Source organism: Clostridium acidisoli DSM 12555, from assembly GCF_900176305.1.
Lineage (GTDB): Bacteria > Bacillota > Clostridia > Clostridiales > Clostridiaceae > Clostridium_I > Clostridium_I acidisoli.
The window spans coordinates 633,738-749,080 of record NZ_FWXH01000002.1 but is presented as its reverse complement, the minus strand read 5'-3'; the positions used below and the strand labels follow the sequence as shown (position 1 = coordinate 749,080).

Genomic DNA, 115,343 nt, shown 5'->3' with positions numbered 1-115,343 from the left:
TTAAATTATCAAGACCAAAATACCCAGTATAATTATAAAAATTGCAATGTTATAGGAAGAGTGCCCCAGAATAATGATAGCATTATTATAGACATGGGAACAAAAGATGGTATAAAAATAGGCTTGGCTGTAATAACTGAGGACGGATTAGTTGGTAAAGTTATAGATGTAAAAAGCACTTACAGCATTGTTGGTACATTAAGCAATGTAAATATAAGCGTTGGTGCAATGAATAAAAGATCAAGGGATAACAGTGGAATAGTAAGTGGTTATGAAGATGATAATAACAATAAATTAGCTATTATTAAGGAACTTCCACAAAATGCCGACATTAAAAAAGATGATGAAATAATAACATACGGCACGGTATATCCAGCAAATATTCCTATTGGGAAAGTAATAAGTGTAGGAAAAGATGCTGCAACAGTTAGTACAACTGCAGTTATAAAACCTCATGTTGATTTCAATAAACTAGAACAGGTTTCAGTAGTTGTACCAAAAAATAATGATGTAAATGAAATAAAATACTAGGGTGATTTATATGAGAAAGATTGTAATTTTAACAATTTTAATTTTTGTTCTTGAAGTATTAGACAATACAATGGTGCCTTTGTTTTCAATATATGGATATATCCCTAGTTTACTCTTCATATTTGTTCTTTGTTATTCAATAATTAATGATAGATGGTCAGCAGTTAAAGTTGGATTGATTTCTGGTGCTCTTCAAGATTTGTTTTTTATAAACGGGTTTGGTGTGAATACTCTTTTAAATATGCTCATATGTGTTTTGGCAGGAGAAATTGGGAGAAATTTATTTAAAGAGAAAAGACTAATGCCCGTTTTAAGTATTTTATTATTAACTTTTCTTAAAGAAATTTTTATGCTCATAATTTTACATGCCGTGCACATAAATATGAATATATATGCAAGTATTATTGTTGCAATTTACAGTTTTGTTGTAGCTATATTTGTATATAAACCAGTTTATAAATTATGTCGAAAACCTTATATGATTAAAAAATGGAAATTTTAAAGTGGTGATAAAATGGAGAAAAAGAGTAAGTTAAAAAAAATGTTTAATAGATATACTGTGCTGCTTATTATAATGTTAATATTATTTTCAGCTTTAGGTGGTAGGTTATATTATTTACAGGTTACTAGTGGACAGTATTATAGTGATACTGCAAATACCAAATCTCATAAATTGATAACAGTGTCAGCTCCAAGAGGTTTTATATCTGACAAAAATGGTGTAAATCTTGCAACAGATGTTCAAAGTTATAATATTACTTACACAGATACAGATGAAAGTGGAAAGACATTATTTTCAACTTTACAAAAAGTATTTAGTATATTAGACGAAAACAAAGAAAATCAAGATGACAGTTTTGAATTAAAGGTAAATCCATATAGATTCGAATTTAGCACAAGTGATGCTACGGAGATACAAACGCTTCAACTTAGATTTTTAAAAGATAGAGGTTTTCAAGATAGTATTTTGAAAAAAGATTTTAAAGGAAAAAAAGAAACGGATTTAACAAAAAGCGAAACTTCTAAACTTAATGACGAATTATTGAAACTATCTCCAGAATATGTTTATAACACTCTTGTTAAAAAATATGGAATAATTGAAGGACTAAAGAGTATAAATGTTCAAACTACACCTGAAAACATAAGAAGATATTTACTTGTTAAAGATGGAATCAAAATGAATAGTTTTTCAGGTTATAAACCAGTTGATATAGCAAGCAATGTTAGTAAAAACACATCACTTATATTTCAGCAGAGGCTTTCTGAACTTCCTGGAATAAATGTAGATAATCAGCCAATGAGGCAATATCCTTATGGTCAACTGGCATCATCAGTTCTTGGATATATAAGTAAAATAAATCCTGATGATGAGGAGAAATATTCAGAAAAAGGATATGATACAAGTAGTGATTATGTAGGTGTTTCAGGAATTGAGGCAGCTCTTGAAAGTAAGCTTAAAGGCGATAATGGTGGAGAGGTTGTTCAAGTTGATAAACAAGGTAGAGTTACAAACAAACTTGCAACTAGAGAAGCAGCACCAGGAAATAACGTTCAACTTACAATAGATTCAAATGTTCAATATACTACTGAGCTGGCTTTAAATAATGAACTTAAATATTTAAGAAGTGTAGGAAAGGTTGGTACTGATCAGATAACAACTAATGCTACTAGAGGAGCAGCAGTTGTTATAGATGTTCATACTGGAGGTGTTTTAGCCTTAGCAAGTTTGCCTAGTTTTAATCCTAATGATTTTTCAAATCCTTCAGGTCTTACAGAAGAACAGAATCAGAAGTATTTTAATCCGGATTATGAAAGTATGGCTAAGGCGGCTGGTATTACTCAGCAAAGTCAGATTGACGCAAGATTTCCAATTGACACTAGCATCAAAGGTAATACAACTAGAAGAAAAGACTTATATGACTTTTTCCCAAAGTATTTATACAACTATGCAACAATGTCACTTATTCCATCAGGATCGACCTTTAAGCCGCTAACAGCAATAGCAGCTCTTCAAAGTGGAGTAATAACACCTGATTATACCTACACTGATCAAGGCTACTTTGATATAGGTGGAGGAAATTTGGATCACTTTTATTCAGATGGAGCACTTGGGGTTGTTAATGTTGTAGGTGCCATAATAAAATCAAGTAACCCATTTTTTATGAATGCAGGCGGACGCCTCAGAAGTAAGGGTGGAGATGATGCATTAGCAAAATATGCATGGCAGTTTGGACTAGGAGCAGATCCAAAGTCTACAGATCCTAATGCAGCAAGTACAGGTATTGAGATACCAGAAAACTTTGGCCAGGTATATAATTCCTATTCTCAAAAAAACCTATCTGCAACTCAGTATCTTTTAAATATAGAAGTAGATTTACAAAATGGTATGTCAGGTACAAATGTTAAACTTCCTGTTATTGATTTATATGATAGGGATACTGACAGTAAGGCAGTTGCAGACATTAAAACGGAAATTAAAAATGACATTAAGGATACGGTTAAAAACGGAACTTTTTCAAAGGACAACTATAAAGCATTATTTAAAAAACTAGTAGATACTGATGGACAGTATAAGGATAAAAATATAACAGATGCACAGTTAGGAGCTGTAGCAGATGATGTTAGATATCAAGCGCTTCAAACAGGCCATGGTTCACTTAGTTTACCTTATAATATGTATTTTGCATCAATTGGTCAAGGTATGGATAACTTTACTCCACTTCAACTAGCTAACTATGTAGCGACTATAGCTAATGGTGGAACAAGGTATAAGGTACATCTAGTTGATAAAGTAACAGACTCCACAGGTAAGGTAGTGCTTCAAAATCAGCCTACAGTTATTGATAAGGCAGATATGAGTGCTGAGACAAGACAATTAGTTATGGCTGGAATGGAAGGTGTTACAGGTACTGGTGGTGGTGGTACAGATGGTACTGCAGCATCAACATTCAAAGGATTCCCAATCAATACTGGTGGTAAAACAGGTACAGCTGAATTTAACACTACTATCCAAGATCAAGTTGGAAGATCAGATTATGCATGGTATGTTGGATTTGCACCAGCAGATAACCCTCAAATAGCAGTATCTGTAGTTATTTTTGATGGTGGATATGGTAGCGAAGCATCTAAAGTAGCAAAAGGAATATATGAAGGATACTTTAAAGATGAGCTTCAAAAACTAAACTATCCACTTGATATTGATGTGAATGCTAAACCTGAAAATTAATAAAAAGAGAGAATGTCTTAAAAATTAAAGACATTCTCTCTTTTTCATTTAACACTCAGATTGTATCAAAACCAAAACCCCATTTGAGTGTTAGTTTCACTTTATTGCAAATATTATAAATATGATGTATATTAGAAAATATGGAATATTATCTATAAAAAAGGAGGCAAATGGGTGAAATGGAGTAAAAAAATATTAAATAGATATACAGTATTATTGTTAATAATGCTTATATTATTTTCAGTATTGGGTGCTAAGTTATATTATCTTCAAGTTAGCCGAGGAGACTATTATAGTGATAGTGCAAACACTAAGTCTCACAAACTAATAACGGTACAAGCCCCAAGAGGGTTTATAAAGGATAAAAATGGTGTAGACCTTGCTACAGATGTTCAAAGCTACAATATTACTTATACAAATACAGATGAAAGTGAAAAAACATTATTTCAAACGCTACAAAAAGTATTTAAAATATTAGATGAAAACAAAGAAAGTCAAGATGACAATTTTGAATTAAAGATAAATCCATATAGATTTGAATTTAGCACAAGCGATGCTACGGAGATACAAACACTTCAACTTAGATTTTTAAAAGATAGAGGGTTCCAAGATAATATTTTGAAAAAAGATTTTAAAGGTAAAAAAGAAGCGGATTTAACAGATAGTGAGAAGGCAAAACTTAATGATAAGTTATTAAAGTTAACACCTGAATATATATATAACGAGCTTATTAAAGAATATGGGATCATTAAAGGACTTAAGAGTATAAATGTTCAAACTACGCCTGAAAACATAAGAAGATATCTATTAATTAAAGATGGAATTAAAATGAATAGTTTTTCAGGTTATAAACCAGTTGATATAGCAAGCAATATTAGTAAAAACACATCGCTTATATTTGCTCAAAGGCTTTTTGAACTTCCAGGAATAAATGTAGACAATAAATCAATGAGGAAATATCCATATGGTCAACTTGCATCATCGGTTCTTGGATACATAAGTAAGATAAATTCTGATGATGAGGAGAAATATTCAGAGAAGGGTTATGATACAAGTAGCGATTATATAGGTATTTCAGGAATTGAAGCAGCTCTTGAAAGTAAACTTAAAGGTGACAATGGTGGAAAAGTTGTTCAAGTTGATAAGCAAGGTAGGGTTACAAACGAACTTGCCACTAGAGAAGCAGCACCAGGAAACAATGTTCAGCTTACAATAGATGTAAATTTGCAGTATGCAGCAGAGCAGGCATTGAAAAAAGAGATGGCATATTTGCAAAGCACAGGTAGTATTGGAGGTCAAACAACAACTAATGCAACTAGAGGAGCAGCAGTAGTTGTTGATGTGCATACAGGCAATGTTTTAGCACTTGTAAGCTTACCAGGATTTGATCCAAATGATTTTTCAAATCCAAAGGGACTCACAGATGCAACAATACAAAAATATTTTAACGATGATTATGAACAAATGGCAAAGGCCCAAAATATGTCTCAAAGTGTTATTGATTTTAGATTTCCAATTGACACTAGCATTAAAGGAAATACTACAATAAGAAGAGATAGGTATGATTATTTTCCTAAGCCATTATATAATTATGCTACAATGTCACTTATACCACCGGGTTCTACATTTAAGCCATTAACAGCAGTAGCAGGTTTAGAAAATGGAGCTATAGATGAAAACACTCCTTATAATGACCAAAATCAATTTGACATAGGTGGTAAAATTGAAAAATTTACAGATGCCGTAAATGGTGAGTTAAGCGTAGTGAGAGCTCTACAAGTATCAAGTAACCCATTTTTTATGTATACAGCACAACGTCTTTTAGATAAAAACAATAACAATCTTGATATTTTAGCACAATATGCATGGGGATTTGGATTAGGTGCAGATCCTAAAGAAACTAATCCGGGAACAGGGATAGAAATATCTGAAAGTTTTGGACAAGTATATAATACAGTTTCACAAAAAAAAATATCGTCAGCACAATATCTTTTAAGCATAGAACAAGATTTAAACACAGGAATTTCTTCAAAAGGTATAAAGTTGCAACAAGTAGATTTGTATGACAGAGATGGTGACGATATTATAGTTTATAAAGATAAAAAACTGTCTGAAATAAAAAAAGAAATCAAAGATGATATAACGGATTCTGTTAGGAATGGAACTTTTTCAGTAAATAATTATAAAAAATTATTAAAGGAATTAATTGCAGCAGATCCTAAATACAGTGGAAAGAATTTTTCGGATACGGATTTAAGTAACATTGTAGCTGATATAAATGATAGAGCCATTGCTAGTGGAAATTGGGAATTAAGCCGTAGATTTAATGTTTATCATGCAGCTATTGGCCAAGGTATGGATACATTTACGCCACTTCAGCTAGCTGGATATGTATCTACACTTGTAAATGGAGGTACAAGATATAAACTTAATTTACTTGGTAAAATAACTGATGCTACAGGAAAAATTATTTATGAAACAAAACCAGAGGTGCTTGATAAAGTTCAAATAAGTCAGAAAACAAGAAATTTAGTTATGCAAGGAATGAATGATGTTACGCAGCAAGGTACAGCAGCACAGGCATTTGTTGGCTTTCCACTTCAAACAGGAGGTAAAACAGGTACAGCACAATTTAATGCTGATTTACAGTATCAAGAAGGAAGATCAGACTATGGAATTTATGTTGGGTATGCGCCTAAGGACGACCCTCAAATAGCAGTGTCAGTAGCTATTTTTGATGGTGGAGCAGGTGTTGAGGCAGCTAAAGTTGCAAAGGGAATATATGAAGGATATTTTAAAGATGAACTTCAAAAAAAATATAATTATAACTTTGACATTGATTTAAATACTAAACCTGAAAATTAATTTAAGAGTGTACTTGCCATAAATATATTTATGATAAGTACACTCTCTTATTTTGATGAAAAGATAAAGTTTGTAAAATAAAATTAAAATATTTATAAAAAAAAGGATTTTTATTGTATGTGTTGAATTATATAAATTGAATGTTATGACCTTTGGAGGGTTAATATGGGTGAAGACAAGATTGTTTTAAGAGGAAATAAAGACGGTTTAAATGTAGTAATTGATATGAATAGGTTTAAAGATTTTATTGAAATGCTTCAGATATTGAAGGAAAAGCTCTCTAGGGGCAAAAGGTTTTACAAAGGTGCTACAATAAAAATAACTATACAGCTTAAGCTAGTAAGTGAGAGAGAATTAAGAAAATTAAAGGACATTTTATTCCAGGAGTTTCTTATAAAAGATTGTATATTTGAAGATGTTGATGAAAAATCTAATAAAACTTTTTCTGGAATATATGAAGGAAGAACAAAATTTATTAGAAAAACGGTTAGAAGTGGACAAATAGTAAATTACCCTGGAAATATAGTCATAATAGGAGATGTAAATCCGGGCTCTGAAGTAGTCGCTGCAGGTAATATAATTGTATTAGGAATTCTTAAAGGTGCTGCTCATGCCGGATCAAATGGAAATGACAAAGCAATAATTGCTGCTTTCAGGCTTGAACCAAATGTACTTCAAATAGCGGGAACTATTACAAAGGCACCAGAAAATGATGAAAAACCAAGTTATCCTGAAGTAGCTAAAATTAAAGGGAAAATTATAATTGTAGAGCCATATTCACCTAATAAGTTTTATTAAGCTTAAATTACTGGTATGTATTTACTATATTTGGTATAATGATAAATAGACGTTGTATTAATTAGATTGTTAAAGATATTTTTGATATCTTCGTATATATTACTATTCACCTAATGAATTTTATTAATGGAGGTTAATTTTATGGGAGAAGCGATTGTAATAACATCTGGAAAAGGTGGAGTTGGTAAAACTACAACTACAGCCAATATTGGTACCGCACTTGCAGCTATGGGAAAAAAGGTAGTTGTTGTAGATGGAGATACTGGACTTAGAAATTTGGATGTTTTAATGGGACTTGAAAATAGGATAGTATTTACACTGCTAGATGTAATTGAAGAAAATTGTAGATTAAAACAAGCACTTATAAAAGACAAAAGATATGAAAACTTATTTTTATTACCAACAGCTCAGACTAGGGATAAAAACGATATAAGTACTAAGCAGATGCTTGAGGTTGTTAATGAGTTAAAAAATGATTATGATTATGTAATTATTGATTGTCCAGCAGGAATTGAGCAAGGATTTGAAAATGCAGTAGTTGGTGCAGATAGAGCTATAATTGTTGTAAATCCTGAAGTTACTTCTGTAAGAGATGCAGACAGAGTAATTGGAAAACTTGACTCAAAAGGATTAGATAACCATAAATTGGTTGTAAACAGAATAGATATGGATATGGTTAAAAGAGGGGACATGCTTGGTATTGAAGATGTAATCGATAATCTTGCAATTAAGCTTATAGGAGTTGTACCTAACGATAGAGACATTACAATATCAACAAATAGAGGGGAACCTATTGTTCTTAATCAAAGTTCTAAGGCAGGAAATGCATTTAGGGATATTGCTAAGAGAATAACAGGGGAAGATGTACCGTTCGAATCATTAGAAGAACATGAGTCTACAGGTATTGTTTCAGCTATTATGAATTTATTTAGAAAGAGATAAGGAGGGGATAAAATGGATTTACTTAGTTTGTTTTCAAGAAAACCATCTTCAAAAGAAGTGGCTAATGAAAGATTAAAATTAATTTTGATTCATGATAGAGCTGACTTATCCCCAGAACTTTTGGATATGATAAAAGGAGAAATAATGAATGTAATAGCAAAGTATGTAGAGGTAGATAATTCAGATGTTGAAGTTAAGTTTACTAAGGTAGCAGCAGAAGAGGGATCATCACCAGCACTAGTAGCTAACATTCCTATTAAAAGAATGAAGGCAAAAAGATAAAAGAAATGCATTTTTGCATTTCTTTTATTTTTTTATATTTGTCATAATAAATAATAATTTTAATATATATGATATTGTATGAAATAATTATAGGAGGATACAATGGGAAACTACAATAGTCAATATGAAAATTATTATAATTCTCTATCAAGCAGAATAAATAATAGAGGAAATATCTATGGACAAAAACAGAAAAACTACTTTAATAAAGATAAATTTTTTCGCATAATTAGGATTCAACTTTTAGGAACCTTATTATTGTTCACCATAATATTCACATGTAAGGTGTATGTGACTCCACAGACCAAGGCAGTATATAATTTTGCTAAATATACTATTAATGAAAATTATGATATAAAGTCTCTTATAAGTTATGGGAGTAATATAAATTTAAGTAATGTTAGTAAGTATGTTAAAAAAGAGAATTTTAATGATATGGAGAATAAAATTGTTAACTTAATTGATAACGAAAGAGCAAAATTTACAGGGAGTAAAACAATAAAGCAAGAAATAAATCAAGAATTTGCAGTACCAGTAGCAGGTAGTTTGACAAAAACAGAACTGGATAATGGGTTGCAATTTAAAGTGCCAATAAATACAGATATAAAAGCTGTATATTCCGGAATTGTTGAGAGTGCTGGTGAAAATAAAGAAGATGGTAAGTATATTGTTATAGATCATGGTAGTGGAATTGAAACAAAATATAGTAATTTAAATTTAATAGATGTAAAAATGGGAGAAAAGGTAAATAAAAATGATGTTATAGGAAAATCCGGAAACAGCAGTAAAGATAAAACAGGAGGTTTATACTTTCAATTAATATATATGGGAGAAAATCTAAATCCTACAGAATATTTAAAAAATTAGATGGAGTGATTTCTTGATTAATATTTGTAAACTTATACTAACATATATTTTATTGATAGTAGCTTTTAGCTTTAATGACAATTATTTGATAGCTTTTGTAATTGTCATTTTGCATGAATACACTCATTATTTCACTGCTTATATTTTTGGATATAGAGGTGGAAAAATAAAAATATTACCCTTTGGAGCTTCACTTAATCTTACAGGCATTGAGGGTGCTTCGGTAAAAGAAGAAATAATAATATCACTGTTAGGACCAATTATGAATTTAGTGCTGGCAGTTATTTTTTACGCATTAAATATAAATTACAGGAATGGATTTATAGAAACATTATTTTTTACAAACTTATGCATTGGGATATTTAATCTACTTCCAGCATTACCTTTAGATGGTGGAAGAATATTAAGAGCAATAATATCCTCACGGACGGTATACAGAAGGGCAAATATTATTACAATTATTGTAAGCATGAGTATTGGTGGACTATTTATTTTATATTATTTATTTTGCTTTTTTAAGGGACATATTAATTTTACTTTTGGAATTATTGCATTTTATATAATTATATATTCAAAAAAGGAGAAAGAGAGGGTTGCTTATATAATTATGAGTGATATTATAAAGAAAAAATTTAAATTTATGAAAAAAGGATATATTGAAAATAAGAGCCTGTCTATATACTGGAGGGAGGGGCTTTTAAAGGCACTTAGTCTTGTAGAAAAAAATAGATATAATCTTTTTATTGTGTTAGATGATGATTTAAAAGTTGTTGACATTATATATGAAAGTGAGGTTATAGATGGTCTAAAAAACTATGGAAATATATCTTTAGATGAATATATAAAGTCCAAAAATTCAGGAATTGGTTGATTTTATACATCATTATGTTAGAATATAAAAATGAATAGTCCAGTAGGAGGATAAAAATTTGAAAAAAATAACTGATGATATTTTATATAGAGTAGAAAAACCAGCACGTTATGTGGGTGGAGAAATTAATAGCATTCAAAAAGACAAAAATGAAGTTGATATTAGGTTTGCATTTTGTTTTCCAGATGTCTATGAAGTAGGAATGTCTCATCTTGGAATGAAGATATTGTATCATGTTTTAAACAAAAGGGAAGATACATATTGTGAAAGAGCTTTTGCGCCTTGGCCTGATATGGAAAAACTTATGAGAGAAAATGAAATACCTCTTTATACACTTGAAACTAAGGATTCACTAAGTGAATTCGATTTTGTTGCGTTTACTCTTCAATATGAAATGAGTTATACCAATATATTGAATATGCTTAATATGTCTCAAATTGAAGTTAGAGCATCAAAAAGAAGTGAAGCTGATCCAATAATATTATGTGGAGGCCCATGTGCATATAATCCAGAACCACTACATGATATAGCAGATATATTTTCTCTTGGTGAAGGCGAAGAACATTTAAATGAGGTGTTAGATTTATATAAGAAATATAAAGGCAGAAGTAAAAGCGAGTTTTTAAGAGCAGCAGCAAAAATAGAAGGTACATATGTGCCTAGCCTTTATGATGTTATTTATAACGAAGATGGAACTATAAAAGAATTCAAACCTAAATTTGATGATGTACCTAAGAAGGTAAAGAAAAGAATAATCACTAATTTTAATGAGGTAGAATACCCTGATAAAATAATAGTTCCTTACAATGAAATAGTACATGATAGAATAATGCTTGAAACATTTAGAGGATGTACAAGAGGTTGCAGATTTTGCCAGGCAGGCATGGTATATAGACCAGTAAGAGAAAAGAAAACAGAAAAATTGATACAGTTAGCAGATGAAATTATAAAAAATACAGGATATGAAGAACTGTCACTTACTTCATTAAGTATTTGTGATTATTCGGATATACAAAATCTTGTTTTTTCTTTGGTGGATAAGTATAAAGAAAAAAATATAGGAGTGTCACTTCCATCTCTTAGAATAGATTCTTTTTCAGTGGATTTAATTAAAGAAATACAAAAAGTAAGAAAAACTGGACTTACATTTGCACCAGAGGCAGGATCTCAAAGAATGAGGGATGTAATAAATAAAGGTGTAACTGAACAAAACTTAATGGACTCTGCGGGAAGCGCATTTAAAGCAGGTTGGTCAACAATTAAATTGTATTTTATGATTGGACTTCCATATGAGACCATTGATGACGTAAAAGAAATAGCATATTTATCAAGAAAAGTAGTTGATGAATATTATAAAATTCCAAAACCTGAAAGAAAAAAGGGACTAAAGGTTACTGCTAGTACTTCTATTTTTGTTCCAAAACCATTTACACCATTCCAATGGTCACCAATGGATAAAATGCCTTCTGTAAGGGAAAAAATTGGAGAGCTTAGAAAAGTTATGGATAGAAAGATAACTTATAACTGGCATGAGACTCCAGTTAGTTATCTTGAGGCAGTTTTTGCAAGAGGTGACAGAAGAGTTTGTGATGTTCTTGTAAGAGCTTTTGAAAAAGGAGCTAAATTGGATGGCTGGTCAGAGTACTTTAACTATAATACATGGATGGAAGCAATGGAAGAATGTAATGTAGATGGCGATTTCTATGCTTATAGAGAGAGAAGTTATGATGAAGTTTTACCTTGGGATTTCATTGACATTGGGATTAATAAGGAATATTTAATAAGAGAAAATGAAAATGCTAAAATAGCGGCTGTAACACCAGATTGCAGACTTGGCTGTAAAAATTGTGGAGCTAACGTTAGCTTTAAAGAAGGGAAGTGTTTTGAAGGTGCGTTATTTAATGAAATTTAAAAAGGGTTCTGATATAAAGTTTGTAGCCCATCTAGATATCATGAGAGCGGTGCAAAGGACTTTTAAGAGGGCCCAGCTTCCAGTGGATTATTCAAACGGATTTAATCCTCATATGAAGCTTTCAATTGCACAACCACTTTCTGTTGGAATGTATTCAGATAGTGAATATTTAGATATTGATTTTAAAGAGGAAGTTGATAGTAAAGATATAATAGATAGATTTAATAGTAGTTCTACAAAAAACTTAGAAATATTAGAAGTAGTGGCTATAAAAGAACCATATGATAAGGATGGAAAGAAAATCCCACAATCTATGGCTGCTACGGATATGGCAAGTTATGAAATTAAAATTAAATATGAAAGCACTGATGATTTAGAATTACAAGTTTTGAATTTGTTAAAAGAAAATGAATGGAACATAGTAAAAAAGACGAAAAATGGAGAAAAAGAAGTAAATATTAAACCAATGATAAAAGATTTTAAGTTTGAGGTACAAGATAAATTACTATTTATTGAAGTGCTAGTTTCCTGTGGAAGTAGAGAAAACCTATCAGCAGAACTGCTTTCTAAATACATTAAGCTACATACAAGTAATGTAGATGAAGTAGCATTTACTGATATAAAGAGAAAAGAAATATATGGGATGGTAGGTAATAAAATGTTACCTTTATGTGAATACTTTAAAATATTTGCATAGAAATTTCTAAATTAAGGCCTAGAGGTGCTGAATTTGAAGAGAGTATTTATTGAACGACAAAAGGATATACTAAGGATATGTATAACGGAAAATGAAAAACTTTCTGAATGTTATATTGAAGAAGAACAGTTAACAGCATATCCAGGACAAATTTATAAAGGAATTGTAAAAAACATTGTGCCAGGAATAAAGTGCGCATTTGTAGATATCGGAACTGGGAAAAATGCTTACATGTATATGGATTCTAGACTTAAAAACTTACATGTAAAAAAAGGGCAAGAGCTACTAGTTGAAATAATAAAAGAGGGTATGGGCAGTAAGGGACCAAAAGTAAATAATAATATAACTATTCCAGGCAGATATTCAGTAATAGAAACTTTGAATAATGATATTAATATTTCTAAAAAAATAACTGAAAGTGCTTCAATAGAAAAATTTATTATAGGCATAAAAAAACCTTCTGATGTTGGAATCATGATAAGAACAAATGCTGAAAAAGTTCCTATAAGTGAAATAAATGAAGAGATAAAAAGATTGTATGATATCTACAGGGATATTTTGAAAAAGAGTACTTTTACAAATAGACCTCAGCTTATTTTTAATCCAGGTGGGGTTTTAGGAAAAATTTTAAGAGATAACATAAATGATAATACAGAATTAGTTGTAGTAAATAACAAGGAAGACCTTTCGTTTATAACAGATTATTTTAGTGACAAACAGGACATAAAAACGAAAGTAGAATTTTATGATGGCAATATACCTATTATGCAGTTCTATGGAATAGAAAGAGAAATATTGGCATTAAGGAAAAAAAATGTTGCCTTGCCTTGTGGTGGCTCCATAGTCATTGACAAAACTGAAGCCATGTACGTTATAGATGTAAACTCAGGAAAAAATATTAAAGGAATAAGTATAGAAAAAACTGCTGAAATAACAAATGTGGAAGCAGCAAAAGAAATTGCAAGACAGGTAAAACTAAGAAATTTAAGTGGAATAATTGTTATTGACTTTATTGATATTGAGGACAAAAAAGCAAAAGCAAAGATAGTACATACTTTAGAAAATGGATTTAAAGACGATAAGAACAAGACAATAATATATCCATTTACGGAACTTAATCTTATCCAAATTGCAAGACGAAGAAGAGGAAAATCTATACTAGAATCAATAGAAGAAAACTGTGAACATTGTAATGGAAAAGGAAAAATACTTAAATTCTCTTATTTAAAACATTTAATTAGAAATAGTGTAATTAGAATTAATACAGAAAATAACATTTATAAAATATACATAGAAATATGCGAAAACTATAGAGAAGAAGTATTAAAAAATATAGGAGAATTTGTGGATGATATCAATGGGAAACAAAGTGATATTTACATTAAATACGTAAAAAATGTAAATGCTGTTAAAGTTGAACCGATATTGTTCCAAAGTCAAATTGATGAATTAAAGAATTACAAATTATAAGTATAAATTTCTTTACAAAAGAGGTTATATGTGCTAAACTGTCATTTGTAGACCGCACACATAGGGTTTTGTTGAAACATGAAAGATTGATTTCGTGTACCTGAGTTGGCGAGACTGGAATGAGGAGGTGTTTTTAATGTACGCAGTTGTACTTACTGGAGGAAAACAATACAAAGTTTCAGAGGGAGACGTAATATTCGTTGAAAAACTTGAAGCTGAAGTTGATTCAAATGTTGAACTATCTGAGGTTCTTGCCGTTGGTAAAGAAGATGGATTAGTTATAGGAAAACCTGTAGTTGAAGGAGCTAAAGTTCTTGCTAAAGTAGCAGAACAAGGAAAAGCTAAAAAGGTTATAGTATTTAAATACAAACGTAAAAAAGACTACAGAAGAAAACAAGGTCACAGACAACCTTATACTAAACTTGTAATTGAGAAAATAGAAGCATAATTATGATAAATGTTATTTTTAAAAAAAAAGATAATTATTTAGTTTCTTTTAATATAAATGGTCATGCTGAGTATGATTATGAAGGTTATGACATTGTATGCAGTGCAATTTCTGCTTTATGTATTACATTTGCTAATGGGATTACTGAAGTAGTAAAAGTTAATGCTAAGATTAGTGAACATGATGGTTATGTAGATTTAAATTTGGATAATCAAACAAGAGAACAAATCAAGAGATGTCAAGTATTAATGGAAACCATGCTTTTAGGAATAAAATGCATAGAAGATAGTTACGGAGACTATATAAAATTAGAAGTAGAGGAGGTGCAGTGAAATGCTAAAAATGAACCTTCAGTTATTTGCTCATAAAAAAGGAGTAGGTAGCTCAAGAAACGGTAGAGACAGTGAATCAAAAAGACTTGGCGTTAAAAGTGCAGATGGAGAATTTGTACTTGCTGGAAACATATTAGTTAGACAAAGAGGAACAAAGATTCATCCAGGTGCTAATGTAGGAAAAGGATCAGATGATACTCTTTTTGCTAAAGTTGATGGAGTAGTTAAATACGAAAGAGTTGGAAGAGACAAAAAAAGAGCAAGTGTTTATCCTGTAGTTATTGAGGATAGTATAGCTGAATAATTTTGGAGCACCCTTTTAAGGGTGCTTTTTTAAAACAGAAAATAAATTTTAGAATTAGATTAAAACCTTTGTGTTTCGTAAATAATATATAATTGGATTTGAAAATAACAATTAAAGAGTGTGCATATATAAATAAATGTAGAAAAAGGAGAAAAATATGTTTATAGATACAGCCAAGATATTTATTAAGTCTGGAGACGGTGGAAATGGTTCTGTTTCATTTAGAAGAGAAAAATATGTGCCATTAGGTGGACCGGATGGTGGAGATGGTGGAGACGGCGGAAACGTTATATTAGTAACAGACCCAAATATGACCACTCTTTTAGACTTTACTTATAAAAGAAAATATGTTGCAGAAGCTGGAGTAGGCGGTTCTGGATCAAAGTGTTATGGAAAAGATGGAGAAGACTTATATATAAAAGTTCCAGTTGGTACTGTGGTAAGGGATGCTGAGACAAATAAAATAGTAGTAGACTTATCCCATTTAGGAGATAAATTTATCATCGCTAAAGGTGGAAAAGGCGGAAAAGGAAATGTAAAATTCTGTACACCTACAAGACAGGCACCTAATTTTGCTGAACCTGGAATGCCTGGTGAAGAAATATGGATAACTCTAGAGTTGAAGCTTTTGGCAGATGTGGGACTTGTTGGATTCCCTAACGTTGGTAAATCAACATTGTTATCAGTAGTATCTAAAGCAAGACCTAAAATTGCAAATTATCACTTTACAACAATAAAACCCAATTTAGGGGTTGTAAGTTTGCCTGGAATACAAGCTTTTGTTATGGCAGACATTCCTGGAATAATAGAAGGAGCAGCAGAAGGGGTAGGACTTGGAATACAGTTTTTAAGGCATGTTGAGAGAACAAGACTCTTAATTCACGTAGTTGATATATCAGGAAGTGAAGGAAGAGATCCAATTGAAGATTTTGTTAAAATAAATGAAGAACTAAAAAAATATGATATCAAACTTTGGGATAGACCTCAAATTGTAGCAGCCAATAAAAGTGATATGTGTTTTGATGATGATGCTTTTGAAACCTTTAAAGCTAAGGTAAATGAAATGGGATATAAGCATGTATTTAAAATTTCAGCAGCCACAACACAAGGGGTGGATGAGTTACTTAAGGAAGCTGCAAGACAACTTTCACAGATACCAATTTTTGATCTTGAAATTAAGGAAGAAGAAAAATTTGTTCCAGAAGAAAAGAAATTTATTTATGATATAAGGCAAGAAGGAAATGTATATATCGTAGAGGGATCATTTGTTGACAGACTTCTTGATAGTGTTAATGTCAATGATCCTGAGTCATTGATGTACTTTCATAAAGTACTTAGAAATAAGGGCGTAATAAACGCACTTGTTGCTAAAGGAATACACGATAATGACATAGTTAGACTTAAAAACTTTGAATTTGAATTTTTATTATAGAGGTGAAGAAATGATAAATAGTAAACAAAGAAGTTATCTTAGAGGACTTGCTAGTACAATGGTTCCTATATTTCAAGTTGGAAAAAATGGAATTGAAGATGCATTTTTAAAACAAGTAGAGGATGCTCTTGAAGCAAGAGAGTTAATCAAGTTATCAGTTCTTGATAATAGTGAATACACTGCTAGAGAAGCAAGTGACTATATATGTGAAAAAGTAAAATGTGATGGTGTGCAGGCAATAGGTAAAAAATTTGTATTGTACAGAAAATCAAAGAAAAATTCAAAAATAGAATTACCACAATAGATAATTTTAATCAGATGGGCATTTGCTTCATCTGATTATTTTTTCAAGATTATATTTGAAATACATATATTTACATATATAAATTGTTTAAATGTGGTATAATATGTGTATAATTTTAACTAAAGATATTGTTTAATTTAATGATTTATAGGAGGGACAAAGTGAAAAAAGGCATAATAGGTGGAACATTTGATCCTTTTCATAATGGACACTTACACATAGCATATGAAGCTTTTGACAAGCTGAATTTGGATAAAATAGTATTTATACCAACAGGTAATCCACCACATAAAGACTATAAGAACGTAACTGATGCATTAGTAAGATATAACATGGTAAAAAAAGCTATAGCAAATGAGAAAAATTTTGAAATAAATGATTATGAAGTTTTGAAAGATGGTTTTAGTTACACATATGAAACACTTAAACATCTAAGAAAAATAGAACCTGATACTGAATGGTATTTTATTTGTGGAGTAGATTGTCTTATAGATTTAGATAAATGGATAAATGTAGCATGTATCTTAGACTTATGTAGATTTGTAGTGTTTTTAAGACCAGGTTATAGTGAAGAAAAGGTTTGCAAGCAAAAAGACGCTATAGAAAATAAATATAACAAAAAAATATACTTGATAAATTTACCTCAAATGGATATATCGTCTTCATATATTAGGGAGAGAATAAAAAATAAAAAAAATGTATCCTATCTAATACCATGTTCTGTAGAAGAAGATATAAATATTTTAAATTTATATAGATAGAGGAGTGTTTTTTGTGTGGAATGAAGAACAAATGAGGTTGTACATAAAAGAAAATTTAAGTGAAGGAAGATATAATCACAGTTTAGCGGTAAGGGATACAGCAGAAAAATTAGCTAAAATGTATTCTGGGAATATAGAAAGTTCAAGAATAGCAGGACTTATACATGATTGTGCAAAAGAGATGGATAAAAAAGAAATATTAGACATTTGTACAAAAGCTGGGATGGACATTGATTATGTTTTGAGGGCTAATCCTAAATTGCTTCATGGAGCAGCTGGAGCTATTATAGCCAGAGACATCATGGGAGTTCAGGACAAAGAGATATTAAATGCTATAAAATATCACACCACGGGTAAAAAGGACATGAATCTCATTGAAAAAATCATATATTTAGCTGATTATATTGAGCCTAATAGAAATTTTCAGGGTGTGGACGAACTTAGAGAGGCTACAAGTATAAACTTAGATGAAGCTTTGTTACTATCTTTTGATAAGACTATAGAAATAGTAATAAAACGAGGGGATTTAATTTATGAGAAAACGGTTGAAGCTAGGAACTATATAATATGTAATAGAAAGTAGGTGTAGAAATGGAAAAAAGCCAAAAAACTAAAAAAAATAAAATTTTAAAAGTAGTGATCATTATAATTTTAGCAATATTTATTTGTTTAGCTGTGGGCATCACATTTTTTACTGTATTTTACTTGTCTGGAACAAATAGTAAATCAAATCTTATAAACGTAAAAGCGGTTGAACCTGCTAAGGATGCACCAGTTAATATTCTTGTTGCAGGAGTTGACATTGGTTCAAAAGATGCAAATGATACAACCAAAGGAGATAACATAAAAAAAGCAAACTCCATAATTCTATTTCATTATGAACCAGAAGATAAAAGTTTAAAAATAATTTCAATTCCTAGAGATTCACTAATCAAAGTGGATAATAAGGCACAAAAATTAAATTATGCTAGTTCAGTAGATGGACCTAAATACATAGTAAATAGTGTTCAAAAACTGATGAATACCAAAATAAATTATTATGTTCAATTGGATTATGCATCCTTTAGAAATATAATAAACTCTCTTGGTGGAGTCACAATGAATATAAATAATAAAATGAATTATGATGATAAGGTTCAAGACTTACATATTCATTTTGCAAAAGGTAGTACTATTAAGTTAAATGGTCAGCAGGCTGAGGAATATTATAGATGGGTTAAAAATAACGATGGTACTGGACTTTTATCGGGGGATACTGGAAGGATAAAAAACCAACAATCCTTTATTAATGAATCAATGAATAATTTTAGCAGATTTTCAACAATATTTAAATATCCATCAATAATTTCAACTTTATCAAAAAATATTGAAAGTAATATGAGTACTTACGATGTATTTAAGTATGCAAGGGCATTTAGTCATCTAGATAAAACAAAAGTAACTATGTATACTGCTAAGGGCTTGAATGTAGCAATAGATAATAATGAATATTATTTGCTTGATACAGCAAATAATAATAAACTTCTTGGAAATAACACAAAGGTTAAAAATGATATAGATAAAAAATCATTGAAAATAGATATATTAAATGGCACAACTAAAAATGGGTTAGCAAAAAACTTTAAAACAGCATTAGAGGAAAATGGTTTTACAGATATAACAACTGGAAATTCACCTCAAAAACCAATTGATAAGACAAAAGTAACATTTTATGGCATTGATGAAGGTAAAATTCCTGAAGTGAAAGATTATATGGGTAATGATATTAAAGCAAATTCCTATGAATTGATTCAAGAAAAAAGCAAAAAGTATGATATAGTTATATTACTTGGAAATGATATAAATAAATAAGAGAAAAGGTGGAAACAAACATGGAGAAAGAAATAATAAATACTAAAAATGCACCAGCAGCAATTGGACCTTATTCACAGGCAATAAAATTTCAAAATTTACTTTTTACATCAGGTCAAATACCAATAAATCCTAAGACAGGAGAACTAGTAAATACTAATATTAAGGAAGCAACGCATCAAGCTTTAAAAAATGTAGAAAACATATTAAAAGAGGCACATACTTCATTTGATAATGTTATTAAAACCACAGTATTTATAAGCGATATGAAAAATTTTGCTGATGTAAATGAAGTTTATGGAGAATATTTCGTAAATAACAAACCAGCTAGATCTTGCGTAGAAGTAAAGCTACCCAAGGATGCTCTAATTGAAATAGAGGTTGTAGCAATAGTTGAATAATAAGAGGGTAGAAAATGAATAACAAACTAGAATATTATGTAGCAGAAGAAGAAAATAATATAAAGATTAGGGAATATCTAAAAAATAAATTAAATATATCCTCTAGGTTTATAAAGAAAGCATCCATAGAGAAAAAGATAGAGGTCAATGGTATTCCTGTTAAAATGAATTATATGTTAAAAGCTGGTGATAAAATAGAAATAGACTTATCTAGAGAAGAAAGTCAAAACATTGATCCAGAAAAAATAGATATTTCAGTAATATATGAAGATGAAGATGTTATTGTTGTAAATAAGCCATCTGGAATGGTGGTTCATCCAACAAAAAGTTATCAAAATGGAACCCTTGCTAATGCATTGTTATACTATTTTAAAGAAAAAGGTGAAAATTGTATAGTTAGACTTGTAAATAGACTAGATAGGGATACATCAGGACTTGTACTAATTGCAAAAAATCAATTTGCACACATGTCGCTTGCAAGAGATATGGAACTTGATTCATTTAAAAAGGAATACATAGCAGTAGTAATGGGAAACCTAAGTGAAAAGACGGGTATAATTGATATGCCTATATACAGAACTGGTGGAGACTCAATAAATAGAGTTATAGATGAAAGAGGACAAAGAAGCATAACACATTATAAGGTTGAAAAAGGTTTAACTAATGCAGATGTGTTAAAATTAAGATTAGAGACGGGTAGAACCCATCAAATAAGAGTACATTTAAGCAGCATAGGACATCCGATTTATGGAGATACACTTTATGGTGGGGATGATTTAATCATAAAAAGACAAGCGCTTCATGCAAGTAGTTTAAGTTTTCCACATCCAAGGGATGGAAGGCTTATAGAGTTAGAAATAGATATACCAGAAGACATTAAAAATTTAATTAAAACGCTGAGTTAAATTTAGTGTAAATTAAAAGTGGTTGTTAAAAACAACCACTAAAATTCTTTTTTGAACAATTTTATTTTTCGTAACATTAAATTAAACAATAGGATTACACCTAAAATACCTATAGCACCATAAAGTATATATAATTTGTTGAAATTTGCAGTAATGGAATTCTGTGAGAATACACTTGGGGAATAAGTCACTCCACTAAGTAAATTTAGATTCCCAATATATTTATCATCTAATTTAAGGTCGATATTAGTTACGCGTTCTCCTTTATTAAACTTATCCACTTTAATTGAAGAATTATCAAATTTAAAAGTTGGCTTTGATTTGGAGCTTTTGTCAGTTACATAATAAAAATCTTCTGCAGCTACAAGAGGAATTTTTGTACCATTAGATTCCTTATAGTATGTAACGATTTGACCTTTAGAAAACTGTTTATTTAAATTAAAATTATTAAAACCATAATCTAAAAGAGCTCTAGCATCATCAAAATATTTTTGGTCAGCACTGTGCATAATTGTAACTATTAATCTATGATTGTTTCTTGTTGCAGCAGCTACATAAGAGTGAAGGGACTGGATAGTATAGCCAGTTTTACCTCCGTCCACGCCTTCATAATACTCCTTTGAACCTTTATATATTAGTTTGTTTTCATTTCTTAAACTTCTGTTTATAACGGTTTTGGCTTGATCAGTTTTATTAGTAGCAGGTATTGTGTAATATGGAGTAGTTGCTATTTCTCTAAATTCAGGATACTCTGAAAGTTTTCTTAATATGAGAGCCAAATCCTTGGCTGAAACTTTATGGTCTTTATTATAGAGACCATTTGGATTTTGAAAACTTGCAGTTGTACATCCAAGTTCACGGGCCCTTTTATTCATTAATTTAGCAAAGTTTTCAACAGATCCACTAATATGTTCTGCAAGGGCTACAGCAGAGTCATTAGCTGAACGAAGCAGCAATCCATATAACAAATCTTTTACTTTAATCTGTTCGCCATTTTCAAGGCATAGAGTATTGCCATCTAAAAGAGTATGATTTTTTGTTGTAAAATCATTACTTATTGTAACAATATCATCAGGTTTAGTATTTTCAATTGTAAGTAAAGCCGTCATTATTTTTGTTGTAGAGGCTGGGGGAAATTGCTGATCTACGTTTTTACCATATAGTATTTGACCTGTTGTTGCATCCATTAAAACAACACCATCACCTGATACATTAGGTGGAGATACGGGGTCTGCATATGTTTTTATACCTAAATTACTTATTAACAAAAAAACTGTAACTAAAACTGTAACTAATTTTTTCATAGTTCCTCCTGTTTCTATTATCAACAATAATTATAAATTGTCGTTTTATAAAATTTAAACGTTTGTAATTCGTAAAATTACAGTAAACTAAAAAATTATCATCATCAGTATATCAAAAAATGATGCAAATGGCAAAAAAATATGTGTATTTGCTGTGCATATTGTCAATAATTACTTTATAAGGAGGAAAATAAGATGAATAAGAAAAAGATAATTGGAATGTCCATAATTACTATAATGTTCATAGTATCCCTCATAATTGGATATAATATACAAAATTCTAGAAAAAACCTGGAATCTAACGATTTGTCAGTAGTTAATGAAAACAAATACAATAAAAATGATGTTGACAAAGATGATATTGATAAAAACGATAATAGCAGTAATAATGAAAACAAAAGTAATGCTGAAAGCAAAAAAGAAATTAATGCACAGGTTTATGGGGAAGTTAAAAATCCAGGAGTGTATTCCTTAAGCAATGGACAAAGAATAAAAGATCTTGTGGATAAAGCTGGAGGGTTTACTGAAAATGCAGATTGTTTTAGTGTTAATGGTGCTAAAAAACTGAATGATGGTGATGATATACAGGTAAAGTCAAAAAATCAGAAAAATGCCCAAATTAATAATAATGGGTCAGGTTCAGTGGATTCAAATTCATCAAGTTCATCAGATGATAAAATAGATATAAATAGTGCTACTGAAGATGAAATAGTAAGCAAGAAGATACCTGGAATAGGTAAAGGATTAGCAGATAAAATTGTTAAGTTTAGAGAAAGCAATGGAGGAAAAATAAATTCAGAAAAAGACATGGAGAAAGCCATAGGGCCTACAAGAGGGAAAAAAATTATGGACTACATTGAGATAAATTGAATTATTGCGTAATATGAAGAAATTGCGAAGTACCTGGTTAAAGCTTTTTACTCTACTACGTAAGTAAAAAGGTAAAAGATTGCCAGAGTGGCAAGATGGAAGAATTAACGGTAATACCGTTAATGGTGAGAGAATTTGCTTGCAGCAAAAGGTGTTAAGGAAGATTTTTCTACGCTATGCGTGCGAAAATCTTTGAACTTAAAAGCTGTAATCTAAAGTATATTGACACTCATCTTTTACCTGTTACGTAAGTAACTTCTCGCACCTTTGACGGCTTTAGCCTCGTCAATTCTTTCATCTAGCTGAAGGCTTTCTTTAATCTTTTTATCTAGCTTTAGCTATGATAAAATTCTTTAGTCTTTACTTCGCAATTTCTAACTAATAAAAATAAACTTTTAACTGTATAAAATACTGATTTTAGTCAAAATATTTATCATAAAGTGAATTAGTACATCCATAGTCAATTAAAACAGGTTTTTGTTCTAATATTCCCCATGAAGAAATAGCTTTTATATCAGGATAAAGTAAATCATAGTGATTTGCTATTTTCTTTAGGGTTTTAAAAAATTCGCTATTTCTTTTTATACTTGTATATTCAAAAATACTGCCATGTCTTAATCCAAGTATTTCAGAAAAAGTCTCAGCCCTTTTCATAACAATCATACCCTCTTTATACCAAACGATAGGACAAAAATATTTTTTATATTTTTCATCTATGTTATTATAAATATAATATTCTGTTCTACATTGATATTTGCCAGTTCTATTTTTAGACAGTTTTACAACATAAGCATCATTTATTGCGTATACAATTCTACTTGCACCTTGACCTAAAAATTTATAATCTTTTTTCAGAGTGTGATGATCTGTTAGATAAATTTTTTCAAATAATTCTATTGGAATATTTAGGTCTTTAATAGTATCCATAAAATTTACCTCCATAAAATATGCAATAGAATAATAAAATATTACTCATTATTAATATATAAATTTAAGGTCAAGTTTGACCATGATTATTTTTATGTTTTAAAAATTATTTCTTTACTAATTGCGTATTTAATTGTATTTAATGATTTAGTATAATATAAGTATTAATTTTTGTTTGAAATTAAAGTTAACTAGTATGTATGTACGATATATATAGTAAATAAGTGCGATTCATGCTTTTGGAGGGAACAAGTTTATGACTGATTGGTACAATTTGGCTTGGAATGATGTGGTTAATTTAATGCAAAGCAATTCCAAAAGAGGACTTTTAGAAGAGGAAGTTCTTATAAATAGAGAAAAATATGGAGTAAACAAGATTGTAGGCATTGAAAGGAAAACATTGATCAAATCAATGCTTAAGCAACTGGTTCAACCTTGGATAATCTGTATTTTGATAAATACTATAGTGTATTTTATTTTGCATATTTATTTTCCTGCAGTAATTTATATGGCTTTCCTATTAATAAGTATATGCACGGTGTTGATGGAAAAATATACTGAACAGAAAGACTTAAAGACATTACAAAAGTTTAATGCTGGTGATTGTAGTGTTATACGAAATGGAAGGTTAGTTACAATAAAAAATGAAGATTTAGTAGTTGGAGACGTAGTAGTTTATAAAAAAGAAAATATAATTCCAGCAGATTTAAGAATAATGGATTGTGAAGATTTAAGTGTAAAAGAAGATGCAGTAACAGGAGATGATAATACAATAGAAAAATATTCAGCAAAGCTTTTGGAATATGATTTGAATTTATCAGAAATGAGAAACATCTTGTTTAAGTCATCTGTGGTAAAGCATGGGAGTGGAGAAGGAATAGTCGTTGCAGTTGGAATGAATACTGAAATAGGCAAGATTATGGAAAGACTTGTTGATATTGAGAAGCAAGATAATGTGTTTTTAAAAGGAATACAGCAAATTGCGAACATAATGGCATTAATTGGATTAGCCGGCTCAATAATAATTATATTAAACCAACTATTAAACCATAAAAATATCTTTAATTTATATGAATATGTGTCTGTTTTACTATCAACCTCATTGCCCTATGCAATAACTGCAATTTTAATTGTTATAAATTTAATTACAAAGTTAAAATTTAAAAGAGAGGGCATATTTTTTAAGGATATATCTAAAATTCAGATGGCAGCTAGTATTGATGTGTTGATTACAGAAAAAGAAGGTGCTTTTACACAGAAAAACAGTAATGTAAGAAGTGTATATGATACAAATACAGTTCAAACATCTAAAGATAAATTTATAATAAATGATAACATGGAAAGAATCTTAGAGACATCAGTTTTGTGTAATGACTATAATGGAGATAACAATACGGATAACACAATTGAAGTTGCACTTAGAAGGTTTGCCGACGAAGTAAGTAATAATATTGATTTATACGAAAGACATAAAAGAATTTTAAAGATGCCTTATGATAAAGAAAAAAGAATACAAACAACAGTTAATAAAGTTGATAGAAATTATCGAGCATATGTTAAAGGTGCAGTTGATGTTTTGCTAGAGGAATGCACTCATATAATGAAGAATGGAATTGAAAAAGAAATTACAGCTGAGGATATAGAGGAGATAAAGGCCGCAGATATTGATATGTCAAATGAATGTCTATATGTAATTGGAACAGCTTATAGGAATTTTAATTACAGACCTTCAGTAAATGAAAATATTGAGAGCAATTTAGTTTTTGCAGGGCTCATTGGTATAAATAATCCTATTAAGGATGAAATGGACAAGCATATAAAAAATAGTAGATTAATGGCGGTAAAACCTGTTTTATGTACAGAAGATAGCAAACTTACAGCTATGGCTACGGGAAAAAGATTGGGACTTTTAAATGTTGGTGATGTTGTAATGTCTGGTATAGAGATGGATTACATGGAAGAAGGTGAATTGGAAAGGAATATAGAAAAAATAAGTATGTTTTCTAGAATACTGTCAGCACATAAAATAAAAATAGTTAATGCCTATAAGGATATTAACTATAATATTGCACTTACAGCAAATAAACTTACTGATTTACCAGCATTAAAGATAGCCAATTTATCTATTTCACATGGAGAAAAGTGTAGTAGTACGCTTAAGAAGCTTAGTGATATATACTTAAGGAACTTTGACTTTAAAAATTTAATAGAGTCAGTATATGATAGCAAAAGCATAATTAATTCTATGATATATATATTTGAATTTTTATTTGTGTCTAGTTTAAGTCAAGTTATGTTTTGCATATTCTCAGTAATGTTTTATGACAAAGTCTATTTGTCACCAATTGAGATTATATGGCTAAATATATTCAATACATTTATATTGTCCATGGGAATTTTTTCTGTTAGGAAAACTTTAAATAACAATATAGATGAGAAGAAGGTTGTTAACAAAGATATATGGAATAGAAAATGGAAACATATTGTATTGAACTCAACGATATTAGCTCTTTTGTGTTGTATTATACCAAATTTATCTGTAAGCTCCTCTATGTATTCTAACGGCATGGCTATATTTATAATATTTAGTGTTTCACAAATTGTATTTATGACAAAATTTAGATTTATAAAGAATATAATTTTTGATTTCCTAATGATTTTTTATGTATTGGCAAATTGTTTGATTATAACAACGAGAATAGGGCAGAACTTTATTGAATTAAAGTTTGTAAATTTATTTGACGCAATAAGTGCATTAGTAATAATTTTAGTCTTTATTCTTATTTCAATAATGAAATATGTATTTACTAAAAAAGATTATATTATATCTTAATTTATTCAACGTGACTTATGTTTAGCATTTATGTTATTGGTTAAAATAATAACATGGAGGCTGTATATTTATGGAGAGACCCTTAGTGTATCTTTTTGTTTCTATAATAATTGGAGATTTATGTGGAATACTTTTTCAAGATTTCTTAATTATAGATGTAGCGATAGCTGCATCTTTTTTCATATTTATGTTTATTATTAGTCAAAAAAAATTGTTGTTTTTTGAGCTATGCTTTTTTCTTATTGGCTTCTTTAGTTTATTACTATATTTTCATTCTAATCTTAGAGTTCAAAGTACAATCAATGTTAGAGTTATTAATAAAAATAAATATTACACAACTGCAAGTTATATTGGAAGAAAAATAAATATAAGAGGAAATTTACCACAGGTTAATATAGGTGAAAATGCCAACATAAAAGGATATTTTAACAAAAATATAGACTATGAATATGGTACAATAGGTGATTTTAAGGTTGTTAAAGTTAATGGGAAAAGCCACGATTTATTAACAAAAATGTATTTTTATAAGCAAGAGCTTTTTAAAAAATTTGATGATGAATTAGGTAAGGATTTTTCATCAAAAATTATGGCTGTAGCCTTTGGAGATTCCTCAGAACTTTCACAAAATGATAAAGATAACTTTAAAAGACTTGGCATAGTATATGCTATATGTGTGTCCGGATTACACATGCTTATAGTTTTTAAAACCCTACAATTGTGTTTTAATCTAGAAATATCAATTCTAATGGGAATTTTTTATACTTTATTTACAGGTTGTCAGCCAGCTACAGTCAGAGCATTGATAATGATAATAGTGCTTAAATATTCTAAAAAGATTAATAAAAATTATGATGTATATTCAGCCCTAAGCTTAGCTGGAATGATTTTACTTTTATTTAGACCATACTATATATTAGATATAGGCTTTATGCTTTCATTTTTATCAACTTTCGGAATAGCCTTGTTTTATAAAAAAATATCCAGGTTTTTTTATAAATTACCTAAAAAGATAAATGAAAGTCTTAGTATAAGTTTAAGCGTTCAAAGCATATCAATGCCCTATGTTTTGTTCACCATTAAAAATTTTAGTTTAGGGTTTGCTTTGGGGAACATAGTTTTAATTCCTATGTTTTCTTTATTAGTGGCACTTGGCAATGTAGCATTAATTTTTTCTTTCTTTAAGCCATTATTTAAAATAATCTGTATCCCCATATATGTTGTTTTAACCGCACTTAACGGTGCAAGTAATATTTTACTTAACATTACACCTAAGATGCTTTATATACCATTAATTGATACAATTTTTATAATGTACTTGTATTTTTGTTACATCTTAGCAAGGAAAGGTTATAGAAATGTTAAATATGGAGCCATATTATTTTTCTCATTAATATTAATAAACACTTACAGTTTTACACCTAAAATTTCTTATTTAGATCTAAAAAGTGGATATGGATTTATATTAAGATATAAATTCAACACTATATTAATATCAAATTATGAAATTATAAATAATGATGAAAAAGAAGAACTACAAGGTAGATTTTGTGTAAATAAATTTGTGACAAATAAAAATTTTAATTATAATATTTTAATGAAAAACAGATATTTAGTCTATATACCTAAATATCAAGGTGATAAGAAAGTTATGCTAAAGGTTAAAGATATGGCAACTAAGCGCAATATGGTTTATTTTTATGATGGAACTGTAAGATATTATGGAATCAATAGTACCGAAAATTATGATATAATTAAAGAAGATGACAATATTAAGGCAATAGATTTACCCGTAGATAACTTAGACTTTGATGTAATAAATAATAAAGTGGTAGTAATAAAGAAATAGTAGGTGATTAAATGATTAATTTTTTGGATTTAGAGAATAAAATAAAAAAGAATGAAATAAGTAATTTTTACATATTTTGTGGTTTCAATGAAAGCTTAATAAAAAGCAGTGTAAATAAAATTTCAAGTAAGATATTGAACAAGGATTTTATAGATCTTAATTACTTTGAATATGATGGAAATACTGTTCAATATGATGAGATATTAAATGCGTGTGAAACCCTTCCGTTTATGAGTGAAAAAAAGGTAGTTGTTGTATATAGAGCAGATTTTTTAACTGATAGGACGAAAAATGTAAATAAAAATGGAATTGATATTGTTAAAAAGCTTAAAGACTATGCAAGCAATATACCAAAGCATTGTACTTTAATAATGTATTATGTATATGATAACGACAGAGAAAAAATGAGTAGTAAGGTTAAAGCTTTTGATAAAAAAGCCTGTGTTGTAGAATTTACCAAAATTAAAGGGGCTGTTCTTCAAAGAAAAGTAAAAGAATTGTTTGATGAAAGAAAAAAGAATATAAATAAAGCTGAACTAAGTTTTTTTTGCAGTGAAGTTGAAAACAACATGGATATCATCAAAAATGAAATAGATAAATTGTGTGATTATGTAGGGGAGAGGGACATTGAGAGGGAAGATATTCTTGAATTAGCCAGTAAAAAAAGTGACAATGATATATTTAACTTAGTAGATTTTTTATCTCAGAAAAGAACAGAACTTGCAATTAATATACTAGATGAACTTATGTTTAGGGGTGAAAAACCAACATCTATTCTTTCAATGATAGAGAGACAATTTAATATAATGTTAAATTTAAAACTTGGAATGGACAAAGGGAAAGGGAAAGAGGAGCTTTCAAGAGAATTTAGAATTCATCCATATGTATGTGAAAAGATGATGGTACAATGTAGAAATTACACGTTAAAGCAACTTATAAAATCGGAAGAAATCTGTGTTGAAACAGAAAAGGAACTTAAAAGTCAAGGAAGTGATGACAAAATAAAGCTGGAGTTGCTTCTAATAAAAACGGCAATGGTATAAAAGCCTTAGATAAAATGATTCACACATTAGTGCATTTTATCTAAGGCTTTTACTCAAAAAATAAATAGCCGGTGCTAAACACCGGTTAATTTATTAAGCTTCTAAAGCGTGCAATTTTGATGCTAATCTTGATTTTGATCTAGCTGCTTTATTTTTATGTAAAATACCTTTTGAAGCAGCCATATCTAAAGATTTAACTACAGCAGTGTAATTAACTTTAGCTTCCTCAGCATTTTTTGCAGCAACTGCTACTTCAAATTTCTTTATAGTAGTTTTTAAAGCAGATTTTATCATCTTATTTCTAAGAGTTTTAGCTTCAGTTACTCTTATTCTCTTTTTTGCAGATTTAATGTTAGCCATTTGGTTTCACCCCCTTATAATATTGTAAACACTCGCAATTGGGGAATTACCGAACGAGTTTTCTAATATATAACATATGTATTATATCACTAAAGGATATATTCCACAAGCATTAATTAATTAATTATGTAAATACACCAAAAAAGAATAGCATTTAAATTAATAGAAAGAATACTAGTATAAGACGAATTAAAAAAATATTTTTAGAGGTGAATTTCATGAGTGTAAGAACTGATTTGGCTGTTGAAGCAAAGGAAATATATGAAAAGGAAAACAAAAAAGAGATATCTGGAGTAAAGGTTTCGAATAGTAGTTTGGGTAGAGTTAAGATAACTAATGTACAGATCCAAACGGACGAAGGCGAACATCTCATGCAAAAACCTATTGGAACTTATATCACTATCGATATGCCACAATATACTCATTACGATGCAGAGATTATGGATGAGGTAAGTGAAGCAGTAGCTGGGGAACTTTCTAAATTGATTAAACTTGAAGAAAGTATGACAGCACTTGTAGTTGGACTTGGAAATTGGAATGTAACACCTGATGCACTTGGCCCAAAAGTAGTTAATAAAATTATGATTACAAGACATTTAAAAAAACTTATTCCAGACAGTATCGATGAAGGAATAAGACCAGTATGCTCATTAGCACCAGGAGTCCTTGGTATTACAGGAATGGAAACAGGTGAAATAATAAAAGGTGTAGTGGATAAGATTAAACCAAATCTAATTATATGCATAGATGCGCTTGCCTCAAGAAAAATTGAAAGAGTTAATTCTACAATACAAATTGGAACCACAGGTATATCTCCAGGAGCAGGAGTTGGAAATAAAAGAATGGAAATAAGTGAAAAAACTCTTGGAATACCAGTTATTGCAATTGGAGTTCCTACTGTAGTGGATGCAGCTACAATCGCTAATGATACTATTGATATGGTATTAGATGAAATGATAAAATCAGCTGAAAAAGGAAAAGAGTTTTATGACATGTTAAAGTCAATAAATAAAGGTGAAAAACAAAAAATGATAGAGGAAATTTTGAATCCATTTGTTGGCGACTTAATGGTTACACCAAAAGAGGTTGATGCAGTAATAGATTCATTATCAAAAATTATAGCTAATGGAATAAATATAGCACTCCAACCAGCCTTAACTAAAGAAGATATAAATAAGTATATACAATAAAGTGAAAGGTTCATGGATGTTAGCGAATGGATAAAATATTTATAAAAATCATCTAGTTATAAACATAAAATGTTTTTCATACATTCTATAGAGAAAACATCTTCTTAGGAGGTATGAAATTTTGGGTAATAAAAGAATATACAAGGGAAAAGGTAAACTTTTAAGTGCATTATTTATAATGGCCATGATTCTTATAATATTTATATTTTCTGACATTCATAGAAATCAGCAAGTAATGGCAAATGGATCTAAAAGAAAAGGAAACATGTTCTATATTCAACTAGTTAATTATACATTACCTGCTATTAAGGTGTTAAATTTTGACGAAGAAGATATGGCAGAGAGTACAGTTTCTGTTAAAAGTGTGTTTCTAAGTATTATTGGCATTGATTTAAATGAACCAGATAAAATAGTAAAAAAGGAGATTCCATACTTTTCACAAGACAACCTTTCACTAGCATATGATAAAAATTCATCGAAGGAGACTAATTTTAATCTAAATGATAGTGATATAAGTAAGGATGCAAATAATAGTGATATTATAAATAATAATTCAAATGCACAAAATACTGTTTTTCAAGTTTATGACCCAAAATTAAAAAAGACTTTAAATGTTACAAAACCAGAAGTGCTTATATACCATTCACATACCACAGAAAGTTATTCCCCGTATGGCAGTGACAACACGGACCCAACAAGAGATGTATGTGCAGTAGGGGATGTTGTAGCAAATGAACTAGAGAATAACTATGGTATTGCAGTAATACATGATACTACTATTCATAATGTTGCAGCTTATACAAAAAGTTATGAGAGATCAGGTGAAACTGTGGATAAATACCTTTCAAAATACGGAGATTTTAAAATGGTAATAGACCTACATAGAGATTCTAGTCCGGATAAAAGTGCTCTTACTATGAAAATCAATGATGAGAACGTTGCTAAATTTATGTTTGTAATGGCAAGGAAAAATCCACATTATGATAAAAACATTGCTCTTGTAAATTCTATTATAAGTGTTTCAAACAAAGACTTTCCAGGTATTTGTAATGGTATATATTATTATGATTATGGAACAAATTTTTTTAATCAGGCAAAAAGCAATAATGCTTTTTTATTAGAAGTTGGTTCTGATGTAAATACTATGGATGAAGCAAAGGCTACTGGAAAATATATTGCACGAATATTGGCAGAAACTTTAAATAAATGAAAAAAGTGAATAAAAAAGATAAAAAAGTACATCCTTTAGATAATAAGGTATGGATTATTTCAAAATAATATTAATACGTAATAGAAAGAAATTGCGAAGTACCTGATTAAAGATTTTTACTCTACTACGTGAGTAAAAAGGTGAAAGATTGCCAGATTGGCAAGATGGAAGAATTAACGGTAATGCCGTTAATGGTGAGAGAATTTGCTTGCAGTAAAAGGTCTATGATGATTTTTCTACGATATGCATGCGAAAAATCTTTGAACTTAAAATATATAATCTAAAGTATATTGACATTCATTTTTGACCGAAGGTCGTGGTGTTTATCATATAAGTATTTATTAACCAATAATATAAATACAAAAGGCTACGCCTAAAAAAACAAAACCTACGGTTAAGACATATTGTAGAGTTGTCTCTAAATATTAAGACATATAAATTTAAATTCATTATTTTTCTGACGTAGGAAGAAAAATTTCCTTTATCTGTTACGTAAGTAACTTCTCTCACCTTCGACGGCCTTGGCTTCGTCAAATCTTTCATCTAGCCGAAGGCTTTCTTTAATCTTTTTATCTAGCTTTAGCTATGATAAAATTCTTTAGTCTTTACTTCGCAATATCACACTATTATGAAATTCATATTACATTCTGAAGTTTTCCGTATACATACGAGAGGGTGTACTTTTTATGAAGAAAATAATTAGTAGAACATGTTTTGTAATACTTATTATTTCCGTTATTTTAGGAGTAGGTATAAGTAATATTGAACTCAATAGAACAATTTATTGTAATGAAATTCATATGAAAGCTTCGGAGCAAAGTTATAGAAACCGAATAAATAAATATGATTTAGATGATATGGAACAAAAACTCGATAAACTTCAAGATAAAATTAACCATCCAAAGGAATATAAATCAGATGATAATGATTTAGTATTTAAAATAAATGTGCCTAAATATAGGATATTGTTTAATTTTAGTCCATTTGATTTAAGATTTGAAACTCAAAATTATAGCTTTTGTTTAAATAGTAAAATTATAAAAACATTAAAAGAGCAAGTAGCAGGAAAACAAGAATTTATAAATAATAACACAATGGAGATATTTAAAAATTTAAAAAGTGTGAGTAATAAAAAAAATAATATTGATATTAAATTATCCCAATATAAAGAAAAAATAGATGACATTATTAAAGGATCATCAAAATAGATAATAGTTTACAGATGATAGCGAATGGATAAACGCTTTATGTTGACAGCATACAGATATACTGTGTTATAATTTATCAGATGAACTTAGGCACATTTAAAAACTTTCTATATTTGTGAAATGTTAATTCATTTCATGTGCCCTATAACACTAAAATATGATATCATTGTATTAAATATTGAGTTTTGAATAAATAGCATTTAAATCAATGATATAAATTGATAATAGCTTACAGGAGGTTAAAAATTTGCAGAGTAATAGAGAAAAGTATATAAGAAACTTTTGTATAGTTGCACATATAGATCACGGTAAATCCACACTTGCAGATAGACTTTTAGAAAAAACGGGAACGCTTACTAAAAGAGAAATGGAAGAACAAGTGTTAGATAACATGGAGCTTGAAAGAGAAAGAGGTATAACTATAAAGTCTCAAGCTGCAACACTTGTATACAATGGAAAAGATGGTAACGAATATATATTTAATTTAATAGATACTCCAGGACATGTAGACTTTAACTATGAGGTGTCTAGAAGTTTAGCGGCCTGTGAAGGGGCAATACTTGTAGTAGATGCAACACAAGGTATACAAGCACAAACATTAGCTAACTGTTATCTTGCAGTAGATCATGGGCTTGAAGTACTACCAGTAATAAATAAAATAGATCTTCCAAGTGCAAGGCCAGAGGAAATAAAAACAGAAATTGAAGACATAATTGGTATAGAAGCCAGTGATGCACCACTTATATCTGCAAAGACAGGACTTAATATTGAAGATGTATTAGAGGCAGTTATAGAAAAAATACCTGCTCCAACAGGTGATGAAGATGAACCTTTAAAGGCTTTAATATTTGACTCGTATTATGATAGCTACAAGGGTGTTGTTAGTTATGTAAGAGTGATAGATGGTGTTTTGAAACCAGGAACAAAAATAAAACTTATGGCTACTGGAAAAGAATACGATGTTACAGAGGTTGGAATATTTTCACCAGGATTTTATCCGTCAAAGGATTTAAGAGCAGGAGACGTTGGTTATGTAACAGCATCAATAAAAAATGTAAGAGATGCTAGAGTTGGAGACACAATTACTGAAGCTACAAGACCTACTAAAGAAGCACTTCCTGGATATAGGCCAGCAATACCTATGGTATACAGTGGTATTTATCCTGTTGATGGAGCTAAATATGGTGAACTTAAAGATGCATTAGAAAAACTTCAAGTAAATGATGCGGCATTAAATTTTGAACCTGAAACATCTATTGCCTTAGGTTTTGGATTTAGATGTGGGTTCTTGGGACTTCTACATATGGAAATTATGCAGGAGAGGGTTGAAAGAGAATTTAATTTAGACATTATAACTACAGCCCCATCTGTTATTTATAAGGTTACTAAGACTGATGGAACCCTATTAGAGATAACTAACCCAACAAACCTTCCAGAAACTTCTGAGATTAATTTTATGGAAGAGCCTGTTGTTAAAGCTTCTATAATTACACCATCAGATTATGTAGGTCCAATAATGGAACTTTGTCAAAATAGAAGAGGAATTTTTATAGATATGCAATATATTGAAACTACAAGAGTTATGCTAAATTATAAAATTCCTTTAAATGAAATAATATACGATTTTTTTGATGTACTGAAATCAAAGAGCAGAGGGTATGCATCTTTTGATTATGAACTAGATGGTTATATTAGAACAAAACTTGTTAAACTTGATATATTACTTAATGGAGATGTTGTAGATGCTCTTTCTATGATAGTACCAGAAGAAAGTGCGTATCATAAAGGAAGAGGAATAGCAGAAAAGTTAAAAGAGATTATTCCAAGACAAATGTTTGAAATTCCAATCCAAGCTGCAATTGGAGCTAAGGTTATAGCTAGAGAAACTGTCAAGGCACTTAGAAAAGATGTACTTGCTAAATGTTATGGCGGTGATATAAGTAGAAAGAAGAAGTTACTTGAAAAGCAAAAAGAAGGAAAGAAACGAATGAGACAAGTTGGAAGTGTAGAAGTACCACAAGAAGCATTTATGTCAATTTTAAAGGTGGATTAATAATCATAGAAAAGAGAGTAAATTGTATGGAAGAAATAGCATTATATATACATATACCTTTTTGCAAACAAAAGTGTTTTTATTGTGATTTTCCTTCATTTTGTAGTATGGAAAACCTTATGGATAGTTATATTGAAGTTTTAGACAAAGAAATTGAAAATATAAAAAACAATAAAATAAAAACTATATTTATAGGTGGGGGAACTCCCACCTATTTAAATTCAAAAGCATTAAAGAGATTAGGTGAAAGCATAGGAAAACTTGACCTTAAATATTGTGAAGAGTTTACCATTGAAGGAAATCCAGGAACTTTCACTGAAGAAAAATTAAAAATTATAAAAAACATGGGCGTAAACAGGCTTAGTATAGGTCTTCAAGCGTCTCAAGACGAGCTTCTTAAAAAAATAGGAAGAATTCATAATTATAAAGATTTTATTAATAGTTACAATATGGCAAGGGACATAGGTTTTAATAATATAAATATAGATGTTATATTTGGACTTCCTAGGCAGACAAATAAAATGTGGAAAGAAACATTAGAAAAATTGATAAAGTTAGCTCCAGAGCACTTATCATGTTATAGTTTAATTTTAGAAGAAGGTACAGCTTTTTATAAAATGTATAGTGACAAGGATCTTCCAGATGAAGATTCTATTATAGAAATGTATGAAACAGCAAAAAAAATGTTAAAGGAAAATTCATATTATCAGTATGAAATATCCAATTTTTCGAAAAAAGGATACCAGTGTAAGCATAACATGGTATATTGGAATTTAGAAAATTATATTGGAATTGGCTCTAGTTCGCATTCTTATTATAAGGGTAAAAGGTATAAAAATGAGCCAAATGTGAAAAAATATATAGAAAAAATGAAAAAATGCAATAATGCAATTGTAGAGAATTTACAGAACACGTTAAATGACAATATGGAAGAGTTTGTTTTTTTAGGGCTTAGAAAAATTAGAGGAATATATATAAAAGAATTTGAAGAAAGGTTTCAAAAAGATATATATTCTGTATACGGAGAAGTAATAAAAAAACATAAAGAAAATAATTTGTTGATAGAAAGTGAAGGCAGGCTTTACCTCTCTAGTAGGGGGATTGAGATATCAAATTATGTATTGAGTGACTTTATAATTTAAATATAGAGCAATGCTCAGAAATATGAAGAAATCTATAGGAAATAAAAAATAATTTAGTGTAATAGGCAAATAAGACGTAATTCATCGTTATGAGAAAAGTTGACAAAAACATTACACAGTGATATTTTTAAAACATAATCATTAGCACTCAATAACACTGAGTGCTAATAAAGAGGTGATAACTGTGAGTATGGATGATAGAAAATTAAAAATTCTGCATGCTATAATACATGATTATATAAGTACTGCTGAGCCAGTAGGTTCTAGAACTATAGCAAAAAAATATGATCTTGGTATAAGTTCTGCTACTATAAGAAATGAAATGGCAGATTTAGAGGACATGGGATATATAGAGCAACTTCATAGCTCATCTGGAAGAAAACCATCAGATAAAGGTTATAGACTATACGTTGACAAGATGATGCAGTTACACAGGTTATCACCTGAAGAAGAATATATAATTAAAAATGAACTTCTAACAGATGCACTTTTTGAAGTTGATAAACTAGTGCGTCAAGCCACTATTCTTTTGTCTAACTTAACAAATTTGATAAGTGTAGTGAAAGCACCATCAGTACAAGAAAGTAAAATTAAATCAATACAGCTAATAGCTATAGATGATTTTAATGTTATATCTGTAATTGTAACTGACAGTGGAATAATAAAAAATAATGTAATTAGAATGAGAAAACCAATAGGAAATGAAGTAATTAATAGAATAAACAATTTGTTAAATTCGAGACTTAAAAATTTATCTATTGGTATGATTAATTTAGAAGTTATAAATAATCTTAAAAAAGATTTAAATGGATATGAAGATATTTTTGATGCAATCATATCTCATTTATATGAAAGCTTAAGCGATAGTGATGAAGGAGTTTATTTTGAGGGAGCTACCAATATATTGGAGTATCCTGAATTTAAAGATATAGAGAAAGTTAAAGATATATTGTCATTTGTAGATAACGACAATAATATGTTAGGTATATTAGGTAGTAAAGCTAAAATGTCAATAATAATAGGTAATGAGAATAATTTAGAAAAAGCAAAAGAGTGCAGTATCATAACAGCTGTTTATGGTTTAGGTGATAGGCCTCTTGGAACAATTGGTGTAATAGGTCCAACCAGAATTCCATATTCTAAGGTTGTTTCTATATTAATAAAATTAACAAATGAATTAAACAAAAATATTAATAAGATTTATCTTGATGATGATTAGAGGTGAAGTAAATGAGCGAAATTAATAAAGATGAAAAAGATGAAAATGAAGAGACTTTAAAAGAAGAAAATGTAGAATGTGAAGAAAATGAAAGCTCATCTGAAATTCTTGAAGATGAAGAAAAACTTGAAGATGAAGAATTTGAAAACATTGAAGAGGATGAAGCATCTTCTAAGAAGGAGCTTGAAGAAATGAAGTTAATTAAAAATAAGCTTAAGGATGAAAATTCTAAATTAAAAAATGAATTGGATACAGTGAAAGAAAGACTTCTTAGAACAGCAGCTGAATATGAAAATTATAGAAACAGAACTTCTAAAGAAAAGGAAGGCATATATACAGATGCCTGTATAGATGTATTAAAAAATGTTTTACCTGCTCTAGACAATATGGAAAGAGCTGTAGCAATTGAAGGAAATATAGATGACCTTAAAAAGGGAATTGAGATGACACTTAGACAATTCAAAGATTCATTAGAAAAGTTAGGTGTAGAAGAAATAGATGCTACTGGAGAATTTGATCCTAATCTTCACAATGCAGTTATGCATGTAGAAGATGAAAGTTATGGAGAAAGTGCAATTGTAGAAGTATTACAAAAAGGTTATAAAAAACAAGATAAAGTTATTAGGTATAGTATGGTTAGAGTAGCAAATTAGGATAACTTCATACTAGATTTATAAATAAATTTGAAATGAAAATTAGGAGGTTTTATATTATGTCAAAAGTAATAGGTATTGACTTAGGAACAACTAATTCATGTGTTGCAGTTATGGAAGGTGGAGATCCAGTTGTAATTGCTAATGCAGAGGGAGCAAGAACAACTCCATCAGTTGTATCTTTTCAAAAAGATGGAGAAAGATTAGTTGGTCAAGTAGCAAAAAGACAATCAATAACGAATCCAGATAAGACAATAATTTCAATAAAAAGACATATGGGAACTGGATATAAAGTAAATATAGATGGAAAAGAGCATACACCACAAGAAATTTCAGCATACATTCTTCAAAAATTAAAAGCAGATGCTGAAGCATACCTTGGAGAAACTGTTACTCAAGCTGTTATAACAGTTCCAGCTTATTTCAATGATAGCCAAAGACAGGCTACAAAAGATGCTGGTAAGATAGCAGGACTTGAAGTATTAAGAATCATAAATGAACCAACAGCAGCTTCACTTGCTTATGGTATGGACAAAATGGATACTAATCAAAAGATTTTTGTTTACGACCTTGGTGGTGGTACATTTGATGTATCTATACTTGAACTTGGTGATGGTGTATTCGAAGTTAAAGCTACAAATGGTAACACAAAACTTGGTGGAGATGACTTTGATAATAAAGTAATGGACTATATAGCAGAAACTTTTAAATCAGAAAATGGAATTGATTTAAGAAATGATAAAATGGCACTTCAAAGATTAAAAGAGGCTGCTGAAAAAGCTAAAATAGAGTTATCATCTTCAATGCAAACAAATATAAACTTACCATTTATAACTGCTGATCAAACAGGTCCAAAGCATATTGATCTTACTCTTACAAGAGCAAAATTCAACGAATTAACTCATGATTTAGTTGCAGCTACAATTGAACCTATGAAAAAAGCTCTTCAAGATGCAGGTTTAACAATTGGAGATATAGATAAAATTTTACTTGTTGGTGGATCTACAAGAATACCAGCAGTTCAAGATGCTGTTAAAGAATTTACAGGAAAAGATCCTTCAAAGGGAGTTAACCCAGACGAGTGTGTTGCAGTTGGTGCTGCTATACAAGCAGGTGTTTTAACTGGTGATGTTAAGGATGTATTACTTCTTGATGTAAGTCCACTTACACTTGGAATTGAAACTTATGGTAATGTAGCAACTCCTTTAATCGAGAGAAATACTACAATTCCAACAAGAAAGAGCCAAGTATTCTCAACTGCAGCTGATGGTCAAACTTCAGTTGAAATACATGTAGTTCAAGGTGAAAGACCAATGGCTTCTGATAACAAGACATTAGGTAGATTCACATTATCAGGAATAGCTCCAGCTCCAAGAGGAGTTCCACAAATTGAAGTTACATTTGATATAGATGCTAACGGTATAGTAAATGTTTCAGCTAAGGATAAGGGTACTGGGAAAGAAGCTAATATTACAATTACTGCATCAACAAATCTTAGTGATGACGAAATAGATAAGGCTGTTAAAGAAGCTGAGAAGTATGCAGAAGAAGATAAAAAGAGAAAAGAATCAATCGAAGTAAAAAATAATGCCGATCAAATAATTTATCAGACAGAAAAGACATTAAAAGATCTTGGTGATAAAGTATCTGCGGAAGATAAGTCTAGCATTGAAACTAAAGCTGAAGAACTTAAAAAGATAAAAGACGGCGAAGATATAGAAGCTATTAAAAAAGCAACAGAAGATTTAACTCAAGCATTTTATGCAGTATCTTCAAAAATGTATGAAGCAGCAGGAGCACAAGGTGCACCAGGAGCAGATCCAAATGCTCAAAGTGCAGCAGGTGAAGGCCCTAAAGATGACAATGTAGTTGATGCTGATTACAAAGTTGATGAGGATAAATAGAGCTCTTGGCTTCAAGATTATTTTGTTGAAGGTTAGAGATCATTATCTAGGGACTTAGTAGCCGTTAAGAAATTACGGATACTAGTCATCAGATAAATAATAATAGTAGATAATTTATTTGTTTCAAAGTATAATGTATAAGGGAATGGGTAGGTACCCTTCCCTTAATTTAGGTTATAAGGTATATTTATAAATATATTAATTTATACAAATGTAGGTGGTGAATGGGATGGCAAAAAAAGATTACTACGAAGTACTAGGATTACAAAAAGGTGCTAGTGATGACGAAATAAAAAAAGCTTTTAGAAAACTTGCTATAAAATATCATCCTGACAAAAATCAAGGAGATAAAGAAGCTGAAGAAAAATTTAAAGAAATAAATGAAGCTTATCAAGTTTTGACAGACCCTCAGAAAAAAGCACAATATGATCAATTTGGTACTACTGATTTTAATGGTGGCGGCGCTGGTGGTTATGGCGGCTTTGGTGGAGCAGATGGATTTGATTTTTCAGATCTTGGTGATATATTTGGATCTTTCTTTGGAGGTGGTTTCTCAGGTCAAGGCGGCAGGAGACCAAATGGTCCTGAAAGAGGAAATGACATGGAGTACACAATTACTCTAAGTTTTGAGGATGCAGTTTTTGGAGTTGAGAAGGAAATATCAATTACAAGAAATGAAAATTGTGAAAAATGTAATGGAACAGGTGCCAAGGCAGGAACTTCGCCAAAAACTTGTGATAAATGTCATGGATCAGGACAAATAAGAGTTCAAAGAAATACGCCACTTGGAAGTTTTGTTACGCAAACTACTTGTGATAAATGTGGTGGTAAAGGGAAAATAATAACAGATCCTTGTGGAAGTTGTCATGGAACAGGAAAAGTTCGTAAGAACAGAAAGATAACAGTTAAAATACCAGCAGGTGTTGATACAGGTAATGTAATTCCGCTTAGAGGACATGGTGAACATGGTAAAAATGGGGGACCTGCAGGAGACTTGTATATAAACTTAAGAGTTACACCTAGCAAAACTTTCAAAAGAGAAGGCTTTGATGTGTATATAGATACTCATTTGTCATTTGCAAAAGCTACTCTTGGAACTGAAATAAAAGTACCAACAGTTGATGGTGATGTTAAATATACGGTTCCAGAAGGAACTCAGCCAGGAACAAGATTTAGACTTAAAGGAAAAGGAATTCCTAGAGTAAATGGAAGTGGTAGAGGAGATCAATATGTTAGAGTAATTGTAGATGTTCCTAAAACTCTTAACGAGAAACAAAGAGATGCACTTCATTTATTTATGGAAGCAAGTGGCGAGGCTAATGAAGACGGTAAGAAGTCTTTTGTAGACAAATTAAAACATGGTTTTAAGTAAGGCATATTAAAAAATAAAAAGTCAGTATGCTAGTATATTTTATTTCATATGCTTAAATTAAAAAATCGTACATAATTTGTACGATTTTTTTGTTATAATTAGTATAACGGATTGTAAAGGGGGATATATATATGAAATTAGATTTAGAAAAAAACGAAATAGAAAAAATTGTTACTTTGATTGATAGTAGAATAGAGGAATTAAGATTTGATATAAATGATGATGCAGAAGGTAACGAAGAAGAACTTAAGCAAGTAATCAGAGAGTATAAGGCAATTATAAAAAAAATAAATGATCAGCTTAAATAATTAGGCAATGTATCTATATTACGGAGGAATTTAAAACATGGATAAAGAATGGATAGAAGTCAAAATAATAACTAGCAGTGAAGCTGTAGAAGCTGTAAATGGAATTTTATATAATACAGACGTAAAAGGAGTTTCTATAGAAGATTCAAACGATTTAGAATTTAAAAAGAAACATAAAGGAGATTGGGATTATTTTGACGAAACGCTTTTAAATGTAAAAGAAGGTGCAGTTATTAAGGCATATTATAAAGAAGATGATAAATTTAATGGATATATTCAGTATATAAAAGAGGCTTTAAATAACTTAAAAGAATTTGGAATTAATAAGGGAGCAGGAATTGTAACTTTTAATAAAGTAAATGAAGCAGATTGGGAAAATAATTGGAAAGAATACTATAAACCAACAAGAGTTGGAGCAAGGATTGTTGTAAAACCAATTTGGGAAAAATATGATAAAAGAGAACATGAACTAATTGTAGAACTTGATCCAGGTATGGCATTTGGTACTGGAACACATGAAACAACGAGAATGTGTATTCAAGCTTTAGAAAAATATGTAGATGAAAATAGTACGGTTTTCGATATTGGAACAGGCTCGGGAATACTTGCCATTACAGCAGCAAAGTTAAAGGCTAAAAAAGCAGTGGGAGTTGACCTTGATCCAGTTGCAGTTGATTCAGCAAAGGAGAATGTAAGTTACAATAATCTAGATAACATTGAAATTAAGCATGGCAATCTTATGGAAGTTATTGAAGGAAAAGCAAACGTAGTAGTTGCAAATATAATAGCAGATGTAATAATGCTTTTAACTCCTGATGTTGTCAAATTTTTAGATAAAGATGGGTACTTTATTTCATCAGGAATAATAAAAGATAGAGCTTTAGATGTAGTAAACAAATTAAAACAATGTGGATTTGATATATTAGAGGTAAACAACCAAGGCGAATGGATTTGTATAGTTGCAAAACTTTAATTTGAAATACAAGGAGAGATATTTTTTTATGCATAAATTTTTCGTTGATGAAAAATGTGTTGATGGTAATTTTATAAATATAACAGGTGATGATGTAAAGCATATTTATAAAGTTCTTAGACTTAAAAATGGAGATAAAATAAATATAAATAATTGTAATGGTGAAGAATTTTTAGCGAAGATAAATGAAATCACTAAAAGCAATGTTTTATGCGAAATAGTTGAAAAAGTAGATGTTAACAATGAAAGTCCTGTAAAACTTCATTTATACCAAGGGATGCCTAAAGCAGCTAAAATGGATTTAATAGTTCAAAAAGCAACAGAACTTGGTATTATGTCTATTACACCAGTTATTACAGAAAGAGTAATAATTAAAAATGATCTAAAAGAATTTAAAAAGATAGATAGATGGAATAAAATAGCTTTAGAAGCTTCAAAGCAATGTAAAAGAAGTATAATACCAAAGGTTATGGAACCAATAACTTTTGATGGTTTACTAGAACAGATTAAGTCAGTAGATTTAGTAGTTGTTCCATATGAAAACAAAGAAGAAGTTGGAATCAAAACTGTTATTAAAAAGATAGCTAGTAATGATATAAAAAGTATAGCAATAATAATAGGGCCAGAAGGCGGATTCGAAGAAGAAGAAATAGAAAAACTTAGTGAGGCTAAAGCAGAAATTGTTACGCTTGGACCAAGAATATTAAGAACAGAGACTGCTGGATTTGTGTGTGCTTCACTTTTGATGTATGAACTAGGAGATATCGGAGGAAAAATTTAATGAAGGTTGCATTTATTACACTTGGCTGCAGAGTAAATCAATATGAAACTGAAGCTATGGCAGAAAAATTTATAAAGGAAGGTTATGAAGTAGTAAATCATAATGACTTTTCAGATGTGTATGTAATAAATACATGTACTGTTACCAATATGGGTGATAGAAAATCAAGACAAATGATAAGTAAAGTTAAAAAGCTAAATGACAAAGCTATAATTGCAGTAGTTGGATGTTATGCACAAATTTCATCAGAAGAAATATCTGAAATAAATGGTGTGGATGTTATTTTAGGTACAAAAAATAAAGGTATGATAGTATATTATGTAAATAAGGCAATGATTGAAAAGAAACAGCAAATAGCAGTAAATGATGTGTTTACGAATAAGGCTTTCGAGGAGCTTAACATAGAAGAATACCAAGATAAGACACGAGCATTTTTGAAAATACAAGATGGATGTAATAGATTTTGTTCATATTGCCTTATTCCATATGCAAGAGGAGGGGTTTGTAGTAAGGAACCAGAAAAAGTTCTTTCGGAAGTTAAAAAATTGGCTGCTCACGGATTTAAAGAAATAATTTTATCTGGTATACATACAGCTTCTTATGGGCAGGATTTAGCTGGCAATTGGACTTTGTTAAACTTGTTAGAAGAAATAGATAAAATTGATGGAATTGAAAGAATAAGAATTGGATCAATTGACCCAACCTTCTTTACAAATGGAGTCATTAATAGAATAGCATCGCTTAAAAAACTTTGCCCGCATTTTCATCTTTCACTTCAAAGTGGGTGTAATGAAACACTTGAGAGAATGAATAGAAAGTATACAGCTGTGCAATATGAGCAAATCGTAAAGGAACTGAGGACTCATATAAAGGATGTATCAATAACAACAGATATAATTGTTGGATTCCCAGGTGAAACAGAAGAAGAATTTAAGGCAACTTATGAGTTTTTAAAAGGAATAGAATTATCTAAAATGCACATATTTAAGTATAGTCCAAGAGAAGGTACAAAAGCCGCAGCGATGCAAAAACAAATAGATGGAAATGTAAAAGAAGCTCGAAGTAAGAAACTTATAGAACTAAACAAAAAGCTAGAAGATAAATTTATGAGTAAATTTGTAGGTAGAGTTATGGATGTATTGTATGAGGATAATTTTAAGGAAAACAAAACTTTATATGAGGGATATACTAAAAATTATATAAAGATAGTTTCAAAAGCACAAAGTATACTTACAGGTCAAATAGCGGATACTAAGTTGAAAAGTATAGAAAATGGATACATTATAGGAGAAATTAAATAAATACATGTGGAATTTATTAGCAAAAGTTGTATAATAGACTTAGAGGAGGTGAGAACATGGAAGATTGTTTGTTTTGCAAAATTGTAAGTGGAGAGATACCTTCTACAAAAGTGTACGAAGATGAAAAAACACTATGTTTTAAGGACATAAACCCAGAGGCACCAGTACATGTGCTTGTTATACCTAAAAAGCACATCTCTAATATAAATGAATTATCTAAAGATGATGAAGAAATAATAGGACACATTTTTGGTGTGATTAAAAAAGTTACAAAGGAACTAGGAATATCGGAAAGTGGATATAGGATAGTTTCAAATTGTAATGAAGATGCGGGTCAGACTGTACCACATGTGCATTTTCATATTTTAGGCGGCAAGAAATTACAAGTTCCTATGGGTTAACATAAATAAGGGGCTAAAGTAGCGAAGGATATTGACAGCTGGGAGTTATATGTTGTATAATAAACAATGTGCTATTTAGCCCATATAGAAGCTAGTTTTAATTTGAATTGTACTAGCGGAGGGAGGGATACAGATGTCAGAAATTAAAGTTGGAGAAAACGAAACATTAGAAAATGCTTTGAGAAGATTTAAGAAAAAATGTGCCAGAGCAGGAGTGCTTTCAGAAGTTAGAAAAAGAGAACATTACGAAAAACCTAGCGTTAAGAGAAAGAAAAAATCTGAGGCTGCTAGAAAAAGAAAGTTTAAATAGAGTTTTGAAAGAAGGTACACATAATGTCCCTTAAAGAAAAGCTACAGCAGGATTGGAAAGATGCGTTAAAGAGCAGAGATAAATTCACGGCTAATACAATTAGTATGGCAAGGGCTGCTGTTTTGCAAATTGAAAAAACAAAAGCGGTTAAACTGGATGACGAAAAGGTTATTGAGGTTTTGGCAAAAGAAGTTAAGTCAAGACGTGATGCTTTAGTAGAATTTGAAAAAGGAAAGAGACAAGATTTAATTGATGCAACAAATGCGGAAATTGCAATCTTGATGAATTACCTTCCTCAGCAGTTAACAGAAGATGAAATTAAAAAAATAATAATTGATGTAGCTAGCGAAATTGAAGCTAATAGCATGAAAGATATGGGAAAAATTATGGCTGCTATTGTTCCGAAAACTAAGGGACGTGCTAATGGTAGTTTGGTTAGCAAGTTAGTGAAGGAACATTTAAGTAAATAGTTAATACATGAAGTCCGGATTACCGGGCTTCTTATTTTTTTTGTGTTTTAATAATAAAATTTAAGTAATAAGTAATTTACGAGCCCTCTAGTTCATAAATTTATATGAAAGCATTTTTATAGGTATTTTATTATGGAAGATAAGATTTCTAAGATTAAAGAAGGTTTTGCTGATAAGTTGGATATGCCAAGAGACGTTGTTTTAAATATACCAAAAATAATTGTTGTTGGCAAAGAGGAGATCACAATTGAAAACCACCAAGGAATATTGAAATTTAATGATGATTTTATAAGGATAAAATGCAATTTTGGAAATATAGTAATTAAAGGGTGCAATTTTGAAATTTTATTCATTTCAGGTAAAACAATAATATTAGGTGGGAAACTAAAATCAGTAGAATACGAGGGTGACTAAAATGGGATATAAGTATAATTATTTTACACAAAAAGATGGAGTACTGAGAATACATGTACAATCAAAAAACTTGGAAAGGTTTATAAATTTATTATGTAAGAATGGGGTGATACAAAGAAATATCACAAAAGAGAGCATTAATAGTATGATTTTTGACGTGAATTATAGTGATTACAAAATAGTACTTGAAGCAGCACATAAGACAAAAAGTAAAATCAAAATAATTGATAGAAAGGGAATCGTATTTTTAAAAATAAGAATAAAAAAGAGACTTGCTATGGTTTTAGGGGCTTTTGTTTTTGCCGGCATAATATATTATTTATCCGGATATATATGGGGAATACAAATTAACACGGAAAAAAACATTGCGCCTTATGAAATAAGGGAAGAACTTAATAATATAGGAGTAATGCCAGGAACATTTAAGAAAAATATCAATGTTTATAAAGTAGAAGAAAAATTAAAAGAGTATAATCCAAATATAATGTGGGTAAGGGTAAGAATTGAAGGCTCAATATTAAAAGTAAGTGCAGCAGAAAGAGAAGCATTACCTAACACTGCTAAAGACACCTCAAATAGGGACGTGGTTGCAAAGAAAGATGGCGTAATTGATAGGATATATACTAAGGCTGGAACTGCTGTAGTGAAGAAAGGGGACATTGTAAAAAAGGGACAACTATTAATTGTTGGGGAACAAGGAAATGAAGGTTCTACTTATAAAGTACATGCAGATGGAGAAGTTATAGCAAAAACCTATTATGAAGAAACAAGAGAGGTACCTATTACATATATTAAAAAGACTAGAACGGGCAATTTAATTGAAAATTACTATATTGATATATTTGGGAAAAAATTTTATTTAAAAAATAGTTTAAACAAATTTGTCAAATATGATAAAATAGAAAAAGATGATAATTTCATAAAAAAGGAAATGTATTATGAATTTAAAGAGAAAAAAATTAATCAAGATCCAAAAATTCTTGCTTTAAAAACAGCAGATATGATTTATAAAGATATAAATTTAAAATTTTATAGAACAGTAAGCGTGGTAAACAAATCTATAGAAAGCAATATTGAGGGTAATATATGTAAGGTGAGAGTAATTGTTACTGCAGAAGAAAACATAGCTGATACTGAAAAATAGATATAAACAAAAGGGTGAAATATATGAAGATTATTAATGTACTACATAATAAAACAACTAAGAAGGTTTTCATTTTTGCTAGCGTATTTATTATAATTTATGGCATTATGCTAACTTCAATTGTGCCCAAAACTTATAATTTGAAAGAAGGAGAAATAGCAAAAAACGATATAAAGGCTCAAAGGGATGTTGAAGATAAAACGGCTACTGAAGAAAGGGAAAAAGAAGCTTCCGATTCAGTTGGACAGCAATATGATAAAAAAGTAGAAGTTGAATCAGAATCGGAACAAGATTTAAATAATGATTTTGAAAAGTTTAATGCAATTAAAAATCAAAACATTGATATAAACCAAAAGATAACATCATTAAAAACAACCTTAGCCTATAATTTAAGTGATTCACAAGCAAACACGTGGCTCACAATAAGCAATGATGACAATACTAGTTTGCAGAATTATATTATTAAAACAATAAAAGGAATCTATTCAAATGACATTAGAGAAGAAAATAGTTATGATATAAAAAATGCGCAAAATTACATTAACAATCAATTTGCGAAATCCAAATTTAATAAGGATGTAATTGAACTTGGAACTATAATTGCACAGTATTACATAAAGCCAAATCTTTTTATAAATCAAGATAAAACAAATGAGATGAAGGATAATGCCAAGAAAAAAGTAGCGCAAGTTATTATTAAAAAGGATCAGATAATAGTAAAAGAAGGAGAACCTATAACAAAAGAGGAACTAGATATTTTAGCAGATTTAGGGCTTCTTAATAATAATAAAAACTCTAATTGGTATGTTTATGTAAGTCTGGGTGCATTAGATTTCATTATATTATTTATAGAGATGTATTATTTATATAAATATCATAGAGAACTATTTGAGACTAATAGCAATCTAATATTAATATTTTTGCTTAACATAGTTTTTTTAATATTAGCAAGAACTATAAATATAATTTCACCATTCTTAATTCCTCTTGCATTTTTACCAATGCTCTATACAATTTTATTAAATGATCGAGTGGCACTCTTTATGAGCTTGTTTAATTGTATATTAATGAGTATTGTAGTTGAATTTAATGTACAATTAATATTAATTGCAATAATGAGTACATTGATATCATCAATGGTGCTTAAAAAGATGCAGATGAGAAATGACATATTGTATGCATCTATTTACATTGCATTAGTAAATTCCATACTCACTTTTTCCATTGGATTTCTTGTAAGTAATAATTTTCTTAATATATTAACTATAACTGTATTTTCATTTTTGGGAGCATGTTTTTCAGCCATACTTACTATAGGGTTTCTTCCAATTTTAGAAAGTGTTTTTGATATTGTAACTCCAGTGAAGTTGTTAGAACTTTCAAATCCAAATCAACCACTGCTTAAAAAACTATTAGTTGAGGCACCAGGAACGTATCACCATAGCATTATGGTTGCTAATCTTGCAGAAGCGGCAACAGAAGAGGTTGGAGGAAATCAAGTACTTGCTAGGGTAGCTTCATATTATCATGATGTTGGAAAGGTAAGAAGGCCGTATTTTTTTAAAGAAAATCAATTTGGAAAAGAAAATCCACATGATAAAATGACGCCAAACTTAAGTGCTTTAGTTGTAATATCTCATATAAAAGATGGATTGGAACTTGCTGAGGAATATAAATTACCAAAAGTAATTCAAAACATAATATCAGAACACCATGGGACAACCTTGGCAAAATATTTTTATATTACAATGAAAAATTCCTGCGATAATCCTGAGGAAATAAAAGAAGAGAATTTTAGATATCCTGGACCAATACCGAGCAGTAAGGAAAGTGCAATAATAATGCTTGCAGATAGCATTGAGGCAGCAGTAAGGTCTATAAATGAGCCTACCAAGGGTAAAATAGAAGAAATGGTTAATAATATAATAGAAGCTAGGCTTAATGAAGGTCAACTAGATAATTGTGATATAACTTTTAAAGATTTAAGCAAGATAAGAGAGGCTTTTTTAAATTCTCTAAATGGTATTTATCATCAACGTATTGAATACCCAACGGATAAATCTCAAATAAGCAAGGAGAAATAAATTTATGATTTTAATTGATAACAGACAAGAAAAAATAGAATTTTCTAAAGAAAATGAAGATGTAATCAGTAAATTAATTGATTATGCACTTAAAGAAGAAGGAGTAAATATTGAATATGAAATCTCAGTTATTTTGATTGATAATGCTGAAATAAGAAAAATAAATAAAGAAAATAGAGACATAGATTCAGTAACAGACGTTCTTTCATTTCCAATGCTTGAATATCCAGAGAAAAAGTTTTATAAAGATGTATATACAGATACAAAATTTTCAGATGCATATCTAGACGACGGAAAGCTTGTACTTGGAGATATAGCACTTTCCTTGGAGACTGCAAAAGAACAAAGTGATGAATTTGGACATTCTTTTATAAGAGAATGTGCATACTTAGTCATACATTCTGTATTGCATTTATTAGGATATGATCATATGGAAATTGAAGATAAGCTTATTATGAGAAAACGAGAAGAGGAAATATTAAATAAATTTAATATAAATAGATAGAAAAGTTTACGAATGTTATTTTGAAAAGGGTGACAATTGAGATGAAGGTAAAAAAAATAGTGGATAGTTTCAATTATGCAATTGATGGAATACTTTATGCAGTTAGAACTCAAAGAAATATGAGGATAGATATGGTGGCTGCTTTAGTTGTTTTGACGGCTTGCTTTTTTACGGATTTAAGCAAGCTTGAATTACTCATAATAACAATTTCAATAACCATGGTTATATCTGCTGAAATGGTAAATACAGCTATAGAATGTGCTGTAGATATGCTGGCAAATTATTATCATCCCTTGGCAAAAATAGCTAAAAACGTTGCGGCGGGAGCAGTTCTTGTTACTGCAATAAATTCTGTTATTGTTGGTTATATTATATTTGGAGATAAAGTTAAGCCAATTTCAATGTCTGTAATATATAAAATTAAAAATTCTAATCCGTATATGATATTTGTAATTTTGGTAATTGTATGTATAGCTACTGTAATAGTAAAAGCAATTTTTGGAGAAGGAACTCCGCTTAGAGGTGGAATGCCAAGTGGACACAGCGCAATATCATTTTCCCTTGCTACTTTAATAGCACTTATATCGCCACAACCGCTTGTAATTATTCTTTGCTACCTTCTAGCACTTATAGTGGCTCAAAGCAGGGTAGATTCAGAAGTGCATTCAATTTTCGAAGTTTTAGTGGGAGGAGTATTTGGAACACTTTTGACTATATTGTTATTTAAAATATTTGAATAAGGTATATGTACAAGTAAATTTATATACTTTTATGTAACACTAGTGTTATAATTTATAGACAGTATTGTTTTTGTTAAGAGGAGAAGAAATATGGATTATAAAGAATTGATACTTGAAGCTTTAAATGCTAGAAAAAATGCATATGCACCATATTCTAAATTTAAAGTTGGAGCAGCAGTTTTAATGGAGAATGGGAAAATATATTCCGGCTGTAACATTGAAAATGCATCTTTTGGAGCAACAAATTGTGCGGAAAGAACTGCTATTTTTAAAGCTGTGTCAGACGGACTTAAAGAAATAAAAGCTATAGCGGTAATAGGAGCTGAAAGCACTCACACTTATCCTTGTGGTATATGTAGGCAAGTAATAGCTGAATTTTCAAATGAACAAACAAGTGTGATTCTAGCAAAAAACGAGAATGATTATATTGTAAAAACTTTAGAAGAAATTCTGCCAGGTGCATTTACGAGTAAAGACCTAACAAAATAAGGAGGAAGAATATTTGTTTAAATCAGGTTTCATAACGATTATAGGAAGACCTAATGTAGGTAAATCAACATTATTAAATTATATAATGGGTGAAAAATTATCAATAGTATCGAACAAACCACAAACTACAAGAAACAATATACAGACAATTTTAACAGACAAAGAGTATCAATTGGTGTTTGTAGACACTCCGGGTATTCATAAGCCAAGACATATGTTAGGCGAATATATGGTTAAACTAGCTACAGACTCATTTAAGGATGTGGATTTAATTATATTTGTAGCAAATCCAGATGTTGAAATGGGAAGAGGGGATGAATATATACTTGAACAGCTAAAGGATATAAATATACCTGTTTTCTTAGTATTAAATAAAATAGATGAGTCAACTGGAGAAAGAGTAGCAGAAACTTTAAAGAATTACTCAGCTAAATTTGATTTCAAAGAAATAATTCCAATATCAGCAGCTAATGGTAAAAATGTGGATAAGCTAATAGAACTAATGAAAGAAAATATGCCAGAAGGACCACAATATTATCCTGAGGATATGCTAACAGATGTACAAGAAAGATTTGTAGTTGGAGAAATAGTAAGGGAAAAGGCATTAAGACTTTTATCAGAGGAAGTGCCGCATGGCATAGCTGTAGATATAGGTTCTATGAAACAAAATGATAAAGGTGTATATAAAATAGAAGCAAACTTATATTGTGAAAAGGATTCACATAAAGGGATTATTATAGGAAAAGAAGGAAGCATGCTTAAAAAAATAACAAAATATGCTGCACAGGATATAGAAAAACTATTACAGGATAGGGTAAAATTAAAAATTTGGGTTAAAGTTAAAAAAGAGTGGAGAGATAATCCATTTTTGCTAAATGAATTTGGATACAAAAAAAATAAAAATAATAATTAATTTTGATAAAAAGGAAAGAATATAGATAGTGAGGTGATATTCTGTCTATATTTAACAGTAGAGGCGTAATAATAAAAAGTAAAAACATAGGTGAAAATGATAAGCTTCTGTGGATATTTACAGAAAAATTTGGTAAAATAAGTGTAATAGCTAAAGGTGCTAAAAAAAGTCGAAGCAAACTCATGGCAAGCACGCTTAATTTTTGTTTTGGTAATTATACTTTGTTTAAAGGAAAAAGTATGTTTAGCCTTAATGAAGGAGAAATAATAGATTCTTTCCAAGAATTTTTATCAGATTTAGATAGGATTTCATATGCCTCATATTTATGTGAGTTAATAGACATTTCCATGGTAGAGGGCGAAAGTAATAGACCATTATTTAAAGAAATACTAACTTCATTTTATCTTATTAAAAATGAAGTAGGGGAGATTGAAACCTTAGTAAGAGCTTTTGAGATTAAACTTCTTAATCTTACAGGGTATGGATTAAACACAGATCATTGTGTAAAGTGCAGAAAAAAACTTAATACTTCAAACTATATTAGTTATGAATATTATGGAGCAATTTGTACTGATTGTGAAAGGAATAATGGTAAATTTGTAAGTTATGCAGCTTTTAATACGTTAAAATTTTTATCCAAATTACAATTGGATAAGATTTATAGAGTCAATTTAAATCATGAAATTAAAGATGAAATTTACAGCATATTAAGTGATTTAATTTTCCAGAGCTATGGTAAAAAACCAAAAAGTTTAGAAATATTAAATAGTTTAGGGAGGAATGATTAATATGGAAGAAATTACATTAGAAAAAATTGATATTATTAGAGAAAGAACTGGTGTTACTTACACTGAAGCAAAAGAAGCCTTGGAAGCAACACAAGGAAATGTAGTAGAAGCATTGGTTTATATTGAAAAAAATAAACAAGATGAAAAAGATTCAACATACACAACAAAAGAAGAATTTACTGAATGGATAAAAGAAGTAATTAGAAAAGGTAATGTAACAAGAATAAAAGTTAAAAAAGATGAAAAAGTACTTGTAGATATTCCTGTAAATGTTGGTGTTATAGCAGGAACAGCGCTTGTAGTAGCATTGCCGGCACTACTTGCAGTTATATTTATAACAGCTGTAGTTACAAAAGTAACTGTAGAAATAACTAGAGAAGATGGAACTGTAGAAGTAGTTAATAAAATTATAGAAAACACTGTTTCAAATGTAAAAGATAAAGCCCAAGAAGCAAAAGACAAGGCTCAAGAGGTAAAAGATAAGTTTTCAAAAAACAATGATGAAGATAATTCTTTTCAATACACAGTGAAATTTGAAGACGTAGAAGAAGATAAAAAAACTGAAAATAAAGACGAAGATAAGTAATAAAAAAGTCACCTTAATGTATTTTGAGGTGACTTTTTTTATAAGAATTAATTACGCGGAAATTAGAGTAGGTCATAATATAAAGAGATTACAAAACAAAGTGAAGGGTTTTAACGATTGCTTCGCACGTTAAAAGGTGAAGGGTCGCTAAAGCGAGGTTATGGGTTTTATCCTTGCTTTAGCGGATAAAAGGTGATGGGTTTATGGATAAATCCATAAAGGCTAAGGAAATTTTTCCTCCTACGTCAGAAAAATAATGAATTTAAATGTCTTAATATTTAGAGATAATTCTACTATATATTTTAACCGTAGGTTTTGTTTTTAGGCGTAGCCTTTGGTGTTTATACAATAGTTTAATATGCTAATAAATACTTATTCATTGAAAACTGGCGACCTTCGGTCAAAAAAATGAATGTAAATATACTTTAGATTATATATTTTAAGTTCAAAGATTTTTCGTAGCATGGCGTAGAAAAATCATCCATAGCTTTTTCCCACGGAAAAAATATCACCTTTGACCAGCAAAGCGCCCGTCAAACCCTTCACCTCGACCTGTCGACCCTTCGCCTTTTCACCGCGAAGCAAAGGTGAAAACCCTTCACCCGTATTTCACAATTCGTATTAAAAATTTTGTTCCACAATATAATAAAAAATATAAAGTGTTGTACTAATGCTTCACATAAAATGGTATAATTAACTTGTAAGATTTAGAAAGAGGGTGTCTACAATTAAATTATCACCGAGACAACAAGAAATAATAAAGTTAGTTAAGGAAAATCCACCAATAACAAGTGAAAAGCTTGCTTCAAAACTTAACGTAACAAGAGCAGCACTAAGACCTGATTTAGCTATTTTAACTATGACAGGTATATTAGAAGCTAGGCCTAAAGTAGGATATATTTATTCACAAAAACCCTCTAATAGCATTTTATATGAATACATAAGAAAAATGAAAGTAAAAGATATAATGACCAAACCTGTAGTTACCGGTGAGGAAACTAAGGTATATGATGCAATTGTGTATTTGTTCCTAAATGATGTTGGAACTTTGTTTATTGAAAACAATGGATGCCTTGTAGGCGCTGTGTCAAGAAAAGATTTTTTGAAAATTGCAATAGGTGGCACTGATATGCATCAAGTTCCAGTAGGGGTAATTATGACTAGAATGCCTAATATAATATATGTAGACACAGAAGATTTAGCATATGTGGCTGCAAAAAAAATTATTGAACATGAAGTTGATAGTTTGCCAGTAGTCGAAAAATTTAAAGAGGGAAATAAGGAATTATATAAAATAGTAGGTAAGGTATCAAAGACAAACATAACAAAATTATTTGTTAAACTTGGAGATTAGGCATAAAGGTAACGTTTTAGGTTAATTGATCTAATGGATTTATTTCCTTTAGTATAGAGACAAAAAATTAATCAAAAGGGGATGGATGTTACTATGGAATGTAAAAAATATGTATATCTTTTTAAAGAGGGAAATGCTAAGATGAGAAATCTATTAGGTGGAAAAGGTGCAAACCTAGCTGAAATGACTAACCTTGGCATTCCTGTTCCACAAGGATTTACTGTAAGTACAGAAGCTTGTGTTAAATACCACACTGATGATAAAAAAATATCAGAAGATATTAGGGATCAGATTTATGAGGCTTTAAAGACCTTGGAAGATATTACAAGTAAACGTTTTGGTAGTCCAGAAAATCCTTTACTGGTATCCGTAAGATCAGGTGCAAGAGTATCTATGCCTGGAATGATGGATACAATTTTAAACCTAGGACTAAATGATAGCACAGTAGAAGCTATTGCACATCTCACAAATAATGATAGGTTTGCTTATGATTCTTACAGAAGATTTATACAAATGTTTTCAGATGTAGTTATGGGTATAGATAAGAGAAAATTTGAAGATCTTATTGAAAAATTAAAGAAAGAAAATGGAGTTAAATACGACACTGAATTAGGCAGTGAAGATTTAAAAAAGCTTGTATTGGAATTTAAGGATGTGTATAAAAAAGAGATTGGTGAAAATTTTCCTGAAGATCCAAAAACCCAGTTGATTGAAGCAATAATAGCAGTGTTTAGGTCATGGGATAATCCAAGGGCAATAGTTTATCGAAGACTTAATGATATACCTGGGGATTGGGGAACAGCGGTAAATGTTCAAGCTATGGTATATGGTAATATGGGAGATACATCTGGGACAGGAGTTGCATTTACAAGAGATCCTGCAACAGGAGAAAAAAAGATATTTGGAGAATACTTAATAAATGCCCAAGGTGAAGACGTTGTTGCTGGTATAAGAACACCTCAACCAATAACAAAACTTAAAGATGACCTTCCAAAATGTTTTGAGGAATTTATGGACATTGCTAATAAACTTGAAAATCACTACAGGGATATGCAGGATATGGAGTTTACTATTGAGCAAGGAAAACTTTACTTTTTGCAGACAAGAAATGGTAAAAGAACGGCAGAAGCAGCACTTAAAATTGCAGTAGAAATGGTTAATGATGGAACTATTACAAAAGAAGAGGCAATCTTAAGGGTTGAACCAAAACAATTGGATTCACTGCTTCATCCGGCATTTGACAGTAATGCATTAAAAGAAGCAGAGGTAATAGCAAAAGGACTTCCAGCCTCACCAGGTGCGGCATGTGGAAAAATATATTTTACAGCAGATGAAGCAAAACTTCACCATGAAGCAGGAGAAAAAGTTATTCTGGTAAGACTAGAAACTTCACCAGAAGATATAGAGGGAATGGTAGCTGCTGAAGGAATTTTAACAGTAAGAGGAGGAATGACATCACATGCTGCTGTTGTAGCAAGAGGAATGGGAACCTGCTGCGTTGCTGGTTGTGGTGAGATAGATATAGATGAAGAGGAAAAAATATTTAATGTTAAAGGAAAAACCTACACAGAAGGTCAGTATATATCTATAGATGGTAGTACTGGAAGCATCTATGGAGAAGCCATAAAAACTTCTTCGCCTGAGATTAGTGGATATTTTGGAATATTCATGAATTGGGCAGATGATATAAGAAAACTTAAAGTAAGGACAAATGCTGATTCTCCAAAAGATGCAAAGCAAGCAGTGGAATTTGGAGCTGAGGGAATAGGTTTATGTAGAACTGAACATATGTTTTTTGAGGAAGACAGGATACCAAAAGTTAGAGAGATGATAGTTGCAAAAACTACAGAACAACGAAAAAAAGCGCTAGATAAACTACTGCCAGTTCAAAAGCAAGATTTTATAGGTATGTATGAAGCAATGGAGGGCAGACAGGTTACAATTAGATTTTTAGATCCACCACTTCATGAATTCCTGCCTTCTGAAGACGATGATATAAAAGCACTTGCTGATGAAATGAATATAAGTTTTGCAGAGCTAAAAGCTACAGTAGCTTATTTACATGAATTCAATCCAATGATGGGACATAGAGGTTGCAGACTTTGTGTGTCTTATCCTGAAATAGCACAGATGCAGACGAGAGCAGTTATAGAAGCAGCAATTGAAGTGAAAAAAAATAAAGGCTTTAATATAGAACCTGAGATAATGATTCCATTAGTTGGAGAGCTAAAAGAACTTAAATACGTAAAGAATATTGTAGTAGAAACGGCAGATTCAATCATAAAAAATGAAGGTATAGATTTAAAATATAAAGTTGGAACCATGATTGAAATACCAAGGGCAGCACTTTTAGCTGATGAAATAGCAAAAGAAGCAGAATTCTTTTCTTTTGGAACTAATGATTTAACTCAGCTTACATTTGGTTTCTCAAGAGATGATGCAAGTAAATTTTTATGTGACTATTACGATAAAAAGATATTTGAATCAGATCCCTTTGCAAAATTAGATCAAATTGGAGTTGGAAAGTTAGTTGAGATGGCAGTTAAATTAGGTAAAGAAACTAGACCTGATATTCATCTTGGCTTATGCGGTGAACATGGAGGAGACCCTTCTTCTGTAGAATTCTGTCATAGAGTTGGGCTTGACTATGTATCTTGTTCCCCTTTTAGAGTGCCACTTGCAAGACTTGCAGCAGCACAAGCACAAATAAAAAATCCAAGATAATAATAAAAAAATTAAGGGCTTTCTGAGGAAAACCCTTAATCTTTTGCTACATAGATAAGATAATATCCCTAAAGGCTAAAGAAGTTTTGATATGGTTTTCCATAGTATACATAGATTTTTCTAATAGAGTTAGAAAAGCTACTTTATTACATATGTTAATATTATTATAATAATCCCTTAAAAGACGCCATTGTTTTTGGGGAAAACTTAAGTAGGATAGTATATACCAATATTCATGAGTGTTTAACGGTACAAATTTATCGTAAGTTTTAAGGCAATCCATTAAAAGTTCTAAATTCCAATCGGTACTTTCTCTTTTCATAATTCTTCTTAAAAAATAAGAAATATCATGAACACAATAATCTATTTTACACTTGTCGAAATCTATGATCCATAAATTATTATCATTATCAAATATAATGTTCTTGTTTACGTAATCCAAATGACAAAGTGATTTGTTAAGGCAATTGAAATCTATATTAGAAGCACTTTCTATAGAAAGCTTAGCAAGTTTAATACAATTGTCAAAGTTTTCGATGTATAGTCTTGAAAATTGATCACCATATTTAAATGCAAGATTAGAATAGTTTAAAAGCTGGTTAAAATGCCTGTTCATTTCAACGTATATGTCATCATAACCTTGGCGTAATTTACTACCGGCTATTGGATAAAAGTTTTTGCCAGCAATATGCATAGCAGCTAAAGTTTTAGCTGAATTTATTACATGTGTATAATTATCGTAATTGCATTTTTCACCTTGAATCCAAGGAGTTAGAATAAACAACATATCATTAAAAAGCACATATCTATTACCTGAATCAGTGGGCAAAATTCTTGGTACATTTAAATTGAATCTATAAAGCCATTCTATACTTGAATATACAAAACGTAATTCATCTTTCTCATAATATACCTTTTTTAAACAATAATATTTGTTATCATGTTCTATTTTATATACAGCTCTTTGCTTGTCTGTATCTTTAAACTTAATTTGAGAAATTGAAGCATCTTCTAAATTATATTCTTTTAAAATATATTTTTTTAGTTCAAATTCAGACAGTAAATTTTCTTTGTAATTTGCAATTGTTTTGTGCATATAACATACCCCTTGTATATGAATTCCATTATAAGCATATTAATAAAAATGGTGTATTATACATCATAAAGATTTTTATTTTAAATTATGTGTTTAAAATAAATTAAAAAAGAAGAAGGAGTTTTTATAGTTGTATAGAATTAAAATATATAGGAAAGGTGATTTTGAGATGAATATAAGGGAAATAATAGAGGAAAAGGAAAATAAAATTATTGTGACCAATGGAATTATATCTTCAAAATCAATGGGGAGAGACAGAAAAGAACCTCTGGATGAAAACAGAACATGTTTTATGGTAGATAGAGATAGAATCATTCATAGTAAATCTTTTAGAAGACTTAAGCATAAGACTCAAGTCTTTATAAAAACCTTTGGTGATCACTATAGAACTAGATTAACTCATACTCTTGAGGTATCACAAATTAGCAGAACAATAGGAAAAGGTATAGGGTTAAACGAAGATTTAATTGAAGCTATAGCCTTAGGACATGATATTGGACATGTTGCTTTTGCACATAATGGTGAACAAGTTTTAAATGAACTTTTACCAAATGGCTTTAAGCATAATGAAAATAGTATTAGAGTGCTGAAAATGTTAGAGAATCAAGGCAAAGGATTAAATCTTACAAAAGAAGTTTTAGATGGTATACTATATCATAGTGGATTTCAAAATAAAAAAATGAAAGCAGCAACATTAGAAGGACAAGTTGTAAAATTTAGTGATAAAATAGCATATGTAAATCATGATATTGACGATTCTATAAGGGCTGGAATATTAAGTGAAAATGAATTACCTAAAGATTGTTTGGAAATTCTGGGGTTTACATCAGGCGAAAGGATTGGAACTTTAGTAAAGGATTGTATATACACGACTTTAAGTAATCTTAAAAATAATAAAATTGAAGTAGAGTTAAGTAAAAATATAGAAGATGCACTTGTTAAATTAAGAAAGTTTATGTTTACAAACATTTACAATGGTGAAAAACTTAAAGTTGAAAGGGAAAAAGCACAATTTGTACTTGAACAGGTTTTTGCATATTTTGTGAAAAATCCTAATGAACTTCCATTAATCTACAGAAAAATTGCTGAAAGAGAAGGATTGTACCAGGGGGTAGCGGATTATATTTCTGGAATGAGCGATGACTATTGTTTATGGATTTTTAATGAAAAATATGTTCCAAAGCTTACAGTTTATTAAAAAATGGAATAATCTTTCCTTGAATTTGGGTAGAATAAAAGTAGTAATAAATAAATTTTAATATCTTTTAAAAAAAAAAGAAGGAATTTATGTTAATTTGTCGAATTAATAAATGTTTGGAATAAAATAAAATGTTAGGTGGGGGTGTCCTAGTGATACCTGAAGATGTCATTGAGAAAATTAAATATGAAAATGATATTGTAGACGTAATATCTGAAAAGGTAAGACTAAAAAAAAGTGGAAGAAATTATACTGGACTATGTCCATTTCATAATGAAAAATCACCGTCATTTAGTGTGTCTAGAGATAAACAAATTTATAAATGCTTTGGATGTGGCGAGGCAGGTAATGTTATAACATTTGTTATGAAGACTAGAAACATATCTTTTATAGATGCCGTTAGAATTCTTGCTGAAAGAGTTCACATAGATTTAGACTTTTTAGAGAGTGGTAATAATAAAAAAAATAATGCCAATGAAAAATTATTAAAGCTAAATGTGGATGCAGCGAGATTTTTTTTCTCAAACTTAAAACAAAATGAAAGGGCAAATGAGTACTTTTTAAGAAGAGGTATTACACAAAATACAATAAGAAAATTTGGATTAGGTTATGCCATTGATGATTGGCATGGTGCAATGAATTATTTGTTAAGAAAGGGTTATACAGAAAAAGAATTATTAACCAACGGATTAATAATAAAAAATGATAAAGGAAATAGGTACGATAGATTCAGAAATAGGATTATGTTTCCAGTGTTTGATTATAGAGGGAAAGTTATTGGTTTTGGAGGACGGGTTATGGATGATTCAAAACCTAAATATTTAAATTCCCCAGAAACACCCCTATTTAAAAAGGGAATAAATTTATACGGATTAAATTTTGCACTAAAGAATCAAAATAGTAGAACGTTTATAATTGTAGAAGGATATATGGATTGTATAGCTCTTCATCAATGTGGAATTACTAATGCAGTTGCGTCTCTTGGAACAGCACTAACCCAGTCGCAAGCTAAGTTATTAAAAAGATATGCAGACAATATAATAATATCATATGATGCAGATACAGCTGGTCAAAAAGCAACCATTAGAGGTCTTAAAATACTAAAAGATAATGGACTTGAAGTAAAAGTTTTGAAAGTACCAAGAGGAAAAGATCCTGATGAGTTTGTAAGGAAAAATGGTAGGGAAGCCTTTGAGGAATTAATTAAAAATGCTATGCCACTTATTGACTATAGAATAAAAAGTGTAGAAGAAGGTCTAAACCTATCTGATGATGAGCAGAAAATGAAGTATATAAAAAAAACTGCTGATATTCTTATGGAATTAGATCCTGTAGAAAAGGATATCTACGTAAAAAAGATAGCGGAAGCTACAGGGGTTAAAGAACAAGCAATATACGACCAGTTAGCTGGTGAAATACGAAAAAGCACTAATAATTTACAAACAATGAATAATATGGACGAAATTGGACAAAAATTATATATAGAACCTGCATATTTAAAAGCTGAAAGATTGCTATTAAAGCTACTTACATTAGATAAAGATGCATATACCTATATTACAAACAAAATTTCAATAGATGATTTTAATATGGAGAGTCATAAAAAGATATTTAATATAATTTTAGAAAATTTAAATCTACAAGGAGAAAAACTAGAGAAAACAATTGAATTAAAATGTGATGATGCTAGCAGCTCTTCGGAATGGATAAATATACGTGAAGAATTAATTAACAATGGTGATTGTGATATAAAATTACTTATAGATGATTATATTAAAAATATTAAAAAATACAAATTAGAGGAGTCAAAAAAAGAAATTATGAATAAAATTAAATTTTATGAATCAAATGGTAAACTGGAAGAATCACTACAGATGGTGAAAGAACTAAATATAATTCAAGACAAAATAAATGGCATTATATAAGAACGAAAGGAGGATGTTTCTGTGAAAGAAAAAAATATAAAAGAACAAAAAGAAAAAGGCACAGGAGTAAATAAAGAAAATTCAGGTGTTAAAACTCAAGTGGATAAGATGGAACTTGTAAAAAAACTTGTAGATAAGGGCAAAAAAAAGGGCTCGTTGACATATAAGGAAATAATGGATGAACTAGAAAACATAGATTTAAGTCCTGAACAAATAGAAAAAATATATGAAGTTTTAGAATCAATGGGAATCGATGTTAGTGGAGATATTCAGGATATTGAGGTTGAGGAAGAGGAATTAGATTTGTCAATTCCAGAGGGAATTGCAATTGATGATCCAGTTAGAATGTATCTAAAGGAAATTGGTAAAGTCCCACTTCTTTCACCAGATGAAGAAATTTCTTTAGCTCAGAGAATAGAAGAGGGAGATCAAATTGCAAAGAAAAAATTAGCGGAAGCAAATTTAAGACTTGTGGTTAGTATTGCAAAAAGATACGTTGGAAGAGGAATGCAATTCTTGGATTTAATACAAGAAGGTAATCTTGGACTTATAAAAGCAGTAGAAAAATTTGATTATAGAAAAGGGTATAAATTTAGTACTTATGCAACTTGGTGGATAAGGCAGGCAATTACAAGAGCTATAGCAGATCAGGCAAGGACAATAAGAATACCAGTTCACATGGTAGAAACTATAAATAAATTAATAAGAGTTTCAAGACAACTACTACAGGAACTTGGAAGAGAACCTCAGGCTGAAGAAATTGCAAAGATAATGGAAATGCCAGTTGATAAAGTTAGAGAAATAATGAAAATTGCACAGGAGCCAGTTTCTCTTGAAACACCAATAGGAGAAGAAGAAGATAGTCATCTTGGTGATTTTATACCCGATGATGATGCACCTGCACCAGCAGAAGCAGCAGCATTCACCATGTTAAAAGAACAACTTATAAATGTATTAGATACATTAACTCCTCGTGAAGAAAAAGTACTTAGATTAAGGTTTGGTCTTGATGATGGTAGAGCAAGGACACTTGAAGAGGTTGGTAAAGAATTTAATGTAACTAGAGAAAGAATTAGACAAATTGAAGCAAAGGCTTTAAGAAAATTGAGACATCCAAGTAGAAGTAAAAAACTAAAAGATTATCTTGATTAGAATATAGCAAATGGATATGTTAAATAACTTTAACATATCCATTTTTTTTATACTTGAAGGGGTAAAAACTATAGGGTATACTGTATTAGGTATTAAAATTATTAATATATTTGGGGATGAGAATAATATTATGTTGAATTATAATAAAAAAGAAAACAAAAAAATGACGAAAAAAACAATAATAATAACCTTTTCCATAATTGCTGTCGTTGTATTGTCTGCAGTTTTTATTATTAATAATAAAATGGCAATGGATAGTAAAAATAAAGCCAAAGCTTTAGAGGATGCCAGAATAAAGAAGGAAAAACTAAAGAAAATAATGGATAGAAGAGAAAGTTTGCTGCCAAAAGAAAATAAAGTTTTAACACCAGGAGAAGTGGCACCTTGGAATATAAAGAGAACTGATGGTAGAAAAGTAGCATATTTAACTTTTGATGATGGTCCGTCAACAAATACAATACAAATATTACAAATTTTAGATCAAAATAAAATAAAAGCTAACTTTTTTTTAATAGGATCAAATGCTGAAAAACATCCAGAGCTTGTAAAAAAAGAAGTTGAAGATGGGGAAGTTGTTGGAAATCATACTTATAGTCATCAATTAAACTACAAAGAGGGACCTGAAAACTTTGTTAAGGATTTAGATAGATGTGACGATATTTTAAAATCAATAATAGGGAAAAAATACGATTCAAAACTTGTTAGATTTCCAGGTGGATCTTTTGGACCAAGGTTGCAACCCTTTAGGGAAGAGGCAACAAAAGCAGGTTATAGATATCTGGATTGGAACGATGAAACTGGAGATGCAGACAGTAATAATCCGCCAGTACCAGTGCTTTTAAATAACATAAAAAAATATACACAAGGTAAAAATGTTGTAGTGATATTAATGCATGATACTAAAGTGAAGACAAATACTGTACAAGCGTTGCCACAAGTAATAGAATATTTAAAATCACAAAATTTTAATTTTGAAACAATACAATAATTAAACTAAAGTAAAGTTCAACTAACAAAAAGTTGAGCTTTAGCTTTTTGTGGATTGTTATAAAAAGCTCTATTTAGCTATTAATTATTTATCAGATTTGCTATAATGAATTTGTTAGAAGGTGAGAATGTGAAAAGATTTAAACCAATGAAGAGGATAAATGGAAGTATATTTATAATATTATTGACTTTAATAGCGGATGTTTTGGTTATAATAACCTCAGTATTTGCAAATGATTATGTATTAAATTTATTCTTAAGGATGTTTTTAGTTATATTTAATATATATCAACTTTATTATATTTTACAATTTGCAACTTTAAACTATGAAATTGGAGAAGAGATGCTGAAAATAACCAGCATGTTTGGATTAAAACAGATTAAAATCTTGCTTTGTGATTTGGATAGGTATACCAAAAAAAGCGGAGACATTAATGCTATAAAACTTAGTGGTTATGGTGTTAAGAGATTTGCTGTAGGAAGATGTGTTTTCAGTAACATTGGAGTAGTAAATATGAATGTAACTTGGAATGAAAACATATTTTATATAAAAACAGGAAATGAAGTTTACGGAATTTCACCTAAGGATTATTCGGAATTTGAGAATGAGCTTAAAAAGTTTGGAATTAAAAATGATGAAATAGTGGTAGAAAATAAAAAAGTACAAAAATTATATAAAGACAATTATTTTAGAATACCATTTTTTTTAGTAAGTATATTTATAATAATCTTTTTAGTTAGGCCAATATATTTATATTATGGAGGTTTTATTCCAAAGTCTATGCCGCTATCATTTAATGTTAAATTTCAGCCAACAGTTATGGGCACAAGTAGAGATTTTGTATTTAAACAAATTGAATATGGTCTTCTGAATATGGCATTATTTTTCTGTATGTATTACGCAGCACATTTAAATGCAAAATATTATAAAAAGTCTGCGTATAAATACATCTATTTTTCTTTGGCTATAATAATAATATTTTTAATTATTCAGCAAAAAATACTAATGAAATTTTTATAAAGGAGAACATAATGGACATAAGTGACAGACTAAAGTGTATAGCAAATATGGTAGATAAGTGTGACAGTATAGCTGACATAGGCACCGATCATGCATATTTACCTATTTATTTAATAAAAAATAAAATCTGCACAAAAGCTATAGCTTCAGATATAAATAAAGGACCGGTTAAGAAGGCAAAATTAAATATTACAATGGAGAATGAGGACAAAGCTATTGAATGTAGGCTTGGCCCTGGACTTACTACAATTGTTCCTAATGAAGTTAATGCAGCGGTTATAGCTGGAATGGGCGGTAATTTGATAAGGGATATAATAGAGGACAGCATGGAAGTTTTTAAAAGTTTAAATTATTTAGTATTGCAGCCTGTTCAAAATCCAGAGGTGCTTAGAAAATACATAAATGAAAAAGGATATGAAATAATAGACGAAGATTTATGTAGAGATGAAAACAAATATTATGAATTAATAAAAATAAGATATTCTAACAAGGTAAAGCACTTAGATAACATATATTGTGAGATAAGTAAGGTATTATTGGAAAAAAAACATCCACTTGTTAAAGAATACATCTTTTTTAAAATCGAAAAGTATGATAAAATATTTAATAACATAAAAGACGATGGTGACATGGCAAAAATAAGGAAAAATAATCTAAATCAAAAGATTGTAAAACTTAAGGAGATGCTAGGATGGCTTTAATGGTAAAAGACTTATGCTCTATTATTGAAAAGTTAACTCCCAAAATATTAAGTGAAGATTTTGATAATGTAGGGCTTATGGTTGGAAATTTAGATCAAAAAGTAAGTTCAATTTTGGTTGCATTAGATTGCACACTTGAAGTTATAAATGAAGCTAAAGAAAACAATTGTAATTTTATATTTACACATCATCCATTACTTTTTAATAAGCCATCATCAATTACAACTGAAACTTTACAAGGTAAAAAAATCATTGAACTTATAAAAAATGATATAAGTTTATATTCTAGCCATACCAATTTGGATTCATTAAATGGAGGACTTTGTGACATTTTAATAACATCATTAGGATTTCCTAAAGGGGAAGTAATTGAAAAATCCGTAGTAAAAGGTTTTGATGATGGAAAAAGTGGCATAGGAAGAATTGTAAAACTCAATGAAGAAAAAACATTAAAAGTTATTATTTCAGAGGTGAAAAACAAACTTAAAATCAGTAAATTAAGATATATTGGAGACGAAAACATGCCGGTAAACACTGTGGCAGTAGTAAATGGAAGTGGCACCGACTTTCTTTCCCTATGCAAAGAACAAGGGGCAGATTGTGTAATAACAGGGGATGTGTCCTATCACTATGCAAGTGATTATAGAGAACAAAATTTAGCTATAATTGATGCTGGTCATTTTGCAACGGAGTGGACGCCATTTGTACAGTTTTCGAAAAAAATAGAAGTTGAGATAAATGCTTTAGGACAAAAAAATGATATAATTATATCAAGAAAAATATCAGATCCATACAAGACGAAGTAGAAATAGTGTAAATACTATTTCTACTTCGTTTTGTTTATATAGATAAATAATTTTACCCAAAAGCCTTTGCACAAAAGTTCATTTGTTGTAAATTTAAGGAGGAAGTTAATATGGATAATATGAAGTTGTTGTATGAACTACAGAGTTGCTATAACAGTATTGAAAAGAATAAAATGATAATAAAAGATGGATCACATTTATACCTACTAAAAAAGATGAAAAAGGAATTTGAAGAGTGTAAAAATGCTTACAATGAAAAGATAAAAGCGCTTAAGGACTTAAAACATGAATATACATCTATTAGCATGAAACTTAAAGAATTAAAAGCTAAAATAGATGAAGATGAATATGACTTATATAATAAATTTTCAAATGACATGAAGTCAATTAATATACAACAAAACAAAATAAAAAACAACAAGGATAAGTTAAGATTAGTTGAAGATAATGCCATTGAACTTTTAGACAAAGAAGAAAAACTAAAGCTAGATATAGAAAATTTGAAAATGGAACTAATAAATGTAAAAAATAACTTTTATATTTACAAAAAAGATACCAGTGAAAAAATTGAAGGTGCAAAATCAAATCTTGCAGAAGCAAATAAAAAAATAGAAGAATTAAAAAATATAATACCAAAGGAATATATAGATGTATTTTATTCTAAATATGAAGAAAAGAAAGAAGCAGTAGTAAAATTAAGTAATGGTATCTGTGGTGGATGTAAAATGAAGGTGTCTGCAGTTACACTAGATGGATTTATAAAAAAAGACAAGCTGGTATATTGTGACAATTGTGGACGAATATTAGTACAAGATGAAGACAAAGCCTCGAAGAAAGCTTTAAAAAAAGCAAAATAACAATTGATTTTTAATAAATATTATGATATTATTGTTCTTGCGAGTAAACCAGACAATCGCTGCTGCTTTTGCAGGAGAGGAAAGTCCGAGCTCCATAGGGCAGGGTGCCGGGTAACTCCCGGTGGAGGCGACTCTAAGGAAAGTGCAACAGAGATATACCGCTAAAGGTAGTTTTTAACTATACTAGCAAGGATGGAAAGGCGAGGTAAGAGCTCACCAGCGCAATGGCGACTTTGCGGCTATGTAAACCCCATCTGGAGCAAGATCGAATAGGAAGACATAATGGAATTGCCCGTTCCGTCTTCGGGTGAATCGCTTGAGCCTATATGGTAACATTAGGCCTAGATAGATGATTGTCAAATACAGAACTCGGCTTACAGGCGTGCTCGCGCCATTGAAAACACTAGGTTTATAACTTAGTGTTTTTTTATTATTAAAAAATATCTATATTGAATTTAAAATGTTAAAAAATAATTAATAAAATTTGTATATGAATCATGTTGTTTTGATGATACAATACATTAAAATAACAAATGATACAAGGGGTGAAAATAATTGAATGAAAAAGAAGATCTAGTAAAAAAAATATTAGATAATGATCAAGATTTAAAAGCCTGTAATATTGATGAGAATCTGATACATGAACTTATTAGTGGGAAGGTTTCTAAGAATATTAATGAGACACAGGACGAAACTTTGACAGTAGGGCAAAGGACTGCTGATAAGATAGCTGCTTTTGGAGGGAGCTGGCCCTTCATAATAATTTTTGGCGTAATACTATTCGGTTGGATTGTACTTAATACAGTTATCTTAATGAAAAAAGCATTTGATCCGTATCCTTTTGTATTTTTGAACTTAGTGTTATCATGTCTCGCAGCGGTACAAGCACCTGTAATTATGATGGCACAAAATCGTCAAACTGAAAAGGATAGGCTAACTGCGGCTAATGATTACCTTGTTAATTTAAAATCTGAAATAATAATAGAAGACTTGCATAAAAAGATTGATGTGTTAATGTATCAAAATGAAGAAAATAAGAAGATGCAAGAAAACCTGCTAAAAACAATAGAAGAATTGAAAAAATAAGAAAATATGGTAAGCAAATTTTACCTTTGCGCAAAATTATAAATAAAGCCAAAGTACATAGCATAAACTTATATAAACAATAAGGGAGTTTACTATGAGAGACGGAGATATATGTTTAGATAAGGGTAAAGACTGGATAAGTAAAGCAATTGAGGATTTTGAACATAGCGGATATTCACACGCCACGGTTTATATAGACGGGCAACTAATGGAGGCGTATGGATTTAAACTTACAGGCTATACAAGCATAGATAAGTACAAGGGAGAACTTGATATCTTTACATGTGACATTTTGACGGATGAAAATAGGAAGAACATAAAACAATTTTTGGATAAGCAGATAGGAACACATTATGATTATTTACTATTGTTTGTTGAAGCTATTAGGTATTTGCTGCATATAACTTTGTATTATAAGGAGCCTTTTCATAGTCATATATGTTCAACACTAGCAGCAGATGCGTATAAAAGTGTTGGAGTAGATATTTGCCCAGGTATAAAGTATCCAAGTCCAGGAGATATAGCAAATTCAAAATTATTAAGAAAAATAGGTAGTATCTAATGTAAATTGAAACATAATAAGAAATGATTCTTGTAGCTATGCTAAAAGAATCATTTCTTCAGGTTACTTTAATTAAAGGTACAATTGTCAGTAGCTGAAAATAACCTGAACTTTAGCAGAAATTTTAATTCCTTCAGGAGACAAATCAGCTATTGAATGGGAGGCTTTGTTTAAGAATTTCGCTATATTACAATTTATATCATAACTTTGCTCATGTATACTTTGAGGAATGTCGTTAATAGTTACACCAATAGTTTTGGCAATGATATTTGCTTTTGATTTAGCGTCATTAATTGATGCAACTAAAGCTTTATTATAATATGATGAATAATCTTCTATTGTCATGACGCCTATGTCAGGATCTACTAAAATATTTGACATACCAATTACTGTAATGACATTACCTTTTGAGGACTCACCGTTGTAATTTTTTTTGTGGTTATTATAGTATGGATTTCTGTATCCTTCAGAATAAGGCATAGTTCTCATCCCTTTAAAAATTTTAAAACTATAATTTATAATATGTCAGTAAGTCTAAATTGATGTAATATTTATCTAAATTATTTTGCTTTTAAAAGATCATCTGAAATAAAATTTTTTACGTATAAATTCTTCTCTTCTTTAAGATCAAGAAGTTTACCATTATGTAATAAAAGTGGATTTGATAAATCATCTATATCTACTTTTATTATCTTACAAGAACTACCGTCATTTAACATCACATCTTCTCCAGCACAATAATTAATAACATGATTTAAGAACATATTGCAGTAGGTTGTATCAAGTTTTGTTAAACTATCATCGTGAATAATTTTTAAAGCTTCAAAAGGGCTAGAAACTTTCTTTGAATAATTGTTAGATACAATATTGTCAAATAAATCGGCAATTGCGATTACCTTTGAAAATTTGTGAATTTTATTTCCAGATATTCCAAGAGGATAACCAGAACCGTCCATTCTTTCATGATGCATCAGCACGCCCAAACTTACAGATGTATCTAAATAAGGGATACTTTTTATAAAATCATATCCTTTAATTGGATGGGATCTTAGAATTTTATTTTCATTATAAGTAAGGGGTTCCTTCTTATTTAAAATATTACTGCCCATTTTGAGTTTACCATAATCATGTAACATGGCTGAATAAGTGAGAAGATTTATTTCAGTTTCATTAAAACCTAGCCATTTTCCTAATATAAAACTAATGGCAGATACATTTACACTGTGTCTGTAAATATCATGATCAGCACAATTGTAAAAGATCATATCTCTAACTACAGTTTTTGTAGTTACAAATTCGTCTTGTATCTTTTTTGAAAAGGATCTAAGTTCGTCTATTCCATTAACTTTTATATTGTTAATTGTACTGAATATGTGTTCAAGGTTTGAAGAAAATTCAGTGAAGGCAGTTTCAAGACTTTCTAAAGTTGCCATCTTAAAAGATATATCCTCTTTGGAATCATTTTCGAAATAAATTTCAACTTTGTCCACAATATAATTTTGTTTAAGAATTTTTATGGTACCTTCCGTTATAGGGGAATTTTTAGCTAGTAATAATCTGCCTTGAAAGTTTATATCGCTTGTTATTATCATTCCAACTTCCAATTTATCTATTGGCATAAATTTCTTATCTAATAACATATTGTTCACCTCATATTAAGTAATATATATACATTATCGTATTATAAATTTATTTCTAAATAGATTTACCTTGGAATCAATACAATATTAAATGGATTTTTAAAATAAATTCAAATTTTAAATGAAAAACATTTTAAATTTCTTATAAAATATTTAGTAACAATAAGGATGAATTTGAAATACACTATTATAATGAAGGAACAAAAGGAGAGATATATTAATGAGGGGAATTGATGTTTTTTCAGGCCAAGGGGATATAAATTTTCAAAAAGTTAAGGATGCAGGAATAGAGATTATATATATTAAAGCAACAGAAGGTTTAACGTATATTAATCCGAGACTTAAAAGTTATTATTCTGGAGCCAAAAATGTTGGATTAAAAATTGGATTTTATCACTGGTTAAAGGCCAATAATCCATATGCTGAAGCACAACATTTTCTTAGCACTCTATCAAATTTTAATGCTGATTGTAAATATGTTATAGATGTTGAAGATACCGTATTTAAATATCATGTAGAGGATGTTAGCATAAGAACGAGACAAATATGTGATTACATTAAAGGTGTTGGGAAGGATCCAGCTATATATGCAAGTAAAAATTTTTATATGGAAAATTTAAATGATATGGCAAAGGTATATCCTTTATGGGTAGCAGATTACGGAGTAACAAGTCCTAATATAACAAATATTGGCTGGCAATATTCAGATTCAGGCCAAATTAATGGTATAAATACAGCGGTTGATTTAAGTGAATTTTCACAAGGTATTTTTATAGGAAACACATCAAACACTCCAGTTCAAAATATAACACCTTCACCTGATTCAAACTGGTGGAATGGTTATAATAAAATTAGAACAGCATCACTTCAAACACTATTAAATGGACTTGGATTAAGGGATGAAAATGGTAATAAACTTATTGTTGATGGAAAAGCAGGAAGTCATACACTAAAAGCAGCAGAAAAATTACCAATTGCTAAAATTAAGGGCTATCACAATGATGCCTACACTGACTGGTTAGAAGTTCAGCTTGGACAGAGGCCAGATCACTATTATGCAGCAATTATGGATAGTATAGTTAGAAACTTTCAAAAAACACACAATTTAACCGTAGATGGAGAAGTAGGTTTACAAACTTTAAAGGAAATATTAAAACAACCTTAAAAATTTTACTATGAAAAGGGAGGGATCTACTATGACAAATATAGCATTAACAATTGGTATATTAGGGGCTATTATTGGTATCTTGGGTATGGGAATAGGACTTATACCATATTTTAAAAGTAAAGGCATTGACGTTGGGGCTACACTTTCAAAGATAGAGACAGCACTAGATGATGCTTATAAGATATTAGACGTCACTAAACCGCTTATTCCAAAAGATGTGGCAACTGTTCTAGAAATTATTGAGAAGTGGTCAAAAATTGCAGTGGGAAATGCTGAACAGCTATATCATTCAGGTGATATAGAAAAGTCAGAAAGGGCTAAAATTGCTGAAAATGTTGTTTTAAATATTTTGAAAGAGATGAATATAACAATTGATGATAACAAGAGAGCTTTAATTGATGCTAATATTAAAAATGCAGTAAATGATTTAGGTCATGCAAAGCCTACAGATGCAGAGAAAACAACAAGATTACAAGAAATGCAGTCACAAGTTGTTCAATTAACGCAGCAAAATGCAATACTTAAACAAACTATCGCTAACATACAAAGTACTGCTAGAACTGTTTAATAGGTATATAAGTAAGTTTAAAAAGTATGTTTTCTATTAAATATAAATCTATGATATAATTTAACTTATAGCAATATTTATTATAAGCGGTAAAGAGAGGAAGTTTTAAGATGAACATAAGTGATGAAGAATTTTTTTCTTCTATTAAAGTAGCATTTGACGTATTACCAGCATTGTTCACAACAGATGTAACACTTACTATTACAAACAAAGAAAAATTCTTATTAGTTAAACAAGCAAAAACCTTTAATTTAAGTATTCAAGAGGAACTTCCAATAATAGAGGGAGGGGTTTCGGAACAAGCCATAAAAACAAGGGAAAAACACTCAAAACGTTATGAAAAAGAGACATTTGGTTTTCCAATTATAGCTTGTGCAGTGCCACTCATCAATCCAAGCACTAATAATGTAGTAGGAACAATAACATATGGTGTTTCTTTAGAAAAAGAAAACTCAATTTTAGAAATGGCAAATAACCTACAAGAATTTTCTGAAACACTAGTGGACTCATCTAAATCTTTAGCAGGGTCAACTGAAAAATTATCAAGCAATACTGAAAATGTCAACAATATGGTAAATGAAACTAAAATAGGAATTGTAAATATGGATGAAATAATTGGGTATATAAATAGTGTTGCAAATACTACAAATATGCTAGGACTTAATGCATCAATTGAGGCTGCAAGAGCTGGAGAGCATGGAAGAGGTTTTTCTGTTGTAGCTGAAGAAATAAGAAAACTTGCTACAAGTAGTAAAGAATCTACAATTAAAATAAATGAAACATTAGGGAAAATTAAAGAAAACATAAATGGTATTGTAGAAAGCTTGAATGAATTTTCAACTACAAGTGATGAGCAATTAATGCAAGTTAAAAATATATCTGAGAAAAGCAGCAAGCTAGGAGCATTATCAACAGAATTATTGAAATTAGCAGATATGGAAAATTAATAATAAAAAAGGAGAGAACTTTAAAAAGTGGCTCTCTTTTTTTATGTATTGACAGTAAAAAATCGTTGACTTTTAATATTTTAAGTGATAGAATTCGCTTTGTAGTTTATTTGAATAATACATCCGTATAATCTCAATAATTGGTTTGAGAGTTTCTACCAAGGTACCGTAAAATCTTGACTATGGGTGAATCAGAATAGATATATTTTATTTCCTAAACATAAGATATATTCCGTTGAGATTTGCTTATATGTGAAGCGGAAATTTTATTAAGGGGGAAGAAGTTTTGAATTCAACACAAAACAATCAAAATTCATTTTTGGAATCATATTTTAGATTATCAGAAAACAATACTACTGTAAAAACTGAAATTATAGCTGGATTTACGACATTTATAGCAATGTCATATATTATATTTGTAAATCCAAGTGTATTGAAGATTACAGGCATGGATCCAAATGGCGTTTTTGTTGCTACATGTATAGCATCAGCAGTTGGTACTCTTATTATGGCATTGTATGCTAACTTACCATTTGCACAGGCACCAGGTATGGGACTTAATGCATTCTTTACATATACAGTAGTTCTTACAATGCATTACACTTGGCAGGAGGCATTAGCAGCAGTTTTCATCTCAGGAGTTCTGTTTATTATTATAACGTTGACTTCTATAAGAGAGAAAATAGTTGATGCACTTCCAACTACATTAAAACTTGCAATATCAGCTGGTATCGGTTTGTTTATAGCAATTATCGGTTTAAAAGACGGCGGAGTTGTAGTTGCAAATCCTGACACATTAGTTTCTTTTGGAAAGTTAATTGAGCCAGGTCCAGCATTAACATTAATCGGACTTTTAATTACAGCAATACTAATGGCTAGAAAAGTAAAAGGTTCTATATTAATAGGTATATTAGTCACTACAATAATTGGAATACCAATGAAGGTTACTCAGCCAACAGCTTTAAGTAAACTAGTAAGTGCACCACCAAGCATATCATCAACATTCCTTAAAATGAACTTTTCAGGATTACTTGATGCAAAAGGTGGCATTGGAATTGCTATAACAAGTTTAGTTATGGTAGTAATAACAATTTGTTTAGTTGATTTATTTGATACTCTTGGAACATTAGTTGGAACTGCAGAAAAAGCAAACATGCTTGATGAAAATGGCAGAGTTAAAAACATGTCAAAAGCATTAATATGTGACGCTGTTGCAACAACTGCTGGTTCTATATTCGGAACAAGTACAGTTGTAACTTACGTTGAATCAACTGCAGGAGTTGCTGAAGGTGGTAGAACAGGTTTAACATCATTAGTAACAGGATTACTATTTATAGTTGCTTTGTTCTTCTCAGGTCTTGTTGGAATGGTTCCATCACAAGCTACTGCACCAGCACTTATAATCGTTGGAGTTCTAATGATTTCATCAGTAACAAAGATTAATTTCAGTGATTTCACTGAAGCATTCCCAGCTTTCTTAACAATAGTTATGATGCCATTTACTTATAGTATTTCAAATGGTATTGCAACTGGATTAATAGCATATCCAATAATGAAACTTGTTACAGGAAGACGTAAAGAGGTTCATCCACTTGTTTACGTATTAGCAGTAATATTTATTATAAGATTTGCATTACTTCCACAGTAATTAAATATTAGGCTACTTCAAATGATTAAGTTTGTTTGAAGTAGCTTTTATTTTTTTATTCATTTTCTATTAAATCTGTAATAGAAGCACCAGGTGCTACAATAGGGAATACCTTATCGTTAGGACATATATCACATTCAACTATAATTGGTTCGTTTAATGATAATGCAAGCTTTAAGGTGTCTTCAATGTCTTCATTTTTAGTTATTCTCATGGACTTTATTCCATAGGCTTCTCCAAGTTTTACAAAGTCAACCTCAGGACCAAATTCAGAGCTTGAGAAGTTTCCTTCATAAAACATATCCTGCCATTGATGAACCATTCCAAGAACATGATTATTTAATACAAGCTGCACAAGTGGTAATTTATATTTTGATACGGTGGCAAGTTCTATGGAATTCATTTTAAAACTACCATCTCCAGCAATATTAATTACTTTTTTGTTTTTGTTACCTATAGCAACTCCTATAGCTGAACTTAGACCGTAGCCCATTGTTCCAAGACCGCCTGAAGTTATGAAGGTTCTGGGATTATTATATGTGAAAAATTGAGCAGCCCAGATTTGATTTTGACCAACTTCCGTAGTTATTATGCAGTCTCCTTTTGTTAAATCATAAAGCTTATTTAATACAAGTTGAGGATTTAAAGTGCTGGCATCAAGATATTTAAGAGGATGAGCCTCTTTAAAGCTTAAAATTTTATTAACCCACTCTACATGATTTTTTTCAGAAACTAAAGCAGTAAGGCAAGATAATACCTCTTTAACATCACCACATATAGAGACATCCTCAGGTAAATTCTTGTTGAACTCAGAAGGATCAATGTCTATGTGAATTATTTTTGCGTTAGGGGCAAAACTGTTGATTTTGCTCGTAACTCTATCGCTAAAACGGGCACCAATTGCAATTAAAAGGTCGCATTCTGAAATAGCATGATTAGAGGCATAAGTGCCATGCATACCTACCATTCCGGTATATAACTCATCATTTCCAGGAAAGGATCCAATCCCCATAAGTGAACAGGCTACAGGACATTGTATTTTCTTTGAAAATGAGTATAATTCGTCAGCTGCATTTGATATATTTACTCCGCCACCAGCAAATATCATTGGTTTCTTCGACTGAAGGATTAAATTGATAGCCTCATTTAAGTTTGAGGTGCATTTTTTATGAGTGAATTTTTCAGCCTTTTTAAAAGTATATTCAATTTCAGCGTTTTGTATGTCTTTTGGTATATCTACAAGTACAGGACCAGGTCTGCCACTTGTAGCTGTCCTAAAGGCTTTTCGGATAGTATCTGCAAGATTTTCTGGTTCCTTTACAATATAATTTTCTTTTGTTATAGAAGCTGTAATACTAGTTATATTAACTTCTTGAAAAGATGATTTTCCAATGAAAGGTTGTGCAACTTGACCTGTAAAAACAACCATTGGAACTGAATCCATGTAAGCAGTAGCAATGCCGGTAACGGCATTAGTAGCTCCAGGACCTGAAGTTGTTATAACTACGCCAACTTTTCCTGTAGTTCTTGCATAACCGTCAGCAGCGTGAGTAGCTCCTTGTTCATGAGCTGTAAGTATATGTCTTATTCCATTTTCACTATAAAGTGCATCATATATTGGCAATACGGCCCCACCTGGATAACCAAAAATGATGTCAACATCTTGTTCTTTTAAACATTCTAATAAAACTTTTGCTCCTGTTAATTTCAATTTAATAGCCCCCTCAATAATTAAAATATAAAATATAAACCTTAAAAAAAGGTAAAAAAATAGACAGCTAGCCCTGGGGCGAGTGTCATGATCTTCGCGGTACCACCCAAATTTATTACTCGTGTTTGTAACGGTATTAACCGGCGAGACTTACTATTAGTTCAGTCTGCAGCTTAAGAGTGATTATAAATATACGATTATCTATGGGTTTTCAGCTTTTACCCAATTCTCTTTTAGATATCTTTTTATATTTAAGGTCTCTTTCATCGCTTTTTTGAAAATAGAAAAACAGCCTTCCTGCCTGGGGCGAGGAGACTGTTTCGCGGTACCACCCAAATTTATATCTTAATTAATATTAACGGCTATGCCGGCACAGCTTACTATTAATTTCAGCCTGCAACTCCAGAGTGAGTTTCGGTATACAATTATCCGCAGGTTTTCAGCTACCCCCGCTCTCTTTAGGACATTTTTTTATACTTACTTTTCTCTTTCAACGTTTTTAAACATTCAATATTTGTATCTAAATATACTATGCTGAAGGTAAATAGTCAACGAAATTCATGCAAAAAAATATTAATTATACTTTTATAGATTAAACATAGGATAAATTAATAGATTTTAATTTTAATCATGTATATATTGACAAATCATTAATAATCAAAAAAAAGTCCGTCGTAGGTTGACAATTGTTTTTATTGGTGTTACGATTTTTGAAAAGTTATCAAAAAATTTCAGCTTTTGAAATTCATAAGATGTGTTCAAAAATGCATTAGCAAATTTAAAGTTGTAAAATACTTTTTCTTTGGGGTAAAGGTTTGTGTTTATGATTTTTAATAGCAATAACTTTAAATAAATATTAGGGGGCTTTTAATATGGCAAAGGTTTATTATGAACATGATTGTGATCTAGGAGTTTTAAGAGGCAAAAAGGTAGCAATAATTGGGTACGGTAGTCAAGGACATGCACATGCACTTAACTTACATGAAAGTGGAGTTGACGTAGTTGTTGGTCTTTATGAAGGTAGTAAATCCTGGGCAAAGGCAGAGGCAGCCGGCCTAAAAGTTACAACATCAGCAGAAGCTGCAAAGGCAGCAGATATAATCATGATTCTTATCAACGATGAAAAACAAGCAAAACTTTACAAAGAATCTATCGAGCCAAATCTAACAGCTGGTAAGGCATTGGTATTTGCTCATGGATTTGCAATTCACTTTGGTCAGATTGTACCACCAAAGGATGTAGATGTATTCTTAATTGCACCAAAAGGACCTGGACATACAGTAAGAAGTCAGTTCCAGGAAGGTAAAGGAGTTCCTTGTTTAATAGGAATTCATCAAGATGCCACAGGAAAAGCAAAGGACGTTGCACTTGCATATGCACTTGGAATTGGTGGAGCAAGAGCTGGAGTTATCGAAACATCCTTCAAAGAAGAGACAGAAACAGATTTATTTGGTGAGCAAGCAGTATTATGTGGTGGTATAACTGCACTTATAAGAGCAGGTTTTGAAACACTAGTAGAAGCTGGATATCAACCAGAAATGGCATATTTTGAGTGTTGTCATGAAATGAAACTTATAGTTGATTTAATAAATCAAGGTGGACTTAACATGATGAGATATTCTATAAGTGATACTGCTGAGTACGGTGACTACATAACTGGTGAAAAAATTGTTACAGATGAAACTAAAAAGGCAATGAAAGGTGTATTAAAGGACATCCAAGATGGAATATTTGCAAAAAATTGGCTTCTTGAAAATCAAGTTGGAAGACCTTATTTCAATGCAAAGAAGAACAGAGAAAAAGATCAGCAACTTGAAACAGTTGGTGCAGAACTTAGAAAGATGATGTCTTGGAACAATAAATAATATACCAAAGTTAAAACCAAGTTTATTTTAAACTTGGTTTTCTAAATCATATTAATGTTAAAACAAATCTAAAACTTATACAGATGTCTTTCTATATTGATACAGAAGACATATATATGGCTTTCTAAAAGAAAAATCTATCTATAAAATAGTTAAAACAGAATCAAAAAATAAATAAATGGTGGAATAAGGCTTATGAGAAAAGTGAACATTTTTGATAGTACACTAAGGGATGGGTCTCAAGCACAAGGTATTTCTTTTAGTGTAGCAGATAAAATAAAAATCGTAAAAAAGCTAGATGAACTAGGAATAAGCTATATAGAAGCAGGAAATCCTAGTTCCAATCCTAAAGATAGAGAGTTTTTCAAAAAAGTAAAGGAAATAAAGCTAAAAAATTCTAAGTTATGTGCTTTTGGAAGTACACGAAAACCACATTGCAAGGCTGAAAGTGATACAAATCTTCAAATACTTACAGATTCAGCAGTAGATGTTTTTTGTATTTTCGGCAAAGCATGGGATTTTCATGTAACAGATATAATTAAAACGACTTTAGAAGAAAATTTAAGCATGATATATGACAGTATAAAATTTTTAAAACAGAAAAATAAAGAGGTTATTTTTGATGCTGAACATTTTTTTGATGGATATAAAGGAAATAAAGAGTATGCAATAAAGATTTTAATGACGGCTAAAGATGCCGGTGCAGATTCACTTGTTCTTTGTGATACAAATGGTGGCACAATGCCTTTTGAAATAGAAGAAATTATACGTGAATTAGTAATTGATTATGGTTTTAAAAATTTAGGAATTCATTGTCATAATGACTCTGGAAATGCTGTAGCAAACTCAATTTTAGCCGTTAAATATGGGGTTAACCAGGTTCAAGGTACAATAACAGGTTTTGGAGAAAGATGTGGAAATGCAAATTTAAGCACTATAATTGCAGATTTACAAATGAAAATGGGTTATAATGTAATTAATGAAAAAAATATGGAACAATTAACAGCAGTTTATAGATATATATGTGAGGTAAGCAATGTAATTCCAAATGAAAAAGAACCTTATGTGGGAAGCTATGCATTTGCACATAAAGGCGGAATGCATATTGATGCAGTATATAAAAATCCGCACTCTTTTGAACATATTGCTCCTGAGACAGTTGGAAATGAAAGAAAAATTTTAATGTCAGAGGTTTCGGGCAGAAGCACAGTAATGTCAATTATAAATTCAGTAAATCCAGATATAAAAAAAGACTCAAAAGAAGCAAAAAAAATTATTGAAAGATTAAAAGAACTTGAATATGATGGTTATCAATTTGAAGGTGCTGAGGGAAGTTTTGAACTTCTAGTAAGAAAAGAATTGGGACTTTTTAAGCCATCTTTTAAGCTTATAGAATATAAGGTTATGATTGATAAGCCAAGCACTACAGAAAAAAGTGCAACGGTAGCTATGAAAATAAAAGTAAATGATACTGTAGAAGTAACTGCCGCAGATGGATATGGGCCTGTTAATGCTTTAGATATAGCACTTAGAAAAGCGCTTGGTGTTTTTTATAAGTCTGTTTCAACTATGTATTTAACTGATTATAAAGTTAGGGTTATAGGTGGAGATAAAGCAACTTCGGCAAAGGTTAGAGTTATTATTGAATCTACAGATGGAGAAAGAACCTGGACAACGATAGGAGTATCCTACGATATTATAGAAGCAAGCTGGGAAGCACTAGTTGATTCAGTTGAATACAATCTTTTAAAGTGTAATAAGGAGGAATTTAAAAATGAGTAAGAAAGCTATGACCATGACGCAAAAAATATTAGCAGCACATGCAGGACTTGATTATGTTGAAGCAGGACAATTAATAACAGGTAATTTGGATTTGGTTTTAGGAAACGATGTTACAACTCCAGTGGCAGTTAAGGAATTTAGAAAATTGGAATTAACAAAGGTTTTTGATAAAAATAAAATTGCCATAGTTCCAGATCATTTTACTCCTAACAAGGATATAAAATCTGCAGAACATTGTAAACTTATAAGAGAATTTGCAAGAGAAATGGAAATCGTAAATTATTTTGAAGTTGGACAAATGGGAATTGAGCATGCTCTTATACCAGAAAAGGGCCTTGCTATTCCGGGTGATGTAATTATTGGTGCAGACTCCCACACATGTACTTATGGAGCCCTAGGAGCATTTTCAACTGGCGTTGGAAGTACAGATATGGCAGTTGGAATGGCAACAGGTAAAGCATGGTTTAAAGTTCCAGAGGCAATTAAATTTAATCTTAAAGGAAAATTTAATAAATGGGTTAGTGGTAAAGACCTAATACTTCACATCATAGGAATGATAGGTGTTGACGGAGCACTTTATAAATCAATGGAGTTTACTGGTGAAGGCGTTAAAAACTTATCTATTGATGATAGATTTACTATTGCTAATATGGCAATAGAAGCTGGAGCTAAAAATGGAATATTTCCTGTAGATGATATAACTTTAGAATACGTTAAGGGAAGAACACAAAGAGAACCTAAAGTATTTAAAGCAGATGAGGATGCAGAATATTCAAAGGTATATGAAATAAATTTAGAGGATATTAAACCAACTGTTTCTTTCCCACACTTACCAGATAACACAAGGACAATAGATAAAGTAGGGGAAGTAAAAATTGATCAAGTTGTAATTGGTTCTTGTACAAATGGAAGAATGGATGATTTAAGAATTGCAGCTTCAATTTTAAAAGGTAAAAAAGTTCATAGAGACTTAAGAGTAATAATTTTACCTGGAACTCAAAATATATATTTAGAAGCTATGGAAGAAGGTCTTGCAAAAATATTTGTAGAAGCAGGTGCAGTATTTAGTACGCCTACCTGTGGACCGTGTCTTGGAGGACATATGGGAATCCTTGCAAAGGGTGAAAGAGCTGTTTCAACTACAAACAGAAACTTTGTAGGCAGAATGGGACATCCTGAAAGCGAAGTATACTTAGCAAGTCCTGCAGTAGCAGCAGCATCAGCTATAGCTGGAAAAATAGTTTCACCAGAGGAGGTTTAAAAAATGAAGGCAAATGGAAAAGTTTTAAGATATGGAGATAATATAGATACTGATGTTATAATACCAGCAAGATATTTAAATTCTTCTGACCCACAGGAATTAGCAAAGCACTGCATGGAAGATTTAGACGTAAACTTTCTTGAAAAACTAGATAAAGGTGATATTGTTGTTGCAGATAAAAACTTTGGTTGTGGTTCCTCAAGGGAACATGCACCAATAGCAATAAAAGCAGCGGGAGTATCCTGTGTAATTGCCAAAAGTTTTGCAAGAATATTTTATAGAAACGCAATAAATATAGGCTTTCCTATACTTGAATGTGAAGAAGCAGTTAATGATGCTAAAGATGGACATAAGCTTGAAGTAGATTTTACTACAGGAATAATAAAAAACATTACACTTCAAAAAGAATATAAATCACAACCATTTCCAGCTTTTATGATAAAGATAATGGAAAATGAAGGACTAATAAACTGTGTTGAAAAAGGGCTATTTTAATTAATTAAATACATTAGGGGGCTTAACAATAATGAAAGATTATAAAATTGCAGTAATTCCTGGAGATGGAATTGGAGTTGATATAACAAGAGAAGCACTAAAGGTAATGAATAAAGTGGCAGAAAAATATTCGGTGAAACTTAATTTTACTGAAGTAAAAGCAGGCGGAGTTGCAATTGATGCTTGCCAAAATCCACTTCCACAAGAGACACTTGACATATGTAAGGCAAGTGATGCAGTGCTTTTAGGAGCAGTAGGTGGACCCAAATGGGATAATCTAGAAGGAAGTAAAAGACCAGAAAAAGCTCTTCTTGGGTTAAGAGGCGGCCTTGGTCTTTATGCAAATTTAAGACCAGCTAAGGTTTATGATGTTTTAAAAACAGCATCTCCATTAAAAAATGAAATAATAGACGAAGGTGTTGACCTTTTAGTTGTAAGAGAATTAACTGGTGGAATATATTTTGGAGATAGAGGTAGATGTGAGGATAATGGAATTGCAGCTGCGTATGATACAGAGAGATATAATGTGGAAGAAATAAAAAAAATTGCTCACGTAGCATTTAAATCTGCTATGAAAAGAAGAAAAAAAGTTACATCTGTTGACAAAGCAAACATATTAGAATCTTCAAGACTTTGGAGAAGTGTAGTTGAAAAAGTAGCTAAGGAATACCCGGAAGTTGAATTAAACCATTTATACGTAGATAACACTGCAATGCAGTTAGTTAGGAAACCATCACAATTTGATGTTATATTAACAAGCAATATGTTTGGAGACATATTATCAGATGAAGCTTCAATGATAACAGGTTCTATAGGAATGCTTGCATCTTCAAGTGTTAGAGAAGATAGCTTTGGAATGTATGAACCAATTCACGGTTCGGCACCAGACATAGCTGGAAAAGACCTAGCAAATCCATTAGCACAGATTCTTTCAGCAGCAATGTTATTTGAATATTCACTTGATATGAGTGAAGCTGCAAGAGATATTGAAAATGCAGTTCAAAGAGTTCTTGACAAAGGATTCAGAACAGGAGATATTTATACAGAGGGTACTAAAAAAGTTGGTACTAAAGAAATGGGAAAATTAGTTCTTGATGAACTATAAAAGGAGGATTGTACAATGAAATCGGATGACTCAAGAAAAGGTCTTGAAAAAGCTCCTCATAGATCACTTTTTAAAGCCTTAGGATTTATAGAAGAAGAAATGGAAAGACCACTAATAGGTATTGCAAGTTCATATAGTGAAATAATACCTGGACATATGAACCTAGATAAAATTGTTGCTGCTGTAAAAGATGGAATCAGAATGGCTGGTGGTGTTCCAGTTGAATTTGGAACCATAGGTGTATGTGATGGAATATCCATGAATCATAAAGGAATGAGTTATTCCCTTCCATCAAGACAGATTATAGCAGATAGCGTAGAAATAGTTGCTAGTGCCCATGCGTTTGATGGAATAGTACTTGTACCAAACTGTGACAAAGTAGTGCCAGGGATGCTTATGGCAGCAGGTAGACTAGATATACCTGCTATAGTAGTAAGTGGTGGACCAATGCTTGCAGGTAATACAAATGGGAAAACAACCGATTTAAGTACAGTTTTTGAAGCAGTTGGAGCAGTTCAAGCAGGAAGGATGACACATGAGGAACTTTGTGACTTAGAAAATACTGCATGTCCAACTTGTGGATCTTGTTCTGGAATGTATACAGCAAATTCTATGAACTGTCTTTCAGAAGTACTTGGACTCGCACTTCCTGGTAATGGAACAATACCAGCAGTATATTCAGAGAGAATAAGACTTGCTAAAAAAACAGGTATGAAAATTGTTGAGCTTGTAAAAGAAGATATAAGACCATCTAAAATTTTAACTGAAGAAGCGTTCATGAACGCCATTACTGCAGACATGGCACTAGGTTGCTCTACAAATTCATTACTTCATCTGCCAGCTATTTCACATGAAGTTGAAGTTACAATTGACTTTGACAAAGTAAATGAAATAAGTGCTAGAACACCAAATCTTTGTAGACTTAGTCCAGCTGGGCATCATCACATTGAGGAGTTATATTTTGCCGGTGGAATTCCTGCACTGCTTAACACTTTAACTAAAAAGGACTTAATAAATAAAGACTGTTTAACTGTTACAGGCAAAACTGTATATGAAAATATTAAAGATGCAAAGGTTAGAAATAACGATGTAATAAGGGACATTGATAATCCTTATAGTGCCACAGGAGGACTTGTAGTTCTTAAAGGAACACTAGCACCAGAAGGAGCAGTTGTTAAAAAGGCAGCAGTTGCGCCAGAAATGATGAAACATAAAGGCCCAGCTAGAGTTTTTGAAAGTGAAGAATCAGTTTCAAAAGCTATACTTGGAAACGAGATAAATGATGGAGATGTAATAGTTATAAGATATGAAGGACCAAAGGGTGGCCCTGGAATGAAAGAAATGTTATCTCCAACAGCTTCACTTGCTGGAATGGGAAAAGATAAGACAGTTGCACTTATAACAGACGGAAGATTTTCAGGAGCAACAAGAGGAGCGTCTATTGGCCATGTTTCTCCAGAGGCAGCATGTGGAGGTCCAATAGCACTTGTTCATGAAGGCGATATAATTGAAATAGACATGGAAAAGAAAATATTAAATCTTTTAGTTGATGAAGAAGAACTTAAAAAGAGAACACCGAAAATTGTAAAAAAGGAAGTAACAGGATATTTAAAACGTTACAGTGAAAGGGTTTCATCAGCAAGTAAGGGTGCTATATTTGAATAAAAAAATGGCAGTTGAAGGATTTCAACTGCCATTTTTTTATTATTTTTTACCTGCGCTTGCATCTTCTTGAATAAACTTCTTTAAAAGATTGTGATTTAAAATGTCATCATTATATTCAAGTTGATTTAAAGTATCGGTTTTAACCTTAGACATTTCAGCTGTTGGTTGAACAGTCTTTTTAGTATTCATATCATAGTAAGTATTTGAATAAGAAGCATAAAAAGTATTATTAGCTACAAAGGAACCACTTCTAAAAGTAACTATATTGTTCTTTGCATTAATAAGATCAGTTCCAAACATGTATTTTCTATCAAGATTAAATAAATTTGCAATAGTTGGGTAAAGATCCACTTGACCAGCAGGTATGCTATTAACACCCTTATTTGCATCATCAGGGAAATGTATTAACATAGGAACTTTTTGAAGATTGTTCCAATCTAAATCCGATGCATTTTGTATACCTTCAAAATCATATAAACCTTGAGCTTCGTTTTTTGGTATAGCGTAGTGATCTCCGTACACTACCAATATAGAATTTTTAAGAATTCCTTCTTTATCAAGCTTGTCTAAGAACATTCCTAATTGAGCATCTGTATAGTGAATTCCATTAATGTAATCACCAATAAAACTTCCCTTGTATTTGCCAAGATCAATAGTATTACCATAACCCTTTTGATCGTCATATGGGAAATGACTACTTAAGGTAATCATAAAGGAATAATAAGGCTGCTTAAAAGTTTTCATCTTATCAAAAGTCTGATTGAAAAAAGATTTGTCACTAAGACCAAGACCAACCTGCTCATCTATATTGTAAGCTTTTTCGGCATAATAATTAGTAAAGTCTTCAGCCTTATACATAACGTTTCTATTCCAGAAACCTTCTTGATAACCATTTAAAGTAACAGTATTATAACCCTTATCGTTAAACTGCTTAGCAGTAGAATTCAAAGTGTCTCCTGGATATAAATAATATGCAGCTCCTGTAGCTGCTGGATAAAGAGAATTAAGTGACAAAAATTCAGCATCAGAAGTAGTACCAGAAGCAACTTGATAATAATAATTATTAAAATATAAGCTTTTTCCAATCCATTTGTTTAAATTAGGTGTAATCTCCTGGCCGTTTATCTTTTGACCAATAACAAATTGTTGAAGTGCTTCTACTTGAATTACTATTAAGTTTTTACCTTTTCCAGCGCCAGCCAAAGTTGTGCCTTGAGGAACATCTTTTTTCTCTAAATATTGCTTTATCTCATCTTGTTTAGACTTAGGTATGCTCTTCATATTTGAAATTTTTGTAGATGCTACATTATAAGCATCTAACACATGAAAATTAACATCCCCAAGTATCTTATCCAAATAAAGTCTATTAAACATGGTAGAAATAAGTCTTGGTTGTTCCACTGAAAGTTTATATATCCTTTGAGCATCCCAACAAGCACCTATGGCAAATACAACTAAAAAGCAAGCAAATCTCTGAACAAGTTTAAGCTGAGGTCTGTTTACGTGTTTTCTATAAATTCTTATAAGTGGGAATAATATAACACAGTCAAGAAGATATAAAAAATCGGAAGGGAATAATACGTCTTTTAAACTTGATTGTACACCGCCAAGCATTACTCCGTTTCTTATAACAGATATTGATATTATATCTTTAAAATATCTGTAGTAAGCCGTATCAGCAATAAAGATTATACTCATAATTATATTGAATAAATATAAAAATCTTGTCCTCCCTTTGTTTTTAAAAAGTAAGGATATACTAGAAACTGCAATTACCGATACAAGTACAGGAATAAATATAAGACCATAACTGAAATATTCCGGTGAAATTGTTTTATCGTAATTAATTGCTTTGTAAGTGAGAATTGGTATAGTATAAATTATATCGATGTTATTAAGTATGAAGTTTTTTAAAAAATTTAGAACTTTAAAGACAGTGGTTTTCATTAGCAAGCCTCCATTAAAATCAGTATAGATAATTGCAAAATTAACATATTGTTTGAATAAAAAGCAACAGAATAAATATACCGTAAAACTGTGTATATAATAGAAACAAAATGTTAAAAAAATGTGCAAGTAAAAATTATGTTAAAAATTTTACTTACAACATAATATTATAGAAAAAATCAACTGAATTTTCAACCGGTCAGTACAAATAAATAATAATTATTTATTTAGTATTTACATATAACTTATACTATTGCATAATTAATGTTATAATTTAAGTTGGAATACATAAATATTAGGAGGCCGAAAAGATGACAGAAAAAAATGATAAGGTTACCCAAGATAAAACAGTAAAGAAAAATTTACATAATGGTGTTAGTACTTCAAAAAGAGTGCCATTTCCAGCTGCATTAATTGCAAATGTTGTAGATCAGATAATAATTGCAGTTATATCAATAGTCATAGTTTTTGTTTTGAATTTTATAATGCAGTTTGCAGGATGGTACGTAGCCCAAAAATTACAGATGTTTTTAATAATTTATATAATTTGTAATATACTATACACAGCATTATTTGAAAGCTCAAAGAGTCTTGCAACACCAGGAAAAAAACTGTTTAAAGCACAAGTTACAAGCAAATAATTAAAACTAAATTACCTAGGAGAGATTAAATGAGAAAAAATATAGAAAATGAATTTGATATAGTAGATATTGAATTCCCCGGAATAGGCATTGCAAAAGAAGATGGAAAAGACATATACATAAAAGGAGCCGTTCCAGGACAAAGAGTGCTAGCCAGAATCACAAAAGCAAGAAAAGAATATGCTAAGGGAAAGTTAATCAAAGTTTTAAACAAAATAGATGGTGAGATAGAACCTAAATGCCCTCATTTTGAAATGTGCGGTGGCTGTACTTATCAGTTCCTTCAATACAAGGAGCAGTTAAACTTAAAGGAAAAACAAATATTAAAACTTTTCAAAGAAGCAGGAATAGATGGCTTTGAATACTTAGGAATGGAACATAGCCCTAAGGAATATGAATACAGAAACAAAATGGAATTTACCTTTGGAGACATGGAAAAAGGCGGAGAACTAAGTCTTGGAATGCATATAAAAAATAAGTCCTTTGGAATTGTTACAGTGGATCATTGTTATTTAATACATAACGATTTTAAAATCATATTGAATGCTGTTTTAAATTATTTTAGACAAACAGGGCTTCCATATTACAAAGTCATGAAACATGAAGGCTTTTTAAGAAACCTTGTAATAAGAAGAACAGAAAATACTAGTGAACTTCTTATAAATATTGTAACAACATCACAAAATTCTTTTAATAAAAAAGAGTTCACGGATTTACTTATGGGACTTAAACTCCAAGCGAAAATATCAGGAATTATTAATAGTATAAATGATTCACTTTCAGATGTAGTAGCTGCAGATGAAATAGATATTCTTTATGGTAGAACTTTTGTTGAAGAAAACATCTTAGGATTAAAGTTTAAAATTTCTCCATTTTCATTTTTCCAAACAAACACTTTAGGTGCAGAGAAACTTTACAGCATGGTAATGGATTTTATGGGACCTTCTGATTCAAAAGTTATTTTTGATTTATATTGTGGAACAGGAACCATTGGCCAAATAGCTGCAAAAAAAGCCAAAAAAGTTATTGGAATTGAACTTATAGAAGAAGCAGTAAAAGCAGCAACTGAAAATGCCGCTGTAAACGGACTAGACAATTGCACCTTTATTGCTGGAGACGTTGCAAAAACCGTAAATGAATTAACTGAAAAACCAGACATTATAATTCTTGACCCACCAAGACCAGGCGTGCACCCTAAGGCACTTAATTATGTTGTAGATTTTAATGCCCAGGAAATAATATACGTTTCCTGCAACCCTAAGACATTAGTAGAAGATTTAAAGATGCTTATCTCTAATGGTTATGTGGTGGAAAAGGTTATAGGGATGGATATGTTCCCGAACACTCCGCATGTTGAGGTGGTTACTTTGCTTACAAGGAGCGAAGGGACGAAGTAAACAATATAGTACCACCCATGCAAGGATTGCCCAAGAAGGCGAGCACATAGTGCGAAACTTGATTGGAAGCAAGCTACTGCGGAGACCTATTTTAGGATGATTCAAAGGTTTTAGAGGTTTTCAAGTAAATATTGATGTGTGTTATATGTTCCCTCATACTACGTAAAATGTACCCTATAGAGTAGACAGTATTAAAAGTCCACCTATAGGGGTTTTTATTTGTTATAATTTAAGTAAATTAATATGGGAGAGAGAGCATGAGTAAAAAAGATTTCACCGAAAAAGAGTTAAAGATATTATCACAAAATAAATATGTAAATTCTGTTACTTTTAAAAAAATCACTTACACTAATGAATTTAAGCTTCTATTAATAGCAGCTCATGATAATGGAAAAACAACAAAACAAATATTTGAAGAGTGTGGCTTTGATATAGAAACTTTAGGTATGATTAGGATAAAAGCCGCTGGAAAAAGATGGCGTAGAACTTTTAAAGAAGAAGGCGTATTAGGTTTAGATGATGGAAAAAAATTAGTCAATAAGAAAACTGTAAATAAAAGTTTAACTTTAAAGGAACAGAACAGTAAATTGGAAGCTCAAGTTAAGTTGCTAAAGGCGGAGAATGAACTACTAAAAAAAATCGAGCTACTGGAAAGGGGGATGAAAATAAAAAAATAAAGTTATGTGTAGAGGACAAGTTTCTTCTAATAAGAGACACTGTAAAAAATTATAAATTAAAGAATATGGTTTGCTACTTATGTGAAGCTGTAGGTGTATCTAGATCAGGTTATTATAATTACTTTTCAAATAGATCTATACAAAAAAGAAAAGAAAAAGAAAACAATGATAAAATCTTAAAAGATAATATCTTAAAAGCTTATAAATTTAAGCGTCGTAAAAAAGGTGCAAGACAAATTAAAATGACACTAGAAGGGCAATTTAACATTATCTATAACTTAAAACGAATAAGACGTATTATGAAAAAATATGATATCGTATGTCCCATTAGAAAGGCTAATCCACATAGAAAAATAATTAAAGCAACATTGGAATATTCAACTTTGCCTAATCTATTGAATAGAAATTTCAAACAAAATATACCTGGAAAAGTTCTTCTTACCGATATAACATACTTATTTTATGGCAATGGTAAAAAGGCTTATTTGTCTACAATAAAAGATGGTTCAACCAATGAAATACTTGCCTATAACATATCTACTAGCTTGGCAATAGACCTAGCAACAACTACGATAAAAAAGTTAATGAAAAGAAATATTAAATTAGCTGAAGGTGCATTTATTCACTCTGACCAAGGTGTCCACTATACAAGTCCCATTTATCAAAAGTTAGTAAAAAAGTGTGGTTTAGGACAGTCTATGTCCCGTCGCGGAAATTGTTGGGATAATGCTCCACAAGAATCATTTTTTGGACACTTTAATGATGAAGCATATATTAAACAATGCAATACACTACAAGAATTAGAGCACGAAATAAAACAATATATGCTCTACTATAATAAGTATAGATATCAATGGAATTAAAAAAAGATGACTCCTGTAGAGTACAGAAATCATCTTATTGAAGTTGCATAGGGACTTTTCAAAAATGTACTTGACAAAGGGTACATTTTATAGTGTTTGGGGGTATTTTTGGTTGAGGAAGGTGTACATTTACGCAGAAATAAGGGTACTTGGGGGTATGTTGGAGTTTTGCTGGATTGTATATAATTCAGAGTCATTTCAATAATAGTAAATATTACTAAAGATATATTTAATAGCAATGTTTTTTGATTCTATTTACTTTTCTACTATCAGAAGCAATGCAAAAAATTGGCTGCTTTCAACTTTATCTAGAGGAGTTAAGCGTAGCACTTCGTTTTATAGCATTGTTGAAAATGTAAAAACTAACGGTCTAATATTAGAAAAACACTTAGTATATCTGCTAGAGTGCTGTCAAACAGGGAGACTAAAAGTGAAGGCTTTTAGTATATGTGATACCTTGTTCAAAAGATTTACCTAAAGAGTTGAAAATTCCATTTAAAAAAATAGAAAATTGGAAAAAATATTTAATTCTAATAAGCCAGTAGAAAGTGATCTGATGCCTACTGGTTTTATTATATAAGTTTGTAGTTTTCGATTCCATACCGTAAATCTTTGACGTATACATATGTATACTGAAGAAAAGAGTACTAGAAAATCATAGTTCTATTGCTTATTTTGGAAAATGGTTGTCTAATTTTGTAGTAATATGTTAAAATATAATTAATTTTACACATAAAAGGGGGGAATGGAATGAATGACAATATAAGTAATATGCCTATCGGAAACCTTTTTTCTGAAAGACAGTTTTTGATAGTAACTAAGAGCAATGGTGCAAATTATTATGATAAAGTATTAGTACCTTTTGCAGAGTATATTTTGAACAATGAAGATACTAGTGATTACAAAAGAGTAGACAGTGAGTTAACTAAAAAACTATGTAAGTATTATAAAACTAAGGAAACTTTAGAAGAATCACATAAAATATTTTGGAAGAATGCATCTAGTATACCTAGAATATTACCCATTATATACTTTGACAAAATAGATGGAAGAGAATATATAAGGATTACTGACATTGGTAAGAAGCACTACTGTGGGGAAATTACATGTAAGGAGTTTCTGTTTTTATGGATACTTAGATTTCAAGGCTCTGAATATTCCAATAAGGGAGTATTAAGTAAATCGGAAAAAAGTATAATTAATGCATGTAATTATAGTCCATATAGAAAACTTATAGAAAATAGGATTGTTAAACCAGGTATTTTAGCTTTAGATGTATTAAAAAGAGTCAAAGAAAAAGGAGTACATAAAATTACGGATAAGCAGTTTAGGCATGCTAGAAAATTATCTAATCAAGAAAATGAAAATGCTGTTAATGAGATAGTTGAGATTATTATCCATAGTGAAGCAAATGATACAAGTCAAGAAAATCAAATCTTTAATGTTTTAGAATATTTAGGACTATGTAGAGTTACTTCATATGAGACTAATAATTACAAATATGAAATAACAGGATTAGGAGAAGAAGTAATAAATAAAATGAAAACTTTACCTTTTACTTATTATCATAAACATAACACCACTATTGATTTTATAAATTATTATGGAGGATTACCTAATCAATTTGAGGAGGAAATAATGGAACACTATAGAATGAACGGAGGCAATTTTGATGAATAAAGAAGAAATAAAAATTATTGCTCCTTATATAGAAATATCAGAAAATGATAAAGATATATCTGTTGTTTCAGATAATAATTTAAGATTTGAAGGTATTAATCTTGGAGAAGAAATTATTATAATTGATAACAATGAGGTATATCAAATTATAGTTTCACAAAACCAGCAAATGATTGCTAATGGTTATCAGATAAAAGGTGAGATAGTTGCAAAATCACATAATTATAAAGTTGCAAAAGAAAAATATGTATCATATTTTCATGGAAAAGATATTCCACATATAAAGAAGGATTTAGAAAGTGCTTATATTGAATTATCAATTGTACCAGACAGTAAGCGATTCGATAAGAATTACCGATTAACTCAAGGAATACAAGGAAGTTATGTTGCAAAGTTTGAGTTTAATGATATAGGTAATAGATGGGATAATGTAATGAATGAAGGTGAGTACGGTGATAAGGTAATTGGGCATGAAAGTCTAAAAGATGAAATAGTTTCAGCAATTGCAGCAGGAAAACATATTTTATTATATGGACCCCCAGGAACAGGGAAGACAATGATTGCAAGCAGAATAAGTGAAGTATTTGAATGTAATAGTAGGGTTTTTACAGCTAACGCTGAATGGACAGCTGATGATACTGTTGGGGGATATACATTCAGTATGAACCAACAAACGGAGAGAGAACGAATAGAGCCTTCAAATGGATATGTTACAGATGTTGTTTTAGAATGCAATAAAAATGCTTCTAAAAAATTCTATGAAAAGGATTATAAATATAGGGGGAGTTGGATAGTAATTGATGAGCTTAATAGAGCAAAAATGGATTTTGCTTTTGGTGCTTTGTTTACTGCTCTTGATAAAGATTATTCAGTTCTGAATCTACCCCAATACAATATGTACAAGAATGAAAAGTCAAAAATTTTTATCCCCAATACTTTTAGGTTAGTTGGAACAATTAATAATTTCGATAAAAACTTTTTATTCAAATTCAGTTATGCGTTAAGTCGAAGATTTGCCCATATTTATGTTGGAGTACCTATTGAAAGTGAATTTGAAAATGAAATTAATAGTATATTAAGAAAGATTAAGAATGAATTAATTAAAGAATATAGTGTTCTTGAATCTGAAATTAGTGATATGAAGGTTGAAGATGGTGTAGTTAAAGTAAAAGAATTAGCTAGTTATCTTAGAGGATATGGTACCAAATCTAAATTAAGGGATATTGGAACTGCCTTATTAATTGATACATTGAGGCTATATTTCATTCAAAAATATGTAACTAAACTATCAAACGATGTTAATAATATGATAGATATTGCAATAAGTAGCATAATTATTCCTTCATTGGAAGGTGTGATTGAAGATACTACTGAAATAAAAATAATAATGAGAGACTGTCCTAGAGTAATCAAAGCCTTAAATGAATTTGAAAGTATTAACTATTAGGTGATGCAGCAATGAGTAAATTTGATCTTGAGACTCGTAAAAAATTATATAATGAAACTAAAAATATTATAACAACATATTTTATTAAAACTTCTGATGACGATATGGATATATATGATATAGAATTTGACGATTATTCGGATTTTTTTGAAGCAATCAAATTGAATTACGATATTGTTAAATTACTTGAATTAAAAGAATTATTATACAAAATTAGCAATCAACTAGCAAGAGATATAAAAATAGAAGATACAGATGTAGTAAATTCAATTAAGGGAAGGTTGAATATTCGAAAGTACATAAGAACTGAATATTTAAATGTGCATACTAAAAAGTATTTTCCGTGTAGGGTTCTCAAAGAAGATTACAATATAATTGAAAATATGTTTTTATTATTGATAGTGCAATATGCTTTTAAACTTATTAATGATATTTCCATTAGTGATAAGGATTTTATTAAAGAATTTTATTCAAGCGATCATTGGGAGAAACTTGTTAAATTAAAAAAAGAATTGTTTAAATTATTACATTCTGGGGATTTTAAACTATTCGTTGAAGAAAGTATGAAAATAGATAAAAATAATTGTATAAAGTTGATAAATAAAATATTACCAGTAGTAGAACAAAAAGTTAGGAGACGTGAATCTAATCCTAAAACTTACGGTGAAATTGTTAAATGGTGGCATTCACTAAATTCTAAAATAGATGATTTAGATAGATTACCTTTGCTTTTATATAATTCTAGTTTTGATGATAAGCTATTTGAGTTATGGATTTTAGAACAAATTAAAAACAGCTTTATTACTGATTTTGGAATGAATATTGAAACTGTTGCTTTAACAAATGGTTATAATGCCGAAGGTACAAATCCTTTATGGAAAAGGAAAAGAACTCATATATATCAGTTGAAATATGTAAATCATAACGTAGCAAAAAACATTAAAATATATTTCCAAAAGTCAACTAAATTAATGTGGGACGACGATAATAAACCTAAATGGATTCAGATTTCTTCAGATAATGAAGAAAATATAGAATATTTACGAGGTAATTTAGATATAGTTATAACTTGTGATGATTGCCAAAATTTTGACCCTGTATTGATTGATGCAAAAAATATATATTATAAAATAAATAATAAAAAAATAGAGTATATAAATCCAACTGTAAGTGATAAGGTATATAAAATGGTTGGGTATTTGGATAATTTTAATAAAAAAGTGAAAAAACACAATAAAGCGCTGGGTGTTATAATATTTAAGAATAGAGAATTATCTATGAATAAAGAAAAAGAATATGTTAGTGATATGAAAGATAGTTTTATGAATATTTTCACTGTAAATCCCAACGAAAATGTAGTTGATTTTTCACAATTAACTAAGTATATACTAAATAATTTTGGGTTGTTAGCTGACAGATTAAAAACATATAACAATTTAAAATCGTATTTTGTAGATATGTTAGAGAGCAAAAATGAAAGTGAAATAGACTCTAAAATTCAAGTGATATTTGAGCACGTATCAAATAGTATAAATATCTTAACACGAGGTAAGGAAGATGACATTGCAACATTCCAGGAGTTTTTAGAATTTAATATATTTGGACAAGATATCTGGAACAGCTTTGAATTAGATACTAAAAAGTTTTTGAGCCAAAGTGAGTTTTTACTTACATCGTTAAAACAGTGTTCAGGATTAGAATATTCAATGTTTGCTATAAACTTAGCTAAAGCGATTGAAAATGAAGTGCATATAAAATTTATTGATGATTTACGAAATTATTTATTAAGCAGAGGAATTCGAAATCATGAATATTTTGTAATTGATAATATAGTAAAAAATAAACATTTAGCAATTGGACAAATTGCTAAATGTTTAAAAGGTAGGCTTGACAGACTAATTATTGATTATATTAATACTAAGACTAATGATAAAAATAAAAAAGATTTCTATATGGGAAAGTTAAATTTAATTGGAAATAAGTTAGAAAAATTTTCAAGGCTTCGAAATCTTATTGCGCATAAAGATGGCATTACTTTTAATGAATTTTCTGATATACGAAATCAAGTTTTGGGTATTGGACTTGAAAAATCTCTATTAACAATGGTATTTGAAATAGAACAAATGAATAAAGGAAACTACAATTTTATGTAATAAAGATTTTTCCAATTAAAAAATATATAGAAAAGAATGATATGGAATTAATAATATAGCGAAAACGTCAAAAATTTACTGACTAGCAACAGCAGCCTCCATTTACTAAAATGTAAATATATTTTTAGTAGATGGAGGTTCTTTAATGGAAGAAGCAGTTAATGAAATAAACTGGGGAAAAATTATGGATAAATTTGCATTATATAACGGAGTAATAACAGAGTTTTGGAAAACAAATAGCATAATTGCAATAGTAATCATCATAAAAAACAAGATATAAGAATAGAAATTGGCAAAGCTACTTTATTCATACCTTCTGATGAAATTGGAATATTATCTGATTTACTTGAAGAATTGGTTAAAACATGTTAAATATATATAAGTATATTTAGCCTGTGTCATAATATTGAAAGATAACGAGATTCAGTCAAAAAATAAAGAAATTAATGACTTGAAAAATGAATTGGCTTTTGACGATGTCGAAAAAATAGTGACCTTAAAGCTAATTAGCCTACTTTAGAGGAAATAATATATACCCAAAAATATAATTTAGCTAATTCGGAAAGAATAGTGATTGAACACAAGCTGTTGAAATGCAAATTAAAATCCAGTCAAACAACAAATTATTTTCTATTAGACTTTGCAGTTTAATTGCACTTTAATTTCACCAAAACGGTACGTTATTGCGCCAAGAATATTTGCATAAGTAAACCACAATGTATAAAATACTTCATTCAGTTAAATTAGATATATTTGTTTTTGCTGAGAGTTCTTAGGACTTCAGCAATGTTGGTGGCATTCACTGGATTCATAATTTTTTATAAACATTCATTGTTCCAGAAATAGTTACTGTGCTGGATAAATCATATCTTAATATGAAACAGCCAGCAAATAAAATATAAGTTGAATATAATAAAATGTTTTGTTAAAATAGATTTGACCCTGATATAAACCATATATAATATGGATTAAAATGGAGAGTACTATGAGAGACAAACAAGTAAATTGTGGAAGACCACCTGGGAGAAAGAAAACTTCAAAAATTGAAATAGCAATTGAACCAGAAATAAAAAAAGAATTTATGGAATTGCTTTATGATGAAGGTAAAACAGCATCGGCGGAAATAGGGTGTTGGATTAGGGCGTATATAAAAGAGCATAAGGAGGACACATAATAATGGATGTTGTTTCACTATTTAGCGGAATTGGAGGCTTGGATATAGGTTTTTCAGAAGCAGGTTATAATATCGTTTGGGCAAATGACTTTGATAAATATGCAGTGCAAACATATAGAACAAATTTTGGAGATCGTATAGTTCTAGGAGATATCAATAAAATATCGTTGGAAGATATTCCTAATCACGATGTGCTGATAGGAGGATTTCCGTGTCAGCCATTTAGTATGATGGGTGAGATGAGAGGATTTGGGGATACGAGAGGAACACTATTTTTCCGTATTGCTGAAATAATACGAAATCAAATTGAAAGACGTCAGAGACCACGAGCTATTATTTTAGAAAATGTTCGTTCATTAAGGACACATGATAATGGAAATACTTTCGCAACAATTAGAAGAATATTAGAAGAAGATTTAGGTTATAAAGTGTACGATGAAATATTGAATTCAGTAGAATATGGTGTGCCACAGAAAAGAAACAGAACTTATATTGTATGTTTTGCAAATCATGATGTAGATTATCATTATCCACTACCTGTATCTCTTAATGGCTTGACATTGCAGGACTTATTGGAACATGATGTTGATGATAAGTATTTTTTATCGGAAAGAATTTTACCTACTATATTGTCTAACGGAACGGGTGGTTATATAGGAAGGTCTGAAATAGACTTACAAATAGCAAGGCCATTGTGTGCGACGATGGCTAAAATGCATAGAGCATGCCAAGATAATTACGTAACACAAAATGGAAGGGTGAGGAGACTAACTCCTAGAGAATGTGCAAGATTACAAGGGTTTGGTGAAGAATTTGTAATACCGGTTTCAGACAGTCAAGCTTATAAGCAATTTGGTAATGCCGTTACTGTAAATGTTTCTAGAGCAGTTGCACGAAGTGTTAGAACTGCATTATTAGAAATCGGAGAGTGGATTGAATAAAATGAAAATAAATAATGACGTATTAGAAATAAAGGAACTTATTGAAGCATATATGCCATCAAGTACAGTAGGTAATGGTAGATTTTGTGTTGATAGAGTAAGTTCAGAAATTAATGAACAATTTCTTGTGTCGAGGGCGGAAGAAGTTAAAAAGGCATATATTCAGTACGAAGAAATAAAAAGTGCATTTGGAAAGATGGAAAGCCTGTGTAATGAAACTAGGCAGCAATGTGATCAATGCCCTATTAAAAAATATTGTAATACATATATTAGAACAGTAAGAAAAAATGTGAATGAAGATTCATTTAAAATGATAGATTTATTTTGTGGATCTGGGGGATTGTCATTAGGTTTTACACAAGAAGGGTTTATAACGAGCCTGGCCAATGACATACAGGAGTGTTGTGTGGATACGTATGCCCACAATCATCCAGAAACACCAAGGGATCATATAGTACTTGGGGATATTAGAGAAGTCATTAGTAATTTAGAGGGATTACTCAGATATGATACTATTGATATTGTAATTGGAGGGCCACCATGTCAAGGTTTTAGCATGGCAAATAGACAAAGATTAATAGATGACCCTAGAAATCAACTATATCGAAACTATGTTGAAGTTGTAGATATGGTTCAACCACGATTTTTTGTTATGGAAAATGTTAAAGGAATGATGTCTGTAGCAAATGAAGTTATTGAAGATTTCAATAATATTGGGTATTCAGTTACAGCTAAGGTTCTAAATGCAAAGGATTTCGGGGTACCACAAAATAGAGAGCGATTAATTTATATAGGTAATAGAATTGGAGTAAATAATGATAGAATATTTGAAGAGATAGAAGCTTTTGGATTAACAATTCCAGACTATGTGCTAAAAGATGCGTTGTTTGGACTGCGTGAATTAAGTGCTTCTAGAATTAAAAATTCTACAAATTTAAATACAGAAGAATCAGGAAGAAGAATAGAAGCGGCACGTAATGCTGAAAGAAACCCATATATTAATATGATTAATCAAGGCCGAAATTGTTCTGTAGTTTTTAATCATAAAGCAAGATATAATAACGATAGAGATATTGAGATTTTTTCGAGATTAAATCAAGGAGATCGCTCCGACGATCCTAAAATAGCTGATATAATGCCATACACAAGCAGAAATGATATTTTTAAAGATAAGTATTTTAAGCTTCAGAATAATAAAGTTTGTAAAACAATTACTGCTCATATGAAATTTGACTGTAATATGTATATTCATCCTACTGAAGCAAGAGGATTAACTCCAAGAGAAGCTGCAAGGGTTCAGTCATATCCGGATGATTATTTTTTTAGGGGAGCATATACAAAAACATATATGCAAATTGGTAATTCCGTACCGCCGTTGTTGGGTAGAGCAATTGCTAATGTTTTGAAGAGCTTTATTTAAAATGAAGGGAGATAAATTAATGAATTTTAATGATTCAATGAGAATTATATGCGAAGTTCTTAATAATCAAGATATGACTATAATTCCAAATAACTATGATGGGATTATAGTTAAAAAGTTAGAAGCATCAAATACGTTAGATGCAGGAAGAACAACTAACCAAACCCATATTGCTATAACTGGCGCTCAAATGGATATATTTCCATACCTAAAGGCCGAAGGATATTTTTCAAAAGATTATGAAGAACAAGACAATGAATTGAAAAAATATTTTATTACTCAAATTCCAGTATTTTTAAATAAAATTAATATTGATTATCTGAACGGAAAAGAACTGAATGATGTGATTAATTTTAATAATAGTAATCAAAAAAGAGTGCTGACTAGTGTAGTTAGGGCTAGAAGAAAGAATCAAGCAGATCAGCTTCAGATGTCCCTTATTAACTTTGATAGTCAAGAATTCGTTTTGTTTAGAAAGATGATTCATTCTGGAGATTATCTTATTGTTCTAAAAAGAAAAGAGATTTTAGAATACGAATTCTATGGTGTTAAGAAAGCTGATATTGATGCCAATATTGGAAGTTTAAATGATTTAAATAATATTTTTGTTAAATTATCAACAAATACAAGAGTTGATATATCAGCTCTTCAAGTATCTTATAATAATGTTATAGAACCTCATAATAGAATTATTTTCGGGGCCCCAGGCACAGGAAAAAGTTATAAGTTAAATGAGGATAGAAAAAAATTTTTTAAAGATAAATATGAACGGGTTACATTTCATCCTAATTATTCTTATGCACAATTTGTAGGAAATTATAAACCAAAACCTAAGTTTAGAATTGATGGTACGGAATATGTATCTTATGAATTTGTACCAGGTCCTTTTTTACGTACTTGGATAAAAGCACAAAATAGCATAAAGAATGATGAAAATGCTAATTATTTATTGATAATTGAAGAAATTAATCGTGCTAATGTAGCGGCTGTTTTTGGTGATATATTTCAATTGCTTGATAGAAGTATGGATGGAACAAGTGAGTATGAAATTGCAACATCAGAAGATATGAGAGAGTATTTAATAAAAGAAGGTGGATTTGCAGCTGATGAGGTTGCTACAATTAGAATCCCTAATAATATGTATATATGGGCAACGATGAACAGTGCTGACCAAGGTGTTTTACCTATGGATTCGGCATTTAAGAGAAGATGGAATTTTGAATATCTAGGAATTAATGAAGCAAGTTCAAAAATTAAAGATACTGAAATAACTTTAAAACCTTATGGTACTATAAAATGGGACATGCTTAGAATTAGTATAAATAATGCATTAATTGAAGCTGATGTAAATGAAGATAAGTTAATCGGATCATTCTTTTTAAGTGACAAGGAATTAAAATCTTCATCAATAGATGAGATTTTTAAAAGCAAGCTTCTCATGTATTTGTTTGAAGATGTTCTTAAACATAGGAAAGGTAAGTTATTTAAATCAGAGTTGAATACATTTTCAAAGATAATTGAGGCATATAACAAAAGTGAAGAGATATTCGATTTTGATGTTATTAGCGTTTTACCAAATGATGCCGATGAGGAAAGTGCACTTAGTTCAGCGGCTGAGGATGCAGGAAAATACTCTACAGGGAATGAATAAGTATGATATATTCTAGAGAATTAAAAAAGTACAATATAAAAGCTTTGAGAAATCAATTATTTTTAGGTGATGATATTATTCAAGAATTATTAAATAAACGAATTTTAACTAAAAGCAAAGAAAACTTATTTTCGTTTGAATTTGTAGGTATTTTAATTCTTAATGATAGGGTTATGTTTTGTCTACCTAAGTATGCAAATACAGGTGATAAAAAAACAATCGTAAAGCAATTATTGGCCTTGTTTGGAGAATATAGTAAGCGCGAAAAGCTTGATGAAGATGAACTTGAAAGTATTGGTAGTATAGATTCTAAAAATATATATAATATGTTATCAGTAATAATATTTTTAATGAATGATTTTTTTGAAAATGGACTATACACCAATGAAAAGAACATTTGTGTCATTAATGGTGAGGATGAAATAAATTGGTTAAAAACAATAGATGAGATACAACCGCTGATAAGTGAAGGAGAACCTTTATATTTAGAATATTATACTAATACCACTCAAAATGATGAAGAAAACTATTTTAGACAATTGCATAGGTATATTTTAAATGAATGTACAAAAAAACTGAATGACTTAGGATTGACTGATTTTTTAGGATTGGAAACTATAATATTTGAAGTAGATGAAGATAGTTTAGGAACACCTCAAAGTATTGTCTCAAGGATTAATAATGAACTTAATGTTCAATTTGTAAATAGAAAACAATTATTACTCAAAGCTATGGCATCTTTTATATCTAATGAAAAAATGGAAACTGATAATTTTACCATTAGTTTTTATGGAACTCGTAGTTTTCATGTTGTTTGGGAAAAAACATGTGGATATGTATTAAATAATAAATATGAAAGTGTGAAAAAGTTAATTGCACCACCAAAATGGACAACTGCAAGTGGTAAAGAGCACAAAACAGCAACATTAATTCCAGATATTGTTAGTATATCAAAGAATTCATTTATTATATTTGATGCTAAGTATTATTCAATGAAATTAACTGAAGATATCTTAAGTGGGAACCCTGGAGTTGAAGATGTTACAAAGCAATATTTATATCAATTAGCTTTTAATGAGTATATTAGAGCAAAAAGTTTTACTTCAGTTAAAAATATACTTCTTTTTCCTAGTGAAAATAAAGAGATAAAGCAATTAGGTAAAGTAACAATTAAATTTTTAAAAGATTTAAATCTTGAAGATATAACATTATTCTCATTACCAGCACATAGGATTTTTGATTTATATACAAATAGTAAAAAGCTTAATATTGAAAAATTTCTTAAGTTGGAAATAGAATCAGAAAAATAGTCTATAAATTTAGAAAGTTAATCCATCGATGCGAGAGTCGGTGGATTTTTGTTGTCTATATAAAAACACCTGCTATGCAGGTGTGTTCAGAAAAGCTTAAGCGATGAGCAGAAAAAAACCTCATTTTGTTATAATAGAAGCAAACGCATGTGAAAATCACATACATATGCTTGTATCAATGCCACCAAAGATGAGTATATCAGGATTTGTAGGATTTCTTAAAGGGAAAAGTAGCTTAATGATATTTGAGAAGTTTGCAAATTTGAAATATAAGTATGGAAGCAAGCATTTTGGTGCCGAGGATTTTATGTTGATACAGTAGGACGGAATAAGAAGGCAATAGAAGAGTATATAAAAAATCAACAACAAGAAGATATAATCGCTGATCAAATAAGTAATAAGGAGTACATCGACCCTTTTAAGGGTGGCAAGTAACCATAAATGCGGCTGGTTATTGATGATTGTGATGAGCAGCTATCGAGAAGATTAATTGGTAAGGTTACGGTGTATTATGAGAAGTCCAGGGTAGAATTCAAGTCTGGGGTGGAAGTTGAGGTGGGGATGTAAAGAATTATTTTAATCACCAACTTGGAGAAAATGTTCTCAGGTTGGTGATTTTTTGCGTTTTGAAGTCGTTATTTTTAACAGCTTGTCTATATAAATTGTAAAATGTAAAAAATTATGATATATTTATATGGTAAAATTTTCACAAAATAGGTGAGTGTGCTTTGGAAAACAATAATTTAGAGTTAGTGAGAGAAAAAGTTACAGCAAATATGGAAGATAATTTAGCAATGCTTAGAGCAAAGTTAGGCTTAACACAAGTACAATTATCTAATTTAATTGGTGTTTCAAGACACACTATAATGCAAGTAGAAAATAAGAAAGCTAAGTTGTTTTGAAATATTTTTTTAAGCTTGTTATTGGTATTTATCAAAAAGCCTGAAACGGATAAACTTCTTAATATACTTGAGATATATACAGATGAATTAGATTGTGAATTGAAATTAAAATAAGAATTTTTTTAGAACCCCATTATGTGTCCATCTTCATATGTATAATAATATAAGGAGCTGGAGGCGATGAGTTGTATTTAAGTATAGATTATCGTGGAAATAAAGGATTTAGATTACTGAGTATCTATGAAAGATTAAATAAAGGTGAATTACTCATAAAAGATAAAATGGCAATTGAATTTAATGTTTCAGAAAAAACCATTCAGCGTGACATTGATGACTTGAGAGCATATCTTTCTGAAACACATTTTTCAGAAACAGAAGTTTTCATAAAATACGATAAATCAAAAGGTGGATATTATCTTGTCCGTTTTGAACGTGAATGGCTCACTAACGAAGAAGTACTCGCGCTTTGCAAAATTCTTTTAGAAAGTCGTGCTTTCCAAAAGGAAGAACTGAATGGGATTATTGAAAAATTAATGTCCCAAGTTGTTCCGAATGATAGAAAAACCGTAAATGATATTGTAAAAAATGAGTTATTTCAATACATACCTGTTAAACATAATAAAAAACTGTTGTCACCTATATGGGAGTTGTCACAATTTATATGCAAGCAAGAAATCATTACTTTTGCTTATACACGGCAAGATGGAATAGCGAAAAGCCGAACTGTGAAACCTGTGTCTATAATATTTTCAGAATTCTATTTCTATCTCATCGGCTTTATGGCAGATGATAGTAAAGATTTTCCTACCATATTTCGAATAAATAGAATAGCAAATTTGATAGGAACAAAACAGAATTTTAATATTCCATATAAGGACAAGTTTAATGATGGAGAGTTTAGAAAAAGAGTGCAGTTTATGTACTCTGGGGAACTAAGAAGAATAATGTTTGAATTTAAGGGCCCTTCAATAGAAGCGGTTCTCGACAGACTACCAACAGCATAGATTATTGGAGAGAAAAGCGGTGTGTATACTATTTGTACAGAATCTTATGGTAATGGCATAAATATGTGGCTAAAGAGCCAAGGGGATTATATTCAGCTGCTTTAATAAAGGGAAATTGTCTATATATTATTAATCATATTATTTGAAAAAATTTCATATGGCATAAATCATTGGTTCATAACTGATGTTACAAGTAGATGTACATGACAGTTTAACAAAACTTATAATTTAGTGGAAATAAAAGTGAAGAAAATAAAGGGGGTATAAGTCATGCTAAATGCAGGCTACAAAAAGGAAGCTTTAGCTGTGTTAGACAGAGCAAATAAGGAATATCAAAATACATATGAAACAACTATAAAGAATATTTCGGATTTACATCAAAAGAGGTTAGAGGCCGTAAAAACATTGAAAGGCGTGGAAGCTTATATTCAAAACCTTGCTAATAAACCAAAGGAATATGAAAAGATTGTTAGTGAGATTGTGGTGAGAAGAAATAAATTTGAGTCTGATTTAAAAATGCTAGAACTGGAAAGTAAAAAGGCTGACAAAGTAAGTGGTGGTGTGGCAGGCGCAGGAGTTATGGCAGGTGCAGGAGTAGCAGCATTTGGACCAACAGCCGCAATGGCTGTAGCTATGACTTTTGGTACAGCTTCCACTGGAACAGCCATCGCAACATTATCAGGTGCAGCTGCAACAAATGCTGCTTTAGCATGGCTTGGTGGAGGAGCTTTGCTTGCAGGTGGTGGTGGTATGGCTGCTGGAGAGACACTTCTTACATTGGCAGGTCCTGTAGGATGGGCTATTGGAGGAGTAGCGTTAGTAGGAGGAGGCATTCTTGCTAATAGTAAGAATAAGAAAATTGCAGAAAAAGCTGAATCAAGCACAAGAGCAGTAAAAAGGGAAACCGAACGTATAAAAGAAGTAGATGTTAAAGTAGTGTTACTTCGAAAAACGACTGTCTCTTTAAATAGAGAAATCGTTCAGTTAATTACTGCAATGTTACAGTCAGGTTTAAATGATTATAAACTGTTTACAGAAGATAACAAAAATAATCTTAGGAAGATGATGAATTCTGCTGAAGCGTTATCTAAAAAGCTCGGAGAGACTGTTTCATGATAGATGAAAATGGATATACACCAGCCGAAGTAAAAAAAGAAGAATGGGCACATGCAAAATGTGATAAGTATGATTATATGATAGCTGCTTTTTGTGGTGCAGCAGCAGGGTTGATAGATATTTTATTTGTTGGTGCTCCAGGAATGAGCAAATTTGGGAAACTTACAGACACAGCAGCAGATGAACTAGTGAAAAAAGCAGCAAAGCTTACAGGTTGGAAGCCAAGACCTGGAAATGAAAATAATATAGCTTCAGCAATTGGTTTTTTTGAGAGAAATTATGGTGTTAATTATGATCAGAAAAGCACTAGCGAAGTTGATGGGTTGTTCAATATGGCGGCAAAGAATCATCATTTTAAGTCTTTATCTCATTCTCCGGATCCAATTGGATTATTTTTTTCAATATTAGACCAATTTATGAACACATCAAGTTTTTTGAGCGATGGTCAATTAATTCGAATTGATACATCAGATGTGGAATCACCACTTAAAGGTGGTAATTTTGTAGCAAAATTATTTTCTGGATTTTGTAACTGGCTGGGGCACATTATGTCAGATATGGCGGGAAGTTCTGGTAATAGGGGTTCCGGCAGTACTGGACGTGGAACGGGTGTTTCTATTCCTTTTATGGAATTATTTCAGTTATGTGATTTTGGTAAACTGCAAGTTGGTAATGACAAACAAACTCTTGCTGTAGTAATGACACGTGTATTTCAAGAAGGATATGACTTAAGATTCGGTGCGGCTATGGCAATACCTGTTCTAATTGAAGAATTGATGATTAGAGCAATATGGGTTATCCGTCAAAGATTTTATGAAAAAAAAGACTGGGTGGAATGTGCTCCAACTAAACAACATGCTGATTTACGTATTATGCTTATTGTAGGAAATGGTACATTGTGTTTAATTGATGGTACAGACGCTGCGGTACATGGATTGATTGAAGGTGGAAATGTGATGACATTTATTCTCCACTTAAATTATGTGGCATGGGTAAGATTAATAATGCTAGTTTTACGGGAATTACGCTTTAGACTTGGTCCAGTTATTTTAGAAGTACTTAGAAAATTTGAAGAAAGGATACTATACCATGTTACACCGAAAGAAAGAGAAGTAATACAGCGATTTTATGATCGAATGCAACAATTAGATGTTTCTCTTGAAATACTGCTTCGAGAATTTACAATACAGATTGAGCAAGAATACCAGTTGATTTATCATGAAATTCAAGAAACTTTTTCAAGTGAAAATTCATACACAATACAAGCAGAACATTCAATTGCACTTGCAAAGGCATGTGGAGTTGATGATTCTAAAATTATGAAAAGTAATAAAGACTTAGATGATTTTTTTAATTAGTAGGAGGAGAATGTAAGATGTTTTTAAATTTATTTAATCAAGAAGAAAAAGAGAATTTTTTAGAATTGGTATATAAGATAGCAAATCTAGATGGGAATTATGATGAAGATGAGAAGGAACTTATAAACAACTATAAAATTGAACTTAGTATATCAGATATACCAGATACAACAAATATTGAAACATTAATTAAGTTTTTTTCAGAGAAGTCAGAGCAGATTCAAAAGATAGTTTGGTTTGAATTATATGCTGTAATTATGGCTGACGATGTTGTTGCAGTAGAAGAAACTAAAATTATAAATTTGGTAAAAAATTATTTTACTATTTCAGAAGATAGCATATCAAATATTCAAGATTTAGCAAAAGATTTAAAAAAGGTGTATGAAAGAATATACAATTATATTTTTTAAATGCAACATGAGGAGATAAACAATGGCACTAATTCAAGATGAATTAAAAATAACCAAATTAAAAGACTTACTTAATATAAATTTAGCACTGCCATCATATCAACGACCATATAGTTGGAGTGTGAAGTCAAGCAATACCTTATTTATTGATACATATGAAGCGCTTAAGGATGGAATCAACGAATATCGCCTTGGATCGATAATCTTACACAAAGAACGTTCTGGAAAATATAATATTGTTGATGGGCAACAAAGGCTTACTACATTATCAATTCTGCTTTATTGCTTAGGCGATGACAAACAAAGACTGTTGAAAGAAAAATACAGCAAACTATCGAATGATGTTATTGTCACAAATTTTCGAGTTCTTTCTAAAAGAGCTAACGAATTAACCGATGATGAATGTAAAAAATATAAAGATTATCTTTTGAATAAATGCACCACGGTTCAAATTGTCACAGACAGTGAGCAAGATGCATTTCAGTTCTTCGATTCACAAAATTCTCGTGGAAAAGAGTTAGCACCACATGATTTGTTGAAATCATACCATTTGCGAGAAATAAATAGTGAAGATGAAAACCAGAAAGTTAAAATTATAAATAGATGGGAAAACATGAACCAAGACGATTTAGACGATTTATTTAGAAACTATTTGTACCCACTGACTCAATGGTATAAAGGAAAAGAAGGTTTAGGTTATTCTTCAAGTAAAATTGATTCTTTCAAAGGAATTAAAGGAGCAAATATCTACAATTATGCAATTTATCATAAAGCTAGTAATCTGTATGTAGAACAATTCAATGCTAATGGTAGTAATGAATTGCTTGCCTCAAAATTTTTGAATCAATTCCAATTGACACAACCCTTGATAGCCGGGAAACGATTCTTTAATTACACGCTTCATTACGGAAAATTATTAGAAAAAATACAAAAACAAATTAACCGATTTCATGACCATGAGCAAGTTCCAAGCAAGCGTTCTGGCGATGTTTACATTATGCAGCTGTATGAATGTTCGTTATTATTCTTTGCCGATAGGTTTGGACTTGAGAGTTTAACCAAATCAGTGATGCAGCAACTTTATTCATGGAGTTATTCATTGCGATTGGCAATGAATGCGGTGTATCCGCAGACCATCAATAAATATGCAAAAGGTCAGCATGAGCGAGCAAACTATGGAATCGATATGTTTTCTGCAATCAGCGAAATGACTGATCCAGAAGGATTGAAGTTACTTGTGCTTACACAGCCAGACATTTATGATAATAATAAAGAAAAATACAAAGCAGTATATAAATTGCTTTGTGAATGGAATGGGTGGTAGAAGATGACTGAAGAATTAAAAATCATACCGGTATCAGATGTTTTTGCCAATATCAATTATCTAGTGCCGATTTATCAACGTAATTATGCATGGGGTGAAACACAAATAGAACAATTGATTGAAGATATTGAAAGCTCTATTGACGGTTTTAATAAAAACTATTTTTTAGGGAATTTGATTGTTAATCAAACGGATAACAATGTTTACGAAGTGATTGATGGGCAGCAGCGATTAACGACTTTATATCTTCTTGAAAAGTACTTAGGAATTGTATTTGCGAAAGAAGCGTTGCGATTTGAGGCACGTGAAAAATCAAATCGTACACTTTCTTATGTCAGCGATAGTAGTAATCAAGAATTAATTGAAGAATTATCATCACCCGAAATCTTGAATGGTTTTCAAATCGTTGATAACTACTTCAAGAATAAAAATATCGACAAAAGCAGATTTGCTCAAAAGTTGAAACGGGTTTTTCTTATTCGAGTACAAGTCCCGCAGAATATTGATTTAAACCATTACTTTGAAATTATGAATACCCGTGGAGAACAATTGGAACTTCATGAAATCGCTAAAGCAAAGTTGTTAGAAGTGCTTAAAAGTGATCACGACAAAGATGTAGCAGCGTTGATTTGGGAAAAATGTTCTGATATGAATTCATATGTTCAGATGAATTTTAATGTGGATGTGCGAAGAAACATCTTTACTGAGAACTGGAGTAGTCTAAATCAATCAATTAAGAATTTTGATTCTATAAAAAGTAAAATCTCTGCAGAAAATAAATCAATAGATAAGAATTTTTTAATTGATATTTTGAAAGAAAATAAAATGATTAATGTGTCAAACACGCAATCTGAAGATGAGAATGAGCGTTTTGAATCAACTATTTCATTTCCAAACTTCTTATTGCAAGTCAATGCGGTCATGAGAAAACTTGGAGAAGAAGATGCAAGCCTTGATGATAAACACTTCCTTAATAATTTATCTTGGGCATGGTCAACAGCTGAAAAGGCAAAAGATTTCTTGTTCCATCTATTGAAGTGTCGAGTGCTATTTGACAAGTATGTGTTAAAACGTGAGTTTGCTAGAGATTACAAAGAAACGGGTAAATGGTCACTGCAACGTTTAGAAAAATATCGTGATAACAAGAAAAATAATGATAAACCTAAATACGTTGGTACATTGGGTGATGAAGGTAATGATAATAAGAAGCTAAGAACTCTTCAATCTTGTTTGCGTATTACTTATACATCACCAAAAACTATGCACTGGATTACAGTTATTTTATCTAACTTGTTAGAGAACGAGGCAACTGATATTATTGCTATGTTAGAAAACTATTGTAAGAAGAAGGTTGTTGATTCCGATTACCAAAACAGGAATGGTTTTGGATTTGAACGAATTGTATTTTCATATCTTGATTATTTAATTTATCGAGATGGCTATTCATATGATGGGAAGGAAATAATATCACCAATGCAAGAAGATTGGCAATTCCAGTTTAGAAGTTCCATCGAGCATTTCCATCCGCAACATCCAGTCGAAGGAGAAAGTTGGGAGCAAGATGACTTAAATGGATTCGGTAATCTAGCATTAATAACGGTTTCTGGGAACTCTAAGTTTTCTAACTTGCCGCCTGCTGGAAAAATTAATTCATATCCAAGTATCATCAATCAAAGTCTGAAATTAAAAATAATGGAGAAAATGACAAGACTCGGTGATGGTAAATGGACAGAAGAAAAGGCAAATAGACATAAAGATGAAATGTTCACCATTTTGAAAAATAAATGATAGAAAGATATTTTTAAAATTAATACACTAAGAAGAATGTCTTTCACCGGAAAAGTAGTAAATGGTGTTGATATATTCCCGAAAACCGAGAAAGTTAAAAAAGTACTATCGACTTATTCCCATGAACGGAGAAATTAAAAATATATAAAAAATAAAGCTTTCATACACTCAAAATAGGTTGCGACATCAATCCAAGCCCTATTAGCCACGTGGAGACAGTGGTTCGACTACATCGGAAAGATATCTAAGAATCCTTGATTTTAGGCACTTTGAGAGGTTTTTTCAGTTTTCACAAAGTGACCAAAAGGGGAAGAAAAAATCAATTTCTTATGGAGTTAACGTATCAGTAGTTCTTGATAGGGTGTCCGGGAACACATAAAAATAGAGTTAACAATTTTACTATTTTTCATTATTCAACTAAATAAAAAAAGTCGTGAGACCGTTCATAAGAACTAGTGAGCAAATACTTTGCACATGAATCTAATCCATATGTAATAGGCTTGGATAATCAATGGTACAATGGTTTAGAACGAGTGAGAGATTTTTTTTATAGTTATAGTGATTCAGCGATTTCTTTAGATTTCGATAATGCTATAGCATGGAATTCGGGAGATGTACATTGGGTTACAATCACAGGAATGCTGAGGAAAGAGACGGCTGAGAGTGACATTGCAGATTGCACCATAGAAGAAATTAACACTTTATTTCAATCAAGCCTTACGCCTAGTGAGATATTATTCCTCGCATATAGGAGTGTTTCATACGCAATCAAGGAAAGCACTGCAGGAAAGAGTTATACATGGCCAATCAGGATAACTGCTATAATATTAGACAAGGACAGTGATTTTTATTTTCACAGCATTCACTTTTCTTTTCCTTTTTATTGGATAATAGAGGGAAAGATTTGTGATAATTTATGCATAAACATGAGGAGAATAAATTAGATGTATAAAGCGAGTTAACTTGACAATAGCAATTCCTGTTGTGAACAGTCAAAATGTGATACAAAGCCAAGAGGTTCATTATTATAAATTAAGTGATATTGGAGGAATAAGTATGTTAAAGGGAAACAAAAAAGATGATCGAGTTGAGAACGGTCTTCGTACTGAATATTTTATTAAGGGTGACAGATTGAAATCAATAACTGAACTAATGAATGAAACCAACACCCCGGGTATGAGTGTAGCAGTAATTAATGATTATGAAATAATTTGGGCTAAGGGCTACGGGTTTGCAGATACAGAAAAGGGAATACTGGTGGATACAAATACCATTTTTCAAGCAGCATCTATTAGTAAACCACTTACAGCTCTAGCTGTAATGAAATTAGTTCAGGAAGGTATATTAGATTTGGATAAAGATATAAATACATATCTAAAGTCTTGGAAGTTGCCTGAGAGTGAGTTTACAGCCAAAAACAAAGTGACTTTGAGGAATCTACTGTCGCATACTGCGGGGGTTACAATACATGGTTTTCCAGGGTATAAGCCTGGTGATGAGGTTCCAACTTTGATTCAGGTACTTAATGGTGAAGCACCTGCTGTTACGGGAAAGGTTCGTGTGGATATGGAACCGGACACACAATTTAGATATTCAGGTGGAGGAATGGCTATAGTACAGCAAGTTTTGGTAGATCAGTTACAAAAAAGTTTTCAGGAAATCATGCGGGAATTAGTATTAGAACCCTTGAGTATGACAAATAGTTTTTACAGTAATTGTGATTTAAGTAACGAACAGTCTTATAACGCTGCCGCAGGCCACAATAGTGAAGGAGAGCAAATTCCGGAAAGAAGGTATGTTTATCCTGAGATGGCGGCTGCTGGATTATGGAGCACAGCAGAAGATTTAGCCAAGTTTTCTATAGAGGTGCAAAAGTCCTTAAGAGGCGACGGGAATAAGATTCTTAGTAAAGAGTTTATGGAGATTATGACTACTCCGGTTTTGCATGGTGAATGTAACATTGGATTGTTTAATGAAATAATATGCAGGGAATCTTTAGTAGGACACGACGGTGGAAATACTGGCTATGCTTGCAGTATGCAGTTTCACAAAGAAAAGGGTTTTGGTGTGATTATGATGACGAACTCCGATAGTGGATATAAGATGAAGATGCCTGTTATAAGAAGTGCTGCAGCAACTTATGGCTGGTATAATCTTTTACATCCAGAGTATCAAATAGTTTATTTGTCATTAGATGAAATTAAATTTTTCTGCGGTAACTACAAAATGGAGATTGACAAAACATTGAAAATTTTTCACCAAGATAATAGTTTATTTTATAAAACAATTTATGATGAACCAAAACAACTTGATTATGTCGGCAATAATATTTTTATTGATAGAAACCGAGAGGTTAAATTCGACTTTATAAAAGATTCAGATAAGTTATATATGAACGGAAACGAAATTGAACGGCTAAATGATGAGGAGAATCTTGCCAGTGATTATATAGTTGAGGGTAATTTAGACCAAGCAGTAAGATGCTACCAGGAACTTATGGCTAGGGATTGTAAGATGAAAAACTTACTAGAGAATAGTTTAAATGACACAGGATATGATTTCCTTTGGAAGAAAGATTATAGTACGGCAAGTGCTTTCTTAAAGGTCGGAACAATTCTTTTTCCTCAATCAGCAAATGCATGGGATAGTTTGGGAGAGGCCTATTTTGAGGGCGAACAGTATGAGCTATGTATAGAAGCAATGGAAAAATCGCTAGAGTGCGCTCCAGATAATCAGCAGAATGCTGTAAACTTTATAAAGGATTCAAAGCAGCATTTAAAGGAGAAGGTATAGCATGAAGGAAGACAGACGGGGCCTATAAAGCACTTTAATTCTCAGTTAGGGTGAAAGAGAGCTATATTCGTTCATAAGTAATCCACCTAAACTTTTTCTCAACCAATAGAGGGCTCAAATCAAATAAAAATTAGTGACAATATGTACTTAAATATTGGGAAATTCAATTATATTGATTTTTCTTATACCATTATAAATAACAGGCAGTACTTGAATATCGAGGCGTCTATAAAACATTATTTCAGGTGATATTTTTGTATGTAAAAGTTATAACGCATTTCAATAAAATTATCTACGAACCAGCTGGTCAGTAAGCTGCAATCACAAAAGATTGTAGCTTTTTTACGCCCATTTTAATCTTTGGAATTAATATACTCTGAAGGAAATCGTTGTTAGTTGTAGAATAATGGTAAGCGTAAAAAATTAAGTACCTAGATAATATGTCCTCCTATTGATAAAATCAAGACAAAATATTAGTAAGCGTCAAATAAACCAGTGCAAAGAAAAAGCCGAAAGGCAATCGATGATGATCACTTTTCGGCTTTATTGCAGAATGCCCGTACATCTGAATTCCAAGGCAAAAAGTCTTCGAGAAATTCCGGCTCTTCATCAAAACATACACCAGGAAGGTATTTAAAAATATTAAGTTTGGGGGATTTTTTGGCTTTACAAGTGAAGGTGATAAAATCCGTAATAAACAGTTAAAAAAATATATTAAAGTTTCTGTGGTTATTGATATGGAGTGTGGGAACACAAAAGAATAGATTTAGAAAAAATATATATTGTGAAAAATATTATCGAAAATCACTTGCTATTTTATGAGAAAAAGCAAGTGATTTTTTTATGGATTTCATATTTTTCTGATAAGCTTTTTATAGTTCGTCCTTCTTCAAGATGAAGGCGTATAATTTTTGTCTTAAAATTTTCTTCATAAGTTTTCTTTTTCATAATCATTACTCTCCTCTTAATAGATATTATTATAATCTATTAGGTTTGAGCTGTTACAACTTTATTATACCATTGCACTATTGACCTTTTAGGTAAATGTTGGTATGATATTATTAACCTAAAAGGTAAATATTTTTGTGCAAAGGAGTAGGCATGATAACAAAATTATTAAATTTAGACCCTCAACGAAGGGACGCTGTTCTAAATGCAGCATTAAAAGAATTTTCATTACAGGGCTATGACAAGGCTTCAACAAATGTAATAGCAAAAGAAGCGGGAATTTCTAAAGCCCTTATGTTTCATTATGTAAGTAGCAAACAGGAGCTTTTCCTTATTGTGTATGATTACTTTTCCGACCTAATGAAAAAGGAATACTTTGAATTGATGAATTACGATGAAAAGGATATTTTTGATAGATTACGACAATCATATCTTTTACAAATTAAGCTGTTTGAAAAATATCCTTGGATTTCAAAGTTTAGTAAACTCGCACGTGTTACTAATTCCGCCGAAATTAATAAGGAGCTTGAAAATA

Annotated in this window: 107 protein-coding genes, 1 other RNA gene, 1 riboswitch and 1 other annotated feature (2 of these 110 cut by a window edge); of the genes, 98 read left to right on the top strand and 10 right to left on the bottom strand. The window is 30.6% G+C overall.

Going from position 1 to position 115,343, the window contains the following annotated elements:
- The 22 genes from mreC to B8978_RS03570 all read left to right on the top strand — a co-directional run.
- Nucleotides 1-531, top strand: the 3' portion of a protein-coding gene (mreC, locus tag B8978_RS03675; protein WP_084113919.1) for a rod shape-determining protein MreC. Its footprint begins 312 nt before the window's first position; 531 of the gene's 843 nt are visible here — the last part of the coding sequence; the start codon falls outside the window, past its left edge; its stop codon occupies nt 529-531.
- Between the two features lie 10 nt (nt 532-541).
- On the top strand, nt 542-1,033 hold the full coding sequence (gene mreD / locus B8978_RS03670; protein WP_084113918.1) for a rod shape-determining protein MreD: 492 nt from the start codon (nt 542-544) through the stop codon (nt 1,031-1,033).
- Between the two features lie 12 nt (nt 1,034-1,045).
- Nucleotides 1,046-3,757 carry a peptidoglycan D,D-transpeptidase FtsI family protein gene (locus tag B8978_RS03665; RefSeq protein ID WP_084113917.1) on the top strand — a complete coding sequence of 904 codons (2,712 nt, stop codon included), beginning with the start codon at nt 1,046-1,048 and terminating at the stop codon, nt 3,755-3,757.
- A 174-nt stretch (nt 3,758-3,931) separates the two neighbouring features.
- On the top strand, nt 3,932-6,622 hold the full coding sequence (locus tag B8978_RS03660) for a peptidoglycan D,D-transpeptidase FtsI family protein (RefSeq protein ID WP_242950471.1): 2,691 nt from the start codon (nt 3,932-3,934) through the stop codon (nt 6,620-6,622).
- A 165-nt stretch (nt 6,623-6,787) separates the two neighbouring features.
- Complete coding sequence (minC, locus tag B8978_RS03655; protein ID WP_084113916.1) at nt 6,788-7,420, top strand: septum site-determining protein MinC; 633 nt, start codon at nt 6,788-6,790, stop codon at nt 7,418-7,420.
- Nucleotides 7,421-7,561: 141 nt separating this feature from the next.
- Nucleotides 7,562-8,362: a septum site-determining protein MinD gene (minD, locus tag B8978_RS03650; protein ID WP_084113915.1), complete on the top strand. Its 801-nt coding sequence runs from the start codon at nt 7,562-7,564 to the stop codon at nt 8,360-8,362.
- 12 nt (nt 8,363-8,374) lie between these two features.
- On the top strand, nt 8,375-8,644 hold the full coding sequence (minE, locus tag B8978_RS03645; protein WP_084113914.1) for a cell division topological specificity factor MinE: 270 nt from the start codon (nt 8,375-8,377) through the stop codon (nt 8,642-8,644).
- 102 nt (nt 8,645-8,746) lie between these two features.
- Nucleotides 8,747-9,511: a M23 family metallopeptidase gene (locus tag B8978_RS03640; protein WP_084113913.1), complete on the top strand. Its 765-nt coding sequence runs from the start codon at nt 8,747-8,749 to the stop codon at nt 9,509-9,511.
- Between the two features lie 13 nt (nt 9,512-9,524).
- Nucleotides 9,525-10,382, top strand: coding sequence for a M50 family metallopeptidase (locus B8978_RS03635; protein ID WP_084113912.1), 858 nt, complete (start codon nt 9,525-9,527; stop codon nt 10,380-10,382).
- A gap of 58 nt (nt 10,383-10,440) precedes the next feature.
- Nucleotides 10,441-12,294 (top strand): TIGR03960 family B12-binding radical SAM protein, encoded by a 1,854-nt coding sequence (locus B8978_RS03630; protein ID WP_084113911.1) that lies wholly within the window; start codon nt 10,441-10,443, stop codon nt 12,292-12,294.
- Nucleotides 12,266-12,991, top strand: a complete 726-nt coding sequence (locus B8978_RS03625; protein WP_084113910.1) for a TIGR03936 family radical SAM-associated protein — start codon at nt 12,266-12,268, stop codon at nt 12,989-12,991. Before B8978_RS03630 ends, B8978_RS03625 begins: the two co-directional genes overlap by 29 nt.
- 24 nt (nt 12,992-13,015) lie before the next feature.
- A complete protein-coding gene (locus B8978_RS03620) occupies nt 13,016-14,461 on the top strand; it encodes a ribonuclease E/G (RefSeq protein WP_242950470.1) in 1,446 nt (481 codons plus the stop codon).
- Nucleotides 14,462-14,597: 136 nt separating this feature from the next.
- Nucleotides 14,598-14,909 carry a 50S ribosomal protein L21 gene (rplU, locus tag B8978_RS03615; protein WP_084113908.1) on the top strand — a complete coding sequence of 104 codons (312 nt, stop codon included), beginning with the start codon at nt 14,598-14,600 and terminating at the stop codon, nt 14,907-14,909.
- A gap of 2 nt (nt 14,910-14,911) precedes the next feature.
- Nucleotides 14,912-15,241: a ribosomal-processing cysteine protease Prp gene (locus tag B8978_RS03610; protein ID WP_084113907.1), complete on the top strand. Its 330-nt coding sequence runs from the start codon at nt 14,912-14,914 to the stop codon at nt 15,239-15,241.
- Between the two features lies 1 nt (nt 15,242).
- The gene (gene rpmA, locus B8978_RS03605) at nt 15,243-15,545 is read left to right on the top strand and encodes a 50S ribosomal protein L27 (protein ID WP_084113906.1); all 303 of its coding nucleotides are present in this window, start codon (nt 15,243-15,245) and stop codon (nt 15,543-15,545) included.
- A 157-nt stretch (nt 15,546-15,702) separates the two neighbouring features.
- A complete protein-coding gene (gene obgE, locus B8978_RS03600) occupies nt 15,703-16,977 on the top strand; it encodes a GTPase ObgE (protein WP_084113905.1) in 1,275 nt (424 codons plus the stop codon).
- A 10-nt stretch (nt 16,978-16,987) separates the two neighbouring features.
- Nucleotides 16,988-17,281 carry a ribosome assembly RNA-binding protein YhbY gene (gene yhbY, locus B8978_RS03595; protein ID WP_084113904.1) on the top strand — a complete coding sequence of 98 codons (294 nt, stop codon included), beginning with the start codon at nt 16,988-16,990 and terminating at the stop codon, nt 17,279-17,281.
- A gap of 140 nt (nt 17,282-17,421) precedes the next feature.
- Nucleotides 17,422-18,042, top strand: coding sequence for a nicotinate-nucleotide adenylyltransferase (nadD, locus tag B8978_RS03590; RefSeq protein ID WP_084113903.1), 621 nt, complete (start codon nt 17,422-17,424; stop codon nt 18,040-18,042).
- 13 nt (nt 18,043-18,055) lie between these two features.
- Nucleotides 18,056-18,625: a bis(5'-nucleosyl)-tetraphosphatase (symmetrical) YqeK gene (yqeK, locus tag B8978_RS03585; protein ID WP_084113902.1), complete on the top strand. Its 570-nt coding sequence runs from the start codon at nt 18,056-18,058 to the stop codon at nt 18,623-18,625.
- A gap of 8 nt (nt 18,626-18,633) precedes the next feature.
- Nucleotides 18,634-19,893, top strand: a complete 1,260-nt coding sequence (locus tag B8978_RS03580; RefSeq protein WP_084113901.1) for an LCP family protein — start codon at nt 18,634-18,636, stop codon at nt 19,891-19,893.
- A 20-nt stretch (nt 19,894-19,913) separates the two neighbouring features.
- On the top strand, nt 19,914-20,294 hold the full coding sequence (locus tag B8978_RS03575) for a RidA family protein (protein ID WP_084113900.1): 381 nt from the start codon (nt 19,914-19,916) through the stop codon (nt 20,292-20,294).
- A gap of 14 nt (nt 20,295-20,308) precedes the next feature.
- Nucleotides 20,309-21,199 carry an RluA family pseudouridine synthase gene (locus B8978_RS03570; protein ID WP_084113899.1) on the top strand — a complete coding sequence of 297 codons (891 nt, stop codon included), beginning with the start codon at nt 20,309-20,311 and terminating at the stop codon, nt 21,197-21,199.
- Nucleotides 21,200-21,237: 38 nt separating this feature from the next.
- Here B8978_RS03570 and B8978_RS03565 read toward each other — a convergent pair whose 3' ends face one another.
- Nucleotides 21,238-22,503 carry a D-alanyl-D-alanine carboxypeptidase family protein gene (locus B8978_RS03565; protein WP_084113898.1) on the bottom strand — a complete coding sequence of 422 codons (1,266 nt, stop codon included), beginning with the start codon at nt 22,501-22,503 and terminating at the stop codon, nt 21,238-21,240.
- Between the two features lie 195 nt (nt 22,504-22,698).
- Between B8978_RS03565 and B8978_RS03560 the strand changes: the two genes are divergently transcribed.
- Nucleotides 22,699-23,373: a ComEA family DNA-binding protein gene (locus B8978_RS03560; protein WP_084113897.1), complete on the top strand. Its 675-nt coding sequence runs from the start codon at nt 22,699-22,701 to the stop codon at nt 23,371-23,373.
- Nucleotides 23,374-23,790: 417 nt separating this feature from the next.
- Here B8978_RS03560 and B8978_RS03555 read toward each other — a convergent pair whose 3' ends face one another.
- Nucleotides 23,791-24,300, bottom strand: a complete 510-nt coding sequence (locus tag B8978_RS03555; protein ID WP_084113896.1) for a hypothetical protein — start codon at nt 24,298-24,300, stop codon at nt 23,791-23,793.
- A 256-nt stretch (nt 24,301-24,556) separates the two neighbouring features.
- Here B8978_RS03555 and B8978_RS03550 point away from each other — a divergent pair, with 256 nt between their 5' ends.
- The 3 genes from B8978_RS03550 (at nt 24,557) to holA (ending at nt 30,022) form a co-directional block, all read left to right on the top strand.
- Entirely contained in the window at nt 24,557-27,133 is a 2,577-nt protein-coding gene (locus tag B8978_RS03550; RefSeq protein WP_084113895.1) for a P-type ATPase actuator domain-containing protein, read from the top strand.
- A gap of 70 nt (nt 27,134-27,203) precedes the next feature.
- Entirely contained in the window at nt 27,204-28,979 is a 1,776-nt protein-coding gene (locus B8978_RS03545) for a ComEC/Rec2 family competence protein (protein ID WP_084113894.1), read from the top strand.
- An 11-nt stretch (nt 28,980-28,990) separates the two neighbouring features.
- A complete protein-coding gene (holA, locus tag B8978_RS03540; RefSeq protein ID WP_084113893.1) occupies nt 28,991-30,022 on the top strand; it encodes a DNA polymerase III subunit delta in 1,032 nt (343 codons plus the stop codon).
- Between the two features lie 93 nt (nt 30,023-30,115).
- On the opposite strand, the gene rpsT is transcribed toward holA, so the two are convergent.
- Nucleotides 30,116-30,382, bottom strand: coding sequence for a 30S ribosomal protein S20 (rpsT, locus tag B8978_RS03535; protein ID WP_084113892.1), 267 nt, complete (start codon nt 30,380-30,382; stop codon nt 30,116-30,118).
- Nucleotides 30,383-30,600: 218 nt separating this feature from the next.
- On the opposite strand from rpsT, the gene gpr reads away from it, so the two are divergent.
- From gpr to B8978_RS20055, 3 genes are all read left to right on the top strand, one after another.
- Nucleotides 30,601-31,572, top strand: a complete 972-nt coding sequence (gene gpr, locus B8978_RS03530) for a GPR endopeptidase (protein ID WP_084113891.1) — start codon at nt 30,601-30,603, stop codon at nt 31,570-31,572.
- Nucleotides 31,573-31,693: 121 nt separating this feature from the next.
- On the top strand, nt 31,694-32,782 hold the full coding sequence (locus tag B8978_RS03525) for a stage II sporulation protein P (protein ID WP_242950469.1): 1,089 nt from the start codon (nt 31,694-31,696) through the stop codon (nt 32,780-32,782).
- A 140-nt stretch (nt 32,783-32,922) separates the two neighbouring features.
- Nucleotides 32,923-33,066, top strand: a complete 144-nt coding sequence (locus tag B8978_RS20055; RefSeq protein ID WP_207651866.1) for a hypothetical protein — start codon at nt 32,923-32,925, stop codon at nt 33,064-33,066.
- A 13-nt stretch (nt 33,067-33,079) separates the two neighbouring features.
- Here the strand turns inward: B8978_RS20055 and B8978_RS19435 are convergent, their stop codons facing one another.
- Nucleotides 33,080-33,325: a hypothetical protein gene (locus B8978_RS19435; protein WP_139795958.1), complete on the bottom strand. Its 246-nt coding sequence runs from the start codon at nt 33,323-33,325 to the stop codon at nt 33,080-33,082.
- Nucleotides 33,326-33,468: 143 nt separating this feature from the next.
- Here B8978_RS19435 and B8978_RS03520 point away from each other — a divergent pair, with 143 nt between their 5' ends.
- The 25 genes from B8978_RS03520 to ppdK all read left to right on the top strand — a co-directional run bounded on the left by B8978_RS03520 (nt 33,469) and on the right by ppdK (nt 58,618).
- The gene (locus tag B8978_RS03520) at nt 33,469-33,990 is read left to right on the top strand and encodes a hypothetical protein (protein ID WP_084113890.1); all 522 of its coding nucleotides are present in this window, start codon (nt 33,469-33,471) and stop codon (nt 33,988-33,990) included.
- Nucleotides 33,991-34,237: 247 nt separating this feature from the next.
- Complete coding sequence (gene lepA, locus B8978_RS03515) at nt 34,238-36,043, top strand: translation elongation factor 4 (protein ID WP_084113889.1); 1,806 nt, start codon at nt 34,238-34,240, stop codon at nt 36,041-36,043.
- 26 nt (nt 36,044-36,069) lie between these two features.
- Nucleotides 36,070-37,185 carry a radical SAM family heme chaperone HemW gene (hemW, locus tag B8978_RS03510; RefSeq protein ID WP_084113888.1) on the top strand — a complete coding sequence of 372 codons (1,116 nt, stop codon included), beginning with the start codon at nt 36,070-36,072 and terminating at the stop codon, nt 37,183-37,185.
- A 184-nt stretch (nt 37,186-37,369) separates the two neighbouring features.
- Entirely contained in the window at nt 37,370-38,404 is a 1,035-nt protein-coding gene (hrcA, locus tag B8978_RS03505) for a heat-inducible transcriptional repressor HrcA (protein ID WP_084113887.1), read from the top strand.
- Between the two features lie 11 nt (nt 38,405-38,415).
- Nucleotides 38,416-39,057 (top strand): nucleotide exchange factor GrpE, encoded by a 642-nt coding sequence (gene grpE / locus B8978_RS03500; RefSeq protein ID WP_084113886.1) that lies wholly within the window; start codon nt 38,416-38,418, stop codon nt 39,055-39,057.
- A 59-nt stretch (nt 39,058-39,116) separates the two neighbouring features.
- On the top strand, nt 39,117-40,961 hold the full coding sequence (dnaK, locus tag B8978_RS03495; RefSeq protein WP_084113885.1) for a molecular chaperone DnaK: 1,845 nt from the start codon (nt 39,117-39,119) through the stop codon (nt 40,959-40,961).
- Between the two features lie 229 nt (nt 40,962-41,190).
- Nucleotides 41,191-42,333, top strand: a complete 1,143-nt coding sequence (dnaJ, locus tag B8978_RS03490; protein ID WP_084113884.1) for a molecular chaperone DnaJ — start codon at nt 41,191-41,193, stop codon at nt 42,331-42,333.
- Between the two features lie 131 nt (nt 42,334-42,464).
- A complete protein-coding gene (locus B8978_RS19700; protein WP_176212595.1) occupies nt 42,465-42,641 on the top strand; it encodes a hypothetical protein in 177 nt (58 codons plus the stop codon).
- A gap of 37 nt (nt 42,642-42,678) precedes the next feature.
- Nucleotides 42,679-43,614 (top strand): 50S ribosomal protein L11 methyltransferase, encoded by a 936-nt coding sequence (gene prmA, locus B8978_RS03485; RefSeq protein ID WP_084113883.1) that lies wholly within the window; start codon nt 42,679-42,681, stop codon nt 43,612-43,614.
- A gap of 28 nt (nt 43,615-43,642) precedes the next feature.
- The gene (locus B8978_RS03480) at nt 43,643-44,395 is read left to right on the top strand and encodes a 16S rRNA (uracil(1498)-N(3))-methyltransferase (protein ID WP_084113882.1); all 753 of its coding nucleotides are present in this window, start codon (nt 43,643-43,645) and stop codon (nt 44,393-44,395) included.
- Nucleotides 44,395-45,696 carry a tRNA (N(6)-L-threonylcarbamoyladenosine(37)-C(2))-methylthiotransferase MtaB gene (gene mtaB / locus B8978_RS03475; protein WP_084113881.1) on the top strand — a complete coding sequence of 434 codons (1,302 nt, stop codon included), beginning with the start codon at nt 44,395-44,397 and terminating at the stop codon, nt 45,694-45,696. The genes B8978_RS03480 and mtaB overlap by 1 nt, the downstream gene beginning before the upstream one ends.
- Before the next feature lie 56 nt (nt 45,697-45,752).
- Nucleotides 45,753-46,097, top strand: coding sequence for a histidine triad nucleotide-binding protein (locus B8978_RS03470; RefSeq protein WP_084113880.1), 345 nt, complete (start codon nt 45,753-45,755; stop codon nt 46,095-46,097).
- 133 nt (nt 46,098-46,230) lie between these two features.
- Nucleotides 46,231-46,407, top strand: coding sequence for a 30S ribosomal protein S21 (gene rpsU, locus B8978_RS03465; RefSeq protein WP_084113879.1), 177 nt, complete (start codon nt 46,231-46,233; stop codon nt 46,405-46,407).
- A gap of 23 nt (nt 46,408-46,430) precedes the next feature.
- The gene (locus B8978_RS03460) at nt 46,431-46,877 is read left to right on the top strand and encodes a GatB/YqeY domain-containing protein (RefSeq protein ID WP_084113878.1); all 447 of its coding nucleotides are present in this window, start codon (nt 46,431-46,433) and stop codon (nt 46,875-46,877) included.
- Between the two features lie 132 nt (nt 46,878-47,009).
- Nucleotides 47,010-47,291 carry a sporulation protein YqfC gene (yqfC, locus tag B8978_RS03455; protein ID WP_084113877.1) on the top strand — a complete coding sequence of 94 codons (282 nt, stop codon included), beginning with the start codon at nt 47,010-47,012 and terminating at the stop codon, nt 47,289-47,291.
- 1 nt (nt 47,292) lies between these two features.
- Nucleotides 47,293-48,435, top strand: coding sequence for a sporulation protein YqfD (yqfD, locus tag B8978_RS03450; protein WP_084113876.1), 1,143 nt, complete (start codon nt 47,293-47,295; stop codon nt 48,433-48,435).
- 23 nt (nt 48,436-48,458) lie between these two features.
- A complete protein-coding gene (locus tag B8978_RS03445) occupies nt 48,459-50,519 on the top strand; it encodes an HD family phosphohydrolase (protein ID WP_084113875.1) in 2,061 nt (686 codons plus the stop codon).
- Nucleotides 50,520-50,523: 4 nt separating this feature from the next.
- Complete coding sequence (gene ybeY, locus B8978_RS03440; RefSeq protein WP_084113874.1) at nt 50,524-51,024, top strand: rRNA maturation RNase YbeY; 501 nt, start codon at nt 50,524-50,526, stop codon at nt 51,022-51,024.
- Nucleotides 51,025-51,065: 41 nt separating this feature from the next.
- A complete protein-coding gene (locus B8978_RS03435; protein ID WP_084113873.1) occupies nt 51,066-51,764 on the top strand; it encodes a diacylglycerol kinase in 699 nt (232 codons plus the stop codon).
- Between the two features lie 90 nt (nt 51,765-51,854).
- Nucleotides 51,855-52,253 (top strand): cytidine deaminase, encoded by a 399-nt coding sequence (locus B8978_RS03430; RefSeq protein WP_084113872.1) that lies wholly within the window; start codon nt 51,855-51,857, stop codon nt 52,251-52,253.
- 13 nt (nt 52,254-52,266) lie between these two features.
- Nucleotides 52,267-53,166, top strand: coding sequence for a GTPase Era (gene era, locus B8978_RS03425; RefSeq protein WP_084113871.1), 900 nt, complete (start codon nt 52,267-52,269; stop codon nt 53,164-53,166).
- A 41-nt stretch (nt 53,167-53,207) separates the two neighbouring features.
- Complete coding sequence (gene recO, locus B8978_RS03420; protein ID WP_084113870.1) at nt 53,208-53,954, top strand: DNA repair protein RecO; 747 nt, start codon at nt 53,208-53,210, stop codon at nt 53,952-53,954.
- Nucleotide 53,955: 1 nt separating this feature from the next.
- Nucleotides 53,956-54,540: a DUF4342 domain-containing protein gene (locus B8978_RS03415; RefSeq protein WP_084113869.1), complete on the top strand. Its 585-nt coding sequence runs from the start codon at nt 53,956-53,958 to the stop codon at nt 54,538-54,540.
- A gap of 718 nt (nt 54,541-55,258) precedes the next feature.
- Nucleotides 55,259-55,894 (top strand): transcriptional regulator CcpN, encoded by a 636-nt coding sequence (ccpN, locus tag B8978_RS03410; protein WP_084113868.1) that lies wholly within the window; start codon nt 55,259-55,261, stop codon nt 55,892-55,894.
- A gap of 93 nt (nt 55,895-55,987) precedes the next feature.
- A complete protein-coding gene (gene ppdK, locus B8978_RS03405) occupies nt 55,988-58,618 on the top strand; it encodes a pyruvate, phosphate dikinase (protein WP_084113867.1) in 2,631 nt (876 codons plus the stop codon).
- A gap of 46 nt (nt 58,619-58,664) precedes the next feature.
- Here the strand turns inward: ppdK and B8978_RS03400 are convergent, their stop codons facing one another.
- Nucleotides 58,665-59,714 (bottom strand): CotS family spore coat protein, encoded by a 1,050-nt coding sequence (locus B8978_RS03400; protein WP_084113866.1) that lies wholly within the window; start codon nt 59,712-59,714, stop codon nt 58,665-58,667.
- Between the two features lie 169 nt (nt 59,715-59,883).
- On the opposite strand from B8978_RS03400, the gene B8978_RS03395 reads away from it, so the two are divergent.
- From B8978_RS03395 to B8978_RS03345, 11 genes are all read left to right on the top strand, one after another.
- Nucleotides 59,884-60,912, top strand: coding sequence for a deoxyguanosinetriphosphate triphosphohydrolase (locus tag B8978_RS03395; RefSeq protein WP_084114422.1), 1,029 nt, complete (start codon nt 59,884-59,886; stop codon nt 60,910-60,912).
- Nucleotides 60,913-61,043: 131 nt separating this feature from the next.
- The gene (gene dnaG, locus B8978_RS03390) at nt 61,044-62,837 is read left to right on the top strand and encodes a DNA primase (protein ID WP_176212594.1); all 1,794 of its coding nucleotides are present in this window, start codon (nt 61,044-61,046) and stop codon (nt 62,835-62,837) included.
- Nucleotides 62,838-62,858: 21 nt separating this feature from the next.
- Nucleotides 62,859-63,989: an RNA polymerase sigma factor RpoD gene (rpoD, locus tag B8978_RS03385; protein ID WP_084113864.1), complete on the top strand. Its 1,131-nt coding sequence runs from the start codon at nt 62,859-62,861 to the stop codon at nt 63,987-63,989.
- A 16-nt stretch (nt 63,990-64,005) separates the two neighbouring features.
- The gene (locus tag B8978_RS03380) at nt 64,006-64,977 is read left to right on the top strand and encodes a polysaccharide deacetylase family protein (protein WP_242950468.1); all 972 of its coding nucleotides are present in this window, start codon (nt 64,006-64,008) and stop codon (nt 64,975-64,977) included.
- A gap of 129 nt (nt 64,978-65,106) precedes the next feature.
- Nucleotides 65,107-65,997 carry a PH domain-containing protein gene (locus B8978_RS03375; protein WP_084113863.1) on the top strand — a complete coding sequence of 297 codons (891 nt, stop codon included), beginning with the start codon at nt 65,107-65,109 and terminating at the stop codon, nt 65,995-65,997.
- A gap of 11 nt (nt 65,998-66,008) precedes the next feature.
- Nucleotides 66,009-66,698: a tRNA (adenine(22)-N(1))-methyltransferase gene (locus B8978_RS03370; RefSeq protein WP_084113862.1), complete on the top strand. Its 690-nt coding sequence runs from the start codon at nt 66,009-66,011 to the stop codon at nt 66,696-66,698.
- A complete protein-coding gene (locus tag B8978_RS03365; protein ID WP_084113861.1) occupies nt 66,689-67,504 on the top strand; it encodes a Nif3-like dinuclear metal center hexameric protein in 816 nt (271 codons plus the stop codon). The genes B8978_RS03370 and B8978_RS03365 overlap by 10 nt, the downstream gene beginning before the upstream one ends.
- Before the next feature lie 110 nt (nt 67,505-67,614).
- Entirely contained in the window at nt 67,615-68,361 is a 747-nt protein-coding gene (locus B8978_RS03360; RefSeq protein ID WP_084113860.1) for a zinc ribbon domain-containing protein, read from the top strand.
- Between the two features lie 40 nt (nt 68,362-68,401).
- Nucleotides 68,402-68,754: RNase P RNA component class A (rnpB, locus tag B8978_RS03355), an RNA gene on the top strand.
- Nucleotides 68,755-68,916: 162 nt separating this feature from the next.
- On the top strand, nt 68,917-69,447 hold the full coding sequence (locus B8978_RS03350) for a DUF1003 domain-containing protein (RefSeq protein ID WP_084113859.1): 531 nt from the start codon (nt 68,917-68,919) through the stop codon (nt 69,445-69,447).
- A 94-nt stretch (nt 69,448-69,541) separates the two neighbouring features.
- Entirely contained in the window at nt 69,542-70,009 is a 468-nt protein-coding gene (locus B8978_RS03345) for a hypothetical protein (protein ID WP_084113858.1), read from the top strand.
- A gap of 87 nt (nt 70,010-70,096) precedes the next feature.
- Here B8978_RS03345 and B8978_RS03340 read toward each other — a convergent pair whose 3' ends face one another.
- Nucleotides 70,097-70,489: an SIMPL domain-containing protein gene (locus B8978_RS03340; protein WP_176212593.1), complete on the bottom strand. Its 393-nt coding sequence runs from the start codon at nt 70,487-70,489 to the stop codon at nt 70,097-70,099.
- Between the two features lie 80 nt (nt 70,490-70,569).
- Nucleotides 70,570-71,649, bottom strand: coding sequence for an HD-GYP domain-containing protein (locus tag B8978_RS03335; RefSeq protein WP_084113856.1), 1,080 nt, complete (start codon nt 71,647-71,649; stop codon nt 70,570-70,572).
- Nucleotides 71,650-71,869: 220 nt separating this feature from the next.
- On the opposite strand from B8978_RS03335, the gene B8978_RS03330 reads away from it, so the two are divergent.
- From B8978_RS03330 to B8978_RS03315, 4 genes are all read left to right on the top strand, one after another.
- Nucleotides 71,870-72,814 (top strand): GH25 family lysozyme, encoded by a 945-nt coding sequence (locus tag B8978_RS03330; protein ID WP_084113855.1) that lies wholly within the window; start codon nt 71,870-71,872, stop codon nt 72,812-72,814.
- 31 nt (nt 72,815-72,845) lie between these two features.
- Nucleotides 72,846-73,385: a hypothetical protein gene (locus B8978_RS20165; protein WP_242950467.1), complete on the top strand. Its 540-nt coding sequence runs from the start codon at nt 72,846-72,848 to the stop codon at nt 73,383-73,385.
- Between the two features lie 110 nt (nt 73,386-73,495).
- On the top strand, nt 73,496-74,332 hold the full coding sequence (locus B8978_RS03320; RefSeq protein ID WP_084113854.1) for a methyl-accepting chemotaxis protein: 837 nt from the start codon (nt 73,496-73,498) through the stop codon (nt 74,330-74,332).
- A gap of 103 nt (nt 74,333-74,435) precedes the next feature.
- A riboswitch (purine riboswitch) is annotated at nt 74,436-74,535 on the top strand.
- A gap of 83 nt (nt 74,536-74,618) precedes the next feature.
- Complete coding sequence (locus B8978_RS03315) at nt 74,619-75,980, top strand: NCS2 family permease (RefSeq protein WP_084113853.1); 1,362 nt, start codon at nt 74,619-74,621, stop codon at nt 75,978-75,980.
- A 55-nt stretch (nt 75,981-76,035) separates the two neighbouring features.
- Here the strand turns inward: B8978_RS03315 and ilvB are convergent, their stop codons facing one another.
- On the bottom strand, nt 76,036-77,691 hold the full coding sequence (gene ilvB, locus B8978_RS03310; protein WP_084113852.1) for a biosynthetic-type acetolactate synthase large subunit: 1,656 nt from the start codon (nt 77,689-77,691) through the stop codon (nt 76,036-76,038).
- A 299-nt stretch (nt 77,692-77,990) separates the two neighbouring features.
- Nucleotides 77,991-78,194: a binding site (T-box leader), on the bottom strand.
- Nucleotides 78,195-78,563: 369 nt separating this feature from the next.
- Here ilvB and ilvC point away from each other — a divergent pair.
- The 6 genes from ilvC (at nt 78,564) to ilvD (ending at nt 85,864) form a co-directional block, all read left to right on the top strand.
- A complete protein-coding gene (gene ilvC / locus B8978_RS03305; RefSeq protein WP_084113851.1) occupies nt 78,564-79,556 on the top strand; it encodes a ketol-acid reductoisomerase in 993 nt (330 codons plus the stop codon).
- 195 nt (nt 79,557-79,751) lie between these two features.
- Nucleotides 79,752-81,338, top strand: a complete 1,587-nt coding sequence (gene cimA / locus B8978_RS03300; RefSeq protein ID WP_084113850.1) for a citramalate synthase — start codon at nt 79,752-79,754, stop codon at nt 81,336-81,338.
- A complete protein-coding gene (gene leuC / locus B8978_RS03295) occupies nt 81,331-82,599 on the top strand; it encodes a 3-isopropylmalate dehydratase large subunit (RefSeq protein WP_176212592.1) in 1,269 nt (422 codons plus the stop codon). The genes cimA and leuC overlap by 8 nt, the downstream gene beginning before the upstream one ends.
- Nucleotides 82,600-82,602: 3 nt before the next feature.
- On the top strand, nt 82,603-83,094 hold the full coding sequence (leuD, locus tag B8978_RS03290) for a 3-isopropylmalate dehydratase small subunit (protein WP_084113849.1): 492 nt from the start codon (nt 82,603-82,605) through the stop codon (nt 83,092-83,094).
- A gap of 31 nt (nt 83,095-83,125) precedes the next feature.
- On the top strand, nt 83,126-84,199 hold the full coding sequence (gene leuB, locus B8978_RS03285; RefSeq protein WP_084113848.1) for a 3-isopropylmalate dehydrogenase: 1,074 nt from the start codon (nt 83,126-83,128) through the stop codon (nt 84,197-84,199).
- 15 nt (nt 84,200-84,214) lie between these two features.
- Complete coding sequence (gene ilvD, locus B8978_RS03280) at nt 84,215-85,864, top strand: dihydroxy-acid dehydratase (protein WP_084113847.1); 1,650 nt, start codon at nt 84,215-84,217, stop codon at nt 85,862-85,864.
- Nucleotides 85,865-85,903: 39 nt separating this feature from the next.
- On the opposite strand, the gene B8978_RS03275 is transcribed toward ilvD, so the two are convergent.
- Complete coding sequence (locus tag B8978_RS03275) at nt 85,904-87,811, bottom strand: LTA synthase family protein (RefSeq protein WP_084113846.1); 1,908 nt, start codon at nt 87,809-87,811, stop codon at nt 85,904-85,906.
- Between the two features lie 311 nt (nt 87,812-88,122).
- Between B8978_RS03275 and B8978_RS03270 the strand changes: the two genes are divergently transcribed.
- From B8978_RS03270 to B8978_RS03175, 22 genes are all read left to right on the top strand, one after another.
- Nucleotides 88,123-88,452, top strand: a complete 330-nt coding sequence (locus B8978_RS03270; protein WP_084113845.1) for an RDD family protein — start codon at nt 88,123-88,125, stop codon at nt 88,450-88,452.
- A 29-nt stretch (nt 88,453-88,481) separates the two neighbouring features.
- A complete protein-coding gene (gene rlmD / locus B8978_RS03265) occupies nt 88,482-89,849 on the top strand; it encodes a 23S rRNA (uracil(1939)-C(5))-methyltransferase RlmD (RefSeq protein ID WP_084113844.1) in 1,368 nt (455 codons plus the stop codon).
- Between the two features lie 257 nt (nt 89,850-90,106).
- Nucleotides 90,107-91,389 (top strand): IS3 family transposase gene (locus tag B8978_RS03260; RefSeq protein WP_139795957.1). Its coding sequence is split into 2 segments (ribosomal slippage): nt 90,107-90,488 and nt 90,488-91,389, totalling 1,284 coding nucleotides; the frame shifts between segments, so codons are not numbered across the junction.
- A 750-nt stretch (nt 91,390-92,139) separates the two neighbouring features.
- Entirely contained in the window at nt 92,140-93,069 is a 930-nt protein-coding gene (locus tag B8978_RS03255) for a hypothetical protein (protein WP_084113843.1), read from the top strand.
- The gene (locus B8978_RS03250; protein WP_084113842.1) at nt 93,062-94,516 is read left to right on the top strand and encodes an AAA family ATPase; all 1,455 of its coding nucleotides are present in this window, start codon (nt 93,062-93,064) and stop codon (nt 94,514-94,516) included. Before B8978_RS03255 ends, B8978_RS03250 begins: the two co-directional genes overlap by 8 nt.
- Before the next feature lie 11 nt (nt 94,517-94,527).
- Nucleotides 94,528-96,669 carry a hypothetical protein gene (locus tag B8978_RS03245; RefSeq protein ID WP_084113841.1) on the top strand — a complete coding sequence of 714 codons (2,142 nt, stop codon included), beginning with the start codon at nt 94,528-94,530 and terminating at the stop codon, nt 96,667-96,669.
- A gap of 145 nt (nt 96,670-96,814) precedes the next feature.
- Complete coding sequence (locus B8978_RS20350; RefSeq protein ID WP_278326709.1) at nt 96,815-96,949, top strand: hypothetical protein; 135 nt, start codon at nt 96,815-96,817, stop codon at nt 96,947-96,949.
- Between the two features lie 705 nt (nt 96,950-97,654).
- Entirely contained in the window at nt 97,655-97,843 is a 189-nt protein-coding gene (locus tag B8978_RS03240; protein WP_084113840.1) for an antitoxin, read from the top strand.
- Between the two features lie 2 nt (nt 97,844-97,845).
- Nucleotides 97,846-98,784, top strand: a complete 939-nt coding sequence (locus B8978_RS03235; RefSeq protein ID WP_084113839.1) for a DNA cytosine methyltransferase — start codon at nt 97,846-97,848, stop codon at nt 98,782-98,784.
- Between the two features lies 1 nt (nt 98,785).
- On the top strand, nt 98,786-100,204 hold the full coding sequence (locus B8978_RS03230) for a DNA cytosine methyltransferase (protein WP_084114417.1): 1,419 nt from the start codon (nt 98,786-98,788) through the stop codon (nt 100,202-100,204).
- Between the two features lie 19 nt (nt 100,205-100,223).
- Complete coding sequence (locus tag B8978_RS03225; protein WP_176212591.1) at nt 100,224-101,855, top strand: AAA family ATPase; 1,632 nt, start codon at nt 100,224-100,226, stop codon at nt 101,853-101,855.
- Between the two features lie 2 nt (nt 101,856-101,857).
- Nucleotides 101,858-103,165: an LlaJI family restriction endonuclease gene (locus tag B8978_RS03220; protein ID WP_084113837.1), complete on the top strand. Its 1,308-nt coding sequence runs from the start codon at nt 101,858-101,860 to the stop codon at nt 103,163-103,165.
- 103 nt (nt 103,166-103,268) lie between these two features.
- On the top strand, nt 103,269-103,487 hold the full coding sequence (gene tnpA, locus B8978_RS20480) for an IS200/IS605 family transposase (protein ID WP_423236705.1): 219 nt from the start codon (nt 103,269-103,271) through the stop codon (nt 103,485-103,487).
- Nucleotides 103,488-103,893: 406 nt separating this feature from the next.
- Entirely contained in the window at nt 103,894-104,067 is a 174-nt protein-coding gene (locus B8978_RS19695) for a helix-turn-helix transcriptional regulator (RefSeq protein WP_176212590.1), read from the top strand.
- Between the two features lie 185 nt (nt 104,068-104,252).
- Nucleotides 104,253-105,071 (top strand): helix-turn-helix transcriptional regulator, encoded by an 819-nt coding sequence (locus B8978_RS03210; protein WP_242950466.1) that lies wholly within the window; start codon nt 104,253-104,255, stop codon nt 105,069-105,071.
- Between the two features lie 270 nt (nt 105,072-105,341).
- Nucleotides 105,342-106,187: a hypothetical protein gene (locus tag B8978_RS03205; protein WP_084113836.1), complete on the top strand. Its 846-nt coding sequence runs from the start codon at nt 105,342-105,344 to the stop codon at nt 106,185-106,187.
- Nucleotides 106,184-107,545: a hypothetical protein gene (locus B8978_RS03200; RefSeq protein ID WP_084113835.1), complete on the top strand. Its 1,362-nt coding sequence runs from the start codon at nt 106,184-106,186 to the stop codon at nt 107,543-107,545. The genes B8978_RS03205 and B8978_RS03200 overlap by 4 nt, the downstream gene beginning before the upstream one ends.
- 17 nt (nt 107,546-107,562) lie before the next feature.
- On the top strand, nt 107,563-107,955 hold the full coding sequence (locus B8978_RS03195; protein WP_084113834.1) for a hypothetical protein: 393 nt from the start codon (nt 107,563-107,565) through the stop codon (nt 107,953-107,955).
- Between the two features lie 22 nt (nt 107,956-107,977).
- Nucleotides 107,978-109,279, top strand: coding sequence for a DUF262 domain-containing protein (locus B8978_RS03190; RefSeq protein WP_084113833.1), 1,302 nt, complete (start codon nt 107,978-107,980; stop codon nt 109,277-109,279).
- Nucleotides 109,280-109,282: 3 nt separating this feature from the next.
- Nucleotides 109,283-111,067: a DUF262 domain-containing protein gene (locus B8978_RS03185; protein ID WP_084113832.1), complete on the top strand. Its 1,785-nt coding sequence runs from the start codon at nt 109,283-109,285 to the stop codon at nt 111,065-111,067.
- A gap of 455 nt (nt 111,068-111,522) precedes the next feature.
- On the top strand, nt 111,523-112,011 hold the full coding sequence (locus B8978_RS03180; RefSeq protein WP_084113831.1) for a hypothetical protein: 489 nt from the start codon (nt 111,523-111,525) through the stop codon (nt 112,009-112,011).
- Between the two features lie 112 nt (nt 112,012-112,123).
- Complete coding sequence (locus B8978_RS03175) at nt 112,124-113,860, top strand: serine hydrolase (RefSeq protein WP_084113830.1); 1,737 nt, start codon at nt 112,124-112,126, stop codon at nt 113,858-113,860.
- Nucleotides 113,861-114,676: 816 nt separating this feature from the next.
- Here the strand turns inward: B8978_RS03175 and B8978_RS20345 are convergent.
- Nucleotides 114,677-114,808 (bottom strand): transposase, encoded by a 132-nt coding sequence (locus B8978_RS20345; protein WP_139795956.1) that lies wholly within the window; start codon nt 114,806-114,808, stop codon nt 114,677-114,679.
- A gap of 153 nt (nt 114,809-114,961) precedes the next feature.
- On the opposite strand from B8978_RS20345, the gene B8978_RS03165 reads away from it, so the two are divergent.
- Nucleotides 114,962-115,343 carry the 5' portion of a TetR/AcrR family transcriptional regulator gene (locus tag B8978_RS03165; RefSeq protein ID WP_084113829.1) on the top strand. It continues 254 nt past the right edge of the window, so the window shows 382 of its 636 coding nt (coding positions 1-382); its start codon is at nt 114,962-114,964; its stop codon lies beyond the right edge, outside the window.

What these genes read in the sequence shown, in the direction of transcription:
- B8978_RS20165 (WP_242950467.1), top strand. Translation starts at nt 72,846, where the DNA reads ATGACAAATATAGCATTAACAATTGGTATATTAGGGGCTATTATTGGT.
- obgE (WP_084113905.1), top strand. Translation starts at nt 15,703, where the DNA reads ATGTTTATAGATACAGCCAAGATATTTATTAAGTCTGGAGACGGTGGA.
- B8978_RS03220 (WP_084113837.1), top strand. Translation starts at nt 101,858, where the DNA reads ATGATATATTCTAGAGAATTAAAAAAGTACAATATAAAAGCTTTGAGA.
- B8978_RS03365 (WP_084113861.1), top strand. Translation starts at nt 66,689, where the DNA reads ATGGCTTTAATGGTAAAAGACTTATGCTCTATTATTGAAAAGTTAACT.
- B8978_RS03200 (WP_084113835.1), top strand. Translation starts at nt 106,184, where the DNA reads ATGATAGATGAAAATGGATATACACCAGCCGAAGTAAAAAAAGAAGAA.
- B8978_RS03610 (WP_084113907.1), top strand. Translation starts at nt 14,912, where the DNA reads ATGATAAATGTTATTTTTAAAAAAAAAGATAATTATTTAGTTTCTTTT.
- B8978_RS03435 (WP_084113873.1), top strand. Translation starts at nt 51,066, where the DNA reads ATGAAGGTAAAAAAAATAGTGGATAGTTTCAATTATGCAATTGATGGA.
- B8978_RS03275 (WP_084113846.1), bottom strand. Translation starts at nt 87,811, where the DNA reads ATGAAAACCACTGTCTTTAAAGTTCTAAATTTTTTAAAAAACTTCATA.
- B8978_RS03480 (WP_084113882.1), top strand. Translation starts at nt 43,643, where the DNA reads ATGCATAAATTTTTCGTTGATGAAAAATGTGTTGATGGTAATTTTATA.
- B8978_RS19700 (WP_176212595.1), top strand. Translation starts at nt 42,465, where the DNA reads ATGAAATTAGATTTAGAAAAAAACGAAATAGAAAAAATTGTTACTTTG.
- B8978_RS03575 (WP_084113900.1), top strand. Translation starts at nt 19,914, where the DNA reads ATGGAGAAAGAAATAATAAATACTAAAAATGCACCAGCAGCAATTGGA.
- grpE (WP_084113886.1), top strand. Translation starts at nt 38,416, where the DNA reads ATGAGCGAAATTAATAAAGATGAAAAAGATGAAAATGAAGAGACTTTA.
- B8978_RS03370 (WP_084113862.1), top strand. Translation starts at nt 66,009, where the DNA reads ATGGACATAAGTGACAGACTAAAGTGTATAGCAAATATGGTAGATAAG.
- B8978_RS03345 (WP_084113858.1), top strand. Translation starts at nt 69,542, where the DNA reads ATGAGAGACGGAGATATATGTTTAGATAAGGGTAAAGACTGGATAAGT.
- mtaB (WP_084113881.1), top strand. Translation starts at nt 44,395, where the DNA reads ATGAAGGTTGCATTTATTACACTTGGCTGCAGAGTAAATCAATATGAA.
- B8978_RS03320 (WP_084113854.1), top strand. Translation starts at nt 73,496, where the DNA reads ATGAACATAAGTGATGAAGAATTTTTTTCTTCTATTAAAGTAGCATTT.
- prmA (WP_084113883.1), top strand. Translation starts at nt 42,679, where the DNA reads ATGGATAAAGAATGGATAGAAGTCAAAATAATAACTAGCAGTGAAGCT.
- leuD (WP_084113849.1), top strand. Translation starts at nt 82,603, where the DNA reads ATGAAGGCAAATGGAAAAGTTTTAAGATATGGAGATAATATAGATACT.
- B8978_RS03205 (WP_084113836.1), top strand. Translation starts at nt 105,342, where the DNA reads ATGCTAAATGCAGGCTACAAAAAGGAAGCTTTAGCTGTGTTAGACAGA.
- rplU (WP_084113908.1), top strand. Translation starts at nt 14,598, where the DNA reads ATGTACGCAGTTGTACTTACTGGAGGAAAACAATACAAAGTTTCAGAG.
- B8978_RS03335 (WP_084113856.1), bottom strand. Translation starts at nt 71,649, where the DNA reads ATGTTATTAGATAAGAAATTTATGCCAATAGATAAATTGGAAGTTGGA.
- B8978_RS20350 (WP_278326709.1), top strand. Translation starts at nt 96,815, where the DNA reads ATGGAAGAAGCAGTTAATGAAATAAACTGGGGAAAAATTATGGATAAA.
- ppdK (WP_084113867.1), top strand. Translation starts at nt 55,988, where the DNA reads ATGGAATGTAAAAAATATGTATATCTTTTTAAAGAGGGAAATGCTAAG.
- B8978_RS03195 (WP_084113834.1), top strand. Translation starts at nt 107,563, where the DNA reads ATGTTTTTAAATTTATTTAATCAAGAAGAAAAAGAGAATTTTTTAGAA.
- B8978_RS03560 (WP_084113897.1), top strand. Translation starts at nt 22,699, where the DNA reads ATGAATAAGAAAAAGATAATTGGAATGTCCATAATTACTATAATGTTC.
- B8978_RS03430 (WP_084113872.1), top strand. Translation starts at nt 51,855, where the DNA reads ATGGATTATAAAGAATTGATACTTGAAGCTTTAAATGCTAGAAAAAAT.
- nadD (WP_084113903.1), top strand. Translation starts at nt 17,422, where the DNA reads ATGATTTATAGGAGGGACAAAGTGAAAAAAGGCATAATAGGTGGAACA.
- B8978_RS03175 (WP_084113830.1), top strand. Translation starts at nt 112,124, where the DNA reads ATGTTAAAGGGAAACAAAAAAGATGATCGAGTTGAGAACGGTCTTCGT.
- B8978_RS03270 (WP_084113845.1), top strand. Translation starts at nt 88,123, where the DNA reads ATGACAGAAAAAAATGATAAGGTTACCCAAGATAAAACAGTAAAGAAA.
- B8978_RS03460 (WP_084113878.1), top strand. Translation starts at nt 46,431, where the DNA reads ATGTCCCTTAAAGAAAAGCTACAGCAGGATTGGAAAGATGCGTTAAAG.
- B8978_RS03360 (WP_084113860.1), top strand. Translation starts at nt 67,615, where the DNA reads ATGGATAATATGAAGTTGTTGTATGAACTACAGAGTTGCTATAACAGT.
- B8978_RS03330 (WP_084113855.1), top strand. Translation starts at nt 71,870, where the DNA reads ATGAGGGGAATTGATGTTTTTTCAGGCCAAGGGGATATAAATTTTCAA.
- B8978_RS03640 (WP_084113913.1), top strand. Translation starts at nt 8,747, where the DNA reads ATGGGAAACTACAATAGTCAATATGAAAATTATTATAATTCTCTATCA.
- B8978_RS03545 (WP_084113894.1), top strand. Translation starts at nt 27,204, where the DNA reads ATGGAGAGACCCTTAGTGTATCTTTTTGTTTCTATAATAATTGGAGAT.
- hemW (WP_084113888.1), top strand. Translation starts at nt 36,070, where the DNA reads ATGGAAGAAATAGCATTATATATACATATACCTTTTTGCAAACAAAAG.
- holA (WP_084113893.1), top strand. Translation starts at nt 28,991, where the DNA reads ATGATTAATTTTTTGGATTTAGAGAATAAAATAAAAAAGAATGAAATA.
- B8978_RS03240 (WP_084113840.1), top strand. Translation starts at nt 97,655, where the DNA reads ATGAGAGACAAACAAGTAAATTGTGGAAGACCACCTGGGAGAAAGAAA.
- B8978_RS03565 (WP_084113898.1), bottom strand. Translation starts at nt 22,503, where the DNA reads ATGAAAAAATTAGTTACAGTTTTAGTTACAGTTTTTTTGTTAATAAGT.
- B8978_RS03570 (WP_084113899.1), top strand. Translation starts at nt 20,309, where the DNA reads ATGAATAACAAACTAGAATATTATGTAGCAGAAGAAGAAAATAATATA.
- B8978_RS03340 (WP_176212593.1), bottom strand. Translation starts at nt 70,489, where the DNA reads ATGCCTTATTCTGAAGGATACAGAAATCCATACTATAATAACCACAAA.
- minD (WP_084113915.1), top strand. Translation starts at nt 7,562, where the DNA reads ATGGGAGAAGCGATTGTAATAACATCTGGAAAAGGTGGAGTTGGTAAA.
- gpr (WP_084113891.1), top strand. Translation starts at nt 30,601, where the DNA reads ATGAGTGTAAGAACTGATTTGGCTGTTGAAGCAAAGGAAATATATGAA.
- tnpA (WP_423236705.1), top strand. Translation starts at nt 103,269, where the DNA reads ATGAGCAGAAAAAAACCTCATTTTGTTATAATAGAAGCAAACGCATGT.
- B8978_RS03185 (WP_084113832.1), top strand. Translation starts at nt 109,283, where the DNA reads ATGACTGAAGAATTAAAAATCATACCGGTATCAGATGTTTTTGCCAAT.
- dnaJ (WP_084113884.1), top strand. Translation starts at nt 41,191, where the DNA reads ATGGCAAAAAAAGATTACTACGAAGTACTAGGATTACAAAAAGGTGCT.
- B8978_RS20345 (WP_139795956.1), bottom strand. Translation starts at nt 114,808, where the DNA reads ATGAAAAAGAAAACTTATGAAGAAAATTTTAAGACAAAAATTATACGC.
- rpmA (WP_084113906.1), top strand. Translation starts at nt 15,243, where the DNA reads ATGCTAAAAATGAACCTTCAGTTATTTGCTCATAAAAAAGGAGTAGGT.
- B8978_RS19435 (WP_139795958.1), bottom strand. Translation starts at nt 33,325, where the DNA reads ATGAAAGATTTGACGAAGCCAAGGCCGTCGAAGGTGAGAGAAGTTACT.
- rlmD (WP_084113844.1), top strand. Translation starts at nt 88,482, where the DNA reads ATGAGAAAAAATATAGAAAATGAATTTGATATAGTAGATATTGAATTC.
- rpsT (WP_084113892.1), bottom strand. Translation starts at nt 30,382, where the DNA reads ATGGCTAACATTAAATCTGCAAAAAAGAGAATAAGAGTAACTGAAGCT.
- B8978_RS03580 (WP_084113901.1), top strand. Translation starts at nt 18,634, where the DNA reads ATGGAAAAAAGCCAAAAAACTAAAAAAAATAAAATTTTAAAAGTAGTG.
- B8978_RS03550 (WP_084113895.1), top strand. Translation starts at nt 24,557, where the DNA reads ATGACTGATTGGTACAATTTGGCTTGGAATGATGTGGTTAATTTAATG.
- dnaG (WP_176212594.1), top strand. Translation starts at nt 61,044, where the DNA reads ATGTTAGGTGGGGGTGTCCTAGTGATACCTGAAGATGTCATTGAGAAA.
- B8978_RS03555 (WP_084113896.1), bottom strand. Translation starts at nt 24,300, where the DNA reads ATGGATACTATTAAAGACCTAAATATTCCAATAGAATTATTTGAAAAA.
- leuB (WP_084113848.1), top strand. Translation starts at nt 83,126, where the DNA reads ATGAAAGATTATAAAATTGCAGTAATTCCTGGAGATGGAATTGGAGTT.
- yqfC (WP_084113877.1), top strand. Translation starts at nt 47,010, where the DNA reads ATGGAAGATAAGATTTCTAAGATTAAAGAAGGTTTTGCTGATAAGTTG.
- yhbY (WP_084113904.1), top strand. Translation starts at nt 16,988, where the DNA reads ATGATAAATAGTAAACAAAGAAGTTATCTTAGAGGACTTGCTAGTACA.
- B8978_RS03520 (WP_084113890.1), top strand. Translation starts at nt 33,469, where the DNA reads ATGAAGAAAATAATTAGTAGAACATGTTTTGTAATACTTATTATTTCC.
- yqfD (WP_084113876.1), top strand. Translation starts at nt 47,293, where the DNA reads ATGGGATATAAGTATAATTATTTTACACAAAAAGATGGAGTACTGAGA.
- B8978_RS03245 (WP_084113841.1), top strand. Translation starts at nt 94,528, where the DNA reads ATGAGTAAATTTGATCTTGAGACTCGTAAAAAATTATATAATGAAACT.
- B8978_RS03225 (WP_176212591.1), top strand. Translation starts at nt 100,224, where the DNA reads ATGAATTTTAATGATTCAATGAGAATTATATGCGAAGTTCTTAATAAT.
- ilvC (WP_084113851.1), top strand. Translation starts at nt 78,564, where the DNA reads ATGGCAAAGGTTTATTATGAACATGATTGTGATCTAGGAGTTTTAAGA.
- cimA (WP_084113850.1), top strand. Translation starts at nt 79,752, where the DNA reads ATGAGAAAAGTGAACATTTTTGATAGTACACTAAGGGATGGGTCTCAA.
- B8978_RS03395 (WP_084114422.1), top strand. Translation starts at nt 59,884, where the DNA reads ATGAATATAAGGGAAATAATAGAGGAAAAGGAAAATAAAATTATTGTG.
- ilvD (WP_084113847.1), top strand. Translation starts at nt 84,215, where the DNA reads ATGAAATCGGATGACTCAAGAAAAGGTCTTGAAAAAGCTCCTCATAGA.
- B8978_RS03230 (WP_084114417.1), top strand. Translation starts at nt 98,786, where the DNA reads ATGAAAATAAATAATGACGTATTAGAAATAAAGGAACTTATTGAAGCA.
- rpsU (WP_084113879.1), top strand. Translation starts at nt 46,231, where the DNA reads ATGTCAGAAATTAAAGTTGGAGAAAACGAAACATTAGAAAATGCTTTG.
- minC (WP_084113916.1), top strand. Translation starts at nt 6,788, where the DNA reads ATGGGTGAAGACAAGATTGTTTTAAGAGGAAATAAAGACGGTTTAAAT.
- B8978_RS03415 (WP_084113869.1), top strand. Translation starts at nt 53,956, where the DNA reads ATGGAAGAAATTACATTAGAAAAAATTGATATTATTAGAGAAAGAACT.
- B8978_RS03255 (WP_084113843.1), top strand. Translation starts at nt 92,140, where the DNA reads ATGAATGACAATATAAGTAATATGCCTATCGGAAACCTTTTTTCTGAA.
- ybeY (WP_084113874.1), top strand. Translation starts at nt 50,524, where the DNA reads ATGATTTTAATTGATAACAGACAAGAAAAAATAGAATTTTCTAAAGAA.
- B8978_RS03665 (WP_084113917.1), top strand. Translation starts at nt 1,046, where the DNA reads ATGGAGAAAAAGAGTAAGTTAAAAAAAATGTTTAATAGATATACTGTG.
- B8978_RS03445 (WP_084113875.1), top strand. Translation starts at nt 48,459, where the DNA reads ATGAAGATTATTAATGTACTACATAATAAAACAACTAAGAAGGTTTTC.
- B8978_RS03190 (WP_084113833.1), top strand. Translation starts at nt 107,978, where the DNA reads ATGGCACTAATTCAAGATGAATTAAAAATAACCAAATTAAAAGACTTA.
- B8978_RS03380 (WP_242950468.1), top strand. Translation starts at nt 64,006, where the DNA reads ATGTTAAATAACTTTAACATATCCATTTTTTTTATACTTGAAGGGGTA.
- minE (WP_084113914.1), top strand. Translation starts at nt 8,375, where the DNA reads ATGGATTTACTTAGTTTGTTTTCAAGAAAACCATCTTCAAAAGAAGTG.
- B8978_RS03235 (WP_084113839.1), top strand. Translation starts at nt 97,846, where the DNA reads ATGGATGTTGTTTCACTATTTAGCGGAATTGGAGGCTTGGATATAGGT.
- mreD (WP_084113918.1), top strand. Translation starts at nt 542, where the DNA reads ATGAGAAAGATTGTAATTTTAACAATTTTAATTTTTGTTCTTGAAGTA.
- B8978_RS03250 (WP_084113842.1), top strand. Translation starts at nt 93,062, where the DNA reads ATGAATAAAGAAGAAATAAAAATTATTGCTCCTTATATAGAAATATCA.
- dnaK (WP_084113885.1), top strand. Translation starts at nt 39,117, where the DNA reads ATGTCAAAAGTAATAGGTATTGACTTAGGAACAACTAATTCATGTGTT.
- B8978_RS03470 (WP_084113880.1), top strand. Translation starts at nt 45,753, where the DNA reads ATGGAAGATTGTTTGTTTTGCAAAATTGTAAGTGGAGAGATACCTTCT.
- leuC (WP_176212592.1), top strand. Translation starts at nt 81,331, where the DNA reads ATGAGTAAGAAAGCTATGACCATGACGCAAAAAATATTAGCAGCACAT.
- B8978_RS03400 (WP_084113866.1), bottom strand. Translation starts at nt 59,714, where the DNA reads ATGCACAAAACAATTGCAAATTACAAAGAAAATTTACTGTCTGAATTT.